The sequence below is a fragment of the Providencia rettgeri genome (genome assembly GCF_023205015.1).
GTDB lineage: Bacteria > Pseudomonadota > Gammaproteobacteria > Enterobacterales > Enterobacteriaceae > Providencia > Providencia rettgeri_E.
On the sequence record NZ_CP096258.1, the window covers coordinates 922,744 to 1,038,086 of the forward strand.

At 40.3% G+C, this 115,343-nt stretch carries 106 protein-coding genes, 1 tRNA gene, 1 other RNA gene and 1 pseudogene (1 of these 109 running past the window's edge); 57 read left to right on the forward strand and 52 right to left on the reverse strand.

Annotation, left to right across the window (positions count from 1 at the left end; genetic code table 11):
- Positions 1-124, forward strand: the 3' portion of a protein-coding gene (gene carB / locus M0M83_RS03925) for a carbamoyl-phosphate synthase large subunit (protein ID WP_213912957.1). Its footprint begins 3,098 nt before the window's first position; the window shows 124 of its 3,222 coding nt (coding positions 3,099-3,222); the start codon falls outside the window, past its left edge; it ends in the stop codon at positions 122-124.
- Positions 125-328: 204 nt separating this feature from the next.
- Positions 329-1,354 carry a MerR family transcriptional regulator gene (locus tag M0M83_RS03930; RefSeq protein ID WP_213912956.1) on the forward strand — a complete coding sequence of 342 codons (1,026 nt, stop codon included), beginning with the start codon at positions 329-331 and terminating at the stop codon, positions 1,352-1,354.
- A gap of 39 nt (positions 1,355-1,393) precedes the next feature.
- Here M0M83_RS03930 and M0M83_RS03935 read toward each other — a convergent pair whose 3' ends face one another.
- Positions 1,394-2,071, reverse strand: a complete 678-nt coding sequence (locus M0M83_RS03935; RefSeq protein WP_213912955.1) for a DedA family protein — start codon at positions 2,069-2,071, stop codon at positions 1,394-1,396.
- Positions 2,072-2,228: 157 nt separating this feature from the next.
- A complete protein-coding gene (gene metC / locus M0M83_RS03940) occupies positions 2,229-3,413 on the reverse strand; it encodes a cystathionine beta-lyase (protein ID WP_125891934.1) in 1,185 nt (394 codons plus the stop codon).
- 412 nt (positions 3,414-3,825) lie between these two features.
- On the opposite strand from metC, the gene exbB reads away from it, so the two are divergent.
- The 4 genes from exbB to yedF all read left to right on the forward strand — a co-directional run bounded on the left by exbB (position 3,826) and on the right by yedF (position 8,173).
- Complete coding sequence (exbB, locus tag M0M83_RS03945) at positions 3,826-4,770, forward strand: tonB-system energizer ExbB (protein WP_125891935.1); 945 nt, start codon at positions 3,826-3,828, stop codon at positions 4,768-4,770.
- Positions 4,771-4,775: 5 nt separating this feature from the next.
- Positions 4,776-5,201 carry a TonB system transport protein ExbD gene (exbD, locus tag M0M83_RS03950; RefSeq protein WP_102138994.1) on the forward strand — a complete coding sequence of 142 codons (426 nt, stop codon included), beginning with the start codon at positions 4,776-4,778 and terminating at the stop codon, positions 5,199-5,201.
- A gap of 1,521 nt (positions 5,202-6,722) precedes the next feature.
- The gene (gene yedE / locus M0M83_RS03955; protein WP_125891936.1) at positions 6,723-7,937 is read left to right on the forward strand and encodes a selenium metabolism membrane protein YedE/FdhT; all 1,215 of its coding nucleotides are present in this window, start codon (positions 6,723-6,725) and stop codon (positions 7,935-7,937) included.
- Positions 7,934-8,173, forward strand: a complete 240-nt coding sequence (gene yedF / locus M0M83_RS03960; protein ID WP_248467665.1) for a sulfurtransferase-like selenium metabolism protein YedF — start codon at positions 7,934-7,936, stop codon at positions 8,171-8,173. Before yedE ends, yedF begins: the two co-directional genes overlap by 4 nt.
- Before the next feature lie 346 nt (positions 8,174-8,519).
- Here the strand turns inward: yedF and M0M83_RS03965 are convergent, their stop codons facing one another.
- Together M0M83_RS03965 and rdgC are read right to left on the reverse strand one after the other, a co-directional pair.
- Positions 8,520-9,035: a GNAT family N-acetyltransferase gene (locus M0M83_RS03965; RefSeq protein ID WP_125891937.1), complete on the reverse strand. Its 516-nt coding sequence runs from the start codon at positions 9,033-9,035 to the stop codon at positions 8,520-8,522.
- A gap of 233 nt (positions 9,036-9,268) precedes the next feature.
- Positions 9,269-10,174 carry a recombination-associated protein RdgC gene (gene rdgC / locus M0M83_RS03970; protein ID WP_213912952.1) on the reverse strand — a complete coding sequence of 302 codons (906 nt, stop codon included), beginning with the start codon at positions 10,172-10,174 and terminating at the stop codon, positions 9,269-9,271.
- Between the two features lie 203 nt (positions 10,175-10,377).
- On the opposite strand from rdgC, the gene mak reads away from it, so the two are divergent.
- Together mak and M0M83_RS03980 are read left to right on the forward strand one after the other, a co-directional pair.
- A complete protein-coding gene (mak, locus tag M0M83_RS03975; RefSeq protein ID WP_213912951.1) occupies positions 10,378-11,283 on the forward strand; it encodes a fructokinase in 906 nt (301 codons plus the stop codon).
- 760 nt (positions 11,284-12,043) lie between these two features.
- On the forward strand, positions 12,044-13,993 hold the full coding sequence (locus M0M83_RS03980) for a bifunctional 2',3'-cyclic-nucleotide 2'-phosphodiesterase/3'-nucleotidase (RefSeq protein ID WP_125891940.1): 1,950 nt from the start codon (positions 12,044-12,046) through the stop codon (positions 13,991-13,993).
- Positions 13,994-14,160: 167 nt separating this feature from the next.
- Here the strand turns inward: M0M83_RS03980 and M0M83_RS03985 are convergent, their stop codons facing one another.
- The 4 genes from M0M83_RS03985 to sbcD all read right to left on the reverse strand — a co-directional run bounded on the left by M0M83_RS03985 (position 14,161) and on the right by sbcD (position 20,857).
- Positions 14,161-14,460, reverse strand: a complete 300-nt coding sequence (locus tag M0M83_RS03985) for a type 1 fimbrial protein (protein ID WP_125891941.1) — start codon at positions 14,458-14,460, stop codon at positions 14,161-14,163.
- A gap of 427 nt (positions 14,461-14,887) precedes the next feature.
- On the reverse strand, positions 14,888-15,487 hold the full coding sequence (locus M0M83_RS03990; RefSeq protein ID WP_125891942.1) for a nitroreductase family protein: 600 nt from the start codon (positions 15,485-15,487) through the stop codon (positions 14,888-14,890).
- A 470-nt stretch (positions 15,488-15,957) separates the two neighbouring features.
- Positions 15,958-19,641 (reverse strand): AAA family ATPase, encoded by a 3,684-nt coding sequence (locus M0M83_RS03995; protein WP_248467666.1) that lies wholly within the window; start codon positions 19,639-19,641, stop codon positions 15,958-15,960.
- Between the two features lies 1 nt (position 19,642).
- Entirely contained in the window at positions 19,643-20,857 is a 1,215-nt protein-coding gene (gene sbcD / locus M0M83_RS04000) for an exonuclease subunit SbcD (protein WP_248467667.1), read from the reverse strand.
- 285 nt (positions 20,858-21,142) lie between these two features.
- On the opposite strand from sbcD, the gene phoB reads away from it, so the two are divergent.
- From phoB to brnQ, 3 genes are all read left to right on the forward strand, one after another.
- The gene (gene phoB / locus M0M83_RS04005; protein WP_125891945.1) at positions 21,143-21,832 is read left to right on the forward strand and encodes a phosphate regulon transcriptional regulator PhoB; all 690 of its coding nucleotides are present in this window, start codon (positions 21,143-21,145) and stop codon (positions 21,830-21,832) included.
- Positions 21,833-21,855: 23 nt separating this feature from the next.
- Complete coding sequence (gene phoR, locus M0M83_RS04010; RefSeq protein WP_213912948.1) at positions 21,856-23,166, forward strand: phosphate regulon sensor histidine kinase PhoR; 1,311 nt, start codon at positions 21,856-21,858, stop codon at positions 23,164-23,166.
- A 490-nt stretch (positions 23,167-23,656) separates the two neighbouring features.
- On the forward strand, positions 23,657-24,982 hold the full coding sequence (brnQ, locus tag M0M83_RS04015) for a branched-chain amino acid transport system II carrier protein (protein ID WP_248467668.1): 1,326 nt from the start codon (positions 23,657-23,659) through the stop codon (positions 24,980-24,982).
- A gap of 66 nt (positions 24,983-25,048) precedes the next feature.
- Here the strand turns inward: brnQ and ggt are convergent, their stop codons facing one another.
- From ggt to M0M83_RS04030, 3 genes are all read right to left on the reverse strand, one after another.
- Positions 25,049-26,815: a gamma-glutamyltransferase gene (gene ggt / locus M0M83_RS04020; protein WP_248467670.1), complete on the reverse strand. Its 1,767-nt coding sequence runs from the start codon at positions 26,813-26,815 to the stop codon at positions 25,049-25,051.
- A 239-nt stretch (positions 26,816-27,054) separates the two neighbouring features.
- Positions 27,055-27,657 carry a peroxiredoxin C gene (locus tag M0M83_RS04025; RefSeq protein WP_004905550.1) on the reverse strand — a complete coding sequence of 201 codons (603 nt, stop codon included), beginning with the start codon at positions 27,655-27,657 and terminating at the stop codon, positions 27,055-27,057.
- A 234-nt stretch (positions 27,658-27,891) separates the two neighbouring features.
- Positions 27,892-28,503 (reverse strand): ACP phosphodiesterase, encoded by a 612-nt coding sequence (locus M0M83_RS04030; RefSeq protein WP_213912946.1) that lies wholly within the window; start codon positions 28,501-28,503, stop codon positions 27,892-27,894.
- 412 nt (positions 28,504-28,915) lie between these two features.
- On the opposite strand from M0M83_RS04030, the gene queA reads away from it, so the two are divergent.
- The 11 genes from queA (at position 28,916) to pgpA (ending at position 39,098) form a co-directional block, all read left to right on the forward strand.
- On the forward strand, positions 28,916-29,986 hold the full coding sequence (gene queA / locus M0M83_RS04035; protein ID WP_213912945.1) for a tRNA preQ1(34) S-adenosylmethionine ribosyltransferase-isomerase QueA: 1,071 nt from the start codon (positions 28,916-28,918) through the stop codon (positions 29,984-29,986).
- An 89-nt stretch (positions 29,987-30,075) separates the two neighbouring features.
- The gene (tgt, locus tag M0M83_RS04040; protein ID WP_102139012.1) at positions 30,076-31,203 is read left to right on the forward strand and encodes a tRNA guanosine(34) transglycosylase Tgt; all 1,128 of its coding nucleotides are present in this window, start codon (positions 30,076-30,078) and stop codon (positions 31,201-31,203) included.
- A 94-nt stretch (positions 31,204-31,297) separates the two neighbouring features.
- Entirely contained in the window at positions 31,298-31,630 is a 333-nt protein-coding gene (yajC, locus tag M0M83_RS04045) for a preprotein translocase subunit YajC (RefSeq protein WP_004905542.1), read from the forward strand.
- 26 nt (positions 31,631-31,656) lie between these two features.
- On the forward strand, positions 31,657-33,504 hold the full coding sequence (gene secD, locus M0M83_RS04050) for a protein translocase subunit SecD (RefSeq protein ID WP_125891951.1): 1,848 nt from the start codon (positions 31,657-31,659) through the stop codon (positions 33,502-33,504).
- A gap of 10 nt (positions 33,505-33,514) precedes the next feature.
- Positions 33,515-34,483 carry a protein translocase subunit SecF gene (gene secF / locus M0M83_RS04055; RefSeq protein ID WP_125891952.1) on the forward strand — a complete coding sequence of 323 codons (969 nt, stop codon included), beginning with the start codon at positions 33,515-33,517 and terminating at the stop codon, positions 34,481-34,483.
- Positions 34,484-34,696: 213 nt separating this feature from the next.
- Positions 34,697-35,146 (forward strand): transcriptional regulator NrdR, encoded by a 450-nt coding sequence (gene nrdR / locus M0M83_RS04060; RefSeq protein WP_125891953.1) that lies wholly within the window; start codon positions 34,697-34,699, stop codon positions 35,144-35,146.
- 5 nt (positions 35,147-35,151) lie between these two features.
- Positions 35,152-36,267, forward strand: coding sequence for a bifunctional diaminohydroxyphosphoribosylaminopyrimidine deaminase/5-amino-6-(5-phosphoribosylamino)uracil reductase RibD (gene ribD / locus M0M83_RS04065; protein WP_248467672.1), 1,116 nt, complete (start codon positions 35,152-35,154; stop codon positions 36,265-36,267).
- A 90-nt stretch (positions 36,268-36,357) separates the two neighbouring features.
- Entirely contained in the window at positions 36,358-36,831 is a 474-nt protein-coding gene (gene ribE / locus M0M83_RS04070; protein ID WP_004905531.1) for a 6,7-dimethyl-8-ribityllumazine synthase, read from the forward strand.
- A gap of 103 nt (positions 36,832-36,934) precedes the next feature.
- The gene (nusB, locus tag M0M83_RS04075; protein WP_036958557.1) at positions 36,935-37,351 is read left to right on the forward strand and encodes a transcription antitermination factor NusB; all 417 of its coding nucleotides are present in this window, start codon (positions 36,935-36,937) and stop codon (positions 37,349-37,351) included.
- A gap of 243 nt (positions 37,352-37,594) precedes the next feature.
- Positions 37,595-38,578, forward strand: a complete 984-nt coding sequence (gene thiL, locus M0M83_RS04080; RefSeq protein WP_213912943.1) for a thiamine-phosphate kinase — start codon at positions 37,595-37,597, stop codon at positions 38,576-38,578.
- Between the two features lies 1 nt (position 38,579).
- Positions 38,580-39,098, forward strand: coding sequence for a phosphatidylglycerophosphatase A (gene pgpA, locus M0M83_RS04085; protein WP_248467673.1), 519 nt, complete (start codon positions 38,580-38,582; stop codon positions 39,096-39,098).
- 269 nt (positions 39,099-39,367) lie between these two features.
- On the opposite strand, the pseudogene M0M83_RS04090 reads toward pgpA, so the two are convergent.
- From M0M83_RS04090 to xseB, 4 genes and pseudogenes are all read right to left on the reverse strand, one after another.
- Positions 39,368-39,522, reverse strand: a pseudogene (locus M0M83_RS04090) (carnitine metabolism transcriptional regulator CaiF); the annotation flags it as partial.
- A gap of 305 nt (positions 39,523-39,827) precedes the next feature.
- The gene (gene dxs / locus M0M83_RS04095; RefSeq protein ID WP_248467674.1) at positions 39,828-41,693 is read right to left on the reverse strand and encodes a 1-deoxy-D-xylulose-5-phosphate synthase; all 1,866 of its coding nucleotides are present in this window, start codon (positions 41,691-41,693) and stop codon (positions 39,828-39,830) included.
- A 249-nt stretch (positions 41,694-41,942) separates the two neighbouring features.
- Positions 41,943-42,860 (reverse strand): (2E,6E)-farnesyl diphosphate synthase, encoded by a 918-nt coding sequence (ispA, locus tag M0M83_RS04100; RefSeq protein ID WP_248467675.1) that lies wholly within the window; start codon positions 42,858-42,860, stop codon positions 41,943-41,945.
- A 3-nt stretch (positions 42,861-42,863) separates the two neighbouring features.
- Positions 42,864-43,115, reverse strand: a complete 252-nt coding sequence (gene xseB, locus M0M83_RS04105) for an exodeoxyribonuclease VII small subunit (protein ID WP_248467676.1) — start codon at positions 43,113-43,115, stop codon at positions 42,864-42,866.
- 220 nt (positions 43,116-43,335) lie between these two features.
- Between xseB and thiI the strand changes: the two genes are divergently transcribed.
- On the forward strand, positions 43,336-44,787 hold the full coding sequence (gene thiI / locus M0M83_RS04110) for a tRNA uracil 4-sulfurtransferase ThiI (protein WP_248467677.1): 1,452 nt from the start codon (positions 43,336-43,338) through the stop codon (positions 44,785-44,787).
- 70 nt (positions 44,788-44,857) lie between these two features.
- On the opposite strand, the gene M0M83_RS04115 is transcribed toward thiI, so the two are convergent.
- The 3 genes from M0M83_RS04115 to panE form a co-directional block, all read right to left on the reverse strand.
- A complete protein-coding gene (locus tag M0M83_RS04115) occupies positions 44,858-45,001 on the reverse strand; it encodes a Hok/Gef family protein (RefSeq protein WP_004914564.1) in 144 nt (47 codons plus the stop codon).
- A 784-nt stretch (positions 45,002-45,785) separates the two neighbouring features.
- The gene (gene yajL / locus M0M83_RS04125; protein WP_248467678.1) at positions 45,786-46,379 is read right to left on the reverse strand and encodes a protein deglycase YajL; all 594 of its coding nucleotides are present in this window, start codon (positions 46,377-46,379) and stop codon (positions 45,786-45,788) included.
- Positions 46,342-47,253: a 2-dehydropantoate 2-reductase gene (gene panE, locus M0M83_RS04130; RefSeq protein ID WP_213912937.1), complete on the reverse strand. Its 912-nt coding sequence runs from the start codon at positions 47,251-47,253 to the stop codon at positions 46,342-46,344. The genes yajL and panE overlap by 38 nt, the downstream gene beginning before the upstream one ends.
- 187 nt (positions 47,254-47,440) lie before the next feature.
- Between panE and M0M83_RS04135 the strand changes: the two genes are divergently transcribed.
- Complete coding sequence (locus tag M0M83_RS04135) at positions 47,441-47,932, forward strand: YajQ family cyclic di-GMP-binding protein (protein ID WP_004914551.1); 492 nt, start codon at positions 47,441-47,443, stop codon at positions 47,930-47,932.
- A 37-nt stretch (positions 47,933-47,969) separates the two neighbouring features.
- Here the strand turns inward: M0M83_RS04135 and M0M83_RS04140 are convergent, their stop codons facing one another.
- From M0M83_RS04140 to M0M83_RS04180, 9 genes are all read right to left on the reverse strand, one after another.
- Positions 47,970-49,331, reverse strand: a complete 1,362-nt coding sequence (locus M0M83_RS04140) for an MFS transporter (protein ID WP_213912936.1) — start codon at positions 49,329-49,331, stop codon at positions 47,970-47,972.
- 303 nt (positions 49,332-49,634) lie between these two features.
- A complete protein-coding gene (cyoE, locus tag M0M83_RS04145; RefSeq protein WP_248467680.1) occupies positions 49,635-50,522 on the reverse strand; it encodes a heme o synthase in 888 nt (295 codons plus the stop codon).
- Between the two features lie 12 nt (positions 50,523-50,534).
- On the reverse strand, positions 50,535-50,867 hold the full coding sequence (locus M0M83_RS04150) for a cytochrome o ubiquinol oxidase subunit IV (RefSeq protein WP_125891977.1): 333 nt from the start codon (positions 50,865-50,867) through the stop codon (positions 50,535-50,537).
- Complete coding sequence (locus M0M83_RS04155) at positions 50,868-51,482, reverse strand: cytochrome o ubiquinol oxidase subunit III (protein WP_004905456.1); 615 nt, start codon at positions 51,480-51,482, stop codon at positions 50,868-50,870. It abuts the gene before it with no gap.
- Positions 51,472-53,463: a cytochrome o ubiquinol oxidase subunit I gene (gene cyoB, locus M0M83_RS04160; protein ID WP_036958554.1), complete on the reverse strand. Its 1,992-nt coding sequence runs from the start codon at positions 53,461-53,463 to the stop codon at positions 51,472-51,474. Before cyoB ends, M0M83_RS04155 begins: the two co-directional genes overlap by 11 nt.
- Positions 53,464-53,467: 4 nt before the next feature.
- A complete protein-coding gene (gene cyoA, locus M0M83_RS04165) occupies positions 53,468-54,439 on the reverse strand; it encodes a cytochrome o ubiquinol oxidase subunit II (RefSeq protein WP_248467682.1) in 972 nt (323 codons plus the stop codon).
- Between the two features lie 427 nt (positions 54,440-54,866).
- On the reverse strand, positions 54,867-55,637 hold the full coding sequence (locus M0M83_RS04170; protein WP_125891979.1) for an outer membrane protein OmpK: 771 nt from the start codon (positions 55,635-55,637) through the stop codon (positions 54,867-54,869).
- Between the two features lie 280 nt (positions 55,638-55,917).
- Positions 55,918-57,420 (reverse strand): muropeptide MFS transporter AmpG, encoded by a 1,503-nt coding sequence (gene ampG / locus M0M83_RS04175; protein ID WP_125891980.1) that lies wholly within the window; start codon positions 57,418-57,420, stop codon positions 55,918-55,920.
- Between the two features lie 128 nt (positions 57,421-57,548).
- A complete protein-coding gene (locus M0M83_RS04180) occupies positions 57,549-58,130 on the reverse strand; it encodes a YajG family lipoprotein (protein ID WP_125891981.1) in 582 nt (193 codons plus the stop codon).
- A gap of 239 nt (positions 58,131-58,369) precedes the next feature.
- On the opposite strand from M0M83_RS04180, the gene bolA reads away from it, so the two are divergent.
- From bolA to M0M83_RS04225, 9 genes are all read left to right on the forward strand, one after another.
- Positions 58,370-58,708, forward strand: a complete 339-nt coding sequence (gene bolA / locus M0M83_RS04185; RefSeq protein WP_125891982.1) for a transcriptional regulator BolA — start codon at positions 58,370-58,372, stop codon at positions 58,706-58,708.
- Between the two features lie 352 nt (positions 58,709-59,060).
- The gene (gene tig, locus M0M83_RS04190) at positions 59,061-60,365 is read left to right on the forward strand and encodes a trigger factor (RefSeq protein WP_213912935.1); all 1,305 of its coding nucleotides are present in this window, start codon (positions 59,061-59,063) and stop codon (positions 60,363-60,365) included.
- A gap of 540 nt (positions 60,366-60,905) precedes the next feature.
- Positions 60,906-61,526, forward strand: coding sequence for an ATP-dependent Clp endopeptidase proteolytic subunit ClpP (gene clpP, locus M0M83_RS04195; RefSeq protein WP_004905443.1), 621 nt, complete (start codon positions 60,906-60,908; stop codon positions 61,524-61,526).
- Between the two features lie 113 nt (positions 61,527-61,639).
- Positions 61,640-62,917 (forward strand): ATP-dependent protease ATP-binding subunit ClpX, encoded by a 1,278-nt coding sequence (clpX, locus tag M0M83_RS04200; protein ID WP_094962144.1) that lies wholly within the window; start codon positions 61,640-61,642, stop codon positions 62,915-62,917.
- Between the two features lie 206 nt (positions 62,918-63,123).
- Entirely contained in the window at positions 63,124-65,562 is a 2,439-nt protein-coding gene (lon, locus tag M0M83_RS04205) for an endopeptidase La (protein WP_125891984.1), read from the forward strand.
- A 225-nt stretch (positions 65,563-65,787) separates the two neighbouring features.
- A complete protein-coding gene (gene hupB, locus M0M83_RS04210) occupies positions 65,788-66,063 on the forward strand; it encodes a nucleoid-associated protein HU-beta (protein WP_004914513.1) in 276 nt (91 codons plus the stop codon).
- 175 nt (positions 66,064-66,238) lie between these two features.
- Positions 66,239-68,110 carry a peptidylprolyl isomerase gene (ppiD, locus tag M0M83_RS04215; RefSeq protein WP_125891985.1) on the forward strand — a complete coding sequence of 624 codons (1,872 nt, stop codon included), beginning with the start codon at positions 66,239-66,241 and terminating at the stop codon, positions 68,108-68,110.
- Positions 68,111-68,254: 144 nt separating this feature from the next.
- A complete protein-coding gene (locus M0M83_RS04220) occupies positions 68,255-68,626 on the forward strand; it encodes a ComEA family DNA-binding protein (protein ID WP_125891986.1) in 372 nt (123 codons plus the stop codon).
- A gap of 213 nt (positions 68,627-68,839) precedes the next feature.
- Positions 68,840-69,262 (forward strand): acyl-CoA thioesterase, encoded by a 423-nt coding sequence (locus M0M83_RS04225; RefSeq protein ID WP_125891987.1) that lies wholly within the window; start codon positions 68,840-68,842, stop codon positions 69,260-69,262.
- A gap of 66 nt (positions 69,263-69,328) precedes the next feature.
- Here the strand turns inward: M0M83_RS04225 and queC are convergent, their stop codons facing one another.
- Complete coding sequence (queC, locus tag M0M83_RS04230) at positions 69,329-70,018, reverse strand: 7-cyano-7-deazaguanine synthase QueC (protein ID WP_125891988.1); 690 nt, start codon at positions 70,016-70,018, stop codon at positions 69,329-69,331.
- Between the two features lie 276 nt (positions 70,019-70,294).
- On the opposite strand from queC, the gene M0M83_RS04235 reads away from it, so the two are divergent.
- The 5 genes from M0M83_RS04235 (at position 70,295) to amtB (ending at position 76,166) form a co-directional block, all read left to right on the forward strand.
- Positions 70,295-70,756: an Lrp/AsnC family transcriptional regulator gene (locus M0M83_RS04235; protein WP_004905429.1), complete on the forward strand. Its 462-nt coding sequence runs from the start codon at positions 70,295-70,297 to the stop codon at positions 70,754-70,756.
- A 75-nt stretch (positions 70,757-70,831) separates the two neighbouring features.
- Complete coding sequence (locus M0M83_RS04240; RefSeq protein WP_213912934.1) at positions 70,832-72,577, forward strand: SmdA family multidrug ABC transporter permease/ATP-binding protein; 1,746 nt, start codon at positions 70,832-70,834, stop codon at positions 72,575-72,577.
- Complete coding sequence (locus tag M0M83_RS04245) at positions 72,574-74,358, forward strand: SmdB family multidrug efflux ABC transporter permease/ATP-binding protein (protein WP_125891990.1); 1,785 nt, start codon at positions 72,574-72,576, stop codon at positions 74,356-74,358. The genes M0M83_RS04240 and M0M83_RS04245 overlap by 4 nt, the downstream gene beginning before the upstream one ends.
- Positions 74,359-74,530: 172 nt before the next feature.
- On the forward strand, positions 74,531-74,869 hold the full coding sequence (gene glnK / locus M0M83_RS04250; protein ID WP_125891991.1) for a P-II family nitrogen regulator: 339 nt from the start codon (positions 74,531-74,533) through the stop codon (positions 74,867-74,869).
- A 49-nt stretch (positions 74,870-74,918) separates the two neighbouring features.
- Entirely contained in the window at positions 74,919-76,166 is a 1,248-nt protein-coding gene (gene amtB / locus M0M83_RS04255) for an ammonium transporter AmtB (RefSeq protein WP_213913015.1), read from the forward strand.
- Positions 76,167-76,306: 140 nt separating this feature from the next.
- On the opposite strand, the gene tesB is transcribed toward amtB, so the two are convergent.
- On the reverse strand, positions 76,307-77,176 hold the full coding sequence (gene tesB / locus M0M83_RS04260) for an acyl-CoA thioesterase II (RefSeq protein ID WP_248467684.1): 870 nt from the start codon (positions 77,174-77,176) through the stop codon (positions 76,307-76,309).
- Between the two features lie 239 nt (positions 77,177-77,415).
- Here tesB and M0M83_RS04265 point away from each other — a divergent pair, with 239 nt between their 5' ends.
- Positions 77,416-77,874 (forward strand): YbaY family lipoprotein, encoded by a 459-nt coding sequence (locus M0M83_RS04265; protein WP_125891993.1) that lies wholly within the window; start codon positions 77,416-77,418, stop codon positions 77,872-77,874.
- 134 nt (positions 77,875-78,008) lie between these two features.
- Positions 78,009-78,105: signal recognition particle sRNA small type (gene ffs, locus M0M83_RS04270), an RNA gene on the forward strand.
- Between the two features lie 347 nt (positions 78,106-78,452).
- Here the strand turns inward: ffs and M0M83_RS04275 are convergent.
- The 4 genes from M0M83_RS04275 to gloB all read right to left on the reverse strand — a co-directional run bounded on the left by M0M83_RS04275 (position 78,453) and on the right by gloB (position 81,832).
- Complete coding sequence (locus M0M83_RS04275) at positions 78,453-78,656, reverse strand: HHA domain-containing protein (protein ID WP_102139052.1); 204 nt, start codon at positions 78,654-78,656, stop codon at positions 78,453-78,455.
- 74 nt (positions 78,657-78,730) lie between these two features.
- Positions 78,731-79,099, reverse strand: coding sequence for an Hha toxicity modulator TomB (tomB, locus tag M0M83_RS04280; RefSeq protein WP_125891994.1), 369 nt, complete (start codon positions 79,097-79,099; stop codon positions 78,731-78,733).
- A 525-nt stretch (positions 79,100-79,624) separates the two neighbouring features.
- Positions 79,625-80,995, reverse strand: a complete 1,371-nt coding sequence (gene mltD, locus M0M83_RS04285; protein WP_125891995.1) for a murein transglycosylase D — start codon at positions 80,993-80,995, stop codon at positions 79,625-79,627.
- An 81-nt stretch (positions 80,996-81,076) separates the two neighbouring features.
- Positions 81,077-81,832, reverse strand: coding sequence for a hydroxyacylglutathione hydrolase (gloB, locus tag M0M83_RS04290; protein WP_248467686.1), 756 nt, complete (start codon positions 81,830-81,832; stop codon positions 81,077-81,079).
- A gap of 40 nt (positions 81,833-81,872) precedes the next feature.
- Here gloB and M0M83_RS04295 point away from each other — a divergent pair, with 40 nt between their 5' ends.
- The gene (locus M0M83_RS04295; protein WP_125891997.1) at positions 81,873-82,607 is read left to right on the forward strand and encodes a class I SAM-dependent methyltransferase; all 735 of its coding nucleotides are present in this window, start codon (positions 81,873-81,875) and stop codon (positions 82,605-82,607) included.
- Here M0M83_RS04295 and rnhA read toward each other — a convergent pair.
- The gene (gene rnhA / locus M0M83_RS04300) at positions 82,604-83,074 is read right to left on the reverse strand and encodes a ribonuclease HI (RefSeq protein WP_125891999.1); all 471 of its coding nucleotides are present in this window, start codon (positions 83,072-83,074) and stop codon (positions 82,604-82,606) included. The two genes, M0M83_RS04295 and rnhA, sit on opposite strands and share 4 nt — an antisense overlap.
- Before the next feature lie 54 nt (positions 83,075-83,128).
- Between rnhA and dnaQ the strand changes: the two genes are divergently transcribed.
- Both dnaQ and M0M83_RS04310 read left to right on the forward strand, forming a co-directional pair.
- Positions 83,129-83,890, forward strand: coding sequence for a DNA polymerase III subunit epsilon (gene dnaQ / locus M0M83_RS04305; protein WP_125892002.1), 762 nt, complete (start codon positions 83,129-83,131; stop codon positions 83,888-83,890).
- 154 nt (positions 83,891-84,044) lie between these two features.
- Positions 84,045-84,121 (forward strand) — tRNA-Asp (locus tag M0M83_RS04310).
- 325 nt (positions 84,122-84,446) lie between these two features.
- On the opposite strand, the gene M0M83_RS04315 is transcribed toward M0M83_RS04310, so the two are convergent.
- On the reverse strand, positions 84,447-84,740 hold the full coding sequence (locus tag M0M83_RS04315; protein ID WP_213912932.1) for a hypothetical protein: 294 nt from the start codon (positions 84,738-84,740) through the stop codon (positions 84,447-84,449).
- An 87-nt stretch (positions 84,741-84,827) separates the two neighbouring features.
- On the opposite strand from M0M83_RS04315, the gene tkt reads away from it, so the two are divergent.
- The 4 genes from tkt (at position 84,828) to fbaA (ending at position 90,552) form a co-directional block, all read left to right on the forward strand.
- Positions 84,828-86,822, forward strand: a complete 1,995-nt coding sequence (gene tkt / locus M0M83_RS04320; protein ID WP_213912931.1) for a transketolase — start codon at positions 84,828-84,830, stop codon at positions 86,820-86,822.
- A 318-nt stretch (positions 86,823-87,140) separates the two neighbouring features.
- Positions 87,141-88,160, forward strand: coding sequence for an erythrose-4-phosphate dehydrogenase (epd, locus tag M0M83_RS04325; RefSeq protein ID WP_213912930.1), 1,020 nt, complete (start codon positions 87,141-87,143; stop codon positions 88,158-88,160).
- Between the two features lie 92 nt (positions 88,161-88,252).
- The gene (gene pgk / locus M0M83_RS04330) at positions 88,253-89,416 is read left to right on the forward strand and encodes a phosphoglycerate kinase (RefSeq protein ID WP_125892010.1); all 1,164 of its coding nucleotides are present in this window, start codon (positions 88,253-88,255) and stop codon (positions 89,414-89,416) included.
- Between the two features lie 59 nt (positions 89,417-89,475).
- On the forward strand, positions 89,476-90,552 hold the full coding sequence (gene fbaA / locus M0M83_RS04335; RefSeq protein WP_125892012.1) for a class II fructose-bisphosphate aldolase: 1,077 nt from the start codon (positions 89,476-89,478) through the stop codon (positions 90,550-90,552).
- 89 nt (positions 90,553-90,641) lie between these two features.
- Here the strand turns inward: fbaA and M0M83_RS04340 are convergent, their stop codons facing one another.
- A complete protein-coding gene (locus M0M83_RS04340; protein WP_125892014.1) occupies positions 90,642-91,496 on the reverse strand; it encodes a LysR family transcriptional regulator in 855 nt (284 codons plus the stop codon).
- A gap of 318 nt (positions 91,497-91,814) precedes the next feature.
- Between M0M83_RS04340 and M0M83_RS04345 the strand changes: the two genes are divergently transcribed.
- Entirely contained in the window at positions 91,815-92,999 is a 1,185-nt protein-coding gene (locus M0M83_RS04345; RefSeq protein ID WP_248468413.1) for a sodium/glutamate symporter, read from the forward strand.
- Positions 93,000-93,049: 50 nt separating this feature from the next.
- Positions 93,050-94,015, forward strand: coding sequence for an agmatinase (locus M0M83_RS04350; protein ID WP_213912929.1), 966 nt, complete (start codon positions 93,050-93,052; stop codon positions 94,013-94,015).
- Between the two features lie 65 nt (positions 94,016-94,080).
- Here the strand turns inward: M0M83_RS04350 and M0M83_RS04355 are convergent, their stop codons facing one another.
- Both M0M83_RS04355 and M0M83_RS04360 read right to left on the reverse strand, forming a co-directional pair.
- Entirely contained in the window at positions 94,081-94,431 is a 351-nt protein-coding gene (locus tag M0M83_RS04355) for a DUF4440 domain-containing protein (RefSeq protein WP_248467688.1), read from the reverse strand.
- Positions 94,431-95,288 carry a LysR substrate-binding domain-containing protein gene (locus M0M83_RS04360; protein ID WP_248467690.1) on the reverse strand — a complete coding sequence of 286 codons (858 nt, stop codon included), beginning with the start codon at positions 95,286-95,288 and terminating at the stop codon, positions 94,431-94,433. The genes M0M83_RS04355 and M0M83_RS04360 overlap by 1 nt, the downstream gene beginning before the upstream one ends.
- Before the next feature lie 84 nt (positions 95,289-95,372).
- Between M0M83_RS04360 and M0M83_RS04365 the strand changes: the two genes are divergently transcribed.
- From M0M83_RS04365 to M0M83_RS04400, 8 genes are all read left to right on the forward strand, one after another.
- On the forward strand, positions 95,373-96,059 hold the full coding sequence (locus M0M83_RS04365; protein WP_213912927.1) for an ankyrin repeat domain-containing protein: 687 nt from the start codon (positions 95,373-95,375) through the stop codon (positions 96,057-96,059).
- A complete protein-coding gene (locus M0M83_RS04370; protein ID WP_125892024.1) occupies positions 96,059-96,526 on the forward strand; it encodes a nucleoside deaminase in 468 nt (155 codons plus the stop codon). Before M0M83_RS04365 ends, M0M83_RS04370 begins: the two co-directional genes overlap by 1 nt.
- Complete coding sequence (locus M0M83_RS04375; RefSeq protein ID WP_213912926.1) at positions 96,523-97,704, forward strand: cyanate transporter; 1,182 nt, start codon at positions 96,523-96,525, stop codon at positions 97,702-97,704. Before M0M83_RS04370 ends, M0M83_RS04375 begins: the two co-directional genes overlap by 4 nt.
- 97 nt (positions 97,705-97,801) lie before the next feature.
- Positions 97,802-98,671, forward strand: a complete 870-nt coding sequence (locus M0M83_RS04380; protein WP_213912925.1) for a helix-turn-helix transcriptional regulator — start codon at positions 97,802-97,804, stop codon at positions 98,669-98,671.
- Positions 98,672-98,778: 107 nt separating this feature from the next.
- Entirely contained in the window at positions 98,779-100,917 is a 2,139-nt protein-coding gene (locus M0M83_RS04385) for a TonB-dependent siderophore receptor (RefSeq protein WP_213912924.1), read from the forward strand.
- On the forward strand, positions 100,917-101,168 hold the full coding sequence (locus M0M83_RS04390) for a hypothetical protein (protein WP_125892030.1): 252 nt from the start codon (positions 100,917-100,919) through the stop codon (positions 101,166-101,168). Before M0M83_RS04385 ends, M0M83_RS04390 begins: the two co-directional genes overlap by 1 nt.
- The gene (locus M0M83_RS04395; protein WP_248467693.1) at positions 101,165-102,604 is read left to right on the forward strand and encodes a PepSY-associated TM helix domain-containing protein; all 1,440 of its coding nucleotides are present in this window, start codon (positions 101,165-101,167) and stop codon (positions 102,602-102,604) included. The genes M0M83_RS04390 and M0M83_RS04395 overlap by 4 nt, the downstream gene beginning before the upstream one ends.
- Positions 102,582-103,805, forward strand: a complete 1,224-nt coding sequence (locus M0M83_RS04400; protein ID WP_213912922.1) for a RhtX/FptX family siderophore transporter — start codon at positions 102,582-102,584, stop codon at positions 103,803-103,805. Before M0M83_RS04395 ends, M0M83_RS04400 begins: the two co-directional genes overlap by 23 nt.
- A 17-nt stretch (positions 103,806-103,822) precedes the next feature.
- On the opposite strand, the gene M0M83_RS04405 is transcribed toward M0M83_RS04400, so the two are convergent.
- From M0M83_RS04405 to M0M83_RS04470, 14 genes are all read right to left on the reverse strand, one after another.
- Complete coding sequence (locus M0M83_RS04405; RefSeq protein ID WP_213912921.1) at positions 103,823-104,215, reverse strand: hypothetical protein; 393 nt, start codon at positions 104,213-104,215, stop codon at positions 103,823-103,825.
- On the reverse strand, positions 104,212-104,754 hold the full coding sequence (locus M0M83_RS04410; protein WP_213912920.1) for a LemA family protein: 543 nt from the start codon (positions 104,752-104,754) through the stop codon (positions 104,212-104,214). The genes M0M83_RS04405 and M0M83_RS04410 overlap by 4 nt, the downstream gene beginning before the upstream one ends.
- A 1-nt stretch (position 104,755) precedes the next feature.
- The gene (locus M0M83_RS04415) at positions 104,756-105,796 is read right to left on the reverse strand and encodes a hypothetical protein (protein ID WP_213913014.1); all 1,041 of its coding nucleotides are present in this window, start codon (positions 105,794-105,796) and stop codon (positions 104,756-104,758) included.
- Between the two features lie 29 nt (positions 105,797-105,825).
- Positions 105,826-106,383 (reverse strand): LemA family protein, encoded by a 558-nt coding sequence (locus M0M83_RS04420; protein WP_248467695.1) that lies wholly within the window; start codon positions 106,381-106,383, stop codon positions 105,826-105,828.
- A 152-nt stretch (positions 106,384-106,535) separates the two neighbouring features.
- Positions 106,536-106,799 (reverse strand): helix-turn-helix domain-containing protein, encoded by a 264-nt coding sequence (locus M0M83_RS04425; protein ID WP_125892043.1) that lies wholly within the window; start codon positions 106,797-106,799, stop codon positions 106,536-106,538.
- 124 nt (positions 106,800-106,923) lie between these two features.
- Positions 106,924-108,294 (reverse strand): O-antigen ligase family protein, encoded by a 1,371-nt coding sequence (locus tag M0M83_RS04430; protein ID WP_248467697.1) that lies wholly within the window; start codon positions 108,292-108,294, stop codon positions 106,924-106,926.
- Between the two features lie 19 nt (positions 108,295-108,313).
- Positions 108,314-109,405 carry an adhesin gene (locus M0M83_RS04435; RefSeq protein ID WP_213912917.1) on the reverse strand — a complete coding sequence of 364 codons (1,092 nt, stop codon included), beginning with the start codon at positions 109,403-109,405 and terminating at the stop codon, positions 108,314-108,316.
- Between the two features lie 15 nt (positions 109,406-109,420).
- The gene (locus tag M0M83_RS04440; RefSeq protein ID WP_248467699.1) at positions 109,421-109,927 is read right to left on the reverse strand and encodes a fimbrial protein; all 507 of its coding nucleotides are present in this window, start codon (positions 109,925-109,927) and stop codon (positions 109,421-109,423) included.
- A gap of 10 nt (positions 109,928-109,937) precedes the next feature.
- The gene (locus M0M83_RS04445) at positions 109,938-110,474 is read right to left on the reverse strand and encodes a fimbrial protein (protein ID WP_248467700.1); all 537 of its coding nucleotides are present in this window, start codon (positions 110,472-110,474) and stop codon (positions 109,938-109,940) included.
- Entirely contained in the window at positions 110,467-110,817 is a 351-nt protein-coding gene (locus M0M83_RS21680; RefSeq protein WP_213912916.1) for a hypothetical protein, read from the reverse strand. The genes M0M83_RS04445 and M0M83_RS21680 overlap by 8 nt, the downstream gene beginning before the upstream one ends.
- Before the next feature lie 28 nt (positions 110,818-110,845).
- Complete coding sequence (locus tag M0M83_RS04455; RefSeq protein WP_125892054.1) at positions 110,846-111,574, reverse strand: fimbrial biogenesis chaperone; 729 nt, start codon at positions 111,572-111,574, stop codon at positions 110,846-110,848.
- A gap of 13 nt (positions 111,575-111,587) precedes the next feature.
- Positions 111,588-114,077: a fimbria/pilus outer membrane usher protein gene (locus M0M83_RS04460; protein ID WP_248467701.1), complete on the reverse strand. Its 2,490-nt coding sequence runs from the start codon at positions 114,075-114,077 to the stop codon at positions 111,588-111,590.
- A 46-nt stretch (positions 114,078-114,123) separates the two neighbouring features.
- Complete coding sequence (locus tag M0M83_RS04465) at positions 114,124-114,675, reverse strand: fimbrial protein (RefSeq protein WP_213912914.1); 552 nt, start codon at positions 114,673-114,675, stop codon at positions 114,124-114,126.
- Between the two features lie 41 nt (positions 114,676-114,716).
- Entirely contained in the window at positions 114,717-115,268 is a 552-nt protein-coding gene (locus M0M83_RS04470) for a fimbrial protein (RefSeq protein WP_125892060.1), read from the reverse strand.
- Between the last annotated feature and the right edge of the window lie 75 nt (positions 115,269-115,343).

Consider the following 115,343-nt stretch of genomic DNA (forward strand, 5'->3'; position numbering starts at 1 on the left):
ATTGCGTTATAAAGTCCACTATGACACGACGTTGAATGGTGGGTTTGCCACTACGATGTCGCTTAGTGCAGACCCAACCGATACGGTAATCTCTGTACAAGAAATGCATGCATTGATTAAATAATTATTTAATAAGTAGCTATATAAGCCTCAGTATTCAATCTACTGGGGCTTTTTTATTGCTATTCTATAAAGCCATCTCCTGAAGAGAGGGAAATTGTCTGCTGATATAATGGATAAGATGGAATTTTAATAAAAAGTGCAAAGTGGTGATTGACTCTCACGTAACGTGAGGCACTAACCTTAGTCGCAATTACAGGAGGAACATATGCTATTTCAAGTTGGTGAGATCGCGGAAAAAACAGGATTAACCATCCGTACACTTCATCATTATGAAGAAATTGGCTTATTGGTACCAACTGCAAGAACCGATGCAGGTTATCGGCTTTACAACATGCAATGCATAGAGCGTTTAACGCAAATTCAATTGTTACGGCAAGTTGGAGTCAAACTGAAAAACATCGGTGAATTACTGGATGGTCGGAGTGGAAATATGACGAGTTTGCTGCAAGAGCGAATTGCATTATTAACGGAACAAATGGAGCAAATGGCGACATTACGTAATCGATTAGAGCAATTACACAGGCAAATGCAAACGGGGAATACTTTAACTCAGGCTGATTGGTTTTCTGTATTGGAGATGATGTCGATGTTTGATAAATATTTTACCCCTCAAGAATTGGAACAATTGCCATTATATACGGCGCATACGCTGAAAAACCAAGAGTGGCAACAGCGCGTAGCAACGGTAAGTAAGCTGATGGAACAAGGTGCAACACCTCAATCTACAGAGGTGCAACAAATTGCACATGAATGGATGACAGCGTTAGAAAGAGATACTGGAGGAAACCCTGATTTCTTTGCGCGCTTGAATCAAATTCATTTATCGGATAACACGTTAGCATATTCATCAGGCATTTCTGTCGCAATGATCCAATTTGTTGCAGAGGGTTTTAGTGAATACCAATTATCACTATTTAAACCCCATTTAACCGCGGAACAATTTGCTTTTGTTCAGCAACATTATTTTGCATCAGGACAGGTGTGGCCTGAGTTAATTGCGGGTTTATATAATGCATTAAAAGCCCAAAAATCCCCAGATTCACCTGAAGTGCAACAATTAGCACAAACATGGTTAACGATGTTCAACCAGTTTACTGGGGGAGATCCTGAGCTACAAGAGAGAATTCGGGCTATTTATCGTGAAGATCCCAATATTTCTCAAGGGACATGGATGACTGCAGAAATTGGTCAGTACTTATTTTCTGCTATTAGCAGTTTGATGACGGAATAAACCAAATGGCCGCTAACTCGCGGCCATTACTCGGTTATATTATGATTTTTCTTTGCTACTCGAGAGTGCTTTGCGGTGTTTCCAGTACATTACAATTGAGCCGATTAGGCCACTAACCAGTAAGATAACTGGAATAATCATCAGCGCACTAATCACAATTTGCTCGTGTTCTTTCACAAAAGGAATTTGGTTTAGGGCATACCCTAAGGTGACGATCAAACCAACCCATAACAAACCACTTAACCAGTTAAAAAACTGGAAACGGCGGTGACTTAATTCAGATAACCCAGCAAGCAAAGGTAATATTGTTCTGACAAATGCAAGAAAGCGCCCTATAAGTAGCGCGTATAAACCTTGCTTATTAAACATATTGTTTGCTTTGGTGTGATATTCCTCAGGGATTTGCGCTAACCAGCGCTTCACAACCTGAGTTTCACTTAACCATCGGCCTTGTAGAAAACCTATCCAACACCCTAAGCTTGCAGCGACTGTGAGTAACAATATAGTCGGAATAAAGTGTAAGACCCCTTTAGCAATCAATGCACCTGAAAGGATCAGCAAGGTATCACCAGGTAGGAAAGCAGCGGGTAAAACGCCATTTTCTAAGACAATGACAACAAAAAGTACGGTATAAATAACCCAAAGCACTTCAGGGTTGGAGAGTTTAAGGAAATCGTGGTTCCAAAGTGCAAGTACGATTTCGCGTAGGACTTCCATAATTATTCCTGTATTTGCGTAAAAGCGAATTTCTTATTGCCTATATTACAGGAAAAAAAGAGCCCAAGTTTGATTTGTTTGAAGAATTAATCATTTAGTAGGGTAATTGCAGGAAGCATTTAACATTGCTCCTGCAATTAATAGACTGATTTTTAATTTAAATTCGCTCGAAAGCTAATTGTAAGTCATGGATTAAATCATCAGTGTGCTCTAAACCAATATGCACGCGGAAGAAGGTTCCTTCTTTTGGTGAAAAATCATACTGCCGCATATTGAGTAAATCTTCTTTTTGGTATCCCAAAATCAGCGACTCAAAACCACCCCATGAATAACCCATTTTAAAGTGATTAAAATTATCAAGAAAAGCGGTAAATTGCTCAGTGGTTAAGCGTGATTTTAGTTGGAAAGAGAACAGCCCATTAGAACCTGTAAAATCACGGATAAAGAATTCATGACCTGGAGAATTCTCAAGTGCAGGGTGAAATACTTGTTCAACTTCAGGGCGTTGTTGCAGCCAATTAGCAACTTGTAAACTATTAATTTGATGTTGTTTTAGTCGAGTTGCTAATGTGTGGAGCCCTCGATTAGCCATATAAACGGTATCTGGATCCGCGGTTTGGCCTAGGAGGTATGAATTTTCACGTAATGTTTCAATACAGCGTTGGTTTGCCACCGCAAGGCCAAGCATACCGTCGGAGTGGCCATTGATATATTTAGTTGCTGATTGGATCGACACATCCACATCAAATAATAATGGTTTAAGTAAGACGCCAGCTGCCCAAGTGTTATCAATCATAATCACAATTTCAGGGGATTTGACGCGTATAGCTTTCACTATTGCTGGTAAATCATGAACTTCCATGGTGATAGAGCCGGGGGACTCTAAAAATACAATCCGCGTATTGGGCTGAATTAAATCAGCAATATCCGTTCCGATGAGTGGATCAAAATACGTGGTTTTGACATTTAGCTTAGTAAGGATGTTGTCGCAAAAATTTTGCGTTGGATCATAAGCTGATCCAGTCACCAGGATATGTTCGCCAGCAGAAATAAACGACAAAATGGTATTGGTAATTGCGGCAGCACCTGATGGGTAAAGGACGCATCCAGCACCTGCTTCTAATTCTGTCATCGCTTCTTGAAAAGCGAAATGTGTTTGTGTACCGCGACGCCCATAAAATAGTACGTTATTTGCACGATGGCGAGTTGCATGACGTTTTTCTTCAAGGGTATCAAAAATAATAGAAGAGGCTCGCTGAATAACAGGGTTTACCCCTTTTTGTGTGTATTTGGGGTTCCGCCCAATATGGACTAATTGTGTTTCAGGTTTTATGTCTGCCATGATTTTTCCCTACACAGAATATGAACTGGTTAAACTTAGAGGTAATTTATACTAAGACGTTAAATGATCCTGATAGAAATGTAACTTGAGTATTCTTCAACTTTCAAACTGTAGGTAAATTTTATTTGTAATATTGGGAATGAATATTTAATTGAACCGTGAATTATTAAGGAAAATAACCGCATAGTAGAGAAGGTCATGTTTGTCTAAACGCAAAAAAACATAAAAAAATCGCGAATACTAATGATAATTACTATCAATTCGCGCTGTGTTTGATATCATCAGCACCGTCTTTTTGAAAAGAGACGGACAGCGCGAGTCAAATTTCGCTTTTAAAGGTTAGTCGATGAATGGCACAATCATCGATATGAATTTTTTTATACAACACTAAAAAGAGAGTAAAGGCCAACTGATGCGTAAACTAACAGCTTCTATTCTATTGGCGTTCGGCTTAATGGGTACGGCAGTCGCTGAAACCACACCTGCAACAACACCAGCTGCGTCTCAAGATACACCATCAACACAACCGGCAGTAAATTCAGCTGCACCAACAACTACGACACCAAGTGCTGAAGTTTCATCAGTACCCGCGGAACCTGTACAAGGCGAAGCCGTGAACACAACAGTTGTTAATGAAAACATTGAAATTGCAACAGAAGCACCAACGGGCGGTTTTGACCAAGATTTATCTGTTTGGGGAATGTACCAAGGTGCAGATAATATTGTTAAAACAGTCATGATAGGGCTTGTTATTGCTTCTGTTATTACTTGGGCAATATTTTTCTCAAAAGGTTTGGAAATTTTAGTTGCTCGCCGTCGCTTAAAAGTAGAAGCGAAAGCGATTTCTGAGGCGAAGTCACTTGATGAAGCCGTCAGTATCGCAGAAGGTTTCAAAACAAATAGCATTACGCGTATGTTATTAAACGAAGCCGTTACTGAGCGAGCGTTATCAGCAAATAGCGCTGATTTATCAGGCACAAAAGAGCGCACATCATTCCGCCTAGAAAGGGCAGTCGCTGCGATTAGTCGTTATATGGGCCGTGGTAATGGCTATTTGGCGACTATTGGTGCAATTTCTCCATTCGTCGGTTTATTTGGAACGGTCTGGGGGATCATGAACAGCTTTATCGGGATTGCTCACTCGCAAACGACTAACCTTGCGGTTGTTGCGCCGGGTATTGCAGAAGCGTTATTAGCGACAGCAATCGGTCTTATTGCCGCTATCCCTGCGGTTGTGATTTATAATATTTTTGCTCGCATGATCAACAACTATCGTGGTCAAGTAGGGGATGTCGCTGCTCAGTCTGCGTTGTTGCTGGGGCGTGATCTTGATCTGGCAAATAGCAAAGCAAGGTAATTATTATGGCAATGCGTTTAGGTGACGAACAAGACGATAGCGGTGAAATGCATGAAATTAACGTAACACCTTTTATTGATGTTATGTTGGTTTTATTGATTATCTTTATGGTTGCAGCACCATTGGCAACAGTTGATATTAAAGTCGACTTACCCGCCTCGACAGCGAAGCCGCAGCCACGTCCAGAAAAACCTGTGTTTTTAACGGTAAAATCGGACAGCCAGCTTTTTATCGGTGACCAAGCTGTGACAAAAGAACAGCTTGCTTCCACTCTTGACCAAGCAACAAGTTCTAATAAGGAAACGACAATCTTTTTCCAAGCGGATAAGAGTGTTGACTATGAAACGATGATGGATGTAATGAATGCATTGCGTCAATCAGGGTACTTGAAGATTGGTTTAGTGGGAATGGAAGCAACATCCTCAAAATAAGCTGATTAAGTTCTATAAACGCGTTTTATCATTAAGGGTAAAACGCGTTTTTTATTATCTAACAGTCCCTCAAGTTAAGTTCGTCGCTTTTTACACTCTCTTCGACATTATTTTTAGATAGCTTATCGGGTTTATTTAACTAATTAAATTTCATTTAAAGAATTTTATTCTTATTTGACGCTTTTTATTTGTAGTTTGATAGTGCGAATTGGCTATTGTATTCATTTTTTCACACTATTTCGGATATTTTTATTTGTATTTCTTCTAAATAATGATGAATTATATTAATTTTTATAATCAATAATTCTATGTTTTTCATTTTTTATCGTAGTTGCTTCTATGTAACATGACCTTTTTATTTATCTATATATTAGTTATATTAATTCATCACATTGGTTTTTTTGTTCTAAAATGCGAGTTAAATAGTATATAAATTCTAATTATTTTATCAATTACGATGTAATGCGATGGAATACTTAATGAAAAATAAACCATGTTTATAATAAGGACTTATGTAAAACATCATTTTTAATCTATTTGGTATAATACCTTATTAATTTAGTGGTTATTTTATATGGGAACATTAGTCAAAAAGTGATTGTTTATCATATATCTGGATTTTTTTACGTAGGGTTTATAGATGAATAAAATATGACTACGTAAATACTATTAATGATTATAATTAAATAATATGTAAGTTTTATTAATGCTCAATATTTTTATTATTTCAGGAAATATATTTTAGGAATTACTTAGTATATTTAATTAATGTTAAATTTATTTTCAAAAATTGAAATAAATTACTTTGTAGAAAGAGTGTGAATAGTTTGTAATATCTTAATGATAGGTTAAATATTTTGCTATCTTTTCCAAGGTTTTTCATTATCCAATTGATTTTAGTGGTTTTTATTGTTTTTTCTGTATCGGGATACGAAAATAAAAAAACACTTGCGCAACAAAAGTGTTGCGCTATAATGCAATCAATAACATTTAGAAACACTTTTAAATACTTTATTATACTGAGTTATCTATTTTTATAATTTACTTAGCTAGGGAATCAATAAGGCCAATGCTAATTTGGGAATAATACAAAGTTAGCGGATATTTAGGTCTTTACATTAAAAATAGATATAATTACTTAACAGGTAACTTAGTGAATGTATTTATACTGTGAGATAAGTGTTATTACTGGAGTCAAATGGGCTGACTACAGACTACGCATAGCAAGCGTCGCCGTAATACGGCAATTTCATATTATACTCTTCTATAGATAAAATAAGACTACACTTCCAGCGCTATCATTGAGATAGCGCTTTTTTTTATTGCTATCTATCTCTTTAAATCTGGTTGTGTTCAAGATCAATCTGCCTCTTGTTTTATGATGAAATAACTTCACGAAAAAAATTATCGGAGTATGATGTTGCCACTTCGCTGTGGGGATCGATATAAATACTTATAACGATAATTATACAACGGCGAGTTTCTCTGCCAAGGTCTGGCGTGAATGAATTGGAAGTAACAATGACTTGGTCTGATTTTAAATCTCGCTATCTCATCGGTTTTTGGAAACCATTACCTGCAGTTATTGCCGCAGGTATCTTATCAACCTATTACTTTGGCTTGACTGGCACGTTTTGGGCAGTTACGGGTGAGTTTACGCGTTGGGGCGGGCACATCATGCAATTATTTGGCGCTGAACCAGAGACATGGGGCTATTTTAAAGTTATTGGTTTCGAAGGTACACCACTGGATCGTATTGATGGTGTGATGATTATTGGCATGTTTGCCGGTTGTTTTGCCGCGGCATTATGGGCCAATAATATTAAATTACGAATGCCTCAGCATAGGATCAGAATTTTTCAAGCTATTTTGGGCGGTATTATCGCTGGATTTGGTGCTCGTTTAGCAATGGGGTGTAATTTAGCCGCATTCTTTACTGGGATCCCTCAATTCTCATTACACGCATGGTATTTTGCTGTTGCTACTGCGGCAGGGTCATATTTTGGTGCGAAATTCACACTAATGCCAATGTTTCGCATCCCCGTAAAATTGAAAAAAGTTAGCACTGCATCACCATTAACCCAAAATCATGATGCGGCAAAAAGGCGCTTTAAACTGGGAATGGTGATTTTCACATTAGCGCTGGCTTGGGGCTTTTATACTTTATTAGATTCCCCTGTGATGGGCTTCGCCATTTTATGTGGTATCGGCTTCGGGCTATTAATTGAAAGAGCACAAATTTGTTTTACCTCTGCATTTCGTGACTTGTGGATCACCGGACGCACACATATGGCGAAAGCGATTATTATTGGTATGGCAGTCAGTGCGATTGGTATTTTCAGTTATGTCCAGCTAGGTGCAACACCAAAAATTTTATGGGCTGGGCCGAATGCGGTCATTGGTGGGTTACTGTTTGGCTTCGGTATTGTGCTCGCGGGCGGTTGTGAAACAGGCTGGATGTACCGTGCGGTAGAGGGCCAAGTCCATTATTGGTGGGTCGGTTTTGGTAATATTATTGGCGCTACGGTGCTAGCTTATTACTGGGATGATTTAGGCCCTTGGCTAGCGACTGATTTCGACAAAGTTAATCTACTTGAAACCTTTGGGCCAGAGGGTGGATTACTGGTCACTTATGGATTATTAGCGGTGGCATTCGTGTTGATGTTGGTTTGGGAAAAACATTTCTTCCGTAAACGTACTCAAAAAACATCTAATGTATCCGTGGAGGTAGCATGAGTAAGAAAGACATTATCCCTGATTATCGTTTAGATATGGTTGGAGAGCCGTGCCCATATCCCGCAGTCGCGACACTCGAAGCGATGCCATCGTTGAAAAAAGGCGAAATTTTAGAGGTAGTCAGCGATTGCCCGCAATCAATTAATAACATTCCTCTAGATACGAAAAATTATGGTTATACGGTATTGGATATTCAGCAAGATGGGCCGACTATTCGCTATCTAATCCAAAAATAACGGATACGCGAGATACCCGTTATACTTTGCGCCGCAGCGTTGTTGACTGCACTCACCGCCCCTAGTCACATACTTGTGTATGCTCCTAGGGTCTAACGCATTTGCCGCCTTGCGACAGCACAAACTATTTAGCGTATTGGTCATAATTCGTGCTGTAGCATTGTTGACTGCACTCACGGCTCCTAGTCACACTGTATGCCGTTAGGGCTGAGTTCGCTTATCGCCTAGCTACAACCCAAATTATGTAGGGTATCTTGGTGATACCCTACATATATTAAAGTGACCTATAAGTTGGGGAACGGAATGCGGAAAGTAGAGGCAATGGGAAGTAGAGGCAATAGTGTGCTTACTCTTCTTGTTCTTGCCAATGAGTAATATCTAGAACCAGTTCGCATTCATCATCCATATAAGCGCCTGTTGGGACAAACCCCAGCTTTTTGTAAAACTCAAATGGACTTTCTTCCCCTTCACCACAGCTGTTATAAAGGCGTGGATAACCTTTTCTTTTTAAATACTGAATGACTTGGACCAATGCTTCTCGGCCAAACCCCAATTTTTGGTAGGGTTCAGCAATCATAAAACGCCAAAGCATAATGCCATCATATTCTAATTCGTCATCATCTAGCCCTGAATGCAGCATGATGAAACCAACAGGAACATCATCCGCGTAAATGCCTCGATACCATGCGCAATCCGAAAATTGGGCCTCTACCATGGAATAGGCGTTATCAGCTACCATATTACGTTGCGCTTCACTCAGTGTATGGCTTAATAGGCAAATCTCAGAAAAATTATCGGCAGTGATTTTTTGCAAGGTAACTTGTGAATTTTCATCCAATTCAGGTTCGATGAGCTCTTTCATAACATTTCCTTCGACAGAATATTGACCATAACCATCAGCGATGGGCTATTTTTATTATTGTTGTTGAACATCATTAAATATTAGAAATTTACGATATGGATATAAATCAACCAGAGATTTCACGACCAGTCAACGACTTAATTGTGGCTATGTAAGCGGGGTCTAAAAAGTGATGGCAACTTACTTAAGTGTCAGTTGCCATTGTGAGAATTATAGAGAATATGAAAAGAAATTTAGTGTTCGGCTTCGCCACCTAATACATCAATCAAGCGAGCGATTAATGCACTGAGCTCACCTGTCATTAAGACGTAATCAGCATCAAATTTTTGAGCGTAGTCTTCTTTAGCGATGTCGTCATTTTGATCTTTTAATGTATCGCTAAATTTGAGGCGCTTCAGGGAACCATCATCAGATAACATGAACTGGATTCGTTCTTCCCAATCTAAGGCCAATTTGGTAACGAGTTTACCTGCTTCAATATGGGTGGCTATTTCATCAGAAATGAGGTCTTGTTTCTTACAGCGGATAATACCACCTTCTTCTAAGATAGCTTTTAGCTCCGCTTCATCCATGACGGCAAAACCTTGTGGTAATGAGCCTGAACGGATCCATTCAGTAAGTGTTAACTCTATAGGATCTTTAAACGTTAGAGGGACAACAGGTAGGGAACCTAAGCTTTTGCGGAGTAAGGCTAAATTATCTTCAGCGCGTTTTGCACTTGCGGCATCAACAATAATTAATTGATTTACTGTATCAATCCAAATGTAGGTTTTACTGAATTTACTGAATGCACGAGGAAGGAGTGAGTGAACGACTTCATCTTTTAGTGAATCTTTTTCCGTTTTCTTCAGCTTACGGCCTTGGTCAGCTTCCAACTTTTCGATTTTATCCTGCAATTCTTGTTTAATTACAGGAGATGGCAGCATTTTTTCTTCTTTTTTAGCACAAATAAGGATTTGATTACCCGCTGCATGCGTCAATGCATCACCACCATTCATGGGAGAAACCCAGCCAGTTTGCATCATATCTTGGCTACCACAAGGGTGATAGGCGAGGGCGGCAAGCTGTTTCTCTAAATCATCTGCGGAGAGTGCCAAATCCCGATTTAGGCGATAGACCAATATATTCTTGAACCACATGAAAAACCTACCTTTGTTGATAAATAGCCAGTTAGAGCAGGGGGCTATGATAGCGAATTGTCTGTTATTAAGCGAAAAAAAATGCGCACTCGTTGAAGGCTGCTATCATTTCATTAGTTAACTATTGATAATGTCCCTCAAAGCAAGCCATGATAGTGATAGAAGCCCTGACATAAAAACTTTAAATAGTAGAGAGCATCATAATGAGAATAGGTATTGACCTTGGTGGAACCAAAATTGAAGTTATTGCATTGGATGACAATGGTAATGTCTTGTTTCGTAAGCGTATTCCAACTCCTCGTGGTGATTATGATGCGACACTTAACGCGATAGCAAGTTTAGTGGCAGATGCAGAAACGGCGACTGGATTATCAGGTAGCGTTGGTGTTGGGATCCCTGGAACTTTGTCTCCAGTGACAGGAAAAGTTAAAAACGCCAATTCCACATGGCTTAATGGTAAACCGTTCGATGTCGATTTAAGTCATTTATTAAACCGTAAAATAAAAATGGCGAATGACGCGAACTGTCTCGCAGTCTCTGAAGCGGTTGATGGTGCGGGAGCGGGAGAGAAAGTCGTTTTTGCCGTGATTATTGGAACCGGATGTGGTGCAGGGATTGCGATAAATGGGCAAGTGCATTCGGGGGGAAATGGTGTTGCAGGGGAATGGGGACATAACCCTTTACCATGGCAAGATGAGCAAGATAGACAATTTCTAGCAGCAGAAAGTTGTTATTGCGGGCTGACGGGGTGTACTGAATTATTTGTCTCAGGCACCGGCTTTATGGCGGATTACGCGAAACTGGCAGGACGTCAAAAAACGGGAATGGAAATCGTTGAATTGGCGCAAAGAGGGGATCAACATGCTGCCATCGCACTCGAAAATTACCTTAATCGCCTCGCAAAAGCTCTCGGACAAGCCATTAATATGCTAGATCCAGATGTCATCGTGTTAGGGGGCGGAATGAGTAACGTTGATTATTTATATGAGGCGTTGCCTGAAAGGATCCGCCAATGGGTATTTGGTGGAGAGTGTGATACACCAATTCGTAAAGCGGTGCATGGTGATTCGAGTGGAGTTCGCGGTGCGGCTTGGTTGTTTTCGTCCTAATTTACGCTGTCGCGGTGTTGGCTTCATTCGGTTACTCGGGTCACATACTTGTGTATGCTCCCCGAGATACCCTCTTTTGCCGCCTAGCGACAGCGTAAATTAGTTAGAAAATAGAGCCAATGGGATGGTAGCGGTGTTGGCTTCATTCGGTTACTCGGGTCACATATTTATGTATGCTCCGCGAGATACCCTCTTTTGCCGCCTTGCCACAACTCGAATTATTTAGAAAAAATACTTGGTTTCTAATCAAATGAAAAATCTTTAGAAAATTAATGATTAAATAATCATCTTTTATTTCTTAAATTAAATTTAGATTAATTGAAAATAATTTGATGGATAGATTTATAGAATAAAAAGGATAAATAAAAATAAATGTGCTTTCTTGGCTAAATAAAGCACATTTATTTAATGTTAAATAAGTTTCTTTAATACTCAGTGATATAAATCACAGTTCTTTTTTTCCTACGAAAAAGATTCACAACTCCTCAATGGAATAAGTTGAGTTAATTAAGGTGAATTTGTCATCATTAATTCATTTTTGTGAGCTATATAAAAATCAAGCCCAATAAAAAGATGAAAACCGTGATTTAGTCACAAAAAATGGTTACTGTTTGCAGTGTATTATCATTAAAAATTGACGTCATGCACATAGTGTAAAATTTTAATGCTATTTTTGTTGTTTATTTGTTCAATTTTACAGGGTAGACACTCGAATTTGAGAGGGCTATTTTCTCTCAATAATGGCAACTAAGGGGATTACATGAATAAAGTATTAAAACTTTCAACACTTGCTATGTTAGTCGCATTTAATGCGAACGCAGCAACGGTTGATTTACGCGTAATGGAAACATCAGATGTTCACAGCAACCTCGTTGACTTTGACTATTATAGAGATAAGCCGACAGAACAATTTGGTTACGTACGTACTGCAACATTAATTAAAGCCGCTAAACAAGAAGCAACAAACTCAGTATTAGTGGACAACGGAGATTTAATCCAAGGTAGCCCATTAGCAGACTACATAGTCGGTGAAGGTTTAAAAGACGGTGAATCTCACCCGGCACATAAACTTTTAAATACTATGGGTTACACCGTAGGTAACTTCGGTAACCATGAGTTTAACTTTGGATTAGAATTCTTACATAAAGCTATTGATGGCGCAAAATTCCCATATATTAATGCCAATATTATCGATGCGAAAACAGGTAAAAACTACTTTAACCCATATATTATTGTCGATACACCAGTTAAAGATAGAGATGGCAAAACACATACCATCAAAATTGGCTACATCGGTTTTGTCCCACCACAAATCTTAATTTGGGATAAACCAAATCTAGAAGGCAAAGTCTTAGTTAACGATATTACGGAAACCGCGAAAAAATTTGTACCGCAAATGAAAAAAGAAGGTGCGGATTTAGTTGTTGCGATCCCTCACTCTGGTTTTTCCCAAGAGCCATATAAAGCAATGGCTGAAAATTCAGTTTATTACCTCAGTGAAGTCCCTGGTATAGACGCTATCATGTTTGGTCACTCACACGGTGTGTTCCCTAGTAAAGATTTCAGCGATATCAAAGGCGTTGATGTTGCAAAAGGGACCGTTAATGGTGTTCCAGCTGTCATGCCTGGCCAGTGGGGTGACCATTTAGGTGTTGTAGATTTAGTCGTCAATAATGATGATGGTGCATGGAAAGTGGTTGATGCAACCGCTCACGCACGCCCTGTCTACGATAAGCCAAATAAGAAAGCCTTGGTTGAGCGTGATGGTGAACTGGCGAAAATCATTGAACAAGAACACCAAGATACCCGCAAATTTGTTGGAAAACATATCGGTAAAGCGTCCGAAAATATGTACAGCTTCTTAGCATTGGTTCAAAGTGACCCAACTGTACAGATCGTGAATGATGCTCAAATCGACTACACCAAAAACTTCATTCAAGGTGACCCAGACCTAGCAGATTTACCTGTTCTTGCAGCCGCTGCACCATTTAAAGCTGGCGGACGTAAAAACTCACCAACTGAATTTATTGAAGTTGAAAAAGGGGATTTAACTTTCCGTAATGCTGCTGACTTATATTTATATCCAAATACGTTAGTTGTAGTGAAAGCGACAGGGGCCGATGTTGTTGAGTGGTTAGAATGTTCAGCGGGAATGTTTAATCAAATCAATCCACAATCAACAGCACCTCAAAGCTTATTGAATTGGAATGGTTTCAGAACTTATAACTTCGATACAATTAGTGGTGTAAATTACCAAATAGATCTGACTCAACCTGCGAAATACGATGTTGATTGCCAAACAATCAACAAAGATGCTAACCGAATCAAAAACGTAACCTACCAAGGTAAGCCGATTGATCCAAAAGCAACCTTCTTAGTGGCAACGAATAACTACCGTGGCTACGGCGGTAAATTTGCTGGGACAGGTGATAATAATGTCGCATTTGCATCTCCAGATGAAAACCGTTCTATTTTAGCGGCTTATATTGCTAAAGAGTCTAAAGAGAAAGGACAAATAGCGACCAAAGCAGCTAATAATTGGTCATTCACTCCAATTAAAACAGACAAAAAACTGGATGTTCGCTTTGAAACTGCACCAAGTGAAAAAGCAGCAAAATTCATCAAAGAGAATGCACAGTACCCGATGAAACAAGTCGGTACCGATGAAATTGGTTTCGCTATTTATCAAATAGATTTAACCGAGAAGTAATCTAAACATATTGATATCATTCAAGCCTACCTACGAGTGGGCTTTTTAGTGGCTAAATAATGTGTTTAATAGGTACTTTTTAGAGGGGAGAAATAGTGCTCGGAATATTAAGACAATTTTTACATTAAATATTCCGAGCAGTTATGATTAAGGTAAACATTATGGATCTACTCATAAAAGACATTTAACATAGGTAACTTAGTATATTTATCATATTCAACTTTTACATACTCAGATTCTACCTTTTGACCATTTTTTAAAGAACCTGTTGTTGAAATATCTTTACCTTTTCGGTAACACGTAATATTAACCCGATCTTTATGTTCAACTTCGATAGAACATTGTGGTTCATAGATATAGCCTGAAAATGAAATTGTACCTCCTGATGAGTTATTACTTGCATAGGTGAAAGAACCGCTTGAAATGATTATAGCAACAACGGATGTTAGTAAAGATAAACCTTTCATAGTCCACCCCCTTAATAACACTTCACACGATGAAGCGTATTTTTGTGCTCTCACTTTTAGTGTAGTTCAAATATCTATAATGCAAAACTAAAAATGAAAATATACTTAGAGTTTAGTTGGGTGGTTGGTTAATATATTGATAAATATCAACTTATGTTTTTACTGGGCTTTATCTGATCAATTAATGGTCAGGTGGTAATAGGAATGTAATAATAATAGAAGAATTGTAAATATTTCTTTTGTTTAGATAAGGTATTTTCAGTAAATATGTTTCATTGAATATATATATTAATTTAGAATAAGTTGTTATTTTACATTTTGGGTTATCATCTACGATGTTCTTGAGCTGTTTTTTAATAATGTTAAATAAATAAAGTCCTCCCGTAATATATTACGGAAGGACTATTGGGATTTTTAGTATTTCAATTTATTTGAAAACTTTAAAACGATCATCATCGTCCATAAAGTCTTTATCACCTGCTGGCTCATTAATTGAACCAAATACCATTTGCGCGCGTAATATCCAGTTAGCCGGAACATTCCATGTTGTTTGTACATCATTATCAATCAGTGGATTGTAGTGTTGTAAGGATGCACCGATATTTTCTTGTGATAATGCAGTCCAGACTGCGAATTGTGCAATACCACTGGCTTGTTCAGACCAAATTGGGAAATTATCTGCATATAAAGGGAATTGCTCTTGCAAACCTTTAACAATGTCTTGGTCTTCAAAAAACAGAATAGAACCGGCTCCAGCAGCAAAACTATCAATTTTTTGTTCTGTTGAAGCGAAGGCTTGCTCAGGAACGATTTTACGCAGTGCTTCTTTGGTTATATTCCATAATTTTTGGTGTTCAGCACCAAATAAAATCACTACACGAGATGTTTGTGAGTTAAATGATGATGGTGAATGTTTAACTGCTTCTTTAATTAATTTCGTGACGTGTTCTTCTGATACAGGCAAAGCATCGCCGAGGTTATAGATAGTACGACGATTTTTAATCATTTCGATAAATGCGTTAGACATTTTAGTCTCCTAGCTTTTCATTAGCGCACGGCATGTTATTGAATAAACCTTAGAAGCCGTAGTGTGTTTCAATGGTTATTACTATAACGTGGGGAATAAAAAATCATAGAAAAAAAATTTAACGATAAGGTTCAAATTTTTGCTCTAAGTTGGCAGGTTGGTTTTATTTGTTTTAAAACAATATATTAAGTTAATCTTAGGCAGGAAATTATGGCAGGAAACGGCATTGATAAGCACAAAATAATAATATGTATAGAAAATAATTGAGGATAAAATAGAGGGGAATGAAAGCGCCTAGGTAGCGTATCAATTTTATCAAAAAGAGTGTGCTGGAACGGGCTCAGTATTCTCTACCTATGTAGGAAATAATGAAGCAGATGCATTTCGTTTTCTAAACAACTTAGCGACTTTTAAATTGGTGGTTAGTATAGGGGGGAGAACCATTCCCCCCGAACAGTCACAAAATTGGGTTAAATAATACGAAATTGTGCGGGAAGTTCGCTAAAGCCAAGCCCATTGCCTTTTTTCACAGCTATTTGTACAGGAATACGTTCTTTCATTGCTTCCACATGGCTAATGACACCTATAGTTTTGCCAGAAGCATTTAAACTTTCTAATGCATCAAGGGCAATATCTAATGTCTCTGCATCTAAAGTACCAAACCCTTCATCTAAAAAGAGTGACTCCAATTGTGTACGGTGACTTACCATATCGGATAAGGCTAAGGCTAACGCTAAACTAACTAAAAAGCTTTCCCCGCCTGAAAGCGTTTTAATATCTCGAATACTATCTGCCTGCCAGCCATCAATAACTTGTAATTCAAGGTTTGCTTGGTGGTTACGCTGCAATAAATATCGGCCATGAAGTTTTTCAAGTTGTTGATTAGCTAGAGAAACTAAGCAATCTAAAGTTAAGCCTTGTGCATAGCGGCGGAATTTATCTCCTTCAGCGGAACCGATAAGTAAGCTGAGATAGCTCCAATCATCGTAACTTAACTGACTTTTCTCTATTTCTTGCAGTAAATCCTGTTGCTGGTGACGAAGTTGCTTATCTGTATTGAGCTGGTTAATTATCTGGCCTTGTTTCTGATTTATTTGCTTAATTTCTTCATCGAGTTGGGCAACAATTGTTTGTAATTGCGCTTCAGTCAGTGTCGCAAAATCAGTATTACGTTGTTGATTCAGTACTTCAATGGCCTGTACCCCCTCTTTATAACGCGTTTCACACTGTATGCGTGCTTGGTTAATACGTTGCTTTAGTGCTTCTAATTGTTGTTTTTCTTCATGGTTTATCAATGCCTCAAGGAAAGCGTGCTGGTCACTAAATGGGCTATCGGTAAGCGCTTGAGTAAACAGGGTATTCGCTTGTGTTTGTGCCTGTTTTGTTTTTTCGCTGGCATCAATGAGCGCTTGATAACTTCCATTCATTGATGCGATGGTTTTATCAGTCTCATTGAGTTGTTTGCTTAATTGTTCTTGAGCTTGGAAAAGCATAGCTTGTTTGTCATTCAATTGCTGAATAAATTGGTTGATAGTTAAGCCAGAAACCAGTGTTTTCCGTCGCGCTATTCTTTGCTCTAAATCTAACTCAATTTGCTTAAGGCGATTTCTTTCTTGCTCAATTTGTTGAGTGAGAATGTTGAGTTGTTCTGACTCAGCTTTTAATGTGGCTTTATTGACTTCAATTTGTTGGCTAAGTGTCTGCGCCATCACTTTTTGGTTGTTGAAGTGCTCACTGCGTTGGGTGAGCTCGCTAATCCATTCATCGAACTTGTCTTTATCTGGTACATTTAAGTTAAATGGCGTGAGAGTGGATTGCCATTTATCTAACTGTATCTGTTTACGCTGTTGGAATTGGTTATATTCTTTTTGGAGCTCATCAAGTTGTTGTGTTTGGTTTTTTAAACGTTCTTCAATTAATGACAAGTCAGATTGCCACTGGGTAAAGCCTGCTTGTTGCTCGTGTAGTTGATATTTAGCTTGCTGATATTCGCGCTCTAGCACTGTCATATCAGCAACTATTTTCTGTTGTGTAGCTAACTGTTCCGTTAATTGATTAACGAAAAGTGTGACGGCAGGTTCATTTTGGGCTAATTCAGGTGTGAGTGCTTGCTCACATGTCTTTTGCCACTGTTGGTTAAAGGTATCAAGTTGTTCATTGATTTGCTGCTGTTGCTGTAAATTTTCGTTTTTGCGTTGTTTTTGTGTGTGAAGTTGTGATTCTAACTGAGTTTGTTGTTGCTTTAATTGGTCGAGTTTATTTGTAAGCTCAATAAGTTGTTGCTGTGTTTCACTGAGGTGAATTGATTGATAATCGTTAACGGCAGGGTGCTCTGTTGCACCGCATAATGGGCAGGGGTTACCCGCTATGAGTTGCTGACGTTCATGCTCTAGGCTAACAATTTTTTGTTCTAATTGTAATTTGTCATTGGTTAGTTTGATGAGTGGCGTTAATTCATTTATGCGCGTTAGGGTAATGCCCAACGTTTTTTGCGTGGCGGTGATATCTTGTGCTAATTCAACATCTTTCTGGGTCTGTTTTTGTTTCTGCGTTTGTGCGTTAAGGCATTGAGATAATATTAATGGCAATAATTTAGCATGTTGTAAGCGTGCTTGTAGCTGTTCAATGTGTTGATTGATAGCGTTAATGTCATGTTTTTCTTGGCTTTGTTTGTAGCTTTCTTCTAGTTTTTTGAATGTGACAGTGCTGTGTTCTAACTCGAGACGTTTTTGGGTTAAAGTTTCCGCTTTTTGCTGCTGTTGCCGCTGTAACTGTGCAACTTCATTTGAAGTACTTTTTTGTTTTTTATGTAAACTCGTCAGTTTATCAGCTAATTCGAATATAAAATGGCCTTGTTGTTGCCAGCTGCCGATATGCGCATTGAGCTCAGCGTCTTTTGGGTGTTCTTCAAGGAATAAATGGAGTTTCTTTAACTCAAGGTGCGCAGTGTGGATCTGACTTTGTGTCTCATCAACTAAGCGCTGCTTTTGCTGAAGTGAGGTTTGTTGTTGCCCGATTTGCTGCGTAACTTCAGCTTGTTGCTGCTTTAATTGTGTAATTTGGTTATCCAGAGGCCTGACAGTTTCATCAATCAATTGATGTTGTTGCTTGGCAAAATCAAGGTGTTGTTGATACTCAGATTGTGATTTCAACAACTTTTCTTGCAGTGGGGCACGTTCAGCTTGCTGGGTCTGTAGGCTAAGTTTCAACTGTTGCTGTTTATTCGTGTACTCAGTGAGCTGTTGCTGTTGGCGCTCAACTTCTTGCCATAACGGGCGAAGCGACTCGGCAGGGGCGCTATCAGCCAATCTTTTCAACTGAGGCTGTGCGGCTTGGAACTCAAGCTCATTTTTTTTGAGTTCATCATCAAGTGACTGCATGCGTTGGGTGAGCTGGTGGTATTGTTGCCACCAATTGACGCCTTGTTGATGGCGAGCCCGCAGTTGCTTGGTTTGTGTCTCTTGTTCAAGCAAATGATTTTGTTGTGCCAATAATTCTTGATGTTCTGCTTCAGTGAGTAAATTAATGCTTTGTGCTTTCGCTTTTAGCAAATCTAAGTCAATTTTGGCTTGCTTGTGTTGATTAAAAACATAAATTGAAATTTGGCTATAAATTTCGGTGCCTGTTATTTCTTCAAGTAAATCCGCACGTTCTTTTTCAGTGGCATTTAAAAAAGCCGCGAAGTCCCCTTGAGAGAGTAAAATTGATTTAGTGAAGCGCTCATAATCCAGCCCAGTTATTTGTGCTATTAATTCTTTTATCTCTGTAATTTTTACGGCCAATATTTTTCCATCAGTAACCGTTGCAAGCTCCGCCTTAGGCTGTTGTAAATTGCCATCAGGTTTCCCTCCTGCTCGACGTTGGCTCCAAAAAGCACGATAAGCTTTGCCTTTGACTTCAAACTCTACCTCAGCAAGGCATTCCCCTGTGTGGCGAGTCATCAGTTCATTCTGTGCATTAGAAATAGTTTTTAAACGCGGTGTTCGGTGATAAAGCGCGAGGCAAATCGCATCCAATAAAGTGGTTTTTCCTGCACCAGTGGCTCCTGTAATGGCAAACAGGCCATTGCTCGCAAATGGCTCTTCAGTGAAATCAATTTTCCACTCCCCCCGGAGAGAGTTAATATTTTTTAAACGTAAACTTAAAATCTTCATATTAACTTTCCTTGCTCATTTGCAATGCGTCATAAGATTGTTGAAATAGCTGCACTAGGCGCTGTTCACGCTCAGGATCCTCTAAAGACTCTTGGGCAAGGCGACGTAAAAAAACATCTTCTACAGTGAGCTCACTTAATGTTTCATTGGCCAAGGTTTGACTTTGTCCCTGTATTTGCTTGCGTGCACGGCGCAGTATCACAACTTCAACAGGGAGATCTTGTGTCAACGCTTCAATACGCTGTTGGATATCAGCGAGGTAATCTTGTGAAGCGACTTCAATATCCAGCCAAACGGGTTTATCACCTCGGTAATCCTTCCATACCTCTAATTGCTGTTCTATTTGGCTTAACGAGCCTTTAATGCTTTGCAATGGTTGAATAGTCGGGATGTCCAATGGAGTGATTTGAGTCAATTCACTTCCAGTAAATTCGACAAGGCAGACACTTTTTTGTTGCGCTGTTTCGTCAAAACTCAATGCAATCGGTGAGCCACAGTAGCGAATGTTTTCTTGTCCTCCAATTACTTGGGGACGGTGAATATGGCCAAGGGCAATATAATCAGCAGGCGGAAAAGCCCCAGAAGGAAACGCATCTAACGTACCAATATAAATATCTCGAACGGAGTCCGTTAAGGCTGCACCGACAACCGTTAAATGGCCAGTGGCAATAATTGGAATATCCAGCTCCAATGCGGTTCGCTGTTCTAGCGCGAGTTGGTAGCTGGCTTGGTAATGGTCATGAATAGCGGTTTGCAGCGAGAGTTGTTTATCTTCACTATTTTGCCCAGCGATACTGAGCTGGATATCTCGAGGACGTAAAAAAGGGATGGCACAGACTAAACCGATGGGTTGTGCCTGCTTATTTATTAAGGTAACGACATGCGGCTCACTTCCAGACGTAATGACTTGTGTATTCAAGTAACGAAGTAGAGCGCTTGATTCATTGAGCACAGAAACAGAATCGTGATTACCACTTAAAATCACCAGCTGGCAGCCTGTTTTTTGTAAATCAACAATAAATTTATTGTATAGTTCACGTGCATAGCTCGGTGGCGAACCAGTATCGAAGATGTCTCCTGCAACGATGACCGCATCAACTTGATGTAATTCCACTTGTTCAACAAGCCAGTTTAAGAAATGTTGGTGCTCAGGCGCACGGCTTTTGGTAAAAAAATACTGACCAAGATGCCAGTCTGAAGTATGAATAATGCGCATGAGTTATCAATTCCTATCATCAATAATGTGCATGAACGTTCGATAATTAAGTATACCTGATCCATACCTTTCGTTGAGGGATGTTTGCGACTTTATTACTCATTACTACGTTGTAGATTACTATGTTGCAGAACTATGTTGCGGAAATATTTCACTTAAATGACATTTAACCGCTAAAATAAAGATTAATATGAGTTTCACCCATTGATATTCATAATTCTGTCATAAAAGTGACGCATAATGCTTTCACATTTTAGATGTCTTCTTAATTTTACAGGAACAATCATGGCAAGACGCATTCTAGTTGTTGAAGATGAAGCGCCCATCCGAGAAATGGTTTGTTTTGTATTAGAACAGAATGGTTTTCAGCCTATTGAAGCTGATGATTATGACAGTGCGATTGCACAACTCGTAGACCCGTTACCTGACCTCGTCCTACTGGATTGGATGATCCCCGGTGGCTCAGGGATCCAAGTCATTAAACATATGAAGCGTGATAGTGCAACACGTGACGTTCCTGTCATGATGTTAACTGCACGAGGAGAAGAAGAAGACCGCGTAAAAGGTTTGGAAGTTGGCGCGGATGACTATCTTATTAAGCCATTTTCACCGAAAGAATTAATTGCTCGGGTAAAAGCAATCTTACGTCGTATCTCCCCAATGGCGACGGAAGACATTATTGAAATGAATGGGTTAACATTAGACCCTACCTCTCATCGTGTCACTAGCAATGAAATCCCTATTGATATGGGGCCAACTGAATATAAATTACTCCATTTCTTTATGACGCACCCTGAACGCGTATATAGTAGAGAACAGCTATTGAACTATGTATGGGGAGCCAATGTGTATGTGGAGGATAGAACTGTTGATGTCCATATTCGGCGGCTAAGAAAGGCACTAGAGACGGAAGGTCATGATAAAATGGTACAAACTGTACGTGGTACAGGCTATCGTTTTTCTGTCCGTTACTAAAAACCACAAAGGGAGAGCCATGCGTGCTTGAACGTTTATCGATTAAGCAGCTGATTTGGGGGCTGTTTTTATTTATCTTACCCGCTCTTATTTTATCGGTTTTTATTGGCCACCTCGCGTGGCTATTAGTGATATCGCTACTTGCCGCTCTGATATGGCATGGGTATAACCTGCTCAAGCTTTCTTACTGGTTATGGTTAGATAGAAGTATGCTTCCCCCTGAGGGCCGAGGTGGGTGGGAACCGATATTTTATGGTATCTACCAGATGCAACAGCGTAATCGAAAACGCCGTCGTGAATTAGGCCAGTTAATTAAACGGTTTCGTAGTGGTGCAGAATCACTCCCTGATGCAGTGGTTATGATGACAACCGAAGGCAATATCTTTTGGTGTAATCGCCATGCTCAGGCTTTACTCGGCTTTCGTTGGCCTGAAGATAATGGCCAACATATTTTTAATTTATTACGTTACCCAGATTTTAGCCGCTACTTCACCATTAAGCGTTATGACCAAGCGCTGACTATCGAGCTCAATAGTGGTGAAATTGTTGAGTTTCGTATTTTGCCGTATACCGAAGGCCAGTTATTAATGGTTGCGCGGGATGTGACAGAAAAACGTCGTTTGGAAAAGGCGCGTAGGGACTTCTTTGCAAATGTGAGTCACGAATTACGGACGCCTCTTACGGTAATTCAAGGTTACCTTGAAGTGATGGACGATCAAGAAAACGTGACTGCGGTCAATAAAAAAGCATTGCATGTCATGCAAGAGCAAACGCATCGTATGGATAACTTAGTCAAACAGCTTTTGCAGTTATCGCGTATCGAAGTTGCTCCTCAAATTAACCTTGATGAGCAAGTGAATATCCCTGTCATTCTCAAAATGATTGAGCAAGAAGCGCTTAGTTTAAGCCAAGGGCGTCATCAATTTGAGTTTCATATTGATGAAAAATTGCGTGTTCATGGTAATGAAGAGCAATTACGTAGTGCAGTGGCAAACTTAGTCTATAACGCGATCAGCCATACGCCTGAAGGCACAAAAATTTGGGTTGATTGGCAGAGAAGCGGACAAGGGGCGCGTTTTAGTGTGAGAGATAACGGGCAAGGGATACCCGCAGAGCATATCTCTCGTTTAACGGAACGTTTTTATCGGGTAGATAAAGCACGTTCTCGCCAAGGCGGTGGAGGTACTGGACTTGGGTTGGCTATTGTTAAACATGCATTACAACATCATAGTAGCCAATTGGTGGTGACGAGCCAGTTAGGGAAAGGGAGTGAGTTTTCATTTACGTTACCAACAGTACTAATTGTTGACGATAAAAAACTTAAAAATGGGTAAATAACTCCACTTTATTAATGTAATCAAAATATTAATAAAGTGGATTATTTCTATTTATTAATCAATATGTGTATTCAGTTCAATATTCATATATTTAATGCTAATAATCTTTATTTCATTAATTATATATTCTGTTAAATAGTCAATTACAATCACTAGAGAAAGAAGAGTTGTTCATTTTTCGAACAAAGCATATAACGATTATTGGGATTTTACTGAAAGTAATCACTGGTTCTGAAAATTAGTTTAGTTATTTGTTCTTGTTTTTCGGTTTGCTATTGCCTTTTTTCCCTATAAAAGTTCTACTTGTTGTCAGTTATTGGCGAATTTTTCTGTTTTTTGACTTTTCATTTCGTGTGATACAAGCAAATATACTTTTTTATATTGTTAACAGTATGTTTATCAGAATTCTATCTCGCTATATATATTTCAAAGGGTTGCTAAGTGCAAACCCATAATTTTCTATTTTGTCACTTAAAAATAACATAATATGGCTCATCGTTTATCATCAAGAGATATCATCGCATTAGGCTTTATGACTTTTGCGTTATTCGTCGGGGCAGGGAACATTATCTTTCCCCCTATGGTTGGTTTGCAGGCAGGGGAACAAGTTTGGACTGCCGCACTAGGGTTTTTGGTTACTGGTGTGGGTCTACCTGTTTTAACGGTTATTGCGCTGGCTAAAGTGGGTGGGGGCATTGAAGCTCTTAGCACGCCTGTCGGCAAAACAGCAGGGTTACTATTGGCGGTTGTTGCTTATTTGTCTGTAGGGCCGCTATTCGCCACCCCAAGAACGGCGACAGTATCTTATAAAGTCGGTATCGCACCCTTATTCGGTGGTGAGTCCGATATGCTATTACTGATCTACAGCGTAGTTTACTTCGTTCTCGTTATTGGTATTTCATTATACCCAGGAAAACTGCTAGATAGCGTTGGGCACATTTTAGCGCCTGTAAAAATGTTAGCCTTGGCTATTTTGGGGGTTGCGGCTGTTATGTGGCCTGCCGGTGATCCGATCCCTTCGACAATAGAATACCGTGAGATGGCTTTCTCGAATGGCTTTATCAATGGTTATCTGACAATGGATACCCTTGGTGCGATGGTATTTGGTATCGTTATTGTTAATGCGGCGCGTTCAAGGGGTATCGAAAACTCTTCATTATTAACCCGTTATACTATGTGGGCGGGGTTAATTGCAGGGGTATTATTGACGCTGGTCTATTTGTCATTGTTTAAGCTCGGCGAGAATAGTGGTTCGTTAATTCCAAACCCAGCCGATGGCGCTGATATCTTACATACCTATGTCCAATACACTTTTGGTAATTATGGTAGCTTCTTCCTTGCGGTATTAATCTTTGTTGCCTGTATGGTAACTGCCGTGGGCTTAACCTGCGCCTGTGCCGAGTTCTTTAGCCGCTATGTACCGATTTCTTACCGTAAACTGGTGCTGATCCTTGGGGTTTTCTCCATGGTGATCTCAAACTTAGGTTTAAGTAAGCTAATCGCCTTCTCATTACCGGTGCTAGTTTCAATTTATCCACCTTGTATCGTATTAATTTTATTAAGCTTTACTTTAAAGTGGTGGAAAAACCCAACGATAGTTATTGCACCAACCATGTTAGTCAGTTTTGTGGTTGGTTTAATTGGTGCGGTAAAAGCGTCAGATCATCTGAAAGGTTATATCCCTGAATGGATGACCACAATGCCGTTGTATAAACAAGATTTAGTTTGGGTATTACCGACTGTTGTTGTGATGGTCGTGGCGATTTTATGCGATAAGTTGGTATCGCCATCAGTACAACATAAACAAGCTTAATTGTTTGATATTATTAAAAAAGGAGCTGAATAGCTCCTTTTTTTCTATTTCTATTTTATTTGCCCGTTAATCGACACCAACAGCGCTACCTGCTGGACGGCGTACATCGTTAGAGCCATAAATAAAGCCTTCACGTACTTTTCCTGAAACTGCGGAATCATTACCGGATGATTTTGCACTGACGCCCGCACCTTCAGGGATCGCGACCATAATCAACTCAGCGGCACCCCATGGTGTTTGTTCAACCATCTTGTATCCCATTTTGTCCAGCAGCGCTAAGGTGTCTTTAGAAACGCCTCTTTGCTCATAATAAACCTCATCAGGGAGCCACTGGTGGTGAATGCGTGGTGCATTAACCGCTTCTTGTGGCGGCATACCATGGTCGATAATATTTAAAGCGGTTTGCAGCGTAATTGAAATAATCCGTGAGCCTCCCGGTGAACCTAGCACTAAGAACACTTTGCCATCTTTCGTCACAATAGTTGGGCTCATGGATGAGAGTGGTCGTTTACCGGGTGCAATAGAATTGCGTTCACCCTGTACTAAACCATATAGGTTTTTTTCGCCCACTTTGGTGGTGAAATCATCCATTTCATCGTTTAAGAAAAAGCCAGTTCCGGGCGGGATCACCACAGAGCCAAAACGGCCATTAATGGTATAAGTGGTTGATACTGCATTTCCTTTCTCATCGACGACAGAATAGTGCGTGGTTTCAGGTTTTTCGTGTGGCCCCATTCCCGGTTGAACTTGGGTTGATGGTGTTGCTTGGTTGGGTTTGATTTCTTTACGTAACTCTTCTGCGTAAGCTTTACTCAGTAATTTTTCCGTTGGGTTATCGACAAATTTAGGATCCCCTAAGAACGTATTTCTATCCATATAAGCATGACGCATCGCTTCCGTTAGAGTATGAATATAGTCCGCAGAGTTAAAGCCCATTTCCTTTAGGTCATAACCTTCTAAGATATTAAGTGTTTGGCAGATAGTCACTCCACCTGAACTTGGTGGTGGCGCTGAAATAAATTGATAGCCTCTATAGGTGCAGCTCACTGGCGCTGTATCCGTGATGGTAAAATCCGCAAAATCTTTTGCTGTTAAAATTCCGCCATTTTTCTTGGATGCTTCTTCAACAATTTTGGGGATTTCTCCTTCATAAAAGGCAGATGGGCCATTTTGGGCAATTTTTTCTAGCGTGTTAGCTAAATCGGTTTGGACCAATAAGTCGCCTGGTTGGAAGGCACTGCCATCGGGTTTTAAGAAGATACGCGCGACTTCTGGGTCTTGTTTAAAACGCTCTGTTGTGGTGTCGAGGACATCAGTATCTGCGCGGGTTAGAGTAAAGCCTTCTCTTGCTAATTTTATGGCGGGTGCCATCACCTGCTGGCGGCTCATTGTCCCATATTTCTCTAGGGCATAGTCTAGGCCTTTAACGGTACCTGGTACGCCAGATGCGAGGTAGCCATACAAACTGGCATCTTTTATAAGCTGACCATCTTTATCTAGATACATATCTGCGCTAGCGGCACCGGGGGCAGTTTCTCTAAAGTTGATGAATAAGTCTTTGCCATCAGCTAGGTGAATGGTCATAAAGCCACCACCGCCGATATTGCCACAACAAGGGTTAACAACCGCTTGTGCATAACCTACCGCAACGGCTGCATCAATGGCATTACCGCCTGACTTGAGAATGTCCGCTCCAATTTGCGATGCTAGGTGTTGGGAAGAAACAACCATGCCTTTTTTCGCTTCGACCGCAGGTTCGGAGGCGGCATAGAGTTGACTGGTTAGGAGTAAGGAAAGAAGTAGAACCGCAGGGCGTAATGATGTTTTTATCATTCGTATCTCCCAGTTAAGGTTAATTGAAGTGTTCTATTGCACAAATACTCAATATGAATAATTTGTTAATTATTTGTGTTTTTAATGTATAGCACACAATAATACAAAACATTGAGTATTTGAGTTAAGAATTGTTAACTGAGTGGAATAATTGCTAATAGGAAGAGAAAAAATAGACTTGGTTCACAAAAAGTAAAAAGCGGGCCTAATGCCCGCTTTTCAAAAACTTGCGTAACGAATTACAGTTTTGCAGAGTTTTTAGTCAGGTAGTCAGCAACGCCTTTTGGAGATGCGTTCATACCTTCTTGGCCTTTTTCCCACTGAGCTGGGCAAACATCACCGTGCTCTTCGTGGAATTGCAGCGCGTCAACCATACGCAGCATTTCGTCAATGTTACGGCCTAATGGCAAGTCATTAACGACTTGGTGACGGACAACACCGTTTTTGTCAACGAGGAAAGAACCACGCAGTGCAACGCCTGCATCTGGGTGTTCGATACCGTAAGCTTTGATGATTTCGCGTTTGATATCAGCAACCATTGGGTATTTAACTTCGCCAATACCGCCGTTATCGACTGGTGTTTTACGCCATGCGTTATGAACAAACTCAGAGTCAAAAGAAACACCAACAACTTCTACGCCACGTTTTTTGAATTCTTCGTAGCGGTGGTCGAATGCGATCAGCTCTGAAGGACAAACGAAAGTAAAGTCCATTGGCCAGAAGAAGATCACAGCTGGACGGCCGTTCAGGTGGGTTTTCAGGTTGAAGTTATCAACAATTTCACCGTTACCTAAAACAGCTGCAGCAGTAAAGTCGGGGGCTTGACGTGTTACCAGAACCATAATTTACTCCTATGAGTTTGAATTAAAGTTTTTTATCCTATTTATTCAATCACTGAAAAATTTTAATCACTGACAAATAATATGGACATAGTCCGCTAAAAGAATAAAAAAATATCTTTTGATAATAAAGACATTTAAACCGATTATTGTGATAGGTTTTGGCTATCAATAATACTGGTTTATTAAATTAATATCAATAAGATAGTTTTATTCCGCTAAAGTGCAAGCTTTAATTTATTCCTTTGTGTTAATTGTGACATTCTGTACAAAAAAATGTTGCAGTGCATTAGCCATCATTTCTGGGTAAAATTGAAAGAAAATATTTTCTAACGCATCATACTGTAATAAAAAGTCGTTAAATGAACCGCTTAGCGCGCTGAGCTTGGGGCGCCTTTTTGCCATTCCATTCAATGATTTTCCAATATAATTTTTATCTGCATAACGTATCAGCCACTGTTGGGGCCAAAGGTATTCATTTAACTCCTGAAATTTTTCAGGGGTATGACAAAGTTGAGGCTCAATTATTGTTCGGCAGTCACGTACAAAGTCCATTAGTGATATTGAAGGCTCAATAGTTGACCAATGCAAAGATAAAAAATGATCCCAGACTAAATCCAAGGTTATAGGCGCAACACGGCGATATTCATCACGAAACAACCGTTTAGCTTCTTTGACTAAAGGGTGGGTATCTGTAATGCGGTCGACGGCTCGATGCATAAAGATACCAGAGACAATGTCGGATGAATAAAGGCCCGTAGGGTTACCGCGGACGTAGTCAGCCATGATGTTGCCGAGTAGGGAGCTGTCAGCGAGGTGGGCCAGGTGGAGGTGAGCTAGGTAATTCATCCTCCTATGATATACCCGATGCCTTTCAAATTATAGCCGTGTTAGCTGCACAAACCGACCCTAGTCACATACTGATGTATGCTCCTAGGGATCAATTTGCTTGCTGCCTTGCTCTAATTCGAAATTCATGGGGTATATTTATTTAGTAGAAAAAGAAAAAGAAAAAGAAAAAGAAAAAGAAAAAGAAAAAGAAAAAGAAAAAGAAAAAAGACGGGAGTTAATGTGTCATAAAAGTTGAGTAAAATTGAAATAATTCATTCTTTGAATGGATAAATAGCATACAGAATTTTTTGCTAACAAAATATTTGTTAAATAATGGTGTTTTTTTGTGCGATTTTGCGCTTATTTCTTGCGCCAAAGTCGGTGCGGCACTAGACTAGTTGCCTGTTTTTTTTAGATTGATGTCAATACAATGCGTGTTTCTGATTTTACTTTTGAATTACCTGAAGAACTGATTGCCCATTATCCACAGGCTGAGCGCAGTGCTTGCCGCTTATTAAGCCTCGATGGTGGCTCCGGGCAGCTCACGCATGGTGTTTTTACCGATATTCTAGAAAAACTGGAGCACGGTGACTTGCTAGTGTTCAATAACACTCGCGTGATCCCAGCACGGTTATTTGGGCGCAAGGTTAGCGGCGGTAAAATTGAAGTTCTGATTGAACGTATGTTGGACGAACACCACGTACTTGCTCATGTTAGGGCATCAAAAGCACCAAAAGAAGGGGCTGAATTACTGCTAGGTGAAGATGAAAGCGTGAAGGCGACGATGGTCGCGCGTCATGGTGCATTGTTTGAACTACGTTTTGACGATGAACGTGATGTACTGAGCATCCTAAACCAAATTGGTCATATGCCTTTGCCACCTTATATTGACCGCCCTGATGAAGAGTCAGATAAAGAACTTTATCAAACTGTGTATAGTGAAAAACCGGGGGCTGTCGCAGCACCAACGGCAGGTTTACACTTTGATGAGCCGTTACTTGAAGCATTGCGCCAAAAAGGCGTAGAAATGGCGTTTGTGACATTGCATGTGGGAGCCGGCACCTTTCAACCAGTACGTGTTGATACTATCGAAGATCACATTATGCATTCTGAATATGCAGAAGTGCCACAAGAGGTCGTGGATGCCGTTTTAGCCTGTAAAGCTCGAGGTAATCGCGTTATCGCCGTTGGAACGACATCTGTTCGGTCACTAGAAAGTGCCGCAAAAGCAAGCCAAGACGCTTTAATTGCTCCATTTTTTGATGATACCCAAATCTTTATTTACCCAGGGTATGAATATCAGGTGATAGATGCACTAATCACCAATTTCCACTTACCTGAATCTACATTAATTATGTTGGTTTCTGCGTTTGCTGGATATAAAAATACTATGAACGCATATAAAGAGGCGGTGGAACAAAAATACCGTTTCTTTAGTTATGGCGATGCAATGTTCATTACCCCCAATTCAAATGCTCGATTTGAGAAAATTGGTGAGTAATCAGTTTTAAGCGGTGGCATCGGCTGCTTGCTTAGCAAATTAATATTATCGATAGCAACAGACTGTTTTTCTGCTGCTAGGAGGCAAATGTGAAATATGAATTACAAACGACTGACGGCAATGCACGCCGTGGTCGCTTAGTATTTGAGCGTGGTGTGGTGGAAACCCCTGCATTTATGCCAGTAGGAACCTACGGTACAGTTAAGGGGATGACCCCTGAAGAAGTCAAAGAAACTGGTGCTCAAATCTTATTAGGGAATACTTTCCACCTGTGGTTACGTCCAGGTCAAGAAATCATGAAGTTACATGGCGATCTCCATGACTTTATGCAATGGCAAGGGCCAATTTTAACCGATTCAGGTGGCTTTCAAGTCTTTAGTCTTGGTGCGATGCGCAAAATTAAAGAAGAAGGGGTGCATTTTCGCAACCCTATCAACGGTGAAAAAGTTTTCCTAAGCCCTGAAAAATCGATGGAAATTCAGTATGACCTCGGCTCAGACATTGTCATGATTTTTGACGAATGTACGCCATACCCTGCGGATTGGGACTATGCAAAGACATCCATGGAAATGTCGCTGCGTTGGGCTGCACGTAGTCGTCAACGTTTTGACGAACTGAACAACAAAAATGCCCTGTTTGGTATCATTCAAGGCAGTGTTTACGAAGATTTACGTGATATTTCAGTTAAGGGGCTGGTGGAAATCGGCTTTGATGGGTACGCTGTAGGCGGCTTAGCCGTAGGCGAACCGAAAGAAGATATGCACCGTATTTTAGAGCACGTCTGCCCACAAATTCCGGCAGAAAAACCACGCTATTTAATGGGTGTAGGGAAACCGGAAGACTTAGTGGAAGGGGTTCGCCGTGGTATCGATATGTTCGATTGTGTGATGCCAACACGAAATGCACGAAATGGGCATTTATTTGTGACAAATGGCGTGGTAAAAATTCGTAATGCTAAGTATAAATCAGACACATCAACACTGGATGCTGATTGCGACTGCTATACTTGCCGTCATTATAGCCGTGCTTATCTGCATCACCTTGATAGATGTAATGAAATCCTTGGTGCAAGGCTCAATACCATCCATAATTTACGTTATTACCAGCGTTTGATGGCAGGTATTCGCCAAGCCATTGAAAATGGGAATTTTGAAGAGTTTGCTAAAGATTTTTACCAAAAGATTGGTAAACCCGAACCTTCATTAAATATCGAGTGAATTTAAGTGCGAAATGCCACTAATCTGTGTAGCATATCAAACTTAGCTTTTTTGTATGTAAAATTGCTTTCAATAAAACAATGAGGAAAGTTGAATGAGTTTTTTTATTTCTGAAGCGGCGGCGTCAGCAGGTGCACCAGCGCAGGGTAGTCCATACACCATGGTTATCATGCTTGTTGTTTTCGCGCTGATCTTCTATTTCATGATTTTGCGTCCACAGCAAAAACGTGCGAAAGAACACCGTAAATTGATGGAATCTATCACTAAAGGTGATGAAGTTTTAACAACTGGTGGTTTAATCGGACGTGTAACTAAAGTGTCTGAAACCGGTTATGTGGTTCTTGAGCTGAGTGAGAACACAGAAGTAACCATCAAACGTGATTTCGTTGCTGCTGTTTTACCTAAAGGCACAATGAAAGCAATTTAATTCTGATTCTCCCGAAGGGAACTGCCGTGCTAAACCGTTATCCTTTGTGGAAGTATCTGATGTTGATCTGTGCGATCCTCATCGGTTTGCTTTATGCGCTTCCAAACCTATATGGTGAGGATCCGGCTGTTCAGATCACTGGCGTGCGGGGAACCGCCGCCAATGAACAAACGCTGATCCAAGTCCAAAAATCGTTAAAAGACGATAAAATTGAGAGTAAATCTATCTCTCTAGAAAATGGGGCGATTTTAGCCCGATTCAACAACTCTGATGTTCAGTTACGTGCGCGTGAAGTGATCATGAATGCACTGGGTGACCAGTATGTTGTTGCATTAAACCTTGCACCTGCAACGCCTAAGTGGCTCGAAGCTATCGGTGGTGAACCGATGAAGCTTGGTCTTGATCTGCGTGGTGGGGTTCACTTCCTGATGGAAGTTGATATGGACACTGCATTAGGTAAATTGCAGGAACAAAACATGGATGGTTTGCGTAATGACCTACGTCAAGAAGGCATTGCGTACTCTTCTATTCGTAAAGGCAATGATTACAGCGTGGAAGTTCGCTTTCGTAACGCGGATGATCGTAGCCAAGCTGAAAAAGCATTGTCTCGTAAATACCCTGATTTAGTCTTTAGTGATGGCAGCGATAACACGATGATTGCTGTTATGACCGACGAGCGCTTACGTGAAGCTCGTAACTATGCGGTTTCTCAGAACATCACTATTATTCGCAACCGTGTAAACCAATTAGGTGTTGCGGAGCCACTTGTTCAACGCCAAGGTGCTGACCGAATTGTCGTTGAATTACCGGGTATTCAAGATACCGCTCGTGCAAAAGAGATTTTAGGTGCGACTGCGACATTAGAATTCCGTTTGGTGAATACTTCAGTCGATTCTTCAGCAGCAGAAAGTGGCCGTGTACCAGGTGACTCAGAAGTTAAATATGACCGTGAAGGCATGCCTTACGTGTTATATAAGCGTGTGATCTTAACGGGTGACCATATTACGGATTCAACCTCTGAAGCGGATGAAAATGGTCAACCACAAGTAAGTATCAGCCTTGATAGTGCTGGTGGTTCTATCATGTCTGATTTTACACGTGATAACCAAGACAAGCTGATGGCAACGCTGTTTGTTGAATACAAAGACAGTGGCAAAAAAGACGCAACGGGCCGTTCAATTTTGGTGAAAGATGAAAAAGTCATCAATGCGGCACGTATTTCTGCGCGTTTTGGTAGTAAATTCCGTATTACGGGTATTACTAATGGTACTGAAGCTCGCCAGCTTTCATTACTGTTACGTGCAGGTGCGTTGATTGCACCAATCCAAATTGTTGAAGAACGTACCATAGGTCCAACACTGGGTATGCAAAATATCGAGCAAGGGCTAAAAGCTTGTATTGCAGGTCTGTTAGCTTCAATCCTGTTTATGATTATTTACTATCGTAAATTTGGTTTGATTGCGAGTAGCGCGCTGTTGGCTAACTTGGTGCTAATTGTTGGTGTAATGTCCTTATTACCGGGCGCGACACTTACCATGCCAGGTATTGCCGGTATCGTGTTAACCCTTGCGGTTGCCGTCGATGCGAACGTTCTCATTAATGAACGGATAAAAGAAGAGTTGCGAAATGGGCGGTCTGTCCAGCAAGCGATTCATGAAGGCTATAAAGGCGCCTTCTCAAGTATTACAGACGCAAACTTAACGACACTGATTACAGCCATTATTCTTTATGCGGTGGGTACAGGGTCGATTAAAGGCTTTGCGATTACGACAGCGATTGGTGTCGCAACCTCTATGTTTACAGCTATTGTCGGTACACGTGCTATTGTGAACCTGCTTTACGGCGGTAAACGTATTAACAAGCTGTCAATTTAAGGAGCACGTTGTGGCACAGGATTATTCTGTTGAACAATTGAACTATGGTCGTAAAGTTTATGACTTTATGCGCTGGGACAACGTTGCCTTTAGTATTTCTATCGTATTACTGATTGCTTCTTTTGTGATTATTGGCGTCAAAGGTTTTAACTGGGGCTTAGATTTCACTGGTGGTACGGTCATTGAAATCAACTTAAGTCAGCCAGCTGATTTGGATAAAATTCGTGATAGCTTGTCTAACTCGAACCATAAAGATCCACTAATCCAAAACTTTGGTAGTAGCCGCGACATCATGATCCGCATTCCGCCAATTGAAGGCACTGCGGGTCAAGAAGTTGGGAAAGAAATTATCACAATCATCAACCAGAGCGTGGATGACAAAGCAACTGTTAAGCGTATTGAATTCGTTGGGCCGAGTGTCGGTGCTGAGTTGGCGCAAACAGGGGCTTTAGCTCTGTTAACTGCGTTGATTTGTATCTTGATTTATGTCGGCTTCCGTTTTGAATGGCGCTTAGCTGCGGGTGCGGTATTATCACTCGCGCATGACGTGGTAATTACTTTAGGCATTCTGTCTCTGTTCCATATTGAGATAGATATGACCATCGTGGCATCATTGATGTCGGTTATCGGTTATTCACTGAACGACAGTATCGTTGTATCAGACCGTATCCGTGAGAACTTCCGTAAAATTCGCCGTGGTACACCATACGAAATCATGAACGTCTCTTTGACGCAAACATTGAGCCGTACCATCATGACATCAGCCACCACGTTATTAGTGGTTCTGATGCTGTACCTATTTGGCGGTGCAATGTTGGAAGGCTTCTCATTGGTGATGTTAATCGGTGTAACTATCGGTACTATCTCATCTATTTACGTGGCTTCTGCATTAGCACTGAAGATGGGTATGAAGCGTGAACACTTGATGCAAGCGAAAGTCGAAAAAGAAGGCGCAGACCAAGAGTCATTACTGCCTTAGTTCTTAAAATAGTTCGTGTTGTGAGTAGGCAGCCAGTGAACGATATCCCTAGGGACATACATAAGTATGTGACTAGGGGTAATAAACGATACTAGCACCCTTACAACGCGAAATATGAAGAGCAACGAGAACACCCTAGGAGGCATCTTCTAGGGTGTTTTTTCTTACATAGTAGGGTAAACTAACACCCCCTAAATAGATTCAGGAAACGCTATGCACTGCCCATTCTGCTCAGCTGTAGATACGAAAGTTATTGACTCGCGTCTGGTCGGTGAAGGGTCCCAAGTCCGTAGACGCCGCCAATGCTTACTTTGTCATGAACGCTTCACAACCTTTGAAGTTGCTGAACTTGTCATGCCTAGGGTCATTAAAAGCGATGATATTCGCGAACCTTTTGATGAAGAAAAGCTTAACCGAGGCATGCAAAAGGCATTAGAAAAACGCCCTGTAAGTTCTGATGCTATTGAACAAGCCATTATTTCGATTAAATCCCAGCTTAGGGCCACCGGGGAACGTGAGGTTCCGTCGAAATTAATTGGCGGTTTGGTTATGGATGAGCTGAAAAAGCTCGATAAAGTTGCCTATATCCGTTTTGCTTCTGTTTATCGCAGTTTTGAAGATGTGCGTGAATTTGGCGAAGAAATCGCTAAATTACAGGATTAACGCCAATGATTGAACAAGACAACATTTATATGGCTCGTGCCTTTGAATTAGCACGAAAAGGGCGTTTCACCACATCACCTAACCCAAATGTCGGGTGTGTGATTGTACGTGATGGTGTCATTGTTGGTGAGGGGTATCACCAAAAAGCAGGTGAACCCCATGCTGAGGTTCACGCATTAAGAATGGCCGGTGATAAAGCGCAAGGGGCAACAGCGTATGTCACCCTTGAGCCATGTAGCCATCACGGCCGTACCCCGCCTTGCGCAGAAGCGCTGATCAATGCAGGTGTAAGCCGAGTCGTCGCTGCCATGCAAGACCCAAACCCTCAAGTTGCGGGCCGTGGCCTGTATATGCTGTCACAAGCCGGAATTGAAACGCGCAGTAATGTTTTATTAGATGATGCAGAAGCGGCTAACCGCGGCTTTTTAAAACGTATGCGTACTGGCTTTCCCTATATTCAATTAAAACTCGCCGCTTCACTCGATGGCAAAACCGCCCTTGGTTCTGGGGAAAGTAAGTGGATCACCAGTCCCGCGGCTCGTAAAGATGTACAAGCTCTTCGCGCCGAGGCTAGTGCTATCTTAAGCACAAGTAGCACCGTGGTTGCGGATGACCCTTCGTTAACGGTGCGTTGGAAAGAATTACCTAGCGATATTCAGCAAATTTACCCTGAAGAACAAGTCCGTCAACCTATCCGCATTGTGTTAGATAACCACAATCGCGTGACTCCTGAGCATAGCGTCACTCAATTAGATGGCGAATGTTGGTTGGTGCGTTCAAACCCAGATGAAAATGCAGTATGGCAAGGGCAAGTTGAGCAAATTGCTATTCCTGCAGATGAAAGCGGCACTGATCTGGTCATTTTGATGATGCAACTGGCTAAACGTAATGTGAATAGTATTTGGGTTGAGGCAGGGGCAAAACTTGCAGGCTCATTGCTTAAGTTAGGTTTAGTGGATGAGCTGGTTGTCTATATTGCGCCTAAATTATTAGGAAGTAGCGCTCGAGGCCTAGTGGACTTCCCTCCGCTTAATGCCCTTATTGATGCGCCAAAATTTGAATTTACAGAAGTGAAGCAAGTTGGGCCAGACCTACGTGTCAGGCTTCGTCCCGTATGGTAAGTATTTTTTTTGAAAATCATACGTACGGTACACGAAAGAATGTGATAAAATCCGCGCCCCGCGGGTTATAATTAATATTAGAGGAAGGCTATGAACGTAATTAAAGGTGTTGTTGCTGCTCCACAAGCGCGTGTTGCTATCGCTATCGCTCGTTTTAACAACTTTATTAATGATAGTCTGCTGGAAGGTGCTGTTGATGCGTTAGAACGCATTGGTCAGGTTTCAAATGACAACATTACCATTGTGTGGGTTCCAGGCGCTTATGAACTGCCGTTGACCACAAAAGCATTAGTTGAAACGAATAAATACGATGCCGTCATTGCATTAGGTACAGTTATTCGTGGCGGTACCGCTCACTTTGAATATGTTGCAGGTGAATGTAGCTCCGGCCTATCTCATGTCGCGATGAACAGTGAAGTACCAGTGACTTTTGGTGTGTTAACCACTGAAAATATCGAACAAGCCATTGAACGTGCGGGTACTAAAGCAGGTAATAAAGGTGCTGAAGCTGCACTGACAGCACTGGAAATGATTAATGTAATTAAGGCCATCAAAGGCAAATAATACACAACTAGCTCTATGTTGCCGTTTTTTCGCCACAATGGTGTAGATAACGCATTGCAACAAGTGTTTTTTGTGTACAGTTTTTAAATTTAAGGGGAATCTTGTGAAACCTGCTGCTCGTCGCCGCGCTCGTGAGTGTGCTGTACAGGCCATTTATTCATGGCAATTATCTGGCAATCCAATTGCTGAAGTCGAATATGAGTTTATTGCTGAACAGGACATGTCAGACGTCGACGTAAACTATTTTCGTGAACTGTTATCAGGTGTTGCAACCAACGCGACAAAACTTGATCAACTGATGGCGCCTTATTTATCTCGTCAGCTCGAAGAGTTAGGGCAGGTAGAAAAAGCGATTTTACGTGTCTCCATGTTTGAATTAAGTTTCCGTGAAGATGTACCTTATAAAGTCGCAATCAATGAAGGTATTGAATTAGCGAAAGTTTTTGGCGCAGAAGATAGCCATAAATTCGTTAATGGTGTGTTAGACAAAGCTGCACCTGCGGTTCGCCGTAAAAAATAATAATATCAGGGTTCCCTCCTGTTGCACTACGGTAATAAATAGGTAGGCTGGGTTCCAGTCTACCTTTGTGTTTATATGCTCGCGATATTTCAATGATAGGTGAGCGAAAAATAATTGTGGCTAATTAGATACATTATTTAGGTTAGCAATTATGCATTATTTACCTATTATTGAATTATTAGGGTGTAAATTATTTGCTTCGTCTCAAACGAAAATAGATATAGCGAAAACGGAAAATCTACCATGTCATATGGCGAATTTGACCTCATCGCGCGTTATTTTAACCGTCAAACCACTAACCGACGTGATGTTAATATCGGTATTGGGGATGACTGTGCGTTGATGACCATTCCAGAAAAACAGCAACTTGCTGTAAGCACTGACACTCTTGTTTCTGGTATTCACTTCCTACCAACCATTTCACCAGCTGATCTCGCTTATAAATCATTAGCCTCTAATTTAAGTGACCTTGCGGCGATGGGGGCGGATCCTGCATGGGTTTCTTTAGCAATTACATTGCCTTGCGTTGATTGTGATTGGTTGCAATCCTTTAGTGATAGTTTGTTTGAACAGCTTAACTATTATGGAATGCAATTGATTGGTGGTGATACAACACGCGGGCCAATGAGTTTAACCTACACGGTTCATGGCTTAGTACCAAATGGTAAGGCGATGTCTCGCGCAGGAGCGCGTAATGGTGATTGGATTTATGTTACTGGCACTCTCGGTGATAGCGCGGCAGGCTTAGCTATTTTGCAAGATAAACTGAATGTTGAAAATGTAGAACATCAAGAATGGCTAATTGCGCGTCATTTACGTCCGCAGCCACGTATTTTACAAGGCCAAGCGTTGAGAAACCTGGCTTCTTCAGCAATTGATATTTCGGATGGGTTAGTTTCTGATCTTAACCATATTTTGAAAGCGAGTGGTTGTGGCGCACGCATTAATTTAGATGCATTGCCTCAATCAGAAGCATTGAGACAAAGTTGTAGTCTTGAACAAGGGCGTTTATGGTCTTTGAGTGGTGGTGAAGATTATGAACTCTGCTTTACCGTTCCTGAAATTAATCGTGGGGCGTTAGAGATGGCATTAGCGCATACGGGATCAGGCTTCACGTGTATTGGGCAAATTAAGCCGCAGTCTGAAGGAATTAGCTACTTTTGCAATAACCAAGAAGTTGATGTAAACCTAAAAGGTTTCGATCATTTTGTTTCGGAAGGTGCATAGAATGGCAAGTCGCCAAGAAAAAGCAGAAGCAAAAAAACGGCTAAATATGCGTAATCCTTGGCACTTATTGGCTACGGGCTTTGGTAGTGGCCTTTCGCCTATTGTGCCTGGCACAATAGGCTCTCTTGCTGCGATACCTTTTTGGTTATTAATGGCAAATATGCCTATTTGGAGTGTGTGGGTACTCATTGTCGTGGGTTTTTGGATTGGTTGCCTAATTTGCCAGCGCGCTTCCGACGATATGAAAATTCATGACCATGGCAGCATTGTTTGGGATGAATTTATCGGGATGTGGATTACGCTAATGGCGATCCCTGTTGTTGATTATGAGTGGGTCATCACCGCATTCTTTATTTTCCGTATTTATGACATGTGGAAACCATGGCCAATACGGTTTTTTGACCGAAAAGTCAGCGGCGGTTTTGGTATTATGATTGATGATATCATTGCGGCCATTTTTGCGTATTTCACTATTTGGTTGTTGGTTTGGTATGAGGTTATGCCGTTCTCAACCAACTAAATACGCGTCATATTTTTTTGCGCTGTGGCGTTATTGGCCGCGTTCATTCGCCCTAGTCACATACTTTTGTATGCTCCTAGGGTCTTATTCACTTGCCGCCTAGCCATAACGCAAACTATTTAGCGTATTGGATTAGCCGAAAATCAATGAATTGATTTCCTCGTTTATTTTCAAAACGTATACGACTTGCCGCCAAACATAATATGTTTGTCAGCAGTCTGAAACACAGGCTTAAGCCTGCGTTTATTCTTTTGATGTGGCAATACAGGTTAACGGCGCTGCGCCCTGGATAGCATCCATTGCCACTTTTGTTCCCGATTTAATATTGGCAACCGCGACCCGATAATTTATTCGGGATCATCTTAACTTCGCATTGAATTTCGGCTACGTCAGATAAAATATAAGAAATTATATTGATAGATTTTAAAATAATTTGCATGTCTTTATTTTGAGGATTTACATTCAAGACGAAAGTTTTGTTTATATTCAGATTTTAGGTAAATAGCTGAATATCATTGTAGATAAGCTGATTATATTTAGTTTTATATTTTACTGTAATGATCTACAAATATAATATAAATGTGATAAGGGGGGGTAAAATTAATATTAGCGATTAAAAAATAACAAAGAGTTAAAAATTTTTCTAATATATTAAGAAAGAGAATAAGAGTGATTGGCTTTGTGATTGAATGGGGCATTGCGTGTTGATGCAATGCCCTAGAGATAAAATTATTTGGCTAAGTAGTTATTAATTGAATTAACAATACCAGTGGAATCTAAGCCCAGTTCAGCAATAAGCTCTTCTTGGGTACCTTGAGAAATAAAATAGTCAGGTAAACCAAGGTTTAAGGTTGGAATGATTTTTTTCTCATGCATTAAGAATTCATTCACGCCGCTACCTGCACCACCCATGATGGCATTTTCTTCGAGAGTGACAAGAACATCATGAGTCTCGGCTATTTCAAGGATCAGGGCTTCGTCTAAAGGCTTAACAAAGCGCATATCAATGACAGTTGCATTGAGTTGCTCGGCAGCGACTAATGCGTGGCTTAATAATGTGCCAAAGCATAAGATAGCGACTTTTTCACCTTGGCGACGAATAATACCTTTACCAATAGGTAGTGGTGATAACGGCTGTAATTCAGCACCTGTTCCTGTGCCCCGAGGGTAACGTACCGCACATGGACCATCTTGATAATGGTAACCTGTATGTAGCATTTGGCGGCACTCATTTTCATCACTTGGAACCATGATAACCATGGTTGGTATACAGCGCAGGAATGAAATATCAAAAGAACCTTGGTGAGTTTGCCCATCAGCCCCCACGATGCCTGCTCGGTCAATCGCAAACATGACCGGAACCTTCTGGATAGCCACATCATGAATGACTTGGTCATAACCGCGTTGCAAGAAAGTGGAGTAGATGGCAACAATAGGTTTATAACCACCAATGGCAAGGCCGGCTGCAAAGGTGACCGCATGTTGTTCAGCGATCGCGACATCGAAATATTGGTCTGGGAATTCTTTAGAAAAGCGGACCATACCAGACCCTTCACGCATAGCAGGGGTGATAGCCATCAATTTGCTATCATCTTTAGCCTCTTCACACAGCCAATCACCAAAAATCTTAGAGAAAGTCGGCCCTGTCTCTTTGCTTTTAGGTAAAGTGAATGTGCTTGGGTCAAATTTAGGAACCGCGTGCCAGCTAATCGGGTCTTTTTCTGCCGGCTCATATCCCCGGCCTTTCTTAGTCATAATATGTAAAAACTGCGGACCTTTTAAATCACGCATATTTTTTAACGTTTGGACTAAGGCAACAACATCATGGCCGTCAACAGGACCAATATAGTTAAAACCTAATTCTTCAAACATGGTTCCCGGTACAACCATGCCTTTAATATGTTCTTCTGTCTTTTTCAGTAATTCTTTGATTGGAGGCATGTTAGAAAAAACTTTTTTGCCACCTTCACGCAATGTTGTGTAGAGCTTCCCAGAAAGCAAGTGAGCTAAGTGGTTGTTGAGTGCGCCAACATTTTCGGAAATAGACATTTCGTTATCATTTAAGATAACCAACATGTCAGGTGCGGCATCCCCTGCATGGTTCATCGCTTCAAATGCCATTCCGGCAGTGATCGCACCATCACCAATAACACAAACCGTTTTACGGCTTTGTTGCTCTTTTTCTGCAGCAATGGCCATACCTAAACCGGCACTAATAGATGTGGAGGAATGGCCAACGCTTAAAATGTCATACTCGCTTTCTTCACGCCATGGGAAAGGGTGTAAGCCATTTTTCTGACGGATGGTATCAATACGGTCGCGGCGACCCGTCAATATTTTGTGTGGGTAGGCTTGGTGGCCGACATCCCAAACAAGGTTATCAAACGGGGTTTTATAGACATAATGTAATGCGACGGTGAGTTCAACAGCACCGAGACCAGAAGCAAAGTGACCGCTAGAGCGACCCACGCTACTCAGTAAAAATTGTCTGAGTTCATCACAAAGCTTAGGCAAACTCTCTTTAGGCAACAGACGAAGCTCATCTGGTGTCTCTGCCAAGGCTAGCGTTGGATATTTAGCGATATCAATACTCATTAGTTGCTCACTTATAATTAATAAAAAACCCAACTTACTTAGCCATAATAAAATGCCTTCTTGCAATTTTTAGCCGCATAAAGTGTCTATGTGCTGTTGGGTTGCCTTCGTTTATCGTCTACCTATAACTCGAATAATTAAGAAGTTATCTATCTATTTTTTAGGGCTATAGACATGATTCGAAGATACATTAAGGTAATAATTACCGTAATTATCGATCTTCTTGTCGCCAAAAGGCAAAGCATATTGTCAGCTTTTACGCTCAATAATGAAATTAGCTAAAGCACTTAGCATGTCTATATTATATCCATGGGACTGGAGAGTCTCTAAAGCATCTATCGCATCATGATATAGCTCACGTGCTTTTTTTTGTGCTGCTTCAAGGCCTAATAGCGATGGGTAGGTACTTTTTTCATGTTCGGCATCCGTTCCTTGGCGTTTACCCGTAACTTCACTATCACCAATAACGTCTAGGATATCGTCCTGTACTTGAAAGGCAAGACCAATGGATTGTGCATATTTGTCTAAAACAGGCAGTAATTCTTGACCTTTTTCACCAGCCGCAAAAGCACCAAGACGGATTGCTGCACGAATCAACGCACCTGTTTTATGTTGATGAATGCGCTCAAGAGATTCAAGGCCGACTTGTTTTCCTTCTGCATCTAAATCAAGAGCTTGCCCACCACACATCCCCGCTAAACCACTTGCATATGATAACTCTGCAATCATGGCTATGCGGTCTTTGTCTGTTACATCTGGCATTGGTGCAGATGACAGTAATTGGAACGCCAATGTTTGCAATGCATCTCCAGCAAGTACCGCATTGCCTTCACCATACTTAATATGACAAGTCGGTTGGCCACGACGCAAATCATCATCATCCATTGCAGGTAAATCATCATGGATTAATGAATAAGCATGAATACATTCGACTGCGGCAGCTGGGGCATCAAGGTTTTCTTGGCTAACACCAAACATAGAACCGACGACATAAGTTAAAAATGGGCGTAAGCGTTTTCCACCTAATAATGTGCCATGACGCATTGCTTGTGCAAGTGGAAGGTCTGCAAACGGCAGTGCGTTTAAGGCATCTAATAGGTATTGATTGACTCTGTCGTAGGCTTGCTTTTGTTGCTGCGTAAAGCTATCTAAATGTTGTTCAGACATAATTTATTCTGTATCAGGTGAAAAATCGGCTAGAGGTTTATTTTCGTCATCACTTAGCAAAATTTGTACACGTTGCTCAGCTTGCTGTAGTACTTTTTGACCTTGCTTAGCAATTTGAACACCACGTTCAAACTCATTAAGGGCGTCTTCTAAGGGAAGATCACCGGATTCTAGGCGAGAGACGATCTGCTCTAGCTCTTGAAGCGAGTTTTCAAAACTAACAGTTGGAACTTGCTGAGTTTTTTCTTTAGCCATAATATTTAACCACTAATGTGGAATCAGTTAATTCGATGGGTTTTAAATATTCAGCAGACTAACGCAGTCTTGCTACGGTTACAATTTATTATTGGGGTTTTTAGATTCAACCCGCAAGATAGTGTTATAATACGCCTCATTATTGACAATTGGTAACGTGTCATGTGTCTCTGTTAAGGCACATTCGTTTGCCCCCAACCACCACGAACATGCAGCTATTATGAAGTTTATCATTAAGTTATTCCCAGAAATTACCATTAAAAGCCAAACTGTTAGGCTACGTTTCATTAAAATTTTGACCAGTAATATCCGTAACGTGCTTAAACCACTTGGCGAAGAAATTTCGGTTGTCCGTAATTGGGATAACATTGAAGTGCGTGTGAAGGGGGAAACAAAACACGACGAAATTTGTGACATGCTAGGGCGTATCCCAGGTATTCACCATATTCTCGAAGCGGAAGAAAAACCATTTACCAGTCTACATCATATTTATGAAATGACACATGAAGCCTATGGTGAGTCATTAGAAAATAAAACATTCTGTGTGCGGGTAAAACGTCGCGGTAAACATGAGTTTTCATCTATCGATGCTGAACGCTATATTGGTGGTGGCCTGAACCAGCACATTTCGTCTGCAAAAGTTAAACTTAAAGACCCTGATACCACGATCCACTTAGAAATCGAAGATGATAAACTCATCTTAGTTAAAGCACGAATTGAAGGCATCGGTGGTTTCCCTATCGGGACCCAAGAGGATGTGTTATCACTCATTTCCGGTGGCTTTGATTCGGGTGTATCAAGCTATATGTTGATGCGCCGTGGCTGTCGTGTTCACTATTGCTTCTTTAATTTAGGCGGCGCTGCACATGAAATTGGTGTGAAGCAAATCGCACATTATCTGTGGAACCGTTTTGGTAGCTCCCATAAAGTCCGTTTTATTGCTGTAAACTTTGAGCCAGTTGTGGCTGAAATTTTAGAAAAAGTGGATGATGGGCAAATGGGTGTCGTGCTCAAACGTATGATGGTAAGAGCCGCATCTAAAGTTGCAGAACGTTATGGCGTGCAGGCTATTGTTACGGGTGAAGCACTGGGGCAGGTGTCAAGCCAGACTCTAACAAACCTGCGCTTAATTGATAATGCGTCTGATACCCTTGTATTAAGGCCGCTAATTTCTCATGATAAAGAACATATTATCAAGCTAGCTCGTCAAATTGGTACTGAAGATTTTGCTAAAACCATGCCTGAATATTGTGGTGTGATATCAAAAAGCCCAACAGTGAAAGCGGTGAAAGCACGAATTGAAGCGGAAGAGGGTAATTTTGATTTCAGTATTTTAGAGTCTGTTGTTGAACAAGCGCAAAATATTGATATTCGCCAAATTGCACAAGAAAGCCTTGAAAAAGTCCCCGAAATTGAAATGGTGAGTGAGCTTTCAATTGAAAATGAAGTGATTTTAGATATTCGTTCAATTGATGAATTTGAAGATAAACCATTAAACGTGGATGGAATGGAAATTAAGCATATTCCATTCTATAAGCTGAGCACGCAATTTGGTGATTTGCCGAAAGATAAAACCTACTTATTATATTGTGACCGTGGGGTAATGAGCCGTTTGCAAGCGCTATACCTAAAAGAACAAGGTCATGAAAATATAAAGGTTTATCGCCCATAACTTAAAACAGGGTGCTTGCATCACCAACTCATCATCAGAAAGAAATGTGGGGGGAAATCCCCCCACAAGACTAGTTATCGCAGGATAACGTAGCTTGAACCAGTGTGCTTCCACTGCTGATACTGAAAGAGCAGAGCCTTTCTTGCATCAATAACGAAAAACACAATACCGTAAGGCACACGGTAACTAGCCCCAGAAGGGCAATTTTGGCCATTCCTCTTGACTCCTTTTCGAAAAGGAGACAGAATCAAATTGTTGAGTGTTTGAGACAGCCTCGGATTAAGATTAACATCTAAATTCGGGGCTTTCGTCTTTTTGGCTCTCATAAATGCTTGAACCAAAATGATCCAAGCACCCGCGGCGATCATAGCAAAAACTCACTCTAAACAAATCTTTTTGTTGTTCATTTTTAAAATAAAATCATTTAAATTCAGTTTGTTATAATGATTTTGATATCATTGATATTAATATGATTATTGATGCAACCGCAATGGAAATGGCAAACTGTACTGAATAAAAATAAGTAGAGAATAAAAACAGGGTGCTTGTATCACCAACTCATCATCAGAGAGAAATGTGGGGGGAAATCCCCCCACAAGACTAGTTATCGCAGGATAACGTAGCTTGAACCAGTGTGCTTCCACTGCTGATACTGAAAGAGCAGAGCCTTTCTTGCATCAATAACGAAAAACACAATACCGTAAGGCACACGGTAACTAGCCCCAGAAGGGCAATTTTGGCCATTCCTCTTGACTCCTTTTCGAAAAGGAGACAGAATCCAATTGTGTGAGTTGGAGACTGCCTCGGATTAAGATTAACATCTAAATTCGGGGCTTTCGTCTTTTTGGCTCTCACAAATGCTTGAACCAAAATGATCCAAGCACCCGCGGCAATCATAGCAAAAAAGTGCTGTAAACACAGGCGCTTTTGGTATTTAAATCTTATTATTCATGCGGTTAAGTTGTTTCTCTAATCCATGATTCGGAATTTTTTTGTGACTAATCTTCCAAATAATCATTAATACCATTAGGTAAAACGAGCTGTGCGGCAACTTGAGCGGCTGTTTCTCTGCCTACTAATAATTCAATTAATTTTAATGCAAAGTCAAAAGAGGTGGCAGGGCCTTGGCTAGTCAGCAGATTGACGCGCTCATCAAAATAAACTCGGCGATCGACCCATTTATGGGCTGGGATTTTATCTTTCATTGATGGAAAACAGGTCATATTACCTAGCGGAAACAATTGGTGGTATTCAAGCACAAGCGCTGGTGCAGCACAAATAGCCGCCACAATTTTACCATCTAGATGCATACGGCGAACTTTTTCAACAACCAGAGGGCTATCACGGAATGTTTCCGCTCCAGTTATCCCACCAGGGAGTACAATGGCATCAAAAGGCTCATCCGCGACTTTTATCAACGGAATATCGGCAATAATTTTTAATCCACGTGAAGCGCTAATGGTTAAAGAGCCATCTTCAGTCACACTCGCTAAGGTCACATTAATGCCTGCTCTAACTAATAAATCAGCAGTAACGGTAAATTCGATTTCTTCACTACCATGAGCGATGCAAATTAGAACGGAAGTCGTCATATTGTTGTTCTCTATTTTTGACTAAATGGTAAAGGCGATCGTTTTCAGGTGTGCTAATCCCATGAGCTCGTGCTTGTTTAATTAAAAAACCGGTTATGTAGTCAATTTCAGTGCGGCGATTATTACGGGCATCTTGTAACATGGATGAATAGTTATCTGCAGTATTATTCATAATGCCATAGATATATTCTGTTAGCTCTGTTTTATCTGTATGTAACCCTTCAGCTGCCATGACATGGCATATTTCATCAATGATCCGAGATATTTGTGCGGAATATTTGATTAATTCACCATTCTTACAATCGTGCTCGACGGTGAGGGGGTTAATGACACAGTTGGCGATTAATTTACGCCAACAGGTTGTTAGAATTTGATTATGCCAAGCCACATCAGGGAGGGCTTCGTGCAAAATATCCGCAATCGGGTAGTAAGCCTGTGCTTGGGAATTAATCGCGCCAATATGGGTGATACCATTGGCAACATGAAAGACTTGGTTATTTTCTTGCCACGCCGCATGTGTTGTCACACCAGCTAAAATAGGGTGACGCAACGGAGTCAGTTCCTCAACCGTGCCCATGCCATTATGCAGTAATAAAATGGGGGTATTTTCTGGGATAGTTTTAATCAGAGGCAATAAAGCATCAGAAACTTGCCATGCTTTTAAACAGACAATGATTAACTCGCTACTTTGCAAGTGATTAATATTATTACAAGGAATGAGCTCTCGGAAAGTACGTCCATCGGGTTCATTAACATCGACGAATAAATCAGACTGTGCAACACGTAGCCAACCTTGTACGTCATGTCCTTGCATTGCAAGAGAAGCAAGCCACAGTTTACCTATCGCACCACAACCAATCAGAGTTATTTTCATTGTTTCCCCTTTGAAAATGGGAGTTTAACGTCTTATAAGGTAAGGCGGAAGTGATCTCTTGCCAGTATAACCTTTTACTATACTAAGTTATAGATAATGAAACATCATAGGCCCTGATAACTTGAAGTGATATGAGTAAAAACGTTATCATGCGCACAATCTAAAAATTATCAGTGAGGTTCTGGCTATGCCATCATTTGACATTGTATCTGAAGTGGAAATGAATGAAGTACGTAATGCGGTGGAAAATGCACAGCGTGAGTTAACCAGCCGTTGGGATTTTAAAAATGTCGAAGCCAGTTTTGAGCTAAATGACAAAAATGAATCCGTTAAAATTACTAGCGAATCTGATTTCCAAGTACTTCAGTTAGTTGATATTTTAAGAGAAAAAATGGCAAAGCGCGGTATTGATGGTGCGGTATTGAATGTGCCTGAAGATATCGTTCATAGTGGAAAAACCTATAGTGTTGAAGTTACGTTCAAGCAAGGTATTGATGCTGCGATTGCTAAAAAAATCGTTAAATTAATTAAAGACAGTAAACTGAAAGTTCAAGCACAAGTTCAAGGCGACCAAGTGCGTGTGACGGGTAAAGCCCGCGATGACTTACAATCGGTTATGGCGCTAGTGCGCGGTGGGAATTTAGGCCAACCTTTCCAATTTAACAACTTCCGCGATTAGTTGTTTATTAAGTAAGCCCGCAATGGCGGGCTAATTTTTACTGATTTATTAATGTTTCAAGTTGCTCTCGATTAATGATTTTTCTATCAACTTTAACATAAGCACTAAATTCCTCGTCAACGACAAGCGCTTCCATCACCCCTTCTTGAGCTTGTAATTTTTTCTCAAGGCCTCTTGTATCTCCAATATGGTTGGGTAATTCAATACGAATACTGCTGACATAAGGAGGCTGCTGCATGGTCAGACTAATGATAAACCAGATGACGGTTAAAATTAAACCACCAATAAAAACGGTACCAGCCCCTTCAAAACTGTACAACCACCCACCGACAATACCACCAATGGCAACACCTAAAAACTGGCTGGTGGAGTAAACTCCCATGGCTGTTCCTTTATAGCCTGCAGGTGCCTCTTTACTGATTAGTGACGGTAAAATGGCTTCCATGATATTGAAAGCAATAAAAAAGAGTTGAATACCGAGGAAAATCACCCATAAGTGACTACCAGAAAGCCATAAGGTAATTTCAGCTAATGCTAAAACGATAATGCAAAATAAGAAAACCTGTTTCATTTTGCGGTGTTTTTCCGCATAAATAATAAAAGGAAGTACTGTTACAAAGGCGATTAACATCGTAATCAAATAAGCTTTCCAATGGTCTTTCGCTAAAAAGCCAGAGTCAGTCATGATAAGAGGTAAAGCAACAAAACTGGACATCAATAGGGTATGTAAGCAGAGGATCCCTATATTTAATTTGAGTAACTGTGGGTGCATTAAAACGGTTTTTAAATTACTTTGCACAAATGCAGATTCACGATTTAAGATATGAGTATTAGTATTAGGAACAACAAAAACAGTCACTGCAATAGCACCAACTGCAAGTAGTGCTATTCCCCAAAATAGACCACTTAAACCAATCAGGTTGGTGAGAATTGGACCCAGTACTAGCGCTATAGCAAAAGTTAAACCGAAACTAATACCTAGAAATGCCATGGCTTTAGTTCGATTTTGCTCTCGAGTTAGGTCGGAAAGTAGTGCCATGACGGCAGCTGAAATGGCACCGGCACCTTGTAAAGCACGCCCAATAATAATTCCCCAAATTGAATCGCTTAATGCTGCAACGATACTTCCGATAATAAAAATAACTAATCCAATAATAATTAAAGGCTTTCTGCCAATTTTGTCTGACATCAAGCCAAAAGGGATTTGGAAAATAGCTTGGCTAAGGCCATAGATACCAATAGCGACACCCACTAAGAACTCGCTAGCTCCTTGTAAATGCATTCCATAGCTCGTCAAAATAGGTAATACCATAAACATTCCCAGCATTCGCAAGGAAAAAACTGAGCCTAACCCCCAAGTGGATCTAAGCTCTGCGGACGTCATTTTGTTATCATTCATTTTTATTCTTCATATTTCGTGCGGTAGCGGTGTTGGCTCTCTTGGCTACTTAGGTCGCATACTGGTAGCACAATAAATTTGTGTTACGTTGTGGTGATATGTTTGTACTATCAATCCATTAGCATTTCTAATAGTGCATTTTATATCTAGCTTATAAATAGCAAGGGGCTATTTAACCATAAAATAGATTCATAAGGATAGGCAGAATAAGTAAAAGTGAGTTGTAAAAGCAGTTAGAGACAAATAAAAAACGGCGGGGAAGGCCCGCCGTTTAGATATTGTTATCATCAGTAAACAGATAAGTTATCTGACGAGAGCTATAACAGTATCGCTTGAAACGATAGGATCAACTGACATCATTACACTCAATGAAGTAATTGCTACGATTGAGAAAATGAACAGTTTTCTAGCCCAGACTCGGTCGTCATTTTCGGTTTTGAAGCCCGAAATTGCCATACCTAGCCACCATAAGCTGACTGCTGCACCTACGATGAGGTACTTATAGCCCGCGTATCCACTGATAGCTAACATCAATGTTGCGACCATAAACGCTAGGATATACAGGAAAATATGTGTCTTCGCGACTGAAATTCCTTTAATAACCGGTAACACTGGAATGTTTGCGGCTTTATAATCCTTAAAGCGGAAGATAGCAATGGCATAAGAATGAGGCATCTGCCACAAACTGAATATCAACAATAGGATAAGTGCACCCATATCGAATTCATTTGTAACCGCGCAGTAACCGATAACCGGTGGTGCCGCGCCTGAAAGGCTGCCAATCAGCGTGCCATAAACGGATTTACGCTTCATATATAGGCTATAAATACCTACATAAACAATGAAGCCGATAACTGCAAGCAGCATTGCCAGCGCATTGGCTGCTACAAGTAGCAGCACCATACCAGCAATACCTAATGCAGCAGCGTAAATCAGGCTAACTTTCGGGTCAATCAGCCCTTTAACTAAAGGGCGATTCTTCGTTCTTTCCATGATACGGTCGATATCACGGTCGATGTAGTTGTTAAATACACAACCAGAAGCCACGACCAGCGATACACCCAGTAAAGTCGCAACGAACAGTGGGTAATTAATTGACCCTTTTGAAGCCAATAAAAAACCACCGATCACAGAAATCAAGTTTCCGAATATAATTCCTGGTTTGGTCACTTGCAGGTATTGCTTAAACATATCGGCAACTCTTTAGTCGAGCATCATATTGATGTTCAGGTTGTACATAATCCACAGCGAGCCGATGACCACGATACCAATAATTAGCATCGTGAACAGGAAGGCAACTAAATTCCAGCGCTCATCTGATGATGTATTCATATGTAAGAAACAAACCAAATGAACTAGAATTTGCACAACGGCCATGCCCACTACAACCCAAAGGATTGCTGAGGTTGACGCCGTACCTTCCATCACCATCCAGAAAGGGATCACTGTCAGGATAACTGATAGAATAAAGCCAATCAGGTATGTTTTTACGCTACCGTGGCTTGCTCCAGTGTGAGCATCTTTTGCATGACTCATTTAAATAGCCCCCAGAAGATAAACAACGGTAAATACACAAATCCACACAACGTCTAAGAAGTGCCAGAACAGGCTTAGGCAGTTTAAACGTGTTTTGTTGACATCAGTTAGACCACGGCGAGTAACTTGGATCATCATGATAATAATCCAGATCAGGCCCGCAGTTACGTGTAGACCGTGGGTCGCAACGAGTGCGAAGAAACCAGATAAGAAACCGCTACGGTCAGGACCAAAGCCTTCTGCAATCAATTCATGGAACTCATAGATTTCCATGATGACGAAGCCTAGACCTAACAGAAACGTTGCGAACAGCCATAAGTTAACAGCAGCTATCTTACCTTTATGCATCGCTATCATTGCGAAGCCGTAAGTAATACTACTCACTAACAGTAAGAAGGTTTCGCCTAATACGAACTTCAGACTGAAGATATCTTTACCAGCAGGTCCGCCAGCAGTTCCATCGGCCAAAACAACATAGGTGGCGAACAAACAAGCAAACAGAATCAAGTCGCTCATGATGTAGAGCCAGAAACCGAATACTTTTGTTCCACCTGCATCGTGGTGCCCATGCTCAGCATGGGCGATATTTTGGTTAGTCATTGTATTAGTTGACATCGTTCACACCTGCCTTACGCAATTCTTCAAAGTGCTTATTCTCGATTTCTTCGATTTCAGCCACAGGTACGTAGTAATCAACATCTTCGTCGAAGCTTTTTGCAATCCAAGTTACGATCATTCCACCGAAACCAATGATTGCGAGCCACCAGATGTGCCAGATCATTGCGAAACCTAAAACCAAGCTAAATGCAGCGATAATAACGCCTGCGCCTGTGTTTTTCGGCATATGAATTTCTTCATATGAAGTTGGTTTCTTATGAGCAAGGCCTTTCTCTTTCAGATCCCACCATGCATCGCGGGTTTGAACGTGTGGTTCAATCGCAAAGTTATAGAAAGGTGGTGGAGAAGATGTTGCCCACTCAAGTGTACGTCCACCCCATGGGTCACCGGTTAAATCACGGTTTTCATGACGGTCGCGGATACTCACAATGATTTGGATAACTTGGCATGCAATACCGATGGCGATTAACGCAGCACCGCCTGCAGCAACCACTAACATTGTGTGGTAAGTCGGGTCAATATTCTGACTTAAACGACGGGTCATACCCATAAAGCCAAGAATATACAGTGGCATAAAGGCTAAGAAGAAACCGATGATCCAGAACCAGAAGGCACGAACACCCCATTTCTCATTTAGTGTGAAGCCATATGCTTTCGGGAACCAGTAAGTCATACCCGCGAAGCACCCGAATACAACACCACCAATGATAACGTTATGGAAGTGAGCAATCAGGAATAGACTGTTATGCAGAACGAAGTTTGCACCTGGAACAGCAAGCAGAACACCAGTCATACCACCAACAGAGAAGGTGATGATGAAACCGATAGTCCACAGCATAGGTGATTTAAACTCGATACGGCCTTGGTACATGGTAAACAACCAGTTGAAGATCTTAACCCCTGTAGGGATTGCGATAATCATTGTGGCGATACCAAAGAAGGCGTTAACGTTCGCGCCTGAACCCATCGTAAAGAAGTGGTGCAACCAAACGATGAACGACATAACGGTAATAACGATTGTAGCCCAAACTAATGAGGTATAACCGAATAAACGTTTTTTCGAGAAGGTCGCTGCAACTTCAGAGAATACACCGAATACTGGGAGAACAAGGATATACACCTCAGGGTGACCCCAAGCCCAAATCAGGTTGATGTACATCATCATGTTGCCGCCCATATCATTAGTAAAGAAATGGGTGCCTAAATAACGGTCTAACGTCAGAAGCGTTAATGTGACGGTTAAGATAGGGAAAGCAGCAACAATCAATACGTTAGTACATAACGCAGCCCAGCTGAATACAGGCATTTTCATCATCGACATTCCCGGTGTACGCATACGGATAATAGTCGCGATGAAGTTAACCCCTGTTAATAGTGTACCAATACCGGATATCTGGAGACTCCAAAGCCAGTAATCGACCCCGACCCCAGGGTTGTACTCCAAGCCGGATAATGGCGGATAAGCCAACCAACCAGTCTGTGCGAATTCACCAACCCCTAGGGAGATGTTGATTAACACAACACCCACAACAAAGAACCAGAAACTCAATGAGTTCAGGAATGGGAACGCAACATCACGTGCACCAATTTGCAGAGGCACAACTAAGTTCATCAGACCAACAACGAATGGGGTTGCCATGAAGAAAATCATGATAACGCCGTGCGCAGTAAAGATTTGGTCATAGTGATGAGGATTTAAGAAGCCCTCTTGGCCAGCAGATGCAAGAACTTGCTGCCCACGCATCATGATAGCATCAGCGAAGCCACGGAATAACATGACCATCGCTACAATGATGTACATGACACCAATTTTCTTATGGTCAACAGAGGTTAACCATTCTTTCCACAACCACTTCCATTTACCAAAGTAAGAAATCACACCAACTAGGCCAAGCCCACCAAGGACAATAGCAATCAATGTGACAACGATAATCGGCTCATGGAGCGGAATTGCATCTAGTGTTAATTTTCCGAACATGCCCTTATTCCTCAGCGCCAGCTGCATGAGCGCTATGGCTCATTTGCATTGAATTACCTGTAGCATTGTTATGGTCAGTCATTGAATGACTTTGATTTTCTACAGGAGCGTGACCTTTATGGTGCTCATGACCAAACTTCAGAACGATATCTTCATAAAGTTTAGGCTTCACGCTAGAGAAGTAGGTAACAGGAACGTTCATGCTTGGCTTAGCGACTTCGTCAAATGCCTGCATGGTGTCCATTGTTTTAGGAGAAGCTTTCACCTTTTGTACCCACTCATCAAAACCTTGACGGTCAGGAGTTGCAATTGCATTGAACTTCATATCAGAGAAGCCGTGGCCACTATAGCTTGCAGAGAAGCCTTTATAAGTGCCTGGTTCGTTAGCGATTAAGTGAAGTTTTGTTTGCATACCCGCCATCGCGTAGATTTGCCCACCTAAAGATGGAATGAAGAATGAATTCATCACCGAATCTGACGTGATTTTGAAGTTAACTGGCACACCGGTAGGGAATGCGATTTCATTAACTGTTGCAATGCCTTGCTCTGGATAAATAAATATCCATTTCCAGTCAGCAGAAATAACTTCAATCGTGACGGGTTCCTGATCACTTACTAATGGCTGATACGGGTCCAGCTCATGTGTCGTCTTCCAAGTGATTGCACCCAGAATAATGATAATGATGATAGGAACAGTCCAGCAGACTAACTCAATTTTATTTGAGTGAGCCCAATTAGGACGGTAGGTTGCTGACGTGTTGGATTCACGGTATTTTCTTGCGAAGATAATCGTCATGAAAATAACAGGAATAACAACAAGTAGCATTAAGCCAATTGCAATAAGAATTAGCTCTTTTTGTTTAACGCCAACGGCGCCTTTTGGATCCATCAACACCATATCGCAACCACCTAATAGTAAGGTAGCTACAACAAGTGAGATTGCTCCGATGCTTTTTTTGTAGTTCATAAGTCTCATCCACGACCCCAAATGACAAAGATTCTAATTGTCGTTTCATCAGTGCGGGCATTTTACGGTAAGGTTATGCGAGTGTAAATGATTGTAAGGCAAAGAAACTGAATTGTTAGCTCTTTATGTTAATATGATCACATGTAATGAACTTATAAACAAAAAGTTAAAATTGATGCGAATTATAAGTATGTGTTGATAAAACTCTATTAATACTAAATTATCTTGGTAATTTTTCAAAGAAAAATATATACAAAAGAAATAAAAAAAGAGGGAAACTGATATAAATGATTAGCAATATGCTAAGGGAAATTACAGTTTTTAGTGCCGATAAAGCTATTTTAGTTGCTTTATCGGCCAAATGATAAAAAAAAATTTTATTTTACTGATAGAAAAAAGAAATTTGTTAAATTTTGATCCAGTTTTCTATATCGAATTAAAATGTGTACTTTAATGTATAAATGATTGCATCCTGATAGAAGGTATCCCCTAATTTATTATCTGCATAGCGGTATTGTACCCCTGCAGAAACATGATTTGTGGCATTCCACCAAAAAGCAAGAGCGCCATTTATGCCATTACTCTTACCGCCGTTATAGCGTTTGTTCCTAGCAAACTCCATTTCATGCCAGTTTGTTATCATGAAATTTTCTTCGAATGCGCTGAAATTATAACCGGCTACCCAACCTGCGACATATCCATTATTACCAGAATAGAATGTCTGATCGGTGTAATTAAGAGCAATAAAAGGCTTAAACCATAAGTCACCGAATGCAGTGTTATAACCAATACCATATAAGGTGTTCACATCATGGAAATTACCACCATACTTGGCTCCCGGTAATGACCAAGTACCATAAACGTGTCCATATAAGTTAAAACCAGTGTCACCTAAGTAAAAGCGGCCTGTTGTTTTAATTGTATAACGTTTATTCCGCCCCGAATCGGTATGTTGGCTGTGGAATGGATTTTCGAGATCAAAAAAACCATATAACTCACCCCAATTAAAATTGGCCCCACCTTCAAGTTCAATATAGGCAAAATCTTTTTTACGTGTCGTTTTTTCTGTTTTGGTTTCAGTGCGATGTGACCAATCTAAATAGTTTATATTGACATCAGCAAAGCCATTTTTATAGCCAATAATATCGTCAGAGTATGCTGTACCTGCTAGAGAGATTAAGGCGGTAATGTAAATGATTTTTTTCATAGATAGATTATCTTCGCTTAATAATTAATGAGGTTTAGCAGTTTGCTAGTTGTTAACACTTTAATTAACCTATTTGTAACTTGTGATATATTAGGCTTGAAAATTGCAATTAAGAAATATTTTACACGAACAAAGTGATCTTAATCACGATTTTTTGATGGTTTTAGTTTGTTTTGTTATTTGGAACTGATTTGTAGTAAAGATCAAACTCCCTAAATAAATAAACTTTACTTAGGGAATTTCGAGGTGAATAAGTTAATGTGTTAATGTATAGAAAGGGTTATTGTTGTACTGTTTTACGGACGGCGAGGAAATCCAAACTACCACCAATAACTAAACTGATAGCACCAATGCTAATACCTGTATTAAAGATGAGGTTTTGGTAATGAGGCAAGCTCAGCCAAAATTCAATTTGTGTCGTAAATAAATAAATTCTCATATCACTAAATGAAAATACAAGTAATGAGAGTAGCCAAATAGCAAGGCAGCTTACGGCAGTAATAAGTGCATATACGGCAATACGATAGCCTCTAGTGTACAATTGACGTCGTTGAAATAGCCCTGTTGTTTGTGTGTAAATTAAGGATGTTCGGCAAGCTAATAAAAGCAAAACGCCAGGAACAGCAACCGCGATCGAAATAAGGTAGAAAAGTGGCCAGCCATAGTTACTGACAAAAATACTCGCGACTGGGCCAATGTAAACACGGCCAACAGCAGAAAGAGCTGAAAGAAGTGCAAACTGTGTTGCAGATAACGACTTGTTACATAATGTCATTAAGAGGGCGACAAACGCAGCAGTTCCCATTCCAGAGAAGATATTTTCTAGAAATATAATCGACCCCATGGTTAAGATATTAGGTGGGGTTATCGCTAAGAACCAATATCCGATATTAGAGCCGCCTTGTAGAAGCCCAAAAATAAATAGAGCTTTAAATAAGCTCATATTTTTCATTAGGTAACCACCAAGTAATGCCCCAACTATAGTTGCTGCCATACCCACAGTTTTATTGACGGTGCCTACTTCACTTAAACTAAAGCCAAGCGCATTTAATAGAAAGTTGGTGTTGAGCGCCATGACAAAGGCGTCACCGAGTTTGTAAAAAACTAACAGAAGTAAGATTAGCCATGCATTGTTCCGGCTAAAAAATTCAGCAAGTGGCTCGTAAATCGCTTTTTTTAGCGAGGTTGGTGCAGCACCGCTCTCTTCAGGTTCTTTTGCGAGCAATGTTGCGATAACACCGATAATCATCAACCCTGCCATAACTAAATAAAGTTGTTTCCACGTTAAAAACTTATCCGCTAGCCAAAGTGCAAGCCCACCAGAAACGAGCATGCTGATCCGGTACCCCATAACGGAGGTTGCCGCACCAATTCCGCGTTCTTCAGCACTGAGTAAATCAGTTTTATAAGCATCAAAAACAATATCTTGTGAGGCTGAACAAAATGCAACAGTAACGGCTAGCGCAGCCAGATACCACAAATGTTCTGAGGGGTTCATAAAGCCCATTGCGGCAATACTGATAATCAACAGAATTTGTGTAGTTAATAGCCATCCTCTTCGGCGGCCAAGAAAGGGTGGAGTGTAGCGATCCATCATTGGGGACCAAAGAAATTTCAATACATAAGCCTGCCCAACCAATGAAAAGAAACCAATGGTTTTAATATCGACATTTTCAACGGTTAGCCAAGCTTGTAATGTACCTGCAGTTAAAGCTAAAGGTAGACCGGAAACAAAGCCTAAAAGGATTAAAGTGATGTTATTTGGTAGAGTAAAACGAGGCATTATTCCCTCTAAGCCAGTGTTATATTGCGCAATACATTGCGCTGCAGAAGTATTAGCTGCGCTATGCTACCCAAGCCCTCTTAATGAGAGCTTAAGTAGCTTAATACTTAATGATAATGATTGCTCAGTTAATAGCGTGAATTTTGTCTGATAAAATCGGTGATTTCTTGGTCTGCTGCCATATCTGCAATTAAATCAGTTAATGCGCTGTTGATCGCTGTTTCTATCTTGGCATTATTAGCAGCCAATAATTCTTGTGTATTGAAATTACGGGTAAATGAACGTGTTTTTGTCGAACCATTTGGCGCCGTTGCAATAATACTCACACTGGAGTTTACAGTGATATTATGGCGTAGGCTGCCTTCATTTACTTTGGTATCGAGTTTATTCAATTGAACGACGAGATTTACATTTGCCGGTGATGTCACCATAAACCCACGAGCCGCCATTTGTTTTTCGACAGCTTCTTGCATGAGATAGCGAGGATCACGAGAAGGATTTAGTACCACTAAACTACCATTACGATTGACCTCTGCTAAGGATTTATTTGTACGATTATCTACACTGCTCACACTAATTGACGTCGCATTCAACGTCGGGTTTTTTGCCGGTAAAGTTATCTTAGGCTCTAGTGATAATGTATTGCTGCTGGTTGCACAACCAGCAAGAAGAAATAACCCTAAAAGTGGAAAACACAGTTTTCTTAACATAATTTTTTCCAGTTCATCTTTCCTAATTGAAAATGTTTCGTTATGGTGCGGGTAGCCGTCGTTCAATATAAAGCTTAGCGGCTTATTTATCCTAAACTGTTAGACAACAATTTTTGAAAAAATTCGCATCAACGTGCCGCTATCATAACATTGGCAAGTTATTATCGGATATAGAAGATAGCAATAATCAATGCGTACAATATTGCCTCTGAGCATAATTTTTAATTAAGGAGCATTTTATGGGCGCTAATGCAGCTCAAAGTATGCAATCTCTTGTGATTCAAAAATTACAAGCTGCTTTTGAACCGACACATTTGGAGGTGATTAATGAAAGTCATCAACACAATGTGTTACCCGGGTCTGAAAGCCATTTCAAAGTTATTTTAGTGAGCGATAAATTTGAAAATAAACGAATGCTTGCCCGTCATCGTGAAATTTATGCTATTTTAGCGGACGAATTATCAGGGGGGATCCATGCCCTTGCTTTGCATACATATACACAACAAGAATGGAATGAGCTTGCTGATACAGCATTAAAATCGCCGGCTTGTCGTGGTGTAGGTGGTATTAATCGATAATTCGTTGTTTCAGGTAATGCACTGAGACGATTCTTTACATAATCAGCCATGCTTAATAATGGGTTTGGTGAATGTTTTTTCTTCAATTTAGGCGAAAAAACAAAAAATTTAGTCAGAAAAGTCACAAATAAAGAGGAAAAAACGCTTCTTTTCTCAGCTTTTCTCGACTCAGGGCGCATGCATCGGTATAATGCTGCGTCTAATTTTCAGTAAGGTTTCGGGACGCTTCTGATATCAGGGATTGACCGTTACGAAAGTAACGCCCCCGGTTCTGGAAGGGAGACAGCCGTTATGATTTAATGGCATAACTCTGGAGTAGACCGATCACTAAGATTTATTTTGAGGTAAGAAGATGCAAGTTTCTGTTGAAACGACTCAAGGCCTTGGGCGTCGTGTAACAATCACCGTTCCTGCCACTGATATTGAAAAAGCAGTTAATAGCGAATTAGTTAGTGTTGCTAAAAAAGTACGTGTTGATGGTTTCCGTAAAGGAAAAGTACCAATGAACATCGTTAAACAGCGTTACGGTGCGTCTGTTATGCAAGACGTTCTGGGCGATGTAATGCAACGTAACTTCATCAACGCAATTATTGAGCAAAAAATCAATCCAGCGGGTGCACCTAGCTACAAGCCAGAGCAACTCGAAGATGGTAAAGATTTTGTGTATTCAGTTGAATTCGAAGTTTACCCAGAAATCGAATTAGCAGGTTTAGAAACTATCGAAGTTGAAAAACCAGCCGTTTCTGTAAAAGACGAAGATCTGGAAAACATGTTAGAAACTCTGCGTAAGCAACAAGCGCAGTGGAAAGAAGTTGAAGCGCCAGCAGAGTCTGACTCTCGCATCACTATCAACTTTACCGGTTCTATCGATGGTGAAGAATTCGAAGGCGGCAAAGCAGAAGATTTCGCACTCGTTATGGGCGAAGGTCGTATGATCCCAGGTTTCGAAGAAGGTGTTGTGGGTCATAAAGCGGGTGAAGAATTCGATATCGAAGTTAACTTCCCAGAAGACTACCATGCTGAAAACCTGAAAGGTAAAGCGGCGAAATTTGCTATCGTTCTGAAGAAAGTAGAACAGCGTGAACTGCCTGAGTTCACTGAAGAATTCATCAAGCGTTTTGGTATCGCTGATGGTTCTTTAGATGGCCTGCGTGCTGAAGTACGTAAAAACATGGAGCGTGAGCTGAAAAATGCAGTGCGTAACCGTGTTAAAGCCCAAGTTCTGGATGGCTTAATCAAAGCTAACGACATCGAAGTACCAGCAGCAGTTGTTGATGGCGAAATTGATGTTCTGCGTCGTCAAGCGGCACAACGCTTTGGCGGTGACGAAAAACAAGCGATGGAATTACCTCGTGAACTGTTTGAAGAACAAGCAAAACGTCGCGTAGTGATCGGTCTACTGTTAGGTGAAGTGATCAACAAAAACGAACTGAAAGCTGACGAAGATCGTGTTAAAGCGCTGATCGAAGAAATGGCTTCTGCGTATGAAGATCCATCTGAAGTTATCGAATACTACAGCAAAAACGAAGAGCTGATGAACAGTGTTCGTAACTTAGCTTTAGAAGAACAAGCGGTTGAAACAGTATTAGCTGTTGCTAAAGTGACAGAAAAAGAAACTAACTTCACTGAACTGATGAACCAAGTTCAAGCAGGTTAATTTTTTCTTGCTGTGCAAAATAATAAAACCCGTGGTGTGCTACTACGGGTTTTTTGTCAATTAAAGCCTTTAAATTATCATTTTAGCGAATTTAATTCGGGTACCCTTGAAAAGCACATTTAAACCCTAATTATATTATCTATACTTCGAGTAGTCTAAGTGGGGCTTTAATAGCGATTTAAACTATTTTGCATAGCTTAATATTGTCGAAAACGATGATATTGAGCAATTGAGTTATTTCATCATCTTTGAAAATCAAGTATGGTTTTCTAATGGTATAATTCCGTGTAACCCAATAGACTTGTGTTAAACTCTTTTAAAGAGCGTCTTGTTTACTGCAGCATACATAGCTGCATTTTCTTCTTATTTCGTCAGTAATTTGGTTAAATATTAGCTAAACTAGAAGAGTAAGAGGGTTGAAAGAGCCTGCAGACATAGGAATTTTTTAAAACCGTTGTTTGTGGCATGATCTCTGCTGAAAATAGCAGGTAGACAGCAAATTAGGCGCAAGCACCAGAACGTTTTTAATAGGAGATTTCGATGTCACATTTTGGCAGTCAGGAACAATTAGCATCTCAAATGGCCCTTGTGCCTATGGTCATAGAGCAGACTTCTCGTGGTGAGCGCTCGTATGATATTTACTCACGTCTATTAAAAGAACGTATTATCTTCCTGACAGGTCAAGTGGAAGACCATATGGCGAATTTAATCGTCGCTCAGATGCTATTTCTTGAAGCAGAAAACCCTGAAAAAGATATTCATTTGTATATTAATTCACCGGGTGGTGTAATTACCGCAGGTATGTCAATTTACGATACGATGCAGTTTATCAAGCCTGATGTAAGTACTATTTGTATGGGGCAAGCTTGTTCCATGGGGGCTTTTTTATTGACGGCGGGTACCAAAGGTAAACGTTTCTGCTTACCAAATTCACGCGTGATGATCCACCAACCGTTAGGGGGTTATCAAGGCCAAGCGTCAGATATCGAAATCCACGCCCAAGAAATTCTTAAAGTGAAATCTCGAATGAACGAGTTAATGGCTCTGCATACAGGTAAATCCATTGAAGAAATTACTCGAGACACAGAGCGTGACCGTTTCTTATCTGCAAATGAAGCAAAAGAATATGGTTTAGTCGACCAAATTTATAGTAGCCGTTAATGGGTTAACTTTTGGTATAATTAGTTCATACCATAAACTATTTTAAAGAAAATCGTTGTTTTGTTTTTAAATTAACGAAAACAAAACAATATGGATAAAAGTGAGGTCAACTGATGACAGATAAACGCAAAGAGGGGACAGGAAAACTGCTTTACTGCTCTTTCTGCGGAAAAAGTCAGCATGAAGTGCGCAAGCTGATTGCCGGTCCGTCAGTCTATATTTGTGATGAATGTGTAGATTTATGTCTCGATATCATCCGTGAAGAAATAAAAGAACTTACGCCGCATCGTGAGCGTAGTGAACTGCCGACACCACATGAAATTCGACAGCATCTTGACGACTATGTTATCGGTCAGGAAAAAGCGAAGAAAGTTTTAGCTGTTGCGGTATATAACCACTATAAACGCTTACGTAATGGTGATAAAACCAGTGATGGCGTTGAATTAGGTAAAAGTAATATTTTGCTAATTGGCCCAACAGGTAGTGGTAAAACGCTTTTAGCTGAAACGTTAGCGCGTTATTTGGATGTGCCATTTACAATGGCTGATGCAACGACATTAACTGAAGCAGGTTATGTCGGTGAAGACGTTGAAAATATCATTCAAAAATTACTACAAAAATGCGATTACGATGTTGAAAAAGCTCAACGTGGTATCGTGTACATCGATGAAATTGATAAAATTTCACGTAAATCAGATAACCCATCAATTACCCGTGACGTTTCTGGGGAAGGTGTGCAACAAGCACTTCTGAAACTAATCGAGGGAACGGTTGCAGCAGTGCCGCCACAAGGGGGACGTAAACACCCTCAGCAAGAGTTCTTGCAGGTTGATACCTCAAAGATCCTCTTTATCTGTGGTGGGGCATTTGCAGGGCTCGACAAAGTGATCGGCCAGCGTTTAAATACTCGCTCGGGTATTGGTTTTGCTGCAGAAGTGAAAGGTGAGTCAGATAAAGCAACAGAAGGCGAATTGTTAACTCAGGCCGAGCCAGAAGATTTAATTAAGTTCGGTTTGATTCCTGAATTTATTGGTCGTTTACCTGTTGTAGCTACATTAACTGAATTAAGTGAAGAAGCTCTGATTCAGATTCTGCAAGAACCTAAAAATGCATTAACGAAACAATATCAAGCCTTATTTAGTCTTGAAAACACTGAGCTTGAATTCCGTGAGGAAGCGTTAAAAGCCATCGCGAAGAAAGCAATGGCACGTAAAACTGGAGCTCGTGGTTTACGTTCTATCGTTGAAGCTGCATTGTTGAATACGATGTATGATCTTCCTTCAATGAGTGATGTTGAAAAAGTCGTCGTTGATGAAAACGTCATTAATGAACAATCAGAGCCGCTTTTGATCTATAGCAAACCTGATGCTCAAGCTTCTGGCGATAACTAATCCCATATAAAACGTTCAATAGTTAATCAAACGAAATGAGGGGTTTCCCTCATTTTGTTTTTTATGTTCAACTAACCATTGAATGCTAAAATCTTGTCCCCATATAGTTTATATTCTGAGGTGTGGTTTCCTTGTTTTAGACAGCAATTTTAGAACAAGAGAGAGAAACCCTTAAACTAGCGTGAGCTAAACGAAGAGAGAGCTTTATGAATCCTGAGCGTTCCGAACGCATTGAAATACCAGTATTGCCTCTGCGTGATGTAGTGGTATACCCACATATGGTGATCCCACTGTTTGTTGGACGTGAAAAATCCATTCACAGTCTGGAAGCAGCGATGGATCATGACAAGCAGGTAATGCTGGTTGCGCAAAAAGAAGCCTCGACTGATGAGCCGGGGGTGAATGATTTATTTGCTGTCGGTACAGTCGCATCTGTTATTCAGATGTTAAAACTGCCTGATGGCACCGTTAAAGTCCTTGTTGAAGGTCTACGACGCGCACGTATTACAAGTTTGACTGATAATGGCGAATATTTTTTAGCGCAAGCGGAATATTTGGCAACAGAACAAAATAATGAGTCTGAACACGCTGCGTATGATGAAACGACAGCGGGTTCTCAATCATCAGACGCACTTGATGAAAAAGAAAACGAAGTATTGTATCGCACTATTGTTAGCCAGTTTGAAAGCTATATAAAACTGAATAAAAAGATCCCACCTGAAGTATTAACCGCATTACATGCAATAGAGCAAGATCAGCTAGATAAACTGGCGGATACCATTGCTTCTCATATGCCACTAAAATTAGCGGATAAACAACGCGTTTTAGAAATGGCGAATATCGCTGAGCGTGTTGAGTTTTTGATGGCCATGATGGAGTCAGAAACTGAGTTGCTGCAAGTCGAAAAACGCATCCGTAATCGTGTCAAAAAACAGATGGAAAAAAGCCAGCGCGAGTATTATCTGAATGAGCAAATGAAAGCCATTCAGAAAGAGCTAGGCGAAATGGATGATGCACCAGATGAATATGAATCGCTAAAACGTAAAATCGAAGAAGCGAAAATGCCAAAAGAGGCACAAGAAAAAGCAGAAGCAGAATTGCAGAAGCTGAAAATGATGTCTCCAATGTCAGCGGAAGCTACCGTAGTCCGTAGCTATATCGATTGGATGGTGCAGGTACCATGGCATAAGCGTAGCAAAGTCAAAAAAGACTTAGTGAAAGCCCAAGAAGTGTTAGATACCGATCACTACGGTTTAGAGCGTGTGAAAGACCGTATTTTAGAGTATCTGGCAGTGCAAAGCCGTGTCAGTAAAATTAAAGGGCCAATTCTTTGTTTAGTTGGGCCTCCAGGTGTGGGAAAAACCTCTTTAGGGCAATCTATTGCTAAGGCTACGGGTCGACAATATACCCGTATGGCATTAGGTGGGGTGCGTGATGAAGCTGAAATTCGCGGTCACCGTCGTACCTATATCGGTTCAATGCCAGGTAAGCTGATTCAAAAGATGGCAAAAGTCGGGGTTAAAAACCCACTATTTTTATTGGATGAAATTGACAAAATGTCATCTGATATGCGTGGTGATCCTGCCTCTGCGCTGTTGGAAGTACTTGATCCAGAACAAAATATTGCATTTAACGATCACTACTTGGAAGTGGATTACGATTTGTCTGATGTGATGTTTGTTGCAACATCCAACTCGATGAATATTCCTGCGCCATTGTTAGATCGTATGGAAGTGATCCGTCTTTCTGGTTATACAGAAGATGAAAAACTGAATATTGCGAAAAAACATTTACTGTCTAAGCAAATTGAACGCAATGCCTTGAAAAAGAATGAGTTAACTATCGATGATAGTGCTCTGATGAGCATCATTCGTTATTACACTCGCGAGGCTGGCGTCCGTGGTTTAGAGCGTGAAATCTCTAAATTGTGCCGTAAAGCAGTTAAAGCGCTATTGATGGACAAAAAGCTTAAGCACATTGAAATCAACGCAGATAACCTGAAAGATTATCTGGGTGTTCGCCGTTTTGATTATGGTCAAGCAGACACAGAAAGCCGTGTTGGACAAGTTACAGGCCTTGCTTGGACTGAAGTTGGTGGTGACTTACTTACTATCGAAACTGCATGTGTGCCTGGTAAAGGTAAGCTGACTTACACCGGTTCTTTAGGTGAAGTCATGCAGGAGTCTATCCAAACGGCATTAACGGTTGTTAGAGCTCGAGCGGAAAAACTGGGTATCAATAGCGATTTCTATGAAAAGCGTGATATTCACGTTCACGTACCGGAAGGGGCGACGCCAAAAGATGGCCCAAGTGCGGGTATTGCGATGTCAACGGCTTTAGTTTCTTGCTTAACAGGTAACCCAGTTAGAGCTGACGTAGCAATGACAGGTGAAATTACGTTAAGAGGATTAGTTTTCCCGATAGGCGGTCTGAAAGAGAAATTATTAGCTGCACATCGTGGTGGGATTAAAACAGTATTAATTCCTAAAGAAAACGAACGTGATTTAGAAGAAATTCCTCAAAATGTGATCGCGGATCTTGAAATTCACCCTGTGAAAACGATTGAAGAAGTTCTTTCGTTGGCTTTAGTTAACCCGCCTTTTGGCGCTGAAGTAGTTAAAAAGAAAGCTAAAAGAGTGAGCTGAATCAAGAAGTTTGTATAAAATTAAGGCTGACAGCTAATTTAGAGCTTGTCAGTCTTTTTTTTCATCGCTAATTTAACGATGATTCTGATAATTGTTTGTATGCAATCTGTTCTCTTGCCATTGGTAATCAGGATTGATATAACGGCTGCATATTAATTAACTATACTAATTACTGCTATAGTTAATTAAGAGATTTATAGTCCAACTAATATGGGGATGATAAGAGTGAATAAAGCTCAACTGATTGATCAAATCGCTTCTGATGCGAATATTTCTAAAGCTGCAGCAGGTCGTGTTGTTGACGCGTTCGTTGCTACTGTAACGGGTTCTTTGAGTAAAGGGGACGATGTTGCTCTAGTTGGCTTTGGGACTTTCTCTGTTCGTGAGCGTGCAGCACGTACAGGCCGTAACCCTCAAACGGGTAAAGAAATTAAAATCGCTGCGGCGAAAGTTCCTGCTTTCCGTCCAGGCAAGGGTCTTAAAGACGCTGTAAATAGCTAATTAGGTATTTAAGTTTGTCTTTCTCGTATTTTTGCGAAAACTCAAACTGACGGAATGTCTTTAATCAGCTAATATATAAGCGCACCATTGAAATGGTGCGCTTTTTTTTCTTTCTGAGTTAAGATTAGCGTATTATCAGGAAATTGAATTCAACAAAGCGGAGTTAAGCCTTTTTATGATGGAAAATTTACGCACAAAGGCGAATAGTCCTTTGCTCAAAATAATACTGGCGCTGATTATCCTTTCATTCGTGTTGGGTGGCGTTATGATGGGTGGTCTCGGTGGTAATAGTGCAAATAATGCCGCTGAAGTTAACGGGCAATCAATAAGCCGAGAGCAGCTACAGCAGGCTTTTCAACAAGAGCGCCAATCATTACAAGAGTATCTGGGAGATAAATTTTCAGAAGTCGCTAGTAATGAAGAAAGTATGAATTTGCTGCGCCGCCAAGCTCTCGATAACTTGATTAACAATGAACTGATTAATCAGTATGCTAATGAACTACAACTTTCAGCAAGCGATCAGCAAATTGAGCAATATATTTTCTCAATGCCTGTTTTCCAAACAGATGGTCGGTTTGATAGCGAAAAATATCGAGAGATCTTAAGCCGCAACAACATTAACGCGGATAGCCTCGCAGCTCAAATTCGCCAAGACCTTACACGAGCTCAGCTAGGAAAAACCTTTACTGGAACGGATTTCGCTTTACCATCAGAAGTTAAAGCATATGCTGAGTTATTTATGCAAGAACGTGAAATTCGTACTGCAATTTTAGATTTAGCAGAGGTTCAAGCAAAACAAACAGCCTCTGAAGAAGAGTTAAAGGCGTATTATGATGCTAATCAAAATAGCTTTATCTCACCTGAGAAAGTACGAGTAAGCTATGTTGAGATGGATGCCGCATCGATGCCTCCAGCCACAGTGTCTGATGAAGAAGTCAAAGCGTATTATGAGCAAAACCTGAAAAATTATACTCAGGCAGAGCAAAAACAGTACAGTATGATTCAGGCGGATTCTGAAAAAGAAGCGAATGATATCCTGAATGAATTAAAACAAGGCGCGGACTTTGCAACATTAGCAACTGAAAAATCAACGGATAAATTCAGTGCAGCGCAAAAGGGCCTGATTGGTTGGATGGAAGCCGCATCAACGCCAATCGAAATTGTAGATGCAAAATTAACAGAGAAAGGGCAACTTTCTGCGCCTGTTAAATCACAAAATAGCTATGTTATCTTTCGTTTAGATGATATTAAACCGGAATCGATTAAACCGTTTGAGCAAGTTGAAGAAAGTATTAAAACTAGCTTACTTCAAGATAAGAATATTAAACAATTCTATGACTTACAGCAAAAAGTCAGTGAAGCTGCTACGAGTGATATGGAATCATTAGTTTCAGTTGAATCTGTATCTGGTTTGAAAGCGGTGACGACGGATTGGTTTGATAGAACAAATCCACCTGCTGCGCTTAATTTCCCTAAAGTGGTGAGTGAAGTATTTAGCGACCGTTTAGTGGATAAAAATGGCTCTAAAGGGATCAACTCTGACGTGATTAATGTGGAAGGTGACCGTGCATTTATTGTGCGCGTAACAGAGTACAAACCAGAAAACGTTGAACCTTTTGAACAGGTTAAGTCAGAAATTGAAACACTGGTTAAACGTCAAAAAGCCGATGCAGAACTGAAAGCGACGGGCGATAAGCTACTCGCAGAGTTAAAAGCAGGTAAAGGCACTGAAGCGCTAAATGCTGCTGGTGTTAAATTTTCTGATGTTCAGACCGTTTCTCGTTTAATGCCACAAACAGCGGTCATCAATGCGACGATGGAGATGCCACAACCTGTAGATGGTAAACCAAGTTATGCACTTGCGCGTGATGAGTCCGATAACTATGTGCTTATTCAACTAGATAAAGTTACGCTAGGCCAACCGACGGATGATGAGTTAAAGCAATTAACGCGTGAATACCAAGGTGCTATGAGCTCTGCGGTTAACGAAGCTCTGATGCTTAACTTGCGTGAAAATGCAAAAATTGAAGTGCTGAATATTGAATAATTGCGAGCAGCTTCGCAAGTAAAATTGCAACTTCATAAACAGGAGGCTACCTTTGGGTGGCCTTTTGTATTTTTAATATTATTGAAAAGTGTTCCGTATTTTTCTATGGCATCGTTGCATCTCAATACACACAGGAGAACAAATATGTTATGGAATTCAGTTAATCAATGCAGATTAGGTACTGTTCTGCTACTTTCTTTATTATGCTCATTCTCTTTTTTTTCTTTGGCTAAGAAAATTGAGCCAGAAAAAGCCACTGCGGCTGTTATTCAAGAAAAACAAGTAAGTAATAACTCACCATCGACGAGCCATGGCCAGTCTGACAAAGTCAATATCAACTTAGCGGGTGAAGACGAACTTGCAGAAAAACTGACTGGTATCGGTAGGCAAAAAGCGAAAGCAATTGTGGAATATAGGCAAAAATATGGTGCTTTTAATTCCATTGAAAACATTTTAGAGGTTCAGGGGATAGGTCCCGCATTTTTAGAAAAGAATAAAGACAAGCTAACTCTATAGCTAAAATCCCCCATACAAAGTATGGGGGAAATATATAGTGTAGAGGAGATATGCAGTATGAGACTAATATATTAACAGGTTAATAATTAAGCATAAAACTAAGCTTTGTGTAAATAATTTGCGAGCTAAGTCTGATTATTGATATTCATTCAGCACATTTTCCGTACATTTGTTATTTTTATGTTATTAAAAAATAAACTGGTCGGAGTAGTTATGACAACACATATTAAAGTTCATGGTTATCATATAGATGTTTTTCAGCATGTTAATAATGCGCGCTATTTAGAATTCTACGAAGCAGATCGCTGGGAATGGATGAATAAACGTAATTTCATTAGCTGGGCTATAAAGAATAATTTAACAATGGCTGCAGTGAACATTAATGTAAATTACATCCAAGGCGTATTACTTGGTGATGAACTGACGGTTGTGACTCGGATGGATAAAATAGGAAGTAAAAGTGCCGTGTGTTATCAACAAATTATTCGTAATAAAGCAGGTGTTCAAGAGGTTGTTTCAGATGCCTATGTGACATTTGTTTTCATCGATAATATAGAGAATAAAGCGATTGTGATTGATGAACAATTACGTGAGAAACTAGAGTCATTCAAGGTGGGTTCTGAAGATTTCATCTAAAATTAGCCTACCTAGCTTGAATAGTTGTGAATGAGCGAATGGTAGGCTGTGTATTTGATTAACTTATTAGTGCTTTTGTTTTAATGATTGCATAATGGTTTCTTTATCATTTAGATATTCAGCTAAGCCTCTGCTTCTTAAATGGCAGGCTGCGCACTCGCCGCAACCGTCCCCCTGAATACCATTATAACAAGTCAGTGTTTGTTGCCTGATAGTTTCGAGGTGACCATAACTGTCAGCAAGAGCCCATGTTTGGGCTTTATTTAGCCACATTAACGGTGTTTCAAAGCGAATATTTTTGGCAAGGCCGAGGTCTACAGCATGGTTAAGTGCTTTAACAAACTCATCACGGCAATCTGGATAACCTGAAAAATCGGTTTCACATACACCAGTTATTACCGCTTCTGCTTGGACTTGATAGGCGTATATTGCTGCGAGAGTGAGAAATAAAATATTACGCCCAGGTACGAAAGTGCTAGGCAGGCCGCTCGACTCGCTTTCTGTGAAACCAGGAACTGGGATGTTATCTCGAGTTAAGCTGCTAATTGCTAATTCATTGAGTAATGTAACATCTAAGACTTTATGCGCTGTAGCACCTAGAGATACGCTTAACTTTTGTGCAACTTCGATTTCAAAACGGTGGCGCTGGCCATAATCGAAAGTCACACAATGAACTTCATCATAGTTTTGCAAAGCTTGAATAAGACAGGTTGTTGAGTCTTGGCCTCCGCTGAAAACCACAACTGCGCGTTTCATAGGTACTCCTTGGTGATATATCATTTTCAATATGTAATAAGAAGAAAGTGAAACATGTTATCGATACTAAGATGCAATTAATAGTTCTATTTTATCAAGTTAGTTTGATTGAGGTACTATTTATGTGTCAATTTGGTTATTTGTATAAAAATATTCTATAATCTTGGCATTTGGTAACATTTTTATTGTTTTTAAATTATTCGATTTTGCATAATATGCTTATGCGGCTAATAAAATAACGGCAAAAGTATTTGCACCCAAGTCAAGAGAGCAATCATGCTAGATAAAATAGACAAAAAGCTGCTTTGTTTATTGCAAAATGACAGTAGCCTATCCCTAAACACCCTTGCTGAAGCGGTTAATTTAACATCTACGCCGTGCTGGAAAAGATTAAAAAGGCTTGAAGATGAGGGCTATATTCGAGGGCGAGTGACTTTACTCGACGGTGAGAAGCTAGGTTTAGGTTTAACGGTAATTGTGACAATTAAAACACAGCACCATAATAGTGAGTGGTATGAGCAATTTGTTTCTTTTGTCAGTCAACTCCCTGAAGTTCTGATGTTTTATCGTATGGCTGGGGAGTATGATTACCTTATGCAAGTAGAAGTGCATGACATGAAATCATATGACTTATTCTATAAAAAACTCGTCAATGGTGTTCATGGTTTAATTGATGTGACTTCAAGTTTTGCAATGGAAAAAATCAAGTATACGACAGTCTTGCCTATTCCTGATTAACTCCGTAATAACGTAGATGATTACGGCTTCTCATCCTTAGGCATCATTAAATCAATATATTCAAGGCAGTATTACGTGCGATTATTTTCACAACTAGGTTGGTATTTTTTGAGTGAATGGCGGCGCTATCTCGGTGCTGTTTGCTTTCTCATTATCATTGCTATCTTACAATTAGTCCCTCCACGTATCGTTGGTGTGGTTGTTGATGGAATAAGTAAAGGGGCAATGCCAACAACGCAGTTGATTACTTATGTTTCAGTCATGCTGTTGATTGCGCTGGTTGTGTATGGTTTGCGGTATGTTTGGCGTTTATGGTTATTTGGTGCGTCTTATAAGTTAGCCGTGCAGCTACGACAAAAATTTTATCGGCAATTAAGTCTACAAAACCAAGAGTTTTACCTTAAGTACCGAACAGGGGATTTAATTGCACGCACGACGAATGATGTTGACCGAGTTGTATTTGCAGCAGGCGAAGGCGTTTTAACATTGGTTGACTCATTGGTGATGGGGTGTGCGGTACTCATCATGATGAGTGTTGAAATTAGTTGGCAGCTGACTTTACTTGCTCTTATACCAATGCCAATTATGGCACTCGTTATTAAGCGTTATGGGGACCAGCTTCATCAGCGTTTTAAGCACGCTCAAGGAGCATTTTCGTCTTTAAATAATCATGCGCAAGAAAGTTTAACAAGTATCCGTATGATTAAAGCTTTTGGTCTTGAAGACCATCAATCAAATCAATTTGAACAGGTAGCCACTGAGGCTGGGCGTCGCAATATGCATGTTGCTAGAGTTGATGCGCGTTTTGACCCCACCATTTTTATGGCAATTGGTATGGCCAATTTACTCGCTATTGCAGGTGGCAGCTGGATGGTATTAAACGACACATTGACGTTAGGTGAATTAACGAGCTTTGTGATGTATTTAGGGTTAATGATTTGGCCGATGTTAGCGCTAGCATGGATGTTTAATATCGTTGAACGAGGTAGTGCAGCTTATAGTCGTATTTTAAGTTTACTTAATGAGCCATTAGTTATTCAGGATGGTTCGCATTCATTACAGCCTGAAAAGGGAAACTTGAATGTGAATATCATCAGTTTTAGTTATCCAGAAACGACACGAACAGCATTGCATGATATTCGGTTTGACCTAAAACCTGGGCAGTTTTTGGGAATATGTGGGCCAACAGGGGCTGGGAAATCAACATTGTTGACGTTATTGCAACGCCAATTTGATGTTACTGAAGGGGAGATCCTCTATCAAGGCTTACCGCTACCTGAGATTCGTTTAGATGAATGGCGTGGTCGTTTATCTATTGTGAATCAGTCTCCATTTTTATTTTCAGATACAGTTGCAGGCAATATCGCACTTGGGCGACCTAATGCAACTCAGGAGGAAATTGAACAGGCTGCGCACATTGCTTGTGTACATGATGATATCTTACGTTTACCGGAGGGCTATTCTACTCAGGTTGGTGAGCGTGGTGTTATGTTGTCAGGTGGGCAGAAACAACGAATTTCTATTGCAAGGGCTATCTTGCAAAATGCAGAAATTTTGGTGTTAGATGATGCACTTTCTGCCGTTGATGGGCAGACCGAGTTTACAATTTTACAAAATTTAAGTCATTGGCGACAAGGTAGGACTATGATAATTAGCGCTCATCGTCTATCTGCATTGGTTGAAGCAGATAATATTATTGTGCTATCTCAAGGGGCGGTTATTAGCCGAGGTAGACATGAAGCGCTTATTGGACAGTCGGGCTGGTATAAAGATATGTATCAGTACCAACAGATTGAAGCGGCTTTGGATGGTGAGCTATGAGCCAAAAAAAACCGTTATGGCCAGCACTTAAGCGTTTACTTGCTTACGGAAAAGCGTACCGAGGTACTATGGGTATTGCTATTGCAATGCTATGGTTGGCCGCTATTGCAGAGGTCAGTGGGCCTCTGCTAATCAGTTATTTTATTGATAACATGATTGCGAAAAAACAAATCATCATGCCACTGGCTTTATATATGGCCGTTGGTTTTATATTGCTTCAAGTTATTGCTGCATTATTACATTACTATCAAATTATTTTATTTAATAAAGCTTCTGTGGGCGTCGTGCAAACATTACGAACAGATGTGATGAATGCCGCCCTTAGGCAGCCTCTGAGTGCCTTTGATAAACAACCTGTTGGCCAATTGATTTCACGAGTGACAAATGATACTGAAGTGATTAAAGACCTCTTTGTGATGGTTGTGCCGACGGTGTTTCGCAGTTTAGCCCTAATTTGTGCCATGTTAGTTGCTATGTTTTCATTGGAATGGCGTATGGCATCAATTGCAGTGATGATTTTTCCTGCTGTATTTGTTGTGATGCTTATTTATCAGCGCTTAAGCACACCGATTGTACGTCGTGTGAGATCCTATCTTGCGGATATTAACAACGGTTTTAACGAAGTCATTAGTGGAATGACGGTTATTCAGCAATTTGTCCAACAGGCTAGGTTTGGCGAAAAAATGCAAAGTATTAGCCAAGACCATTATTTTGCAAGAATGAAAGCATTAAAACTTGATGGCTTACTATTAAGGCCATTACTAAGTTTACTTTCAGCTTCAGTATTGTGTGGCTTGCTATTGCTATTTGGATTCGAAGGAACGACTACCATTGGTGTTGGTGTCTTATATGCATTTATTAACTATTTAGGTCGCTTGAATGAACCGCTTATCGAATTAACTTCTCAGCAATCGATGCTTCAGCAAGCGGTTGTTTCAGGTGAGCGTGTTTTTGAACTCATGGATAGCCCGCAACAAGGATATGGAGAAAGCAATGAGCCATTACAAGGTGGCTCAATCTCAATTAACCATTTATCTTTCGCTTACCGTGATAACAAAATGGTACTTAAAGATATTAATTTACACGTACCCGATAATAATTTCGTTGCATTGGTTGGCCATACCGGGAGCGGTAAAAGTACCATCGCAAATTTAATCATGGGGTATTACCCGTGGCGGGAAGGGGATATTTTATTAGATGGTCGTAATTTGAGTTCACTATCTCATCAAGTTTTACGTCAGGGTATTGCAATGGTGCAACAAGACCCTGTTGTTCTTGCGGCTTCTTTTTTTGATAACGTCGCACTAGGACGAGAGGTTAGCCAAGATAAAGTTTGGGAAGTTCTTGAAACTGTTCAGCTTGCTGAGTTGGTTCGTGAGTTACCTGATGGGCTCGATACTGTACTAGGTGAACAAGGAAACACTTTGTCTGTTGGACAAAGGCAATTATTAGCGATGGCTCGAGTGCTTGTGGTCACACCGAAAATTTTAATTTTGGATGAAGCGACAGCAAATATTGACTCAGGGACAGAGCAAGCGATACAAAAAGCATTACGAATGATCCGTCAACATACTACGCTAGTCGTGATAGCTCATCGTTTATCAACAATCGTTGATGCTGACCAAGTTGTTGTGTTACATCGTGGTGCAATTGTTGAGCAAGGTAAGCATTTGCAGCTTTTACAGCAAAAAGGACGTTATTATCAAATGTACCAGTTGCAACAAGTTGGGGAATCATTGAATGCCCGTTGTGATGCTGAAATTGAGAGTATAACTAGTTAATTATTCTGCACTCTTATAATGCAAGACCTAAAGCCACTCATTCGAGTGGTTTTTTATTTTGTTATTTCCTATTGAATTATATGGATAAATATATTTTGGCACACGATTTGCTATAACGTCAGTGCTGTTCAAGATATTGAGCGGCTTATTCACCTGACTTATAGGAGTGAGCATGAAATATATCATTGCAATCATTAAGCCATTTAAATTAGATGAAGTCCGAGAAGCACTATCAGATATTGGTGTTCAAGGGCTTACTATTACTGAAGTTCGAGGGTTTGGACGACAGAAAGGACATGCCGAATTATATAGGGGAGCTGAATATACTGTCGATTTTTTACCTAAAGTACGTATGGAAATAGCAGTTTCTGATGAGTTAGTAGACCAGGTAATTGAAACAATCGAAAAAAAAGCTTATACGGGCCAAGTTGGGGATGGAAAAATATTTATTTTGTCATTAGAGCAAGCTGTACGTATTCGTACAGGTGAAAAACAAGACGAAGCACTGTAGGAGAGCAATTATGCGCAAAGGGTTCCAATACTTATGTCTATTGATATCAATGGGGAGTTTTCCAATAACGGTGCTTGCAGCAGAGGAAACCCTAGATAAAGCGGATAACGCATTTATGATGATAGCGACTGCTTTAGTTATTTTCATGATACTTCCAGGTATCGCATTATTCTATGGTGGGCTACTAAGAAGTAAAAATGTTCTTTCTTTAATGGCTCAAACCGCGGTTATTTTTGCTTTAGTGTCTGTTATTTGGATTGTTTATGGGTACAGCTTAGCTTTTAGTGAGGGAAATGATTTTATCGGTGGTTTTAGTCAGATTATGTTAAAAAATATCACTGTTGAAAGCTTATCTGGACCGATCCCCCAATTTATTCACGTTGTTTTTCAGGGGGCATTTGCATGCTTAACGGTTGCATTGGTGGTTGGTGCATTAGGGGAGCGGATTAAATTTTCTGCAATCTTAATTTTTACGGTTATTTGGACGACATTTGCTTATTTACCAATGGCACACATGATATGGGGCGGCGGTATTTTGTCGCAAGATGGCGCACTAGATTTCGCAGGGGGGACGGTTGTTCATATTAATGCGGCTGTTGCTGGTTTAGTTGGTGCTTACTTACTTGGACATCGTACTGGATTAGGAAAAGAGGCTATTAAACCACATAACTTACCTATGGTGTTTATGGGAACCTCCATACTATTCATTGGTTGGTTTGGTTTCAATGCAGGTTCTGCCGGAAGTGCTAATAGTATCGCTGCATTAGCGTTTGTGAACACTATCGCAGCTGCAGCTGGAGCTATTTTATCATGGACTTTAGCTGAGTGGCTTTTCAGGGAAAAACCTTCATTATTAGGCGCTTGCTCTGGTTGTTTAGCTGGGTTAGTTGGGGTTACACCAGCGGCAGGAACGGTTGGGGTCGGTGGGGCATTAATTATAGGGGTATTGTCTGGGGTGGCAGGTTTATGGGGTGTTGTGATTTTAAAGCGTCGATTAAAAGTTGATGATGTTTGCGATGTTTTTGGCGTTCACGGTGTCTGCGGGATTTTAGGTTGTTTACTTACGGGGGTATTTACTTCAACGACATTAGGTGGAAGTGGCTTTGCAGAAGGTATTACGATGATGAAACAAGTCGGAATTCAAGCCGTTAGCATATTAGTTTGTGTTGTTTGGACTGCAATCGTTGCTTATATCGCATTTAAAGTAGCAGCGAAAACGTCAGGTTTACGCATTAATGTCGAAAAAGAAAGGGAAGGTTTAGATATTACTTCTCATGGTGAAAGTGCTTATAATTAATCATTAGCGTAATGATAATGACAGGATAATACTGTGCTTTGTGTAAATTGATAATGGCAGCTTATTGCTGGCTGCCATTACCTTTTAAAACAGATTAATCTACCTTCCTAAGTAAGTAATCACTTACTCTAAACTCTGCTTTATTTATGGGGTTGCCTATGACGAATTACACCTTCTTGGACTGCGGTTGCAACAAGCTCACCTTGTAAATTATAGATTTGTCCTTTAACAAAACCTCTTCCACCAGATGCTGAAGGGCTTTCTACGGCATACAGTAACCAATCATCAATTTTGAATGGGCGATGGAACCACATGGAATGATCAATCGTTGCGACTTGTAGATCTCGTTCCATAAAGCCTCTACCATGCGGTTGCAATGCAGCGGGAAGGAAGTTGTAGTCAGATGCATAACCTAACAAATAGTGATGTAGCGAAGGGAGATCAGGTAGCTGCCCTTTCGCTTTGAACCAAATATAGCGAAACGGTTCTTGAGGTACGGAATCGAATGGACTGTAAAACTCAACAGGACGAAATTCAAAGGGAGTTGGCCTAAGAGCATATTTTTTAACTGATTCAGGTAATTTATCAGCTAAACTTTGCACAATATCATCTTGAGAAATTAATGTTGTAGGAGGTGGTACATCTGGCATCAAGTTTTGATGATTATAACCTTCTTCTTGGGATTGAAATGATGCGGTCATAAAGAAGATAGGCTTGCCATTTTGAATGGCGCTCACTCGACGTGCGCTAAAACTTCCGCCATCGCGTAAAATCTCAACGTCATAAACAATAGGGCGAGAGCTATCACCTGGACGTAAAAAATAACTATGAAAAGAATTAATCGCTCGCTCTTCAGGTATGGTTTGTTTCGCTGCATACATGGCTTGCCCAACAACTTGTCCGCCAAAAACTTGAGGCAAACCAAGGTCTTCACTTTGTCCTCGAAAAATACCTTCTTCAATTTTTTCGAGTTTGATTAGGCTAATTAGATTCTGTAATTCTGGGCTCATAGTCATCTTAGTTCTGTTATATGTGAATGAGATACTCGCATTTTCCCATTATTTATCCTGAATAGGTAGGTTAATTGTTATCGAATAAATTCAGGTTACGCATTGTTACATTTGGAAATATAAATGTATTATTCTACCAATATTAGTTATACTTTTTGTTACTTAACAATCAGAAAATGATTTGTCTATTCCGATTATTTAAAAATGTTTTAGTAAACATTGTATTATAGGTAATAACTATGAAGTTTTTTCGCTACATTGTTAGCTTATTAGTACTTTTAATGTTGGTTGGCTGTGAAGGGAATAGCACAAAGCCCAACGAGAAAGCACTTAATGCTAAAAATAGTAATAATAACCAGACGGTAGATTCAGGGAAAATCGAGGGCCGTGTGGTAATTTTACAGAATACGGCTTTACCCGAAGGTGCGGTGGTTACAATCACTCTGGCAGATACAACGGTAGCGGACTTACCAGCGCTAATATTATCTCAAAAATATTATAATTCAGTGAATAATCGCCCAACAATTCCTTTTGAGCTTACTTACCAAAAAAATGAAGTTCGGCAGGAAGGTAGACTCGTTGTTAATGCAACCGTGAATGCAAATGGAAAACTATTATACATCAGTGATGGTGTTGCTGAGGTTATCAATAACGGCATCACAACAAATGTTGAATTATTGATGGTGTCTGCAAATTAGCGATTTTTTCGTTGAGTTGCTATTTCTATTGGTTCTTTGTGTAATAAATCGTCACTTAATCATGGGTTTCTTGCTATTTAAACGACTATCAAGCATAATGCCCCTGCTTTGAAAGAAGCAATCAATGGGGGCTCTGTTGGTTCTCCCGCAACGCTAACTTGTTAACTTGGTCAGGTCCGGAAGGAAGCAGCCATAGCAGGGGTCGTGTGTGCCGGGATGTCGCTGGCAGGGCTCCCACCCAATTCTAGGCGCTCTTTTCTGTATATCAATTCATATATTCTAATCTGTTATAAATATAATCTTTAATTGTTTTTCTTTTTTTTCTTTTTCTTTATTTTTATAAATGTAAATTAATTTCATTAACTTAAATAATTTCAAAAGTTAAAAAGGAAAGTTTAAGAATACAACATTAGTTGTTGATTATTGTCATAAGAAAAAAGGTGGTTAAAATGAAAAGCAATAAAAGTTCTATTAGCATAATTATAATGCTAAGAATAAAGTAACAATTACACCACATCCAGCCGATAAGTGTATTTACCGGCTATAACCATTCACTATCTGTGCGTATTAATGAGGTATTATCTAACAAACTTCCAAACAGAAGCAGGGATTTTATCATAAAGCTTATTCATTGTGAGTTCAGCTAAGCGGTGATCCGCAGCCGAATAGAATAGCTCTAGCTCATCATCAGATAATTCATACTTATTTTTCTCAATGACACGCTCAAGAGTTTCAATTGTGGTGCATTTTCTTAAACGCATCAGATAATCAAATTTGGTCATAATAGCCTTTCTTTTGTGCAAAATTACTTATTAACATATGGTTTTAGAGTTTGAACTAAAGATAAATAATATCTTTAGGTTTTGCTGGCTAGACACTTTAGGTCATCATCCAGCACAGTAACAAGGCTCTGATTCATTGCTTCCCAGTCTATAATTTCACTGAGGGTGATGACCGGGCTGCCGAATAAATCATAGGTCTCATCGAGGTACTCTTCGATAAGAGATATAACAAGGTTTTCTTTTGGATATTTGATTTTAAACCGCCATACAAATGCAGCGATATGTTCAATAAGTTCATTCAAGGCCGCGCTTTGAGGGGAGCTTAAATCATTAACCCAGTGTGTATTTGTTTTTTGTAAGCTTAAAATAGCTTCTCTATTGAGACTATTACATAAATATTTTAGTTCTGCGATATCGTGTTTTTTGGGTGAGTATTCATCCATAATCACCTCCGTAGGCGAATCTGACTTTTGCTGTGTGTATTTTTTATCAATAATAATATCATGTTAACTAATTAAAGCACCTATGTTCAATATAAAAGTTCATGTTAATATATTGAAAAATATAAGATTATTGCTAGTTCGTTAAACTTTTCGAAGATTATTAATATAATACATAAGCGATATTCGAATACGGACTGGCAGCTCGGACTAAACTAGCCGCGATATAATAATAGCATTATTATCACACATGTCACCACCAATAAACTACTTTTTTCTAATTTATTAGCGAGCGGTTGAAACTGCAGTTGTGTACGTTCTACTTGAATCAATTTTATGAAGTATTTAAATTATAGTTTAACCATCGGTTATTTTAGTACAGAGAATATGAAGTGTTTACACAAAAGATGTTATAAAAATTATTATCCCATTTAATTCATTCAAATAATTTATTTTTACTAATAACATAATTAAAAATAAAAAAGCTTCTGTCTAAAATAGACAAAAGCTTTTTTTGTTGAAAATAACTTAAAGGTAGAGGTTTAAGGTTACCCCTGGTTTTAGGTCGGCCATTTTAACACCTGAATTCCACGTCATGAGGTCATTGAGCTTTATGCCATGACGTTTTGCAATGCTATAGTAGGAATCGCCTTTTCTTACCTTATAAGTTTTTGTTTTACGATTGCCCACCGTAGACGCTGTATTGGCAACTTTTAATATTTGCCCTGGTTTGATGACACTCGCAGTTTTTAACCCATTCAACTTTTGAATATTTTTCGCGGTAGTGTTGAATTTTTTGGCGATACTTGCAACGGACTCACCTTTGCGCACTTTATATGTGGCTATTTTAGCCCTATTTTGGCGCGCACTAGAAATTGCGGTGGATTGCCCTGTTTTTATTTGCTGGTTTTGTTGCGCGGCTAAACGGATCGTGTTTAAAACATCTTGGTCTGACAGTGATACTTTGAATTGTTCAGCCTTTGCAGTAGGTAACATAATATAATGGGGGCCATTTGGCGATGTTATACCTCGAGTATAACCAGAATTATACGTTTTTACCGATTCAACAGTTAGCCCAGCCAACTCTGCAGCTTGAGATAAGGTGATTTGCTGGCCGACATCAATTTGAGTGAGTGCTCTATTTTTATTACTGGTTGGTAAATTAACTTGGTACTTTTCAGGATTTTTTAATACTTGGCTAAGAGCTAAGATTTTAGGCACATATTGTTTGGTTTCTTTTGGTAAAGAGAGTGACCAAAAATCAGTCGGTAACCCGGCTGCTTCATTTTTCTTAATGGCGTTTTGTACACAACCTTCCCCACAATTATAGGCAGCAAGCGTGAGTTCCCAGTCATGGCCGAACATGACATTTAAGTTTTCGAGAAGATCAAAGGCTGCTTTAGTTGAAGAAACTACATCTCTGCGTTCATCAACCCATTGAGTTTGCTTTAGGCCATAAGAACGCGCAGTAATGGGGACGATTTGCCATAGGCCAGCAGCTTGTGCTGGAGAGGTCGCTTTAGGATTAAATGAACTTTCAACAATAGGAATTAATGCTAATTCCATCGGTAAATTTCGCTCATTGATTTCGTCTACGATGAGGTACATGTATGGCTCAGCTCTTAATGCCACATCGTAGACAAAACGTTGTTTATTTAAATAACTGTTTGCGAGCTCCCTAATTTGAGGTTTATCAGGGATATCCATTTTTAGCTCATCGCTAACATAACCCCATAAGTCATAATCGACCTTAGGTAATTGCCGACTGGCAGCTTGGTTATGTGGTGCAACAGTTTCAATTGTATGGTTAGTTGGAGTTTTGTTCTGCTTAATTTTTTTTGGGGCAGTTTGGCATCCGGCCAACAGAACAATGGCGATAAGCGTCGCGATTATCTTCATTCTTTTCTATTGTTCTTCATTCTGATGTTTAAAAGTCGAACAATAATACTTATCCCGCTCCGATATGACAATCATTAAACTTTAATATTGGTCTTTTAATTGACGCAATAGGGTGAAAACAGCCCTTAAAGGTGGATTTTGCACATTAATATTGAGTTTTTTCTGTAATTGAATATTATCGCATTGCAGAAAGATATTGATTTTTCTCTCTGTTTTCAATGAAGTAGGTACTGTTGGTTGATGTTTGTCACGTATTTGCGTTATTTTTTGTAAATATTGAGTGATGGCTTCATTTTCAGGCCATACATGGTGTGCAAATTTGAGATTAGATAAAGTATATTCATGAGCACAGCAAATTAAGGTTTCATCAGGAAGCCCGGCAATTTTTTGGATTGATTCGAACATTTGCTCAGGGGGTCCTTCAAATATTCGTCCGCAACCTGCAGAGAATAGGGTGTCACCACAGAATAGATAAGGTGCTTGGTAAAAGCCGATATGCTCAGCGGTATGGCCCGATAATGAAATAACCTGTAGATTGAACTCGTTAATGATAACCTTATCACCGTTTTCGACTATTTCTGTTGCCCCTTTAGGTTGGGTTTCTTTTGGGCCAAAAACAGGAAGTGTTGTAAATTTGCTTAAAATCCCTTTTACACCGCCAGTATGGTCATTATGGTGGTGAGTTAACAAGATAGCGACAGGCGTTAGTTGCTTGGCTGTCATTATTTCAAGCACGGGTTCTGCCTCTGCAGGGTCAACGATGATACACTGTTGGTGGCTATCGACTAAAACCCAAATGTAGTTATCGTTTAAAGCGGGTACTCGAATTAACTCCATAATGACCTCGATACTTGCTAATAGTTAATAGGGGAATTTCATGAAGCCTGCACGTATTGATAAAAAAATTCAAATGCCTGTTAGTTGGTCTGATATTCCTTTTGGAGAACAATACCGTCAAGCTATAGAAAATCAACTTAGCCCTTGGTGGCCGAAGATATTCGGCTTTCATCTGCTTAAGTTAGGCCATTTAAGTACTGAAATCCATACCGAAGACTGCCTAATTTCCCATCAGTTTAATGTTGGTACTGGTGATCCCCGTTTTAATCTTATCGCCAAGCCCGAAGCATTACCATTAACCCAGAAATCTATAGATGCCTGCCTAATGACTCATTGTTTAGCCTATAGCCATGACCCTCATTGGCTTTTACGGGAAGTTGACCGGGTACTAATTGATGATGGTTGGTTAATTATTTCAGGTTTTAACCCTTTTAGTCTCGCTGGAATGGCGAAACTCGTACCTATCTTGCGTAAACGGCAGCCTTATTGTAGCCGTTTTTTTCCGTCTGTCAGGGTGTTTGATTGGCTAAGTTTATTAAACTACGAAGTTTTATATCATCGTAACTGCCAAATATTCCCTTGGCTGAGTGCGCATAGGCGAATGAATAAAAGCTGTGGGGGGATTGGGGCTTTAAGTGTTATTGTGGCGCGGAAACGGACGTATCCATTAACTCCGACACCACTAAAATTCAAACAACCAAAGGTTAAGATTGGAACGGCGCTTGGTGCTGCGAAGGAGATCAGTAAATCAATGAAGATAAACGACCCTTCTTAATTTTGAGCGGGTTGGTAACCTGTATCTTCCTTGGTTGGTGCTAAAGCCGCAGCGCGAGCCAGCTCATCACATTTTTCATTTTCAGGGTGACCTGCATGGCCTTTGACCCAGCGCCAATCAATAGTATGTCTTTGAATTGCTTCATCAAGGCGCTTCCATAAATCCACATTGACCACGGGGGATTTATCGGCTTTGCGCCATTGTTTGCGTTTCCAACTGTGGATCCATTGGGTGATCCCTTGGCGTACATATTGGCTATCTGTGGTTAGTATAATATCACAAGGTCGCTTTAGGGATTCAAGAGCGACAATGGCTGCAAGTAGTTCCATACGATTATTTGTGGTCATAAAATAACCATCGCTTAAGGTTTTTTCGTGTTGCTGATAACGAAGAACCACCCCGTATCCTCCTGGGCCTGGATTGCCCAAACAGGAACCATCCGTGAAAATTTCTACCTGCTTTGTCATTTCTGGTACACTCTATATTATTCATTCACCTCTAGTTTGACACAAAAAAACATGATGAGCACGGTGATAACCAGACAAATTGTCCTTGATACTGAAACCACGGGTATGAATAAGCTTGGGGTTCATTATGAAGGACACAATATTATTGAGATTGGTGCGGTTGAAGTTATTAACCGCCGTTTAACTGGGCGTAACTTTCACGTCTATATTAAGCCAGACCGTTTAGTTGACCCTGAAGCATTTGAAGTTCATGGGATCAGTGACGAATTTTTACAGGATAAACCTGTTTTTGCAGAAATTGCGGACGAATTTCTTGAATTTATTCGTGGTGCAGAACTTGTTATTCATAATGCCCCCTTTGATATCGGGTTCATGGATTATGAATTCCGTAAACTCAATAAAGGTATTCCGCCTACGCAAGAGTTTTGTACTATCACTGATAGCTTAGTATTGGCTCGCAAACTTTTTCCTGGTAAACGGAATAACTTGGATGCGCTATGTGACCGTTATTTAATTGATAACGCTAAACGAACATTGCACGGGGCGTTACTCGATGCTGAGATCCTGTCAGATGTCTATTTGGCAATGACGGGCGGGCAAACTTCATTATCATTTTCGATGGATTCAGAATCTGCTAATAATGAGCAAGAGTATGAAATTCAAAGGATTGAGCGACCACAGAGTGGTCTTAGAGTCATTTTTGCTTCTGATGAAGAACTCATTGCCCATGAAGCCCGATTGGATATTGTTGATAAAAAGGGCGGGAAACCTTGTCTTTGGCGGCAACCTTCTGATGAAGTTGAAAATCTACATTAATAATTCAATACATTATTAATGTATGTGTATGAATTTATATGACTGAGCTTCCTTAAGGCTAAAAACTGCTCAACTGCGCGATTTTACAAGAAAAAGTGTTGACGAGTTCTTCAAGTCTTCGTAATATGCATGGCGTTCCCAACAGGGAACATCAGGAGCGGTAGTTCAGTTGGTTAGAATACCTGCCTGTCACGCAGGGGGTCGCGGGTTCGAGTCCCGTCCGTTCCGCCAAATTATAACGCCACGCTAATTTATTAGCGTGGCGTTTTTTTTAGGTTTTCATCCCGTATAAAATGCTTGCGTAACTTATCTTAAATTAGCTGCATTCAGGTGGTTAAGGTTAGTAAATATGCAGTCCTTCAATTAGATATTTCTTCAGTCTATTCGTCACTTGATGTTAACAGAGACACTTTTTTCAATTCATGTTACTTCTATCTATTAATAGTCATTAGAAAGGCTAGGTCTTTTACTCAACTCAAACAAAAATATTCGGGCATATTGCGCTTTTTTTTGTCTAAAACTTTGCCAATTATCACTAATGTGGCAGCTAAATGTGCTAGAAGCATAAATCACCTTGATCCCAGACACTGAACTCAGGTTTAATAAGGTTAGTCACTTGCGCAAAAATATAAGTCTTAAGGGATATTTTGCGCAATGGAATGGATTCAGCTTTGCGGCAGTTCAATTTATTAGCGATCTGCTGCCATGAACATAGCAAATATTGCGGTATGGGTAGAATTGGGTTACTTTCAATCGCTCTATTCGTGAAATGCTCAGTTTGTTGGCGATGTGTTGTGGTTTCTTCGGGAAGGCAACATGTGGCGATACATTGGTAAATTGGCGTTTTCACATGTTACAGCGAAATTAAAGTAGCACTATCTGTATTGCGTTGAAAAAATTGGTTTAAGTACGTTTTTATCCTACCTGGAGTATACTGATGACGACTCGTAAAACCCTTGCTAATGCTATCCGCTTTCTAAGTATGGATGCGGTTCAAAAAGCAAAATCAGGGCATCCTGGCGCGCCAATGGGCATGGCTGATATTGCTGAGGTCCTGTGGCGTGACCATATGAATCATAACCCAGCAAACCCACACTGGGCAGATCGTGACCGTTTTGTTTTATCAAATGGCCATGGTTCTATGTTGATCTATAGCTTGCTGCATCTTGCAGGTTATGACTTACCTATCGAAGAGTTAAAAAACTTCCGCCAATTACACTCTAAAACACCGGGCCACCCAGAATATGGCTATACTCCAGGCGTTGAAACAACAACCGGTCCTTTAGGTCAAGGTATTGCAAACGCAGTGGGCTTTGCGGTTGCAGAACGCACATTAGCAGCGCAGTTCAACCGCCCTGGTCATGATGTTGTAGACCACCACACTTATGTGTTTATGGGTGATGGTTGTATGATGGAAGGTATCTCGCATGAAGCGTGTTCTTTAGCGGGTACACTGAAATTAAATAAACTGATCGCATTTTATGATGACAACGGCATCTCTATTGATGGTGAAGTTGAAGGTTGGTTTACTGACGACACAGCTGCACGCTTTGAGTCTTATGGCTGGCATGTTATCCGTGATATCGACGGACATGATGCATCGCAGATCAACGCAGCAATCAATGAAGCGAAGAAACAAGCTGATAAACCAACACTGATTATATGCAAAACGGTCATTGGTTTTGGTTCACCAAACAAAGCCGGTTCTGAATCTGTTCACGGTGCACCTTTAGGTGATGCTGAAATCGCAGCAACTCGTGAAGCACTTGGTTGGAACTACGGTCCATTCGAAATTCCTAAAGATATTTATGAAGCTTGGGATGCTCGCACAGCAGGTAAAGAAAAAGAAAACGCGTGGGATAAAAAATTCGCCGCGTATGCAGCGCAATTCCCTGAATTAGCTGCAGAGTTCACTCGTCGTATGAATGGTGAATTACCGGCTAACTTTGACGCAGATGCGAAACAATTCGTTGAAAATCTTCAGCAAAACCCAGCGAATATCGCAAGCCGTAAAGCATCACAAAACGCATTAGAAGCATTCGGTAAAGTATTACCTGAGTTTATGGGCGGTTCTGCTGACTTAGCGCCAAGTAACTTAACCATGTGGTCAGGTTCGAAAGCGCTGAATGTTGACCCTGCGGGTAACTATATTCACTACGGTGTTCGCGAATTTGGTATGTCAGCTATCATGAACGGTATTGCGTTACATGGTGGCTTCATTCCTTATGGCGCGACATTCTTGATGTTCGTTGAATACGCACGTAATGCGGTTCGTATGGCAGCACTGATGAAAGTGCGTAGCATCTTTGTTTATACTCACGATTCTATTGGTCTGGGTGAAGATGGCCCGACTCACCAACCAGTTGAGCAACTGGCGAGCCTGCGTGTGACACCAAATCTCAGCACATGGCGCCCTTGTGACCAAGTTGAATCTGCGGTGGCATGGAAATATGCTATTGAACGTAAAGATGGCCCAAGCGCATTAATTTTCTCTCGTCAAAACTTAGAGCAACAACCTCGTACCGCTGAGCAATTAGCCAATATTGAGAAAGGGGCTTATATCCTGAAAGATTGTGCAGGTACGCCTGAATTAATCTTTATTGCGACAGGTTCTGAAGTGGAGCTGGCTGTTAAAGCTGCAGACCAATTAACGTCAGAAGGCCGTAAAGTTCGCGTTGTATCAATGCCTTCAACTGATGCATTTGATAAACAAGATGCGGCATACCGCGAAGCTGTTTTACCTGCTAACGTGACAGCGCGTGTTGCTATCGAAGCGGGTATTGCAGATTACTGGTTCAAGTACACTGGCTTAAACGGTGCCATCATCGGTATGCATACCTTTGGTGAATCTGCTCCAGCGGAAGAGCTGTATAAAGAGTTCGGCATCACTGCAGAAAAAGCGGTTGAAGCAGCGAAATCTCTTCTGAAATAAGTGATTGCCTTTTTGGGGGATTCAAGAGCTGAATATCCCTCGTAATCATATTTTGCTGAACAACGGCGAGTGATAAAGCTAGGCGTTGTTTTTTTGTGCACCAATATATGATTTTCTATTGCGTTCTGTAAATATATCCCTTACTCTAACCTTAGATAAGCTGAACCGTTTCAGTTGCGTGTTACTGAATGAAAATATTTTTTAAAAATGTCGGTTGAAGCACACTTTTGATGTTTTACAGCTAAAATGAGCAGTAGAGTGAGTGCGAGTCAGTTATCCTTAGCAACCGTGTGATTTTGCTTAGATACAAGGTGTAGAATGGCAATCAGGGTAGCAATAAACGGCTTTGGCCGCATTGGTCGAAGTGTTTTAAGAGCGTTGTATGAATCAGGCCGTCGGGCAGAGATTGTCGTGGTAGCGATTAATGAACTGGCTGAACCTGAAGGTATTGCGCATTTGCTTAAGTATGATTCCAGTCATGGGCGTTTTGCTTGGGATGTACGGCTTAATGGCACACTTTTGCAAGTTGGTGATGACAATATTCGCTTATTTCATCAACCGGCTATTCATGAATTACCTTGGAAAGAGTTAGGCATTGATGTTGTGTTGGATTGCAGTGGAGCCTATGGCACAAGGGATGATGGTTTACAACATTTAGCCGCAGGTGCTAAAAAAGTACTATTCTCTCACCCCGGAACCGATGACCTTGATGCAACGATTGTTTATGGGGTTAACCATGAGACTTTAACCGCCCAAGACAAGATTGTTTCCAATGCCTCTTGCACCACCAATTGTATTATTCCAATTATTAAATTACTTGATGAGGCATTTTCGATTGAATCGGGAACGGTGACGACGATCCATGCGTCGATGAATGACCAGCCTGTTATCGATGCCTATCATAAAGATTTACGCAGGACTCGCGCAGCGAGCCAGTCTATCATTCCTGTTGATACCAAGTTAGCGGCAGGAATTACGCGAATTTTTCCGAAATTTAAAGACCATTTTGAAGCCATTTCTGTTCGTGTACCGACGACGAATGTGACAGCGATTGATTTGAGTGTTACCGTACACGACGATGTCTGTGTTGAAAAAGTCAATCAGCTACTGCGAGGCGCTGCACAAGGGCATTTTCGTGGTATAGTGGACTACACAGAATTACCACTGGTCTCGATGGATTTCAATCATGATCCACACAGTGCTATTATTGATGGTACACAAACGCGAGTTAGTGGTAAGCATTTAATTAAAACCCTAGTTTGGTGTGATAACGAATGGGGGTTTGCTAACCGGATGCTAGATACAACATTAGCAATGGCAGCGACAGGTTTAAACTAATTGGCGACTGACAGACAGCAGGGCATGATAATGTTATTGCTTTGCACAGCCGCTAATGGAAACTTTATAGAGAATCAACGAGAGGATTCACCATGTCTGTAATTAAGATGACCGATTTAGACTTAGCGGGTAAACGCGTATTCATCCGTTCTGACTTAAACGTTCCTGTAAAAGATGGCAAAGTTACTTCTGATGCACGTATCCGTGCTTCATTACCAACAATTGAAGCTGCTCTGAAACAAGGCGCTAAAGTCATGGTCACTTCTCACCTTGGTCGTCCGACCGAAGGCGAGTACAACGAAGAGTTTTCACTGCAACCTGTTGTTGACTATCTAGCCGACAAAATAGATTACCCAGTTCGTTTAGTTAAAGACTACCTTGACGGTGTTGAAATCGAAGCAGGCGAGTTAGTTGTGCTGGAAAACGTTCGCTTTAATAAAGGCGAGAAGAAAGACGATGAAACTCTGTCAAAACAATACGCTGCATTGTGTGACGTTTATGTGATGGATGCATTTGGTACGGCTCACCGTGCGCAAGCATCGACTCATGGCGTTGCTAAATTCTCTCCAGTGGCTTGTGCCGGCCCACTACTGAGTGGTGAGTTAGAAGCATTAGGTAAAGCATTAGATAACCCTGCTCGCCCAATGGTTGCGATTGTTGGTGGTTCTAAAGTATCAACTAAACTGACAGTATTAGATTCTCTATCTAAAATTGCAGACCAGCTGATTGTTGGTGGTGGTATTGCAAACACCTTTATCGCAGCAGAAGGCAATAATGTTGGCCGTTCATTATATGAAGCGGACTTAATCCCTGAAGCGAAAAAATTACTGGCTAACTGCCAAATCCCAGTACCAACGGATGTGCGTGTTGCTACCGAGTTCTCTGAAACTGCGCCAGCAACCTTGAAAGCAAGTACTGAAATTAAAGACGACGAACAAATTCTGGATTTAGGTGACGAATCTGCACAGCGCTTGGCTGAGATCCTGAAAAATGCCAAAACTATTCTTTGGAATGGACCTGTTGGCGTATTTGAGTTCCCTAATTTCCGTAAAGGTACAGAGATCGTAGCAAAAGCAATCGCAGATAGCGATGCATTCTCTATTGCGGGTGGTGGTGACACACTAGCGGCTATCGACTTATTCGATATTGCTGACAAAATTTCATATATCTCTACTGGTGGTGGCGCTTTCCTTGAGTTCGTTGAAGGTAAAAAGCTCCCTGCCGTTGTGATGCTAGAAGAACGTGCTAAAGCGTAATTAATTGTTCATACACAACAGGCAGCACAGGCTGCCTGTTTACCACAGGACCTTTTCACATGTCTAAAATTTTTGATTTTGTTAAACCGGGTGTTCTTACGGGTGATGATGTACAGAAAGTTTTCGCAGTTGCTAAAGAAAATAACTTTGCATTGCCAGCGGTGAACTGTGTTGGTACGGATTCAATTAACGCCGTACTTGAAGCGGCTGCTAAAGTGCGTGCTCCAGTTATTGTTCAGTTTTCTAATGGCGGTGCCGCATTTATCGCAGGTAAAGGCCTGAAAGCTGAAGGCCAACAAGCTGCAATTTTAGGTGCCATCTCTGGGGCTTATCATGTACACCAAATGGCTGAGCACTATGGTGTTCCTGTTATTCTGCATACCGACCACTGTGCGAAGAAATTACTGCCATGGATCGACGGTCTGTTAGATGCGGGTGAAAAGCACTACGCGAAAACCGGTAAACCACTGTTCTCTTCTCACATGATTGACCTGTCTGAAGAATCACTGGAAGAAAATATCGAAATCTGTGCTAAATATTTAGCGCGTATGGCTAAAATCGATATGACACTGGAAATCGAATTAGGCTGTACTGGTGGTGAAGAAGACGGTGTTGATAACACGGGTATGGATAGCTCTGAGCTGTACACTCAACCAGAAGACGTTGCATATGCATACGAAAAACTGAGTGCAGTAAGCCCTCGTTTTACTATCGCAGCTTCTTTCGGTAACGTTCACGGTGTTTATAAACCAGGTAACGTCCAGTTAACGCCAAAAATTCTGCGTAATTCACAAGACTACGTTTCAGAAAAATATAACTTGCCACACAACAGCTTAGACTTCGTATTCCACGGTGGTTCTGGCTCAAGTGCTGCTGAAATCAAAGAAGCAGTAAGCTACGGTGTTATTAAAATGAACATCGACACTGATACTCAGTGGGCAACTTGGGATGGTATTTTACAGTACTACAAAAAGAACGAAGGCTACCTGCAAGGTCAGTTAGGTAATCCAGAAGGTGCGGATAAACCTAACAAAAAATACTATGACCCACGCGTATGGCTGCGTAAAGCACAAGAGTCAATGGTTGTTCGTTTAGAACAAGCATTCAAAGAACTGAACTGTGTTGATGTACTGTAATTAACATTCGTTAAGTTTTTATTTTTAAAATCCCCCAGTGAGGTGACTTGCTGGGGGATTTTTCGATCATGCAGATACGGGGCACTTAGTTATGAGAGTAATTTTAAAAAGAGAGTTTCACTTTGTGTTAGTGGTTTACTCGCCTCGGTGATGGCACATATGCGGTTATGAAAAACAGGAGAATCGTTCATTTCTACCAGTGAGTGGCGAAAATTAATATGAGAAGCATAGTTCTCGGGCAGAATTCCAACATAGTGGCCTGAAGCGATAAAGGTAGCAACGGCCTCAAGGCCAGCGGCTTCAGGGCCTCGGCTAAATTCACCCGATGCTAAAATACTTTCAGTGAATGGGTGTGGCCGATAAACCAATGCTAGATTATGTTTGTTGTTGGCCGTATTCGCAGAAACATAAAGCTTATGGTTTTCTATAAATAAGAATTGATAATTATAACGGCTGTTTTCGTGATACTGTCCCCGAATACCAATTTGAATGGTTCTGTCGCTGAGCGCTCGGTTTAATTGGTTATGATTGAGTATACTCAGCTCTAATTTAACATTAGGTGCCGCTTGGGTAAATTGAGCGATAGTGGCAGATAGATGGCAGAGTGGATCCGTTAAAATATGCTCAATAACACCAATCACTAATGTACCTGATAAAATCCCATGACGCTCATCGACTTCAGTTTTGATGTTATCTAATGCTTTCAAAGCAGTTTTTGCTTTTTCGATAACAAATAAACCTGATTCAGTGAGTTTAAAACCAGAAGGCCCCCTTTCACACAACTGGACTCCGAGTTTTTCTTCAATGTCACGAATATGGCGACTTATCGACGCTTTTGACATATTTAATTTTTTTTCTGCAATGGAAAAACCACCGACTTCAGCGACGGAAGTAAAAACACGTAATGATTTTAAGTCTTTTTCAGTTAATTTTTTATTATGCATATTTATACCTATTACGTGAAATAAATCACTAAATACTAATCTATCTTACTTTTTATTGAGATACAAACTGCATAAATAATGTTTGTTTATTTTAATTATTAAAATTATTTATGTTTTTCATAAAAGGTTTCATTTTATGAAACCATAGGATCAAAAATATCACTTTTATTATTATTAGATATGTATATCTTAAAGTTGTAGTTGTTAATAGATTATTACCAAAGTGGCGCCACAAAATAATAATTAATCCAAATATATATAAATACAAAAGGATTCTCATTTATGGTCACAGATGAATTGTTAACAATAAAATTAGATATGATTACATTTACAGCATTAGGGGCTTTATTATTAATGACTAGTAATGTAATTATAAAGAAATTTCCATTTTTTATGAAATATTCAATTCCTAGTCCGGTGATCGGCGGATTTATATTTTCTATTGCAATGTGGTTAGCTTATCAGTTTAATATTGTTGAACTTAATTTTGATAATACATTATATGACTTATCGATGTATATATTCTTTGTCACAATTGGTTTAATGACAGGTGTTAAACTCTTAGTGAGCGGTGGGAAAATATTACTGATTTATATGGTAATTTGCTGGGGACTGGCATTTATGCAAAATGGTGTCAGTATTGGTTTATCATATGTTTTAGATATTGAGCCATTAGTTGCCATGATGGCAGGCCAAGCCTCGATGCAAGGTGGTCATGGTATGGCGGCATCTTTAGCGCCGCTGATTGAATCTTTTGGCTACGATCAAGCATTGAATGTTGGGTTAGCGGCTTCGACGTTTGGTTTAATTGCAGGATCAATTCTAGGTGGGCCTGTTGGGAACTGGTTAATTCAAAGAAATAAATTAAAAATTGAAACTGATCATGTTGACTTAGAAAATTTAGCAGAAAGTAACAACACTGAAGATAAAGTTACGGCTCAAAAATGCATTATTACTGGGGCGGTCATTTTAAGCATACTTGCTATCGGAATGCCGACAGCAAAATGGATAAGTACAGCGACAGGGTTTACCATTCCTGGACATATTTTTAGTTTATTTATTGGTATCATATTTCACTCAATTAATGAAAGAAAACCAATAATTAAAATATCTCGTAATACAGTAATATTAATTTCTACTTTATCGCTAGAGATGTTTTTAGTGATGGCAATGATGAAATTAAAACTGTGGGAATTATATGAGTTAGCACTACCACTAACTATCATCTTAATATCTCAAGTCATTACAACAATATTAGTCGCTATATTTATTGTTTATCGTGCTTTAGGTAAAAACTATGACGCTGCTGTTATGTCAGCAGGTTTTATTGGTCATGGTTTAGGTGCGACACCGAACGGCTTAGTGGTGATGGATGCTATTTGTAATAAGTACGGTTTATTCTCACGAAAGGCATTCATTATTATTCCAATCGCTGGAACGGTATTAACAGATATTGTTGGTGTCCCTCTATTTGTATTCTTAGCTAACACATTTGGTGGTTAAGAAATAAAAAACAAAAGAAAGAAAACTAAATCTAAGAAGGAATAGTTTGTATGAAAAAATTAACGACTCCTCCACATGTTGGTCATAAAACATTTTTATATTCAGAGTTAGTGACTGAATTAACCAACATTGAAGCGGATATTGCCATACTAGGGATGCCATTTAGTTCAGCTTATAGTGCTCACGCCTTTACCAATGACCAATCTCGTGCCCCACAATATTTACGTGATATGAGCGATCGAATTGTTAGGCATCCAGATCATTATGACTTTGATATTGATGGGCCACTATTACAAGGTCGTGAAGATATTAAATTCGTGGATTGTGGGGATGTTATTCCTGATTTATCAAAGCCTTTGGGAGAGCATCATCAGCGCGCAGCTGAGGCGATCCGGCAATTATTAAGAGCTAAAGCACTTCCCATTGTTTTGGGGGGCGACCATGGGATCACCACGCCTATTTTGCAAGGGTTTGATGAAGTCGGTCCTGTTACTTTAGTGCATATTGATGCACATTTAGATTGGCGTGAAGAGGTCAATGGGGTGGATACCGGCCTTTCAAGCCCGATCCGCCGCGCTTCTGAAATGAAGCATATAGGTGAAATTTTCCAAATTGGTTTACGTGCACAAGGCAGTGGGCGCCCAGCAGATTACCAAGCGGCTAAAGACCATGGTGCGCATGTTATTCCGGCCTATGAACTACATGAGGTTGGGATGCAAGCCATTTTAGATCGGATCCCTGATAATTCGAACTACTATATTAGTATTGATGCAGATGGTATTGACCCGAGTATTATGCCTGGGGTTGATGGCCCAGCTCCCGGTGGAGTGACTTATTTGCAAGCTCGTAGCCTAATTCACGGTTTAGTGAAAAAGGGCCGCGTTGTTGGTATGGATATCGTTGAAATTACTCCAGCCAAAGATATTCCTTCTAAGCTAACTGGGGTGACCGCAGGGCGCTTTGTTGTGAATTTAATTGGAGCATCCATTCGCGCAGGGTATTTTGATAAGAAATAACGCAGCCAATTAGCCAATTAATGTTGTGCTAACAATAAAGTGGGTGATTTATTTCCACTTTATTGTTAATTTGAGGGTGTCCCTTGATGAAACCTTAATTGCCATTGGTTTGCTGAATTTTTTAGCCAAATAGATGAGCGGTTAGTTAGTTTGGTTTTACCCCCATCTTGTTGTTCAAAACTGATATAAGTCATTAACACCGTATTATCACTTAATTGCGAGCAGTGGAAGTTTTCGGCGTAAATCGTTTTAGCTGTTTCATTAGCCAATGACGCTAAGGTATCGAGTTTATCGGTTGAAAAGCCAGAACGACCAAATTCAAAAAAATCCTCATGTAATATCTCGCGAAGAAAATTGCTATTCTGTCGGTTAGTACTGTTATGTAATTTTTTCTCTAATTCAATTAGTTTATTCATCACTCGCGCTCTCCCAATTGTTGTGCCAGTTTTTCGGCGAGTTGAGTCACCGTATCCGAAGTATTTGCTTGGAAATGCATGGCAATTTCCATTTTTTGTGCGGCAGGGAAACCTTCATCTTCTGTTAAAATACGGTGTTGTGGTAGCTTAGCTCGCAGTGGTAGCAAGCTGATCCCTAAGCCATCCGTAATCGCGCTTTGAATACCCGCAAGACTTGAGCAGGTATAAGTAATGTGCCAAGGGCGGTGCTCGTTATCTAATAACTTAAACATATCATTGCGGTATAACCCATTCTCAGGGAAAACAATGAGCGGAACAGAGTCACTATTGAGTAATTGTCGCTGATTGCTGGTTAGCCAGCACAGTGACTCAGGCCAACAGTAGTCACTCTTGAATTCCCCCTTTTTCTGCTTCACGATGATTAAATCCAATTCCCCATGTTGATAACGTTGGTGGAGCTGGCGGCTTAAACCGCTCGTAACTTCTAGCCGTACATTGGGGTTCGCTTGCATAAATGCCGCGAGTGTTGGGGTGACTTGCCCAGAAGCGAGGTCTTCAGGGAAGCCGAGGCGAATCGTTTGAATGACGGCATTGCCCGTGATTTTCATAAAGAAGGTATCATTTAGCGCCAAAATATTTTTTGCATAACTTAACAAAATCTCTCCAGTTTCGGTTAAGGTGAGTATGCGGTGTCCTCGGATAAATAAAGACTGGCCGACTAAAGTTTCTAGTCGTTGGATCTGCTGGCTCAATGTTGATTGTGTTGAATTTAAATGCTGTGAAGCCACAGTGAAATTCCCCGTTTCAGCGACGGTGACGAAGGTTTTCAATAAAACCAGATTGAGCAACGGATTCATTTTATAAATACCTATCATTTGGTTATTTAATTTTTAAATAGCATACTTTTTCAGTAGATTAAAGAGTCATAAGGGAGATTAATCATGAAAACATTCTTTTTACGTGCCAAATGGTTGGTTCACTTAGCTAACATTCTTATGATTTCATTGATATTTATGGGGAAAGGCATGGCAAATCCACAAGCTAACTCTTTGGTATCATTGGCCGAACAAGGTAATCTACAAGCAGTTAAATCCTTGGTTGAGCAAGGCGCGAATATTGAACAGCGCGATTTACGTCAACGCACTGCGTTGATGGCGGCAACCCATGAAAACCGTGTGGATGTGGCGCGCTATTTAATTGAGCGCGGTGCAGATGTGAATGCGAAGGATAACATGCAAGATTCACCGTACCTTTATTCCGGGGCGCGTGGGCTGCAAGATATTTTACTACTAACCCTGAAAAATGGGGCTGATTTAAAAAGTACTAACCGCTACGGGGGAACTGCGTTGATCCCTGCGGCAGAACGCGGACATGTAACGACAGTCAAAACCTTGATTGATGCGGGTGTTGATGTGGATCACGTTAATCGGTTGGGTTGGACTGCACTGATTGAGGCAATTATTTTAGGTGATGGTAGCGATAAGTACGCACAAATTGTCACTGAATTAATTAAAGGTGGCGCAGATGTCAATTTAGCGGATGGTTCAGGGATATCACCGTTGACGCTGGCGAAAAGTAAAGGTTACCGTAATTTAATCGAAATTCTTGAGCGTTCAGGAGCGAAATAATGTCGGATACGCAATTTTTACAACAAGCTATCAACTTAGCGATGGACAATGTGCAAGCTGGCGGACGGCCTTTTGGTGCAATAGTTGTCTGTGATGGGCAAGTGGTTGCAAGTGGCGTCAACCAAATGCTTGAGCTTAATGACCCAACCGCCCATGCGGAGCTGATGGCATTGCGTCAAGCAGGGCAAAAATTGAGCCGCGTGAAATTGGATGACTGTGTGGTTTATGCAAGTGGGCAACCTTGCCCGATGTGCTTAGCCGCGATGCGAATGGCGGGTATTTCGCGGGTCGTCTACGCTTATTCAAATGATGATGCCGCACCTTTTGGGCTTTCTACAGATGCCATTGCAAAAGCGCTGAGGGTCGCTCCTGAGCAGCAATCAGGTTTACGGTTTGAGCAATTAAAACCCAAAGATGAAACGCGCAGTATCCTGTACCAACAGTGGTGGGAACGGCAATCTCAATGAGTAAAACAGCATCATCTTCACTGGCGTTGATACTGACCATTGTCCTAGTCGGGTTGAACTTACGCCCCTTTATGACAGGGCCTGGGCCTGTCATTGACAATATCATTCAAACGACAGGGATGAGTTATCAAAGTATTTCGCTTTTAACGTTGTTACCCATGTTATTGATGGGGGTGGGGGCATTGGTTGTACCAATGCTAAACCAGCGTATAGGTGAACGAGCAGGTATCAGTGCCGCTATGCTGTTATTGCTAGTCGGCTCATTTGCTCGTTACTTTGTTGTTGATGGTGCCGCTTTATTATTAACCGCTTTTTTATGTGGTGTGGGGGCGGCTTATATTCAGTCGGTCTTTCCTGGGCTGATCAAAGCAAATTTCCCCAAAAAAATGGCGATGATGACTGGGCTATATTCAGCCACATTAATGGCAGGAGGCGCTATTGGTGCACAGCTTACGCCTTTGGTTGAAGAAATGACAGGTCATTGGCAGAGTGCCTTAGCGTGGCTTGCTTTCCCTGCTTTGTTGGCGCTGTTGGCTATTTGGGCGAATATACATACGGATCGGCGTTCGAAAGCGGATCGGGTCTCAGTGTTGACGTTCTTACGCAAGCCGAGAGCATGGTTGTTGATGGCTGGTTTTGGTCTGATTAATGCAGGGTATGGTACCGTGGTGACGTGGCTGGCACCTTTTTTCCAAGAACAGGGAATGAGTGCTGCACAAAGTGGTTCGTTTGTTGCCATATTAACGGTATTTCAGGCGTTATCTGCACTCATGATCCCCGTATTTGCTTCGCATAATATTGACCGTCGCTTTTGGTTGATTGTCACACTCAGTTGCCAAGCTCTTGGCTTTTCTGGGCTGATGTTATTTGCCAGCGATGCGCCACTTTTATGGGTTGCGTTATTAGGCATGGGGCTAGGCGGCTGCTTTGCATTAAGTATTATTACCGCTTTGGACCATCTACCTCACCCGATTAGTGCAGGGGCATTGACTTCGTTGATGCAGGCAGGGGGATTCATTATTGCCGCTTTTGGGCCACTATGTGCTGCGTGGATACAACAATTGAGCCAGAGCTTTACATGGGTGTGGGCAATGCATGTGGCCTTTGTATTAGTAACATTGATTCTTTATTTGCGTTTGAACCCTAAAAGCTACAGTCAAATCTTCAATTTAAACTGATTAATCTCCCCTTTATTTGTTGCGAATGATAATTATTGTTATCTTGGCGTTTTTTTGTCACTATACTGTTTATTTATTTGTCTAGGTAAGAGCCTTTATGCAGCAGCGTATCGAAGATAAATTCACTCAAGCGCATTCAGCCCGAGAAGAGCACTCTGTTGGGAGGTTTATTCGGATCCGTCGCGGTGAGTTTCTGATTAACCGTGATTTAGGTATTGAAGAAGAGCAAGCCGCTGGGCTAAAAATTGTGGCTATCCATCAAGGGGCTATGGGGTGCCGTAGTAGTGCTGGACAAAATGTTGAAGTGAATTCGCCTTCTTTGATTTTATCGGGTAGCCAGAAAAATTATCTATTGAATAATCAATTTTATGGCCAACAAACCATGAAATACACCATGATAGATATTTCTCCTGAATGGTTGGATGCGCAGCAATTAAGTTTACCAGATACGTGTTATCACCCAAATTCCCCAAAACTATTACAGTTGGTTATTCCTCCCAATATATTAGCAATCACGCATCAATTATTTGCTTGCCCAACTCATTCGTCATTACGTCAGCTCTATTTAAGCGCTAAAGTGTCTGAAATTACGGCATTATGCTTACATCATTCGTTATCTAGTGCGAATTCGGCGGTTATGGGTACACTACGGCAGAGAGATATTGATAGCCTGCATATGGCAAAAACTATATTGATTCAGGAAATAGAATCTCCGCCCAGTTTAGATGAACTGGCTAAGCGGTTAGGGATCAATACCCGTAAACTTACACAAGGTTTCCGTCAATTATTCGGTAACAGCATTTATGGTTGGCTGCAGGAGTACCGCTTAGAAACGGCTTTTCAACTGCTGAGTATGAATGATGCGAATATCTCAACTGTAGCTTACCAAGTCGGTTATACCCCCGCTCATTTCTCTGTTGCATTTCGCAAACGCTTTGGTATCTCCCCGAATCAACTCAAAAAATAATCATCGACGAGCCGGATAACGATAGACAAATTCCGGCAGTCGAAAGTAACCCATTACATTAATTGCTAAATTGATAACAATTATCATTTAACTTTTTAGGGTGGGAAATGCTGTCCGTTTATAACATTAAGTCACGCGGAATATTCCGCTTAACACCTTGCGCCCTTTTGTGTGCAACAGTGAGTTGGTCTGTACAAGCAAACACTGAGTTAGTACAACCGAAACAGGATGTTATACAAGTGACAGCATCCTCAGAGATTGATGATGACTATGTTGCACCCGGTGTAACAACGCTTGGGAAAATTGCTCTTAAGCCGCGAGAAGTAGCACAGTCTGTTAGCGTGATCGATAGAGAGCAAATTGAAAAGCAAAACCTACAAACCCTTGATGATGTCATGCAACGTGCAACAGGGGTCACCAGTGCACCTTATGTGAAATTAACAACCGCTTATTATGTGCGTGGCTTCCAGATTGACTCATTCGAAATTGATGGAGTGCCTGCGTTATTAGGGAATATGGCGAGTTCCCCTCAAGATATGGCGGTATACGAGCGGGTTGAAATTCTGCGGGGCTCGAATGGCTTATTGCATGGTATGGGAAACCCAGCGGCAACTGTCAATATGGTGCGAAAACATGCACCAAAAGAAAATATGGCCAAGTTGAGTTTAAGTGCCGGAAGTTGGGATCGTTATCGCGGAGAAGTGGATGTTGGCGGGCTGCTGAATCAATCTGGTTCGGTGCGTGGGCGGTTTGTCATGGCGTGGGAAGATAAAGATTATTTTTACGATGTGTCTGACCAACAAACCCGTTTGATGTACGGTACGGTCGATATCGATATTACCCCTGACACCTTGCTACGTATGGGCGCACAATTCCAAACCATTGATTCTGTTACCAATATGGCGGGCGTGCCTTTTGGTAAAGATGGCAGTGATTTACATCTGCCACGTAAAACCTATTTAGATGTGGATTGGGATCGTTTCAAGTGGGACACCTCTCGTTCATTTGCGGGTATTGAACATAAAATCAATGATGATTGGCAATATAAGCTTAACGCAGAATATCAACATGTGAATGCCCGATTACTGTATGCAGGTGCATGGGGAAATATCGACCCAGTCACGGGGGATGGGGCGATGCTAATGGGCGGCGCCTATAAATTCCGTAATGAACAAACCAGTGTAGATACCAGTTTAAACGGCAAAGTGGACGCGTGGGGGTTAACTCATGATGTAGTTGTCGGTGCAAGTTACTCACATGCCAGTGAAAAGCAATATAGCGCAGATTTAGACCCCGCCTTAAATGTGCCTGTGAATGTGTATCGTTGGGATCCTCATAGTGTACCAAAGCCGAATATTGGTGCATATAGCTCTGCTGGCGCGACCAAGACAACACAAAAAGGCGTATATGGTATGGGCCGAATTAAAGTCATTGAACCTGTGACTGTGATTGTTGGGGCTCGTGATAGCTGGTGGGATGTGAAAACGCCATCGGCAAAATTCACAGAAAATGGCCGTATTACGCCTTATGGTGGTGTGATTTGGGATTTCTCACCAGAATGGTCTTGGTATAACAGCTACTCTACCGTTTATCAGCCACAAACGGGTAAAACATGGAGTGGCAAAATGCTCAAACCCGTTGAAGGGCAAACGCTGGAAACGGGGATCAAAGGATCACTACTCAATGGTGGGTTAAATCTGTCTGGAGCCGTCTACCAAATCGATATTAAAAATAACCCTCAAATCGACCCAGAACATCCGACCGGCGGCTTTAATAATTACTTTATCAGCGGCGGTAAAGTACGTAGCCAAGGCTTTGAATTGGAAGGGATTGGTTATCTAACACCTTTCTGGGATCTGTCTGTGGGTTATACCTATACCGATACTAAATACCGTGATGACAGCCAGAACAAGGGAGAGTCCTATAACACATTGACGCCTAGACATATGCTGCGTGTTTGGTCGAATTATGATTTACCTTGGGATGAGCGCAAATGGAGCCTTGGTGGTGGCATGCAAGCACAGAGTGCCTATAGTACCAGCAATGGCAAAGTGACCTTACGCCAAGGTGGTTACGCGATTTTCAATGCGCGTTTAGGTTACCAAATCGATGAAACATGGACAGCAGCGGTTAACGTCAATAACTTATTCGACCGTCGTTATTACTCAGGGTTGTTCTCTCCTCAATGGAATAACCGCTATGGTGACCCACGTAATGTGATGTTTACGTTGAAGGCTGATTTCTAATGAAATTAGTGAGTTGCCTAGCCGTTATTGGCACTCTGTTTAGTGGGATCGTGCTATCGATGTTGATAGCACGTTTTTATCCATCAGCAGATCCGCTCGAACGCTTATATGGTGCGATATTTTTAAGTGTTATCACCACGATGGGGTTATTGGTTTATAGCCTCAGTGCATCAGATTGGCGGCAAATATTAGTACGAAGTTATAGCTGGTGGCCATTGCCATTATTTTTAATGATGGGTGGGTGGATATGAAGCATAAGCATCCGCCTTCTCTAGTTCGTCGTTTAGACCAATTACATCGCAGCGCAGGGGCGCTATTTGGCGTTTTTCTGTTTGTGATCTTTTTCACCGGGTGCTGGAGCTTAGGCAGTGACGCACTGAGGCTATGGTGGAACCAAGTGCCACTTTCAGGTGAGTTATTACCACTCGAACAGCTCCTTGCGTTGCAACCAAGTGCAACCATGATCCAATTGCCAGAACAGCACAACCCAGTGATCACTTTCTGCCAAAGTATGGGGAGATGCGAACTTAGCTATAGCGCGATTAACGGTGAATTGGTTGTATTAGACAGCCCGACAATGTGGTTAGTGACATTACATAAAAACTTATTTATGGGTTTTCCTGGACGTATTTTTATCAGTTTATTTGGTTTTGCATTCGCGGTTTTATTAATCACAGGGCTAGTGATACAACGCCGTCGAATAGCCACAATGTTGCACTTGCCACGCACCACACACTTGAAAGTGTGGCTCCATGATTTACATAGCTGGCTTGGACTATGGTGTTATCCGTGGTTAGTTTTATTTGCGTTTACCGGAGCATTATCGGGGCTAGGCGCACTCGGAACCGTTTCCCTTGGTGAAAGGGCGGCACCGGATAATTCACACATTATCATGAAAGCCCTGATGGGGGAGTTTGAGCCACTAACAACACCCGTACCCGTGGCTGAAAGCTCAATCATCGCAGCAGTCAGCACACTACAGCAAACAGTCCCTAGTTTTCTACCTCAAACCTTGTTCAAACAAGGTGATACGTGGGTAATTGGCGGTGTGCGTAATGGGCAGTTATCGACCTCTAACTTCGAGCAATATCAATTTGATAGTAAACATCGCCAGTTAGTTGCCGTGCGGGATTCTGCACAGCAAGGGATTTGGACACGTGCCTTTATTGCTATCCAACCTTTGCATTATGGGCAATACCAATGGCTACCTAAAATTAGTAACACATTGAGTTACCTTCATTTTATCGCAGGAATGAGTGGGCTGATATTGGTTTCTGTTGGCCTCGCCATGTGGTGCTGGAAAAGAATGCATAGCCTAGCCGCAAGGTTCATTGTGGGCTGTTGCGGTGGGTTGCTGCTGTCCACATGTGTGCTGTTAGCCGTAATGCCATGGTTCACTGCTTTACTGCCAATACACTTTTTTATGGTTTGGGGGATTGCATGTATCGCGAGCTTACTGTGTAAAAATGCCCAGCTTAGCTTAATGGTATCCCTTTTTCTCTCTGCCATTTTGTTGCTATTCGCATTTATCGCCTCTTATTTGTTTGGCTCGTTACCTTTTTCTCGTATCAATCTCGTTTTGTTATGTGGCGGGTTAGGGCTCCTATTTATTTTATTCGGTTGTCGAAAATTGTCATGCACAGCAAAGCGTGCACGGAGTGAGTATGAAAGATCTATTACAAAATAAACAGTTAGTGGTGACGTTGGGGTTACTTTATCTTGCGCAAGGGATACCGATGGGGATAGCAATGGATGCATTGCCTACCTTTTTACGCCATGACGGAGGAGAACTGAAAGCATTAGCTTTTTTACCATTGGTTGGCTTGCCATGGGTGGTGAAATTTTTATGGGCTTCGTTTGTTGATAACCATTGGGGAAAACGTTTAGGTCGCCGTAAAAGTTGGATTATCCCAATGCAAATTATTGTTACGGTAACGATGTTTGCGTTAAGTACCATCGGGTTGTCAGTTGCAAATGCTTTACCCTGCATAGTCTTGTTGTTTGTCGCTTCACTTGCCAGTGCTACCCAAGATATTGCAACAGATGGCATGGCTGCGGAGCAGGTCAGTGGCACAATGTTATCAAAAATTAATGCGGTCCAGATAGCTGGGGTGATGGCAGGCTTTTTTGTTGGTGGTGCAGGATTGATGATCATGAGTGAAAGTTTGGGTCAGCACCTTGCCTTGGGGGTTTTAGCTTGTGTGCCTTTACTCAGTTTAGTGTTTGTGAGTGTGTGCCCATTGAAAACGCCATCAATAACGCAGGAAATGAACGAGAAAGCGAGCCTATTAAAAACGGTTAAACGCCGCGGTGCTCCTCGTTTACTGTTATTAACCTTACTTTCTGCGGTGACGGCGGTTTCCGGTTTTGGTTTAGCCAAATTATTCCTAAATGATGCGGGTTGGTCATTAGCGCAGATTGGTAAAATGGGTATGGCTGGAGGAATGGTAACGTTGATCCTTGGTTGCGGTGGTGGGGCGTGGTTAATCGGTAAAATCGGTGTGTGGCGTGCTTTCTCATTTGGTCTATTATTTGCTTTGTTATCTTCACTGTTATGGTTGTTGCAATCCGTTAATGGTGTTTCTATTTCTTTAGTTGCACTGTGTATTACATTTGGCTCGTTATCTGCGGGGGTCACCTCAGTCGCGATAATGACAGCGGGGATGCAATTTGCATCGCGCTATCAGCAAGCGGGAACGGACATGACCGCGGTACAAAGCACACGGGACATTGGAGAGTTAGTCAGTTCAATGATGCTTGTTGGTTTAACTGCAGCGGTAGGCTATTCAGGCGGGTTTATATTAGGGGCGTTAATTGCCTTTATTGCGTTGCTAGTGACATTTTCACATTACCGCTATATGCAGCGATTAGAAACAGAGCGAGTTTAATATAAATAGATCCGGTGCTATTTTTTACGTTTCTTATTTTGTTTTTTTATTTCTTTATTCGCTTTCTTTTCAATGGAATTGAAGTAGATATCTAAATAATGTCGGTTGCTTAAAAATACAATTAGGCAACTGGCAACAATGACAACCCAGACAAGTTGCAGCTTAATCGAATTTTCAATACTGAAAAGGAGCAATAGTGGGATCATGACCATCATGCTTATGAAAATGGAGCACAATAACGCGCCAGCAATATAGAGCGAGTACTTTTTTAACCCGACTATATTGAGGATGGTAAGCACAACAAAAGTTAACAGTAGCGTACCAAATGTTGCAAACATAATAATCAGCCCAGCCTCTTGCTCAATGAGCCAATCCGTGAAACCAAACCAAGAAAAAGGGATACTTATCATTGTAAGCGCTCCTGTTTACTAAATAGTAGGGGGATATCTTTAAAACGAAATAATCTGGCAAAAATAAGATTGGGGAAAACATGAATATCCGTATTGTAGAGTGTGACGGTTTGGTTGAAAAACTCACGCCGGTCTGCAATTTGGTCTTCAATATGTTTTACTTGGGTTTGTAATTCCATTAACACCGCTTTACTGATTAGTGTTGGATATTTTTCAGCGACAGCAATCAGTGGCTTTATTTTTGATGGGTACTGGTTTGCGGTATCGACTTTGGTTTCAATCGCGGTGCTCGATAAATAGCGCTGGCGGCTTGCCATTAATTCACTAAATAGCTGCTTTTCATGTGCCATCGCTTTATCTGCAACTTGGGTTAATACAGGAACTAATTCAACTTGCTTCTTTAATAACACATCAATATTCGCGAATGCCTTATGGCAATTATTTTTTAAAAATATAATATTATTATAAATATTAATAAAATAGCGTATAAAAACATAGCCAATAACAGCGATAATGATGAAAAAAATAAGCTTTTCCATGTTAGTCATCACCAAATAATGCAATTTGGTCGAAATGCATATTGAGCTGACCATTTTGGTAATCCATTGGGGTCACTAGAATGACACCAATCAGTAAAAGCGCAATCATGGCAGTAATGGCGATGTTTCGACGTAATGGACCCGTTTTGTTCCAACGAACAACATAGTCTGAGGGGGAGACACCTAATAGCATATGAGGTGCTTTACGTATAATAATCGACTCGCCTTTTTCGTTAGCGTCTGCTGTACCAATTAATAAATAACTGCGATTTGGTTCAAGTAAATACTCTTTGTAACGGCGGTTACCGCTTTCAACATCCATATGAGGCTCTAAGCCCGGGTAAACGAAATAATCAGGGTCACATTCTACTTTAACAGAGCCTGTATCATCCGTTAGAGTAAAGCTGTGCATGTTGCATTGACTATTTTGTAAGGTATAGCTTTTTTTACCATCTTTATCTTTTGATATTGAATATTCAAAATAAAACGAGCCATAGCAGGTTTTATTACCTAGTTGGCTTTTAATGACAGTGCCTGCCGTGATTTTTCCTTCAACTTCCACAAGCCCCATTGCCATTGAACGTATTTTGGAAGTGGCTAGGTTTTTCTGGAATTTTAAGAAGCGCCTGGTTGGTGTATTTTCAATTGCTTTAAATACGAAGGCTAAGACAAATGCGATAAAAAATACCCGCATGTCGATAAAGAACCCAGCAAATAGGCAAGTGGCGATCAGCATTCCTACAAGGACTTTCAGAAATGCACTAAACTTTGATGAACCTTCATTTTGTAAGCGTTGATAACGTTGATAACCAACTTTGCTCGCTTTGACAACATTACGGGTAATAAAAAAGGTGATGACGAGTACAATGACGTAATAAATAATTCTGGCATAGTCGCCTATAGCAGGAGATAGTGAGTACCACATACCGCAAGCAACACTAATAAACGGGATGATGCCCCAATTTATTTTTTTATTTATCGAAAATTTGTTATCGATAAATAAAATTAAAGCGCCAATGACGGCTCCGAGTAAAAAATACATATTCACGTATTCGTACCTTTACACTGACATCATTTAAATTGGACACCTTGATATTTTTTCTCATCTTCAGAAATATCAAGTAATGGCAGAGCTGTAAAACGAAAGGCATTCGCAATCAGGCTATCTGGAAACATTTGTATCGCGGTATTGTACTCTGTTGTTGCATCATTAAAGCTTTCACGTCGTTGAGCAATTTTATTTTCAACTTCACTTAAGGCGATTTGTAGTTGTGTGAATTGCTCTCCAGAGATCAACGTAGGGTAGTTTTCTGCAATGGCAACAAGATTGCTGAGTGCACGGTTCATTTCATTTGATGCCGCAATTTTTTCATTCATATTTTGGGCATTAAAATAGCGTTGGCGTGCATCACTTAATGAGGTAAATAATGCTTTCTCATGTTCCATTGCTTTTTCTGTAATGGTAACGAGTTGTGGGATTTGGTCTGCACGCTGCTTTAAAATAACATCAATATTAGCAAATTGGTTGCTGACTTGATTACGGGCGTTGATTAGGCGGTTATAAATAGAGACCCCCCAGCCTACGGCCAATAATAGCAAAATAAATACAACAATAAGTGTGATGGTCATTTGGGTGCCTTTTAACTCCATGATATGTAGCTTGAATTAAAAATATAAGAGCCTTGTGGCTTATGCAATCAGAAAAGAATGAAAGTTAGGTTAGAATAAAGAAAATCTGATCTTGTTTAATGGCAAGATCAGATCATACTCTTGAATAGTGCTTAAAGATTTATATCTGCAAACGATTGGTTACCATAGACATTTTGTTCGAGAAAATAATCTAGGTCACACTGCAATACATTGGCAAATATACAGAGTCGATGGATCGTAAAATTCTGCGTGCCACGTTCATAACGGGAGATTTGTTGTTGGCTTAACCCTGATTTTTGGCCTAGCGTATGAGCGGTCCATCCCATTTGTAGGCGACGTTTGCGAAGTTGAAAACCAATGTAGCTATTTGAAATTTCAGTTTGATATATTCTCATGATTTTGTCCTGATATATATGCACTAGGTTAGTGCTAATAATTTTTATATGGTTCTATCTTTACTTTTTTAACTAAAATAGTAAGGTTAGATATTTTAGTTATTAAGTTTTGTTAATGTTAGTTTTAATAGAAAGGTTTTTCTCCATTAAATAAAAATAGTCCAATGATGAAAATACCCGCTCCAAAAATAAATGTAATTAGGCTTAAAATAGATGATAGTTGCTTGTTAATATAAAGTATTTTTTGGTTTTCTAATGCAAATGCAGCATCAGAAAAAGATAAGAATAAAATAATAATTCCCCAATGTAATACTGACAGTAAAAAAGGGTATTCAAGATTACTATAAATAATTACTGGTGTTATTGATAATATTAGTGCTAGAGGATAACCATTACCATTTGTTTTATATTTTATAAAAGATTGAAATATGACATAAATCCCCCCTGTTAATAATAAAGACATAAATAATAAGTTGATATATCCGCCACTCATTACCCAGAGTAAAATGTCATTGTGAGGGTGTGGGACAATATACATTTTAGGGCTTAGAAATGGAATTGCTGTCCTTGTATCGTTATCTTCAAATAAAAATGATTGTTCCCATGCGTCATAAGGTTTTTCTAAAAATAGGGTTATAGAAAAACGTAGCATTTGTTTTAAATGAAATTGGTTAATCACATCAATAGCTATATATTGAGGGCATAGTTTTATTAAGTAAATTCCAATAAATACCGCAATGGCTATAATAAAGTAACTGGCACTAGTTCTGAGTTGATTTTTTTTATAAAAAAGACAGATAAAAATAAATGCACATACGGCAAAGCTTAGCCATGCAATGATAGACTGTAATACCACTAAAACCAGTGTAAACAGCAGAATACAGACTCCAAGTAAAACGGCTCTTATTTTCTCATGCTTTTCAGATGATAAAGAAAATTGAGACAAAACCAGTGTCATCAAAGATAACAAACACGCAGTGGCCATATTGACTGATAATATATTGACTTGTTGTGATAGCCCATTTGACCGCATACCAGAGGCAAGATAAAAAATATCTGCTTCAAATATATATTGATACGCAGTCAGAAATACTTGAACTACACTAATTATTATATAGCAGTAGATACAAGATGATTGAATAAACCATTTTTTTCTCACTTGTAATCCTGAGATATATAATAATACCCCGATTGTTATTCCAGGCCAGTACCAAAAATCAATGTCACTATTTTTCCCTTTCTGTGTGGTGAGTTCAATTATTAAAATAATCAGTGATAAACAATAACAAATAGCCGGTAATGTAATGAGGATTTTTATTTTATGATAAAAAACGGTAAGTGCAATAATGGATATTATTAAGCTGATAACTAACCAGCTAATAATATTCTGAGGCAGCGATTGTCTCAAACTACCTAAACTATCGATATAAATAAGGCTGGCAAGGAGCCAAATAATAAATATAGCGATAAAAATTGCACGGGAGAGCATTATCATGTTTATATCATTAATTAAACTATAAGTAGTTTGCTATTAACCAAGCACTTCCTATATATTTACCAGGTTCAGCATTGGTACCTGAAAGGTGACTCTCAATTTGAATGTGTTTAATTTTCTCAATTGTTGTTTCAATCTTTTTTCCTCTCTGATTACTTTGTGGGTCATACAGAGAGAGTTCTGAATAAATTGTATTTTTACCTGATTTTAGAGGGACTCTTTTTTGTGGGTCATTATCAGTAACATAATCCAAGCTAAATCTGACTTTTACAGATTGTGTGCGCTCACATTGATATGTGGCAGTACTGGTTACTTTACTATCAAATTCCTGAGAATCTAATTGATGATGATTGATGTTCAAATTATCGATGTTCGCTTTACAGTTTGATGAATAAAAAATTGTTGCAGGGGCGAGATTTAACCTTATGCTCGCTAAATCTGCAGGAACATTTACGTCAGGAACCCCAGGGTCTTGGAACATACGGGTATAGCCAGCGAACATCCCCGATGGAATAACAATTTTGCCATTTAATGGTAGCTCCTTTACATAAATGCGTAACTCAAAAGGAAATTGAGTCGTAAACAATGAAGTTGCATGAGTATCACTACTGTGTTTACCAGAGCATGCAAGAGCTTCAATGTTTTGCCAACCTCGGGTAAGACCTTTTTCGGAGTGGAGAGTAAAAAAGGTGCTATTATTGATACGATATGCAGTTAGACCTTTTATGGTAAACCCAGCTTCTGGTTTATAAGGAAAAATACGATGAAAAGCATACTCAGCAGCAATACCGGAGCTCCACCAACCTTGTAAATAATTCACTCTACACTCTAATGAACCTGATGGTTGAGCGCTGTTTCTATCAACGATAATGCCTTCTTGATTAGGGGGCGCGATTAAATATAGTTTCTCACCCGTACTACTTATTATGGGCTCATCTGCGACTACTGGGTTAGCTGGTATTATATCTATCGTATAGGTACCTCCATATGGAGCATAGCGACTTGGACCTAAGAAGGCGTGTGAGCTTACGCTATAACTTAATAGCGACAGGAACAGTACGATTAGCAACAAGAATAGTACTATTAAAGATCTTTTAGATATTTTTTTCATGTAAATGACCTATTATTAATAATAATCAACCATGATTGATAATGACGCATTAAATGGGCCAGCTTTGAGTGTTTCAATTGCTTGGCTTGTGACTAACTGAGAATGTAATTGTAATAGAGCTATTCTTCCTCGAATGGTTGGGAAAATAGGCTCCCACATTTGTAAATTAATTGCGGCATCATTATTTTCTTGAGTGAAACGTATTCCTAGCCCTCTAGTTGATGTTTCAAGAACGGTCTCGTTATTAACTGTTAAAATGGAGCCTTCTTTAGGGGATAAATAAATCCCTAAGTTCTTTTTTAAATCACAACTATCAATTGCAATTTCAAAAGATTTTTTTCCTTCACTTAAGAGTTCTCTTTCTACATCAAAAAAATTAATATTTAGAGCATTGCTACCATGTCCAACAGACACGGAACAAGCTGGACGAATTAAATTTGCTTCTAAAGTTAAAAGGACATCTGCTTTTAGGTGGTTTGAAGTGATAAATAATAAAATAATCACCAATTTTAATATTTTCATTGCACTTTCCTTATTGGTAATCTAGGTTGAAAGTTACCAATGATGAAAAACCTCCGGCGATAAGTGGGGAATTAAATGGTTTTTGTGCATATATCCCAAATAACATAGTATTAATTGAGCCTTCACCGGATTCTGTAATTGTGCCTATATCTATAGGTGTATTAAATGTCAGAGGTTGGTGAGTCTTACTATTAATTAAAGCTAATAATACGGTCGATTCACCTGTTGGTTTTAAATATGTGATGCCATTATAAGTTTCTATATTTTTGGCATTTAAAGTGATTCTTACCGTTTTATTCAGGTGCATTTCTGCACAATTTACAATATCAAGTTTAAAAGGATAAACATCGGACTGCCCGTGCTTTTCTAGCTCAGAGAATCGTAGCTGCGATAACAAAATAGTTTTTTTAACATCGTTGCTGGATAAATGGCAACGAAGTGGCAGCAAGTTTCCTTCAAAATAGATTGATAACGAACTTGCTAAGCTATTTGAGTTAACAAACAATACAAAAATGATGCTGAGCATTAGCGTCAATGCATTAGTCATAAATCATCTCCAAACGGTGTGTAGAGCGTCCAGTAGGAAGAGAAAACATCATATTTTTACTTGTATTCAGAGTTGATGCTAAATACCGTTGACCTGCAAACTTCAATGTGAAGGGGGACCAAGTTTGGTTATAAGCTGTAGGTAAGCAATGTATCAAGCTGACATTGAGTTGATAAACAGTTGAATTCACATGACTTACATCACGCTGTATTGTTACTTTTGGCTGGCAAGGTGCTGTCACCAGACGTGCGTGGACATACAGGGTACCCGTCGTTTGTAATGGTAGTTCTGCAGAAAATGCTGGCATTGCTAGTATCCATAACGCTAAGTGATGTAATTTCATATTGATAGTCCTGCTCATTTGGTGTGAATCATTCAGTCACGCTACATTGTGATGCTTGGCACTTGAATGCTAATGATGGTTTTCCACCATAATCATTGATATAAGTTAGATAAGGTGTCGCAAATTTGGCTGATTTGAAGTTATACGTCGATTGTGGTGCAACCATAACGGCTTCAAAATCACTTTGTTCAGCTTGTTTTTGGCTGTTACCTAAACCAATGACAGTAAGATAAAAGCCTGTCGGGTTATGGAGCTGATAACCATTAGATGTTGCTGTTAATGAGATTTTTTTTGTCCATTCTTTCTTACTTTCGGCGACGATACTTTCTGGGCGATAAAATAGCTTTACACGACTCTGTAGCGCAATTTGCAGCACTCCAGCCTCTGTCGACTTTGGTGGGATTTCGCGTAAGTTATAGTAAAATAACGATTCTCTATCTTGAGGTAGCTGACTAATCTCAGGAGAAGTACTTAATCGCACTAGGCTGGTGGATTTTGGCTCCATACGCTGAATTGGTGGCGTAGCAATAATAGGGCCAGTTTCCAATTTTTTTTCAGCATCATTTTCTAACCATGATTGCGCTAAATAAGGCAATTCAGGATTATCATTACGTATTGTGATATTAATGGATTGCTGGGTTCCATCAAAAATAATACGGGTACGATCCAGCGTGACAGCAGCTTGAGCGGATGTGCTAAACCACAAGGCGATAGCTAATACGGTGGTTCGAATATCAAATAGGGTGCTTAATTTCATCTTAGTTCTCTTATTAACGACAAATTAATGTTGGATAGATATCTTGTATATGAATGACATCTGGAATTTGTGTAGTACATCTCTGTTTATTTCCCCAATAAATATTGAGTAACTCTTCAGGCATTACACCAATTATCCAAACAATGCCTTGTTCTCCAACTATCCCAAGCTCAATGTTATTTTTATTACGCACGCTGGCACCAAAAGGAGGGTAAGAACCATCAGCGAGTTTTAATCGAGCAAATGTTTTTTGTCCTTGGATGACATTCAAGCGGCGATAACCGATTGCACCGCGAGTTAACGTGGCGTCCGTTACCGTTTCCAGAGCTTCAATATTGTTGGGCAATTGGCTGGTATTAATCGATGCGGTTGTTTTCCTGTAGCTACTCACATTCGGTAGAGTAGCTAACCCAAAGCGGTTAGTTTTATATACACCACCAGTTAATGGCACATTACTGACCCCAGGTGTTTCCACAACTAGACGAGTTCCTCCATATGCTGCTTGATGCATGGTGATACCTTCTTTTATTAGGGTAACCCCACCATTAATTGACCCTCCAACACTGTGATATTGGTTTGGTACATAGCTGGCATTGGCAGATAATGAAGCTGATGGAAAATTTTGATTTAGGTAGCCACTAAAGTTCATCTGGTCATTTTGGTATTGTCCAGTTTGGTAACCTATATTTAGATTATAGTTACGTTGTTCACTGTAGTTGCTATAGCCCACATTATGAGTTGCAGAACGATTTCCACTTCTATCTCGAGAATAACCTTCAGAAAAACTTAAACTACTACCAAACGTCAAGGGAACCGAAATATATAAATTAATTGCATCATCTCGATATTCTGCTCGCTGAGATCGTGTTATTGATGCTGTTACGTTTAAGTTTTTGAACCCAATTGATGGTAAGTTTAATGCTGTATTTAAATAAGCACCGTATTGCTCTTCAGCTTGGCTATTCCAATAGGTGTTGTAGTGGTAGTTTCCACCAAGAGAAAAATCATCAAAATATTTATTAATATTGACCTGATAGCTCTCTTTATGGGCTTGAGAGGCTAAGCCGGTGCGACGCTCATCGAGTGTTTGTTGCAAAGTACGGTAAGTTTCATCAGAGAACCGATAGCCAGCAAAGGTAATATCAGTTCTTGCCTCATCAAAAGATTTTGAATAACTTAGGCGATAACTGCGTCCTGTTAGAGTGTTATTTAATAAATTAGCATGGGATTGCGTGACATCAAATGATAGGCTCCCAAAAGTAAATAGGTCACGACCAAAACCTGCAGAGAGTGCTTGGTAGTTTTTGGATAAAATAGAACCACCATAAATAGACCAAATATTATTTAGCCCATATGAAAACTCACCAGAGGCGGTGAGATCTCCCTCAAGTTGGCGGCCATTGTAACGCGGTTTACCTGCTGCAAATTTGTAACGGATTTGCCCTGGGCGTGTTAAGTAAGGCAAAGCCGCAGTGGTTATACTGAATTTCTGTTCTTCACCGGTTTCTTCGCGTACAGTGACATCGAGGACTCCACGAATAGAGCTGTCCAATGTTTGGATTTGGAACGGACCTGCGGGAACCGTAGTTTCTAATACGATACGATCACGGCTTTTGACAATTACGGTTGCATTGGTTTGTGCAATACCAATAATTTCAGGTGCATACCCTGTTAATTTAGGGGGCATCATATTTTCATCGGTTTCTAACGATAAACCGGTATATTGCCATGAGTCAAAAATAGAAGAGTAAAAATAGTTTTCACCCACCGTTAAAAGCGACGCAATATTGGTTAATGATCGATACGCAAAAATACGGCTGACGATAGCATCACTATATTGGCTATTATAATTACCAGATGATTTCCTATAGTTAGCTTGGTAGTCAGCTCTAAGTCGCCATGAACTTATATTCAATCCAGTTGTACCATTAACAGAAAGATAAGTTTCTTTGGAGCCACTATTCTGGCGAGTCCAAGAGCTTGTTAATGTGTAATCAAGTAAAAAGCCATTAACCCCATCTTCCCAACGGGTTGGTGGGATCCAGCTTGGGTCGGTGTACTCTAAGTAGCTTTGGGGTAATACTAACGAGAGTGTTAATGTTGATAAATCAACATTTAAAGTTGTTCCTTCTAAATCTGATAAGTCTATACATTGATCATTGTCGCGATATTTAACTAATTGTAATCCTTTATCATTTAATCCTAATTTACTTAGTGTGTTAGATGGTAAACAGATGATATCAAATAGAGTACTTTCTGCTGATATTGAAGAGGCGACCCGAATATCTTGTGCATTACCTAAGCGCTCATTATTAACTTTAAGGGTTAAGTAGTAAGCACCAGGCATAATAAATCCAGCCTGAGAAAATTGGCTAAAGTCAATATTCTCAGTATCTTCAGTATCTAGCATATCGGTATTAAACTCTACAGAAGAGGCCATAGCAGAGACACCAGATAGATAGGAGATAATAATTAAATAGTGAAAAATATTAAATTTAGCCATAGTTTTATCATTAAAGTATTTTCAATTGGTTAATTTCTGTTTTTTATTAGTCGTAAGTTATATTAAATTTAATAATGGTAAAATAATCACCAGGTTCAGCTTCATTATCTAGGGTGTTTATTTCTGTTTCATATTTTAAAAAACTGGTTTTTGTTTTTTCATCAAAATAGATTGAGCTATTTGAAATGGAATATGATTTGTTTGGAGGTAATAAATTATTTTTTTCATCATAAATATAAAGTAACACACCAGTTTTTGGTCCCGATAGTTTAATTGCGTCCATACGTGAGTCTTGTGGCGCAAAAAATTTAATGTTCATTCCTTTGTTATTATTAAATTTACTAATACAGTCATTTAACTTAATATTAAAAGGCTTTCTTGTTTCTGTTTTTTTTTCGTCAGTATTGGTTGTATTTGTAGATGCTGAGTTATAATCAATATATTGATATTGACTATCTGTTCCTATAGAGCATGGAGATGAAACAATATTTCCTTTCAAAAATGCTTCACCGCGAAAATCATTACTTTCTATATTTTCTATATAGGCAGAAGTATAATTAGCGAACAAAGTTATCCATAAAAGATATATTTTTTTCATAAAGAACCTTTTATAGGGAGGGGATTCCCTCCCATAAGGAATTATTCGTAAGTAATTTTAAAGTCAGCAATAGAGTTGAATTCACCTTCTGTTACTGCTGTTGCAGTATCAATACGTTTTGCTAATGCGGTAAATTCTAAAACGTTTTCACCTTTTTTATTACGGATTTGACTCATAACTGATTTAGCTTCATCAAATTTAAAATCCTTGATTTGAATGCCTACGTTACTTGCTGTACCTGTAGTACCTAAAAATTCCTTATTAGCACCTACATAACTTTTCCCGCCAAAGGTAATTTTGATATCCTTAACAGCGACCCAGTTACTGTCTTTATCTTTACTGAATTCATCAAAGTTACATTCTTTTAATTTGATAGAGATATTTTTTTCAGCGGCATTACCAGCTTCTAATGAAGCACGAGAAAGTTGTCCAAAAGGAATTTCTTGTTTTACACTTTCAGATTCAATATTACATGGTGAGTTTACAACTTGCCCGCTAAAGTGTAATTCACCACCGTAGCCATTAGCTAAAGTGGAAGTAGATATAGTTGAAGCAGCAAATAAAAAAGCAATAGAAATTTTATTCAATTTCATAATGTTACATCCTTAAAAAAGTAAATATCTCATTTCAATAGGTCTCTAAATAGAGGGACTGCTATCGAAATAAAA

Bases quoted from the DNA above. Each gene is read 5' to 3' on its own strand.
- M0M83_RS03930 (WP_213912956.1), top strand. From the start codon at position 329: ATGCTATTTCAAGTTGGTGAGATCGCGGAAAAAACAGGATTAACCATC.
- M0M83_RS03935 (WP_213912955.1), bottom strand. From the start codon at position 2,071: ATGGAAGTCCTACGCGAAATCGTACTTGCACTTTGGAACCACGATTTC.
- metC (WP_125891934.1), bottom strand. From the start codon at position 3,413: ATGGCAGACATAAAACCTGAAACACAATTAGTCCATATTGGGCGGAAC.
- exbB (WP_125891935.1), top strand. From the start codon at position 3,826: ATGCGTAAACTAACAGCTTCTATTCTATTGGCGTTCGGCTTAATGGGT.
- exbD (WP_102138994.1), top strand. From the start codon at position 4,776: ATGGCAATGCGTTTAGGTGACGAACAAGACGATAGCGGTGAAATGCAT.
- yedE (WP_125891936.1), top strand. From the start codon at position 6,723: ATGACTTGGTCTGATTTTAAATCTCGCTATCTCATCGGTTTTTGGAAA.
- yedF (WP_248467665.1), top strand. From the start codon at position 7,934: ATGAGTAAGAAAGACATTATCCCTGATTATCGTTTAGATATGGTTGGA.
- M0M83_RS03965 (WP_125891937.1), bottom strand. From the start codon at position 9,035: ATGAAAGAGCTCATCGAACCTGAATTGGATGAAAATTCACAAGTTACC.
- rdgC (WP_213912952.1), bottom strand. From the start codon at position 10,174: ATGTGGTTCAAGAATATATTGGTCTATCGCCTAAATCGGGATTTGGCA.
- mak (WP_213912951.1), top strand. From the start codon at position 10,378: ATGAGAATAGGTATTGACCTTGGTGGAACCAAAATTGAAGTTATTGCA.
- M0M83_RS03980 (WP_125891940.1), top strand. From the start codon at position 12,044: ATGAATAAAGTATTAAAACTTTCAACACTTGCTATGTTAGTCGCATTT.
- M0M83_RS03985 (WP_125891941.1), bottom strand. From the start codon at position 14,460: ATGAAAGGTTTATCTTTACTAACATCCGTTGTTGCTATAATCATTTCA.
- M0M83_RS03990 (WP_125891942.1), bottom strand. From the start codon at position 15,487: ATGTCTAACGCATTTATCGAAATGATTAAAAATCGTCGTACTATCTAT.
- M0M83_RS03995 (WP_248467666.1), bottom strand. From the start codon at position 19,641: ATGAAGATTTTAAGTTTACGTTTAAAAAATATTAACTCTCTCCGGGGG.
- sbcD (WP_248467667.1), bottom strand. From the start codon at position 20,857: ATGCGCATTATTCATACTTCAGACTGGCATCTTGGTCAGTATTTTTTT.
- phoB (WP_125891945.1), top strand. From the start codon at position 21,143: ATGGCAAGACGCATTCTAGTTGTTGAAGATGAAGCGCCCATCCGAGAA.
- brnQ (WP_248467668.1), top strand. From the start codon at position 23,657: ATGGCTCATCGTTTATCATCAAGAGATATCATCGCATTAGGCTTTATG.
- ggt (WP_248467670.1), bottom strand. From the start codon at position 26,815: ATGATAAAAACATCATTACGCCCTGCGGTTCTACTTCTTTCCTTACTC.
- M0M83_RS04025 (WP_004905550.1), bottom strand. From the start codon at position 27,657: ATGGTTCTGGTAACACGTCAAGCCCCCGACTTTACTGCTGCAGCTGTT.
- M0M83_RS04030 (WP_213912946.1), bottom strand. From the start codon at position 28,503: ATGAATTACCTAGCTCACCTCCACCTGGCCCACCTCGCTGACAGCTCC.
- queA (WP_213912945.1), top strand. From the start codon at position 28,916: ATGCGTGTTTCTGATTTTACTTTTGAATTACCTGAAGAACTGATTGCC.
- yajC (WP_004905542.1), top strand. From the start codon at position 31,298: ATGAGTTTTTTTATTTCTGAAGCGGCGGCGTCAGCAGGTGCACCAGCG.
- nrdR (WP_125891953.1), top strand. From the start codon at position 34,697: ATGCACTGCCCATTCTGCTCAGCTGTAGATACGAAAGTTATTGACTCG.
- ribD (WP_248467672.1), top strand. From the start codon at position 35,152: ATGATTGAACAAGACAACATTTATATGGCTCGTGCCTTTGAATTAGCA.
- ribE (WP_004905531.1), top strand. From the start codon at position 36,358: ATGAACGTAATTAAAGGTGTTGTTGCTGCTCCACAAGCGCGTGTTGCT.
- thiL (WP_213912943.1), top strand. From the start codon at position 37,595: ATGTCATATGGCGAATTTGACCTCATCGCGCGTTATTTTAACCGTCAA.
- pgpA (WP_248467673.1), top strand. From the start codon at position 38,580: ATGGCAAGTCGCCAAGAAAAAGCAGAAGCAAAAAAACGGCTAAATATG.
- dxs (WP_248467674.1), bottom strand. From the start codon at position 41,693: ATGAGTATTGATATCGCTAAATATCCAACGCTAGCCTTGGCAGAGACA.
- ispA (WP_248467675.1), bottom strand. From the start codon at position 42,860: ATGTCTGAACAACATTTAGATAGCTTTACGCAGCAACAAAAGCAAGCC.
- xseB (WP_248467676.1), bottom strand. From the start codon at position 43,115: ATGGCTAAAGAAAAAACTCAGCAAGTTCCAACTGTTAGTTTTGAAAAC.
- thiI (WP_248467677.1), top strand. From the start codon at position 43,336: ATGAAGTTTATCATTAAGTTATTCCCAGAAATTACCATTAAAAGCCAA.
- M0M83_RS04115 (WP_004914564.1), bottom strand. From the start codon at position 45,001: ATGGCCAAAATTGCCCTTCTGGGGCTAGTTACCGTGTGCCTTACGGTA.
- yajL (WP_248467678.1), bottom strand. From the start codon at position 46,379: ATGACGACTTCCGTTCTAATTTGCATCGCTCATGGTAGTGAAGAAATC.
- panE (WP_213912937.1), bottom strand. From the start codon at position 47,253: ATGAAAATAACTCTGATTGGTTGTGGTGCGATAGGTAAACTGTGGCTT.
- M0M83_RS04135 (WP_004914551.1), top strand. From the start codon at position 47,441: ATGCCATCATTTGACATTGTATCTGAAGTGGAAATGAATGAAGTACGT.
- M0M83_RS04140 (WP_213912936.1), bottom strand. From the start codon at position 49,331: ATGAATGATAACAAAATGACGTCCGCAGAGCTTAGATCCACTTGGGGG.
- cyoE (WP_248467680.1), bottom strand. From the start codon at position 50,522: ATGTTTAAGCAATACCTGCAAGTGACCAAACCAGGAATTATATTCGGA.
- M0M83_RS04150 (WP_125891977.1), bottom strand. From the start codon at position 50,867: ATGAGTCATGCAAAAGATGCTCACACTGGAGCAAGCCACGGTAGCGTA.
- M0M83_RS04155 (WP_004905456.1), bottom strand. From the start codon at position 51,482: ATGTCAACTAATACAATGACTAACCAAAATATCGCCCATGCTGAGCAT.
- cyoB (WP_036958554.1), bottom strand. From the start codon at position 53,463: ATGTTCGGAAAATTAACACTAGATGCAATTCCGCTCCATGAGCCGATT.
- cyoA (WP_248467682.1), bottom strand. From the start codon at position 54,439: ATGAGACTTATGAACTACAAAAAAAGCATCGGAGCAATCTCACTTGTT.
- M0M83_RS04170 (WP_125891979.1), bottom strand. From the start codon at position 55,637: ATGAAAAAAATCATTTACATTACCGCCTTAATCTCTCTAGCAGGTACA.
- ampG (WP_125891980.1), bottom strand. From the start codon at position 57,420: ATGCCTCGTTTTACTCTACCAAATAACATCACTTTAATCCTTTTAGGC.
- M0M83_RS04180 (WP_125891981.1), bottom strand. From the start codon at position 58,130: ATGTTAAGAAAACTGTGTTTTCCACTTTTAGGGTTATTTCTTCTTGCT.
- bolA (WP_125891982.1), top strand. From the start codon at position 58,370: ATGGGCGCTAATGCAGCTCAAAGTATGCAATCTCTTGTGATTCAAAAA.
- tig (WP_213912935.1), top strand. From the start codon at position 59,061: ATGCAAGTTTCTGTTGAAACGACTCAAGGCCTTGGGCGTCGTGTAACA.
- clpP (WP_004905443.1), top strand. From the start codon at position 60,906: ATGTCACATTTTGGCAGTCAGGAACAATTAGCATCTCAAATGGCCCTT.
- clpX (WP_094962144.1), top strand. From the start codon at position 61,640: ATGACAGATAAACGCAAAGAGGGGACAGGAAAACTGCTTTACTGCTCT.
- lon (WP_125891984.1), top strand. From the start codon at position 63,124: ATGAATCCTGAGCGTTCCGAACGCATTGAAATACCAGTATTGCCTCTG.
- ppiD (WP_125891985.1), top strand. From the start codon at position 66,239: ATGATGGAAAATTTACGCACAAAGGCGAATAGTCCTTTGCTCAAAATA.
- M0M83_RS04220 (WP_125891986.1), top strand. From the start codon at position 68,255: ATGTTATGGAATTCAGTTAATCAATGCAGATTAGGTACTGTTCTGCTA.
- M0M83_RS04225 (WP_125891987.1), top strand. From the start codon at position 68,840: ATGACAACACATATTAAAGTTCATGGTTATCATATAGATGTTTTTCAG.
- queC (WP_125891988.1), bottom strand. From the start codon at position 70,018: ATGAAACGCGCAGTTGTGGTTTTCAGCGGAGGCCAAGACTCAACAACC.
- M0M83_RS04235 (WP_004905429.1), top strand. From the start codon at position 70,295: ATGCTAGATAAAATAGACAAAAAGCTGCTTTGTTTATTGCAAAATGAC.
- M0M83_RS04245 (WP_125891990.1), top strand. From the start codon at position 72,574: ATGAGCCAAAAAAAACCGTTATGGCCAGCACTTAAGCGTTTACTTGCT.
- glnK (WP_125891991.1), top strand. From the start codon at position 74,531: ATGAAATATATCATTGCAATCATTAAGCCATTTAAATTAGATGAAGTC.
- amtB (WP_213913015.1), top strand. From the start codon at position 74,919: ATGGGGAGTTTTCCAATAACGGTGCTTGCAGCAGAGGAAACCCTAGAT.
- tesB (WP_248467684.1), bottom strand. From the start codon at position 77,176: ATGAGCCCAGAATTACAGAATCTAATTAGCCTAATCAAACTCGAAAAA.
- M0M83_RS04265 (WP_125891993.1), top strand. From the start codon at position 77,416: ATGAAGTTTTTTCGCTACATTGTTAGCTTATTAGTACTTTTAATGTTG.
- M0M83_RS04275 (WP_102139052.1), bottom strand. From the start codon at position 78,656: ATGACCAAATTTGATTATCTGATGCGTTTAAGAAAATGCACCACAATT.
- tomB (WP_125891994.1), bottom strand. From the start codon at position 79,099: ATGGATGAATACTCACCCAAAAAACACGATATCGCAGAACTAAAATAT.
- mltD (WP_125891995.1), bottom strand. From the start codon at position 80,995: ATGAAGATAATCGCGACGCTTATCGCCATTGTTCTGTTGGCCGGATGC.
- gloB (WP_248467686.1), bottom strand. From the start codon at position 81,832: ATGGAGTTAATTCGAGTACCCGCTTTAAACGATAACTACATTTGGGTT.
- M0M83_RS04295 (WP_125891997.1), top strand. From the start codon at position 81,873: ATGAAGCCTGCACGTATTGATAAAAAAATTCAAATGCCTGTTAGTTGG.
- rnhA (WP_125891999.1), bottom strand. From the start codon at position 83,074: ATGACAAAGCAGGTAGAAATTTTCACGGATGGTTCCTGTTTGGGCAAT.
- dnaQ (WP_125892002.1), top strand. From the start codon at position 83,129: ATGAGCACGGTGATAACCAGACAAATTGTCCTTGATACTGAAACCACG.
- tkt (WP_213912931.1), top strand. From the start codon at position 84,828: ATGACGACTCGTAAAACCCTTGCTAATGCTATCCGCTTTCTAAGTATG.
- epd (WP_213912930.1), top strand. From the start codon at position 87,141: ATGGCAATCAGGGTAGCAATAAACGGCTTTGGCCGCATTGGTCGAAGT.
- pgk (WP_125892010.1), top strand. From the start codon at position 88,253: ATGTCTGTAATTAAGATGACCGATTTAGACTTAGCGGGTAAACGCGTA.
- fbaA (WP_125892012.1), top strand. From the start codon at position 89,476: ATGTCTAAAATTTTTGATTTTGTTAAACCGGGTGTTCTTACGGGTGAT.
- M0M83_RS04340 (WP_125892014.1), bottom strand. From the start codon at position 91,496: ATGCATAATAAAAAATTAACTGAAAAAGACTTAAAATCATTACGTGTT.
- M0M83_RS04345 (WP_248468413.1), top strand. From the start codon at position 91,815: ATGATTACATTTACAGCATTAGGGGCTTTATTATTAATGACTAGTAAT.
- M0M83_RS04350 (WP_213912929.1), top strand. From the start codon at position 93,050: ATGAAAAAATTAACGACTCCTCCACATGTTGGTCATAAAACATTTTTA.
- M0M83_RS04355 (WP_248467688.1), bottom strand. From the start codon at position 94,431: ATGAATAAACTAATTGAATTAGAGAAAAAATTACATAACAGTACTAAC.
- M0M83_RS04360 (WP_248467690.1), bottom strand. From the start codon at position 95,288: ATGAATCCGTTGCTCAATCTGGTTTTATTGAAAACCTTCGTCACCGTC.
- M0M83_RS04365 (WP_213912927.1), top strand. From the start codon at position 95,373: ATGAAAACATTCTTTTTACGTGCCAAATGGTTGGTTCACTTAGCTAAC.
- M0M83_RS04370 (WP_125892024.1), top strand. From the start codon at position 96,059: ATGTCGGATACGCAATTTTTACAACAAGCTATCAACTTAGCGATGGAC.
- M0M83_RS04375 (WP_213912926.1), top strand. From the start codon at position 96,523: ATGAGTAAAACAGCATCATCTTCACTGGCGTTGATACTGACCATTGTC.
- M0M83_RS04380 (WP_213912925.1), top strand. From the start codon at position 97,802: ATGCAGCAGCGTATCGAAGATAAATTCACTCAAGCGCATTCAGCCCGA.
- M0M83_RS04385 (WP_213912924.1), top strand. From the start codon at position 98,779: ATGCTGTCCGTTTATAACATTAAGTCACGCGGAATATTCCGCTTAACA.
- M0M83_RS04390 (WP_125892030.1), top strand. From the start codon at position 100,917: ATGAAATTAGTGAGTTGCCTAGCCGTTATTGGCACTCTGTTTAGTGGG.
- M0M83_RS04395 (WP_248467693.1), top strand. From the start codon at position 101,165: ATGAAGCATAAGCATCCGCCTTCTCTAGTTCGTCGTTTAGACCAATTA.
- M0M83_RS04400 (WP_213912922.1), top strand. From the start codon at position 102,582: ATGAAAGATCTATTACAAAATAAACAGTTAGTGGTGACGTTGGGGTTA.
- M0M83_RS04405 (WP_213912921.1), bottom strand. From the start codon at position 104,215: ATGATAAGTATCCCTTTTTCTTGGTTTGGTTTCACGGATTGGCTCATT.
- M0M83_RS04410 (WP_213912920.1), bottom strand. From the start codon at position 104,754: ATGGAAAAGCTTATTTTTTTCATCATTATCGCTGTTATTGGCTATGTT.
- M0M83_RS04415 (WP_213913014.1), bottom strand. From the start codon at position 105,796: ATGTATTTTTTACTCGGAGCCGTCATTGGCGCTTTAATTTTATTTATC.
- M0M83_RS04420 (WP_248467695.1), bottom strand. From the start codon at position 106,383: ATGACCATCACACTTATTGTTGTATTTATTTTGCTATTATTGGCCGTA.
- M0M83_RS04425 (WP_125892043.1), bottom strand. From the start codon at position 106,799: ATGAGAATATATCAAACTGAAATTTCAAATAGCTACATTGGTTTTCAA.
- M0M83_RS04430 (WP_248467697.1), bottom strand. From the start codon at position 108,294: ATGATAATGCTCTCCCGTGCAATTTTTATCGCTATATTTATTATTTGG.
- M0M83_RS04435 (WP_213912917.1), bottom strand. From the start codon at position 109,405: ATGAAAAAAATATCTAAAAGATCTTTAATAGTACTATTCTTGTTGCTA.
- M0M83_RS04440 (WP_248467699.1), bottom strand. From the start codon at position 109,927: ATGAAAATATTAAAATTGGTGATTATTTTATTATTTATCACTTCAAAC.
- M0M83_RS04445 (WP_248467700.1), bottom strand. From the start codon at position 110,474: ATGACTAATGCATTGACGCTAATGCTCAGCATCATTTTTGTATTGTTT.
- M0M83_RS21680 (WP_213912916.1), bottom strand. From the start codon at position 110,817: ATGAAATTACATCACTTAGCGTTATGGATACTAGCAATGCCAGCATTT.
- M0M83_RS04455 (WP_125892054.1), bottom strand. From the start codon at position 111,574: ATGAAATTAAGCACCCTATTTGATATTCGAACCACCGTATTAGCTATC.
- M0M83_RS04460 (WP_248467701.1), bottom strand. From the start codon at position 114,077: ATGGCTAAATTTAATATTTTTCACTATTTAATTATTATCTCCTATCTA.
- M0M83_RS04465 (WP_213912914.1), bottom strand. From the start codon at position 114,675: ATGAAAAAAATATATCTTTTATGGATAACTTTGTTCGCTAATTATACT.
- M0M83_RS04470 (WP_125892060.1), bottom strand. From the start codon at position 115,268: ATGAAATTGAATAAAATTTCTATTGCTTTTTTATTTGCTGCTTCAACT.